The organism is Amylibacter sp. SFDW26, assembly GCF_009184395.1.
GTDB lineage: Bacteria > Pseudomonadota > Alphaproteobacteria > Rhodobacterales > Rhodobacteraceae > Amylibacter.
Genome location: NZ_WEIC01000005.1, coordinates 55,842 through 171,184, shown reverse-complemented (window position 1 = coordinate 171,184; position 115,343 = coordinate 55,842). Strand labels below are relative to the sequence as shown.

Below are 115,343 nucleotides of genomic sequence, written 5' to 3'. Positions count from 1 at the left end.
CAGATTTAAATGGAAATTATTTTGAATGGAAAGCTGATTTCTGGCCATTTGGTATAAAGATTAGCCCTGCTATTGAAGGCAAATTGCTTGGTAAAATATCTAAACTTGAACTTAACCAAGAGATCATGTTGGATTATTGGCGTAACAATGATCTGGGTGCTTTTACTGCTATGCATGCAGCATTGAAAAACGGTATTAAGCAAGAATTTAAATCTACTTTCTGGGAAAAAATTACGGGGCGCAGTAAAAAGGTTGATCTAACTGAAGTGAAAACTGACTTTGTATTAGGATTTCTTGCACTGGCTGAGTATCAATCAGGTAATATAGAAGAGGCGCAAAAAGTTTTAGATGCAGCTGAAGTTATAAGAGAAAAGAAACACCATCTGTCAAATGCAACTTATGATGTTGGACTATGGTTTTATGTTCAAGCTTTGATCTATGTTGATACAGGTAAAATGGAGCAGGCAAAGCAAGCGGCTCAAAATGCCTATGATCTTGTTCCCAAAGTCTTACCTGTCCGTGATTTAATGAGCACATTTCATGGTGGAACACAGTTTGAAGAGATAGATCCGTTGGTCGGAAAGAAAATCCCCTTTGATTATAAACTTCCAGATGCAGATCCAATCAAACCAGAAAAAACAGATTATAATAATTTTATGCTATCTGATGCTTTATCTAAAACAAATGATGATCAGATTTTCGCGCTGCTTGTATTGGGTCCATACCGAGCGAATTACTACGGTAATATTGATTTATTAAGATTAGCATCGGTACATCGCGCGTTCCCTGATCTTATTTCTGGTGTCCATATTGTGGTTTCAGGTACGCGTGTCGCTGATGACGAAAGCCGTGTATGGTTTGAGAATACATGTAAAACGCTTGGCTTAGAATTTACTATTTTATACGACGAAGATGATAAAATAATGCCACAACTTCCAGGTTTAGGCTCTCCTCAAAGGGTTCTACTAAGTAACCAAGGTATTGTTTTATCTAGAAAAGAGTTTGCTGATGAAAGTGGTATTTGGGAAGCCTACGAAAACCTTGTGAAGGCGTAATCATATTATCATTAACTCTCTAGTTCTTAATAAACTTCGCCCCTGACGTGGATTTGTTTCCACCCACAGTTAAACGGCGGGCTTGGGTGGTTTTTCGGCCTGATGTATAGGCGCCATTGTGGGTGAGGTCTTTTTTCAACAATGTCACCATTTTGGGGAGTTCCATGCCGTATGATACAGTTTTTTTGCCTTGTTTATGGCCGACTGAAATCAGGGATAGGATGCGGAAATTGAAGCCCTCTTTCACGAAGACAGGTGCGCCAGAAGAGCCGTATGTGACGTTGCAGTTGAATTCTAATAAACCAGTATAACGCCCAGTGATTCCGCAATTGCGTTGCCATGATAGGGCGTCATCGCGGCCACGGCCATATGAGACGACGTTTACCTGTTTTCCTGCGGCTATGCCTGTGTGCAGCTTAAAGGGAGAGGCTGCGAATGTGGTGATGGCTTTTTGCAGCTTGATCAGGGCCACATCATGGCGCACGTAATCACCATTGATATAGGCACGCGGGTTGTAGTTTTTATGGACTGCGATTTTAGTGGCTTTGGATTCTTCGATGAATTTGCCATCGCGCAGACCCGCTTGGAATGTAACGTTTGACGGGTCGATTGGTTTTTTTGTTTTGGGGTCAAAGACGCAATGTGCAGCGGTTAAAACCAAGTCATTGTCAATTAATGTGCCTGTGCAATACCCCGATTTACCCAAGTTTAAGCGCCCAACGGCCTCCCAGCCAAAGAGGTCTTCGCGGTCTGTTAGGCGAATAAGGGCGCTTGTGTCTGCGCCAAAGCTTGGTGTTGTAAGGGCAAGGGCAGTGCAAAGTGCAGTTGTAAATTTACGCATAGGTTTAAATCCATCTTATCAATTTCCAATGCTTGGGTGATAAAAAGGGCAAGATTATGCGGGTTCTTTGGCGATATAAGGGAATTCACCCCATGATTTCATGGGCTTTTTTCACGGCTGGTCTGTCGCGCATGCGGGCTATATGGGCAGCGATTTTTGGCAAACGAGACGGATCAACACCGTCAGCTTGCATCCAGTTGGCGATGGTGAAGAGATGTGCATCTGCGATTGTGTATTGCGTGCCAATCGCCCATGGGCCTGTTAAGCTTTCTTCGATCAAGCTAAAGCTGTTGAAAACAGTTTCGGGCACTTTGGCACGCATATCCTCAAAGGAACTTTGATTATTTGCCCAGCGGTGTCCGCGCATTTTATGGGCGTGATTTATGTGTACTGTTGAAGCCAAATAACTGAGCATTTCATTCATTTTTGCACGTTCATAAGCTGTGTCTGGGATCAGATTTGCCGCTGGATGATTTTCAGCAATATAGGTCATAAGGGCAGGGGTTTCTGTCAAAATTCCTTGCTTGGTAACCAATGCAGGAACGCGGCCTTTTGGATTTACAGCCAGATATTCTGGTTTGGTCTGGTCTTGATTGGCAAAGTTTACCGCAATGGGTTCAAAATCTGCATCGGCTTCGCAAAGCACGATGAGGGTTGCGAGGGAAATTGTACCAGGCGCAAAGAAAAGTTTCATTTCAAGTGTCCTAAATAGCTTCTTTCAAAGCCTCATATTATTTGTGTCATCTGGCAAGGGAAGTTCGGTTGTTTTAGATTTTCAGATGCGGAACTATGAAATGCTGAAAGGATAACCAAATATTATAGGACGGCAGGTCGCATTGTATGTGCGGCAATACTCGGGTCTTTGGGAGTATGGATAAAGATAACAATAAACCGATTTCGATATATTTCCATGGGTATCCTGGTGGCTTTGATGACGTTGTACTGGTCTCTGATATTTTAAAAGATCAACTTATTTCAGCGGATGTTTTTTTAACCGGAGCTGCGTTGAACCATCATGATATGATTAACGAATATGTTGCCGGTATAGGAGAGTATTCAAAGGGTGCCCCAGTTCATTTAATTGGGTTCTCTTTAGGGAGCTTTAATGCAATGTGCGTTGCATCTAAGCTTGGAGCAGAGGTTTGTAAGTTAGATTTAATATCTGCAGTAGCACCATTGCAGATGGGGGATTTCTTGCCAAAAATGGCGGGGCGCTCTGTATTTCAGGTTGCACAAGGGCAGAAGTGGGGTTTTGATCTGATGGTGGCAGGGCAAGTCTTGCTGTGCCGTTTATCAGTCAACTTATTTGTCAAAGCGCTGTTTTCCACGGCGCAAAGTAAGGATGCCGAACTTATCAAGAATAATGAGTTTCGAAATTCGATTTCTACGATGTTGAAAGCTGCAATGTTGAATGATGCACAGAACTATAAGTATGTTGTGCGTGCTTATGTGCGTGACTGGGAGAGCGTTTTAGATAATATATCTGTGCCAGTACAGCTTTGGCATGGAAAAGAGGACAACTGGTCCCCTGTTGAAATGGCCTTGGAATTATCATTGCAATATAGGAATGTTTTCGAAGTGAATGTATTTGAAGGTCTATCACATTTTTCAACGTTACAAGAAGCACTGCCAAAGTGTTTAAAATTCAAAGAAACGCTTGAAGGTTAAAGTTCAGGCACTTACATACACCTTATGATACTTAATGCATTTTTTAAGGCCTTGGGCCAAATGGGTGATCCTAAATTTCGGCGTATTTTGCTGATTGGTGTGGGTCTTACTGTCGCTTTGCTGGCGGGAGCCACTTTGGGGGTGCAATTATTGTTGCCTGATACGGTCAGTTTACCTTGGTTTGGAGAAATTGATTGGCTGTCATCGCTGTTATCAGGTTTTGTTTTGATCTCAATGATCGGTATGTCTGTGTTCTTGATGGTGCCTGTGGCGTCTGTTTTCACGGGGTTCTTTTTGGATCAAGTTGTGGATGCGGTCGAAGCCAAACATTATACGCATTTGCCCGCGGTTCCCAACGTTCCGATTAAGGATATGCTTGTTGATAACTTGAAGTTCCTTGGTCTGATCATCGTTGTGAATATGTTGGCTTTGGTGATTTATTTATTGTCTACGTTTCTGGCACCTGTGATCTTTTGGATCGTTAATGGTATCTTGCTAGGTCGAGAGTACTTTCAGATGGTTGCTATGCGTCGTTTGGGGCGCAAAGGAGCACATGAGTTGCGGGCAAAACATCGCCTTACTATCTGGTTTGCAGGTTTTTTGATGGCGGTTCCTTTGACCATTCCTTTTGTGAACTTGTTTATTCCATTACTTGGTGTTGCTGTGTTTACGCATCTTTTTCACAAATTGAATAAAAGGGCCTAATTCTGCCTGTTTTTAAGGCTGATGTCAGCGGAATGTTGCACGCATTTTTGGGCTACATTCTTTGATCCTTTTTGTGCTTATTTACCCCTTGGTTTTGGCAGTCTTGTGCTTGTTATTACAAGCCTTCAGGTGCTGGGTTCCGTTTTGCGCATTATCGAAATACCAAATGTGAACAAGCGAATAAAAACAGGTAAAGGAGTAGAGATATGAAAAGATTCACATTGGCAACGATTGCAATATCAGCAGTAATGGCAACTTCCGCTTATGCAGAAGGTGAAAAGACATGTGATACGGAAACATTTTCCATGGTGATCGCTGAAGTTGAAAATGCACGTGCTGACCGTAAAGAAGCAGCGATTGAAGAATTGAAAATGGCGCAATTGAAACTGGAAGAAGGCGACAATGATGCTTGTGCCGTTCATTTAGAGAATGCATCAAAAGCGGCGACTATTGGGTAAAATCCCGCAATAGTCCCTCTTGCCTTTAGCGCGTCCCCTCCGTGCTAAAGGCACTTTTTATTTTTAATAGTCACCAATGTTTGAGTTATAGTATGATCATTTCACAGGTATGCCATTCGATGAAGGCAGAAAATTTGGGATGATATAGTATGACAGAGCTAAAGCGCATAGAAGTTGCTTTATTGATTATACGCGTCACAGCCGCGACCTTTTTAGGGCTATGGGCAACATTGAAATTCCACCATCCAGAATGGCAACGGAATATATTCACAGGGTTCTATAAAATCGATTTTATTGAGATATCGGATGCGCTTTCTTACGGGCTTGGCACGATCCAAGTTTTGATCGTTCTCGCGTTCCTTTTGGGACTGTGGCGCTTTTGGAGTTATGGATTGGTGATGCTGATGTCTGCGGCGGGGGTTATTGGTTCTTTAGGGGCGTTCGTTGAATATTATAATTTCCCTAAGAATCTGATGCTGGCATCCATTCCGACACTTGGTGCGTTGATTGCTTTGTTCATTCTTAGAGATTTAGATAACCTGTTTTCATTATCATCTACACGTAAAGTAGAAGATGATTGAATTTAAGAATTTAAAAAGACTGGCTTTTTAAGATTGTTATGCCTGTCTCTTAATATGACTGGCTTTGGGCGGCCCATTTTACACAGATCACAAGTGCGCACGGCTTCCATGATGCCCTTTTCTGCCAGTTGTTGGAATGAGGGTAACGTATAATCATCGGCTTCTGTATAATCGACCAAATATCCCATATCTTCGAATGCTGCGATGGACATACGGCTAATTGGCCTTTGAGATCCTGATAGAAATCCTGTGAGTAATTCATCGCCAAAAACCAATTCACGCCAATGACCTTCGCGGGTGCCCATGCTGCCTGTATTTGCAACGGGAACATTGCCCAATCTATTGCCCCCTAAAACACGGAACTCGCGGGTTGCAGCCGTGCCAATAAATTGCGGGTTATTACCGCCGCTACCAATGATAAATCCCATACGGGCCCAAAGAGTACCGAAACCTAGAACATGGGCCATTTCGTGTAAAATAACGTCTTCTAGGCTGTTATTACGTTCAAGACGCAAGATATCTGCCAGATCGAATTGCATAATGCCTTTGATCGGTAACTCATCACCTGGGCGTAAAATGGTTGGTCCTGCTTGTCCAAGAATACCTTGGTCACCATCTATGGCTTCGATACTGGCATCAATCATCACACCATCCAATACTTGGTCTTCTACTGTAACGGGCGCAAATGAGGTGTCTATGATGCGGTCCCAGCGACTTGCAGCCTGTTCAAAGGCACGTCGCTGGGTTTCGCTGACTGACCCTGTGAAATTTACTGTAATCATACTGCTGACCTTTTCTATTATGATACGATAGGGGCTTGGGTCGCTGGGGGATAAGAGCGACCCAAGCCTATGACGGTGTGGGGGGAGGCACACTACGTCGTCTGAAATAAATGTATCATGTGTTACAGGAAAGCAGATGGGGGTAGATGCAACATTCTAAAATACGGCGGTAACTTGCAAAAAATGCATGTGATGCTTTGCGAGATGTTGCGCATCGCAAGCTTATGATGGGATTTGTAGATAAAAATTGCCCGCGTATCAGGTGCAACCAAGTTTTATGTAAATTATGAAATCGCGTTCTTTGATATACAGGATGCCTTTAGAGTAAGGCATCCTGTGATTTTAGGTATTCTATTGTATCAAAAGTCGACTGTTGCCGAACTGTATCTCCATGGGAGTGTTGGGCTTAGCCGGCCTGTAAGGTGCGTCACACTTGGGTTTGAGTAAACACCCGTTTGATAGTTGTACTGAGTACCGCTTGAAACTGTCACATTGCCTACAGCGCTTGTTGGCTCAAGGATAAATTTGTTTTCTGTCTTGCCATACTTACAGCTCACCTTAAGTGCGGGTGGTTTTCCGCGATTGGCAAACCTTTCGCCCTGTAGATATGTTGGCAACTGGATGTTTGCTGGGGTCGATGCTTTAGAAAAAGAAACGAATGCATTTCTACCGCTACATTGTGCGCCACTGAATTCAACCTTTTTGCCCTCATCATTTACCTTATAGCTTCTCAGAATAACTGGAGAATTTCTGAATGAGTTGGTGGGCTGCTTTGCGACACGTGCTGTTACTGGTGCATTCAACTCTAATGCTGGAACCGCACACCCAGAGATGAGTGATAATACGCATAACGATGTTAAATACCGCATTATTTCAATACCACCGCAACGTTTTCAGCATAACGCCAGTCGGCGGTCGCGGCTGCAGCCGCACTACCTGCAATTAGAACCAGATCAGCGATAAGATTACCACTTCCTGAAATGATCTTACCTGGATTTGCTGTAAGCAATGATTGGCCTTTTAGGTTGCCTGCTGTACATTTGACTAGAATTGACGGTGGTACACCGCGATCCTCTAGTTTTGCAATTTGATCGTATTTAGGTAACTCAACTTTTTGTGGCGTTACAACTTTTGCGGACAGGTGGTCAGATTGCAATGTGCATATCGCGCCTGCAACTTCTACTTGAGTGTCCTTTTTACCTTCTTCTTTTACAGTTTTATATGCTCGCACTGTCGTTTTTGTACTCTTGTCATCTCGGACACGATTACTTGGAGCATTTGCTTGTAATTTGGCTGGAGCAATTTCTGGTTTAACGGCTAATGGCGGTTGTGATACGCACCCTGTTAAAGAAAGAGCAACGATACAACACGTTAATTGAGATTTCATATTATTAATTCTATCCTCTTATTTTTCATCCACCGTTAAAGTGGAATCCCCTAAAAGGATAGTTCATGGATTTTTTTCACAAAGACAACTTTATTTTCAAATAACTGTTAAATTAAGGTGCCTTTGTGAGAGTTTTGCAATATTTATGACTAAGCATCTGCCTTGGCCATTGGAATATCTTTACGCGTTCCATCGGCGGCAACTTCGACCACAGCTGTGTCGTCTACAAACACAACAGACATAGCGTCGCCCCAAGCAGCACCTGTATCGATGTTGATGCGGTTGCCGTAATGCGTGATTTTGTCGATCACAGTATGGCCGTGGATAACCATTTTGCCAAAGCTCTCGGTGTGCTCAAAAAACGGTTGGCGGATCCAAACCAGATCATCTTCTGTCTGTTCTTCCATTGGCACATTCGGACGTATGCCCGCGTGCACAAAGATGTAGTCTTTGGTTTCCACATAAAGCGGTAGGTTCTTTAGAAAATCGATGTGCGCTTGCGGGATTGCGGCAAGTCCCATTTTTTGAACCTCTTTTGGGTCGAACTCCTCTGGGTATGTAACACCATAACTTTCCAACGTTTCACGACCACCAATGCGGTGATAAAGCCAATCATAACCTGGTTTAAGATGGTCATCACGACGATCTGGGTCTTCTAAGAACCAATACATCATGCGGTCGTGATTGCCTTTTAGAACGATCCAAGGCTCGCCTGCTGCTAGGCCATCCATTAGGTATTGGATTGTTCCTTTGCTGTCTTCGCGACGATCTACCAGATCGCCAACGTGGATGATTGTATAATCGCTGACATTGTTATTCGCGGCATCGGCTTTGATACGTGCGTGAATGTCTTTTAATTGTTTTAAATCGCCGTGGATATCACTGACGGCGTAAATAGGCGTTTCGATCATAATAGAACCAATCATTTGTATGTGTTTGATGGGGTTTTAGGTGAAAATACAGGCTACGAAAAGCCCTGACAGATACGTTAATTATATTGGTGGCCTAAATTACTAAAATATATTGATTTTGTATTTGCATAAGGACTGTAAACGCAGGATAGAATTTTAAGGTTATCTTATTAAAGGGGGATTTAAACGTGCATAAGAAAAATGTTATTACGGGGCTTTCATTGGCGGTTGTATTGTCTGGTTGTTTTGAAACAGCAGAAGAACGTGAAACGCGAGAAATGCAGTTTAATGGTAAAACTGTTGCACAAATTGCAGCTGTGATTGGAAACCCAACAATAAAAGACAAAACAAAAGCTGTTTGGGTTTATAAAGACACTTATATTGACCGGACACCAATCCAATCTTTCAGAAACGGTAAATGGATCACCACGGGATATAGAAACCAACGTGTTTACGTGAATTGTAAATATACAGCGTCATTGAGTAAAGGTCGTGTGAATTCCAGCGTATACGATGGCAATAGCTGCAATCGCTTTGCTCCGAAAATTAAGAAAAAATAGTTTGTGATGAATTGGGGGCGTGCGTTGTAAATTGTGAATATGTAGTTTCATAAACTTCATATGATCTGTTCGACTTAAGGTCGAAGCTTATTACAATTTGCCGCAGATGATATAAATTGATCCTAAAAAACAGATCATATATGCGCAGACCCATGCGCCAAAACGTGAAATACAAATTTTTCAATATACTGATTTCGATAGTTCTTTCCCTTTCTATCGTCGGTATTGGTTTTGGGCATCGTGCTGGAACGATCAATGAAGATCAGGCTATACAAGAGTACATTCTGAGCGGCGGCTCGGTTTGGGATATCTGTGGCGACCCCTCCCAAAATGGTTCACAGGTGCATACTCAATGTGAGGCTTGTCGTCTTGTTGATGCTTTGGGTCTGGCGCAATTTACCTGTCTGCCACAAAAGCATGAGTATGAGGGCATTTCGCTTGCATCCTTGCGCGCCTCTTTGGCAGGGGCCGTTCAGCACGTTTCTAATGATAACCCTGTGCGTGGGCCACCAACCCTTCTTTGACTTCAATTAATCTCTTAATTCAAATCAAAGGAAAACCTTATGAACTCTCAAAACCCTATTCGGGTTGATGAGGATGCGGTTAATGCATCTTCTGTAAACCCATTCTATTTCGCTGCGTGGCGTTGGCATTTCTATGCTGGTCTCTACGTGATCCCTTTTTTCATTATGTTGGCAATCACAGGCCTTGGTATGCTGTGGATCGGTTATATCGATGGCCGTGATGGTGAGCATATCGCTGTTGTGCCACAAGAAGCGGCATTGTCTATTTCTGCGCAATCAGACGCCGCTTTGGCCTCCATTCCAGGCGGGACGTTGAAACAATATATTGCACCACGTTCAGATGATCTGGCGGCTATTTTCCGCATCGATATTGATGGCGATGCAAAGATGGTTGTTGTTGATCCTTATACGGCTGAAGTGCTGGATACATTTTCGCGTCGTGCAGGTTGGTATGATTTTATGGATAACCTACACAGCGATATCATGATCGGCTTTGTTGGTGACCGTATGATCGAGATTGCGGCATCTCTTGGCATGGTTCTGGTGGTCACTGGCCTATATATGTGGTGGCCGCGTGGTGAAGGTGGCTGGCGCAAGGCGCTGATCCCATCACTTGGGCGTGGTCGTACGTTGTGGAAATCGCTGCATGGCACTGTTGGTATCTGGATTTCTGTTTTCTTGGTGTTTTTCTTAATCTCTGGCCTGGCATGGACAGGGATTTGGGGCAGCAAGATGACCCAAAGCTGGTCGCAGTTTCCTGCGGAAAAATGGGATAATGTTCCGTTGTCTGACCAAACACATGCAAGTCTGAACCATGACCGTAAAGAAGTGCCTTGGGCGCTTGAGTTAACACCGCTGCCTGCTTCTGGCAGCATGGCGGGTGTGGCTGTTTTGGAAAGCGGCACAGTGTTGGATATCAACACGATGGATATGCTGGCACGCAAGATTGGCTTTGAAGGGCGTTATCAGATGAACTTGCCAAAAGGCGAAACGGGTGTTTGGACGTTCAGTCGCGATTCAATGAACAGCGATAGCACATCGCCAACGGCGGATCGTACGGTGCACGTGGATCAATACACAGGTAAGATTTTGGCAGATGCCCGTTATGAAGATTATTCATGGGCTGGCAAAGCTATGGCTGTGGGTATCGCGTTGCACATGGGGTTGTTGGGCCTATGGAGTGTTTTGGCAAATACAGTGTTCTGTCTGGCTGTTCTGTTCCTAAGCATCAGTAGTTTGGTTTTGTGGTGGAAACGCCGCCCAAGCCGTGCGGGCCGTATTGGTGCACCACCTGCGCCAGCAAACATGCCATTATGGCAAGGTGCTGTTTTGGTGGGGGCTGCGATTTCAATCGCGTTTCCATTGGCGGGCATCACATTGGTATCTGTGTTGGCGTTGGATTACCTGATCCTATCGCGGATTAGCTTTCTGAAACGCGCTTTGTCCTAACGCGCGTAAAGAACTAGGGTCTGTGTGTCCTTTGGCCCTAGTTCATTTTGCCTCATTCATATAAATAATCCTTGTAAATTTACGGTTAGACACTAATTGCTATTGAGGTTTTGAACTTTCATTCCGTAGGGGCAATTTCTTGGAACAACTTTTTGCACTGGCTCAACAGAATTTACTGTCCCCTATCATTCTTTTTTTCGCCTTAGGCTTTGCGGCCGCCATTGCTAAATCTGATCTAAACTTCCCCGAAGCGATTGCCAAAGGCATGTCGCTGTATCTGTTGTTCGCGATTGGCTTTAAAGGCGGGGCAAGCCTGTCTGGATACGGTATTGATGCACAGCTGATATTGTCATTGCTTGCGGGGATTGTTCTATCGGCCTGTTTGCCGCTTCTAGCATTTGTTTTACTGCGATTGATGACACGGATGTCGACATTAGATGCGGCTGCGGTTGCTGCGCATTATGGCTCTATATCTATTGTGACTTTTGTTGCGGCCTCTTCGATTTTGGAAATCCAAGGGATTGCTTATGATGGATATATGGTGGCAGTGGCAGCAACGATGGAAGCACCTGCGATTATATCCGCACTTTGGTTGATTTCGAAAAACAGCGACGACAATCGCAGCATGGACAGTGCGTTAATGCGTGAGATTATGTTGAACGGATCGATTGTTTTGTTGATCGGGTCATTCTTAATCGGCCTGGCGACTGGCAAAGACGGTTTTGCCGAAATCGCCCCATTTATCAGTGCCCCGTTTAAAGGCGTGTTGTGCCTGTTCCTGTTGGATATGGGACTGGTTGCTGGACGCGGACTTGTGAATGCGAAGGGGGCTGTTTCGCATCGCTCTGTTGCATTTGGTGTGTTGATGCCGTTGATCGGGGCCTCAATTGGGTTGCTCTTTGCCGTGTTGATTGGTCTGCCATTGGGTAGCGCTGTATTGATGATGGTGTTGTCTGCGTCTGCGTCCTATATTGCCGTACCAGCTGCGATGCGTGTGGCGGTGCCAGAGGCAAACCCAGCAATTTATTTAACACTGTCCTTGGGAGTGACGTTCCCATTTAATCTTACAGTGGGTATTCCACTATATGTGGCAGTCGCAACGGCTGTGGTCGGAGGATAATATGAAGATGCATGAAGCCAAACGGATCGAGATTATCATCGAAAAGATCATGGAAAAACGTCTGACGGATTTGCTGACAGAGGCAGGTGTGAAAGGCTATAGCGTGTTGCCTGTATCTGGTGGATCAGGCAGTTCAGGCCGTTGGAGCCGTCAGGGACAAGTGAGCCGTGCACAGGGCATGTCGTCGGTTGTATGCTTGGTGAAACCAGAACGGTTAGAGCCTACGATTGACGCGGTATTCCCATTGTTGGACCGCCATATCGGTGTAGTATCAGTGACTGATACGATGGTGATACGGGATGAGTTGTTCTGATACCGTTTGAAATTTAAATACAAAAAAGCCCCAAACGATGTTTCGTTTGGGGCTTTTGTTTTGGTTTACTTCACTTTACGCCAGATGCTCATTTCCGCAACCGAGTGTTGGTATTTGCGCGCTGTTTCACGGATCACAAACGGGATGTCTTGTGGATCACGTACCAGTTCAAATTCAGGAGCAAGGTTATCTGCAAGACCTTCTAACGTGGTATAGTTTTCACCTGTTTGCGCTTTATAGCCGCCCAGCCAGTTTTCCTTTGGTGTGAATTCTTCCAGCCATGTGTAGGGTGATGTAATCACCAACAGGCCACCCGTACGGATGCGCCCTTTGATGGATGCTAAGAACTCGGTTGGTTTGTACAAGCGGTCAATCAAGTTACCTGCAAAGACCAGATCATAATCGTTGTATTTGTCTGTCAGATTACAGGCATCGCCCTGCATGAAAGAGATGTTATCTTTCACTGCCTCATAGCCATCGAAACCTGCCAATTTCACCTCTTTGAAATCAACGATATCGCCTTGGTTATGTATCACATAGCGTTGTGAACCTGTGGCAATGAGATTTGATGGTGCTTCGATCAAACGGGCAGAGAAATCTACCGCATCCACATGGTCGAAGATTTTTGCCAATTCGAATGATGAACGGCCTGTGGCACAGCCCAGATCAAGGGCGCGTTCTGTGGTCATATCTTTGGTCAGCTCTGCAAAAGCTTCGACACAGGCCACAGGGAAGTTTTTCACACCGTAGTGTTCATCGCCATAATGGAACTCGATGTATTGTGAGATTTGTTCGTCTGTTTCGTAGATATTCATAACTGGGTTCTCTATTTCTGCGCCTTCGATGTAACGAAGACCTGAGTATTGAAAGAAATGGCGACGGAAAGCATAGCGGGAATCTTTGATGGAATAGTTGCCTGTGGAAATCCAGCAACCGCCTTTGAAGACATTGTGTTTGCCGTCGAATGTTGGGGATGAGAAGTCATCGTAGATCGGGTGAACGTTATAGCCTTCTAGCCCATCAATTGGTGTTTCTGTCCATTGCCAAACGTTGCCGATGATATCAAAGAAGCCGCCTTTGAATTCATGACGGTCCACAGGGCAGGGGGACATTTCATATTCTAGATTGATGTTGCCTGGCGCCTCTGTCCAGTAGGGTTGATCCGCATTGGTTGTTTCATTGCGCAGGTGATACCATTCTGCCTCTGTCGGCATACGGATGTTTTTACCTGTTTCTTTGGACTTCCAGTTACAGAATGCTTTCGCTTCTAGGTAATTCAGATCGGTAGGCCAGTTCCACGGCATGTCGATGATTTCCAACATTGAGCGGTATTTATATGTGTCGCCGTCTTTGACCCAATAAACAGGGTGTTCTGCTTTGGCATATTGTACCCAATGCCAACCTTCGTCATCCCAATTATCGCGTGTTTGGTATCCGCCAGCTTCAACGAATTCTAGGAACTCTGTGTTTGATACAAGGTATTTAGAAGCTTTGAATGGTTTGATTTCTGCTTCGGCATGACCGAACTCATTATCCCAACCATAAAGCGGGTTGGATTTGTCTTTGCCGTATTCGATATGACCGCCAGCCACGTCTAACAGTTCATTTGTTGGGGCAACGCCGATTTCTTTGCAGATGTTGCTCCAAACCTTATGGGATTTTACTTTATCCAATGGCAATTCGCGGATCAAAACGGCGGATGTTTCCAAATGGATACGCTCGTGTTCAATGCCCATCATGATGATCCACATTGGATCATCCCATGTGATCGGTAATGTGAAATCACAGGTACGGATAAAGTTATCGACGATGTCGCGGGTTTTGTCGCGGTACGCTTTCACTTTGGCAGGGGTTGGCCAATCATAATGGGCCTCGTTCAAGTCATCCCATGACATTTCATCCACACCAATGGCCAGAGTGGACTCCAGATGCGGGTCGATGCGTTCATTGATGAGCTTTGCCACGTTCAGTTTGTTGATGTAGAAAACAGATGTGTGGCCATAATAGAAGATCAATGGATGGCGCAGCATATTTGCGCGAGCGTAATACGCCTCATCATCAACCAAACAATCAAAGATGCTTTCGTATAGCGAAAAGGTTTTGTGAAAATACTCAAGAATTTCTTCACGTTTGGATTCCACCGTTCCTTCATTCAGGATTGGGGTTTTGGTGATGACAGAATTTGAATTGGAAAAGTCAAAATTAGAATGCGAGGCTTCGGAGGGCATATGTTTACCTTATGTTTGAATGGCTATGGAAATATGATCCACTTGCGTGGTGATTAGCTGGAATTTAGAGCAACTGTACTGACAATTACTGTCAGTAAAATCCAAAATTATTTATCTTTTGTGACAAGTCCTTACATCCCAATATCATTTGATTTGGGAGAGCGTAAAATTCGCAATAAGGAGATGCAATTCACGAAAACGCGAGACAGGCGTTACCGCGTAATCTTGCCCAATAAAAAACTGGCCCCCATATTGTGAGAGCCAGTTTAAGAATTCTTTTAAGACGTGATTAGTCTTTGCGGTAAAATGGTTTTTCTTTGCGGTCATCGAATGAGCGCTTTTTATCACCAAATGGTTTGCCGCCACCTTTGCGATCACCACCTTTAAAGCCGCCACGGTCACCACCGCGATCGCCGCCTTTGAAACCACCACGGTCACCGCCGCGATCACCACCACGGAACCCACCGCGATCACCGCTTTCAGATGCTTCAAACTTGCGTAGCAAAGTTACGTTGAACGTGTCACGATGCACTGTACCCTCGTTGATCCAAACAACGTTGATATTTTTGCCTTCAAAGCCTTCAACAGCCATACGCGGAGAGCCAGAGACTAATGTGACGATATCGCCTTCGGTAAGTGCAGACATGGGAGCATCCTTATTTTTCGGTTTCAGCGGGCATTACGCCCCTTATGCGCAAAAGAAAAGCCTTAAAGCGATTAATTCTCGATACCGTTGTAGAAATCGAACGTATCAACACTGATAACACCTGATAGGATCACCCAACATGTGAGCCCCCAAATAGGAAAAGACAGCAATGTGACCCAGAAGGCTTTCTTACGTAATTTTGGATCTGCAGGGGCAGATGGGTGCGTGCCTTTGACGACATGGCCGTCCTCGGCCTGACTGGGTGTCCCCAGTGGTAGGGCTATCAACAAAAGCATGAACCAAATCACAGCAAGCAAAACAAGTGCAGCACTAATAGTCATATTAAAATCCTTTCGGGATTATATCTGTTCCAATTCCACCAAAGTTCCAGTGAAATCTTTCGGATGTAGAAATAAAACGGGTTTGCCATGGGCGCCAATTTTTGGCTCGCCTGTACCAAGTACGCGTGCACCTGCTGCCGTAAGGTGGTCACGAGCGGTGATAATATCATCCACTTCATAACAAATGTGGTGAATACCGCCTGAAGGGTTTTTTTCCAAAAAGCTCGCAATTGGAGAGTTTTCACCCAATGGATACAACAATTCGATCTTTGTATTGGGCAATTCGATGAACACAACGGTTACACCATGATCAGGTTCATCCTGCGGTGCGCCCACTTTGGCGCCTAATGTATCGCGGTACTGTGCGCTGGCTGCATCCAAATCTGGAACAGCTATGGCAACATGGTTCAAGCGACCGATCATTTTCAGTGTCTCCTATCGTTGGCTCCTTCTTACATGAAAAAAAAGAAAGACAAAGCATGACTTTTTGAAGCGTCTTAATCTGTCGTTAGGGATGATCGGGTTTGATTGTTGTAAGAAAGGAAACACTAAACATGGATAAACTTACTATGACAAACTGGAGCCGCCCCAAATCGACCGCGAAACGTCCGCTTTTAGGAATTACAATTTTATTGGTTGAAGACAGCAGATATTGTTCTGAAGCTTTACGCCTTTTGTCCATACGTAGCGGTGCTCGTTTACGCCGTGCGGATTGCTTAAAAGCAGCGCGCAGACATTTGCGTATCTATCGCCCAGATGTTGCTGTGGTGGATTTGGGTTTGCCAGATGGATCAGGAGTAGAAGTCATCAAAGATATTATGCGTGACGCTATGGGAGCAACAGCAATTATCGCCACAAGTGGTGATACAGGCGGGCAAGCACGCGAGGATGCACTCGCGGCTGGAGCTTCGTTTTTCATGGAGAAACCCATTTCAGATTTGGCGTGTTTTCAGCAAACAATACTTGGTGCATTGCCAGATGATATGAAACCAAAGGGATTTATACCTCGTTTGGCTGGCTCATGTGTAGTGCCAGATTCACAAGCTATGAAAGATGATTTGGACCATATCAATGATCTTATGGGTGAGTGTGTAAAGAAGAAGGATAACGAGTTATTATCCTATGCAGCCCAATTCCTATGTAGCTTGGGGCGTGATGCAAATAGTAAAAGAATATTGCAATCATCTGAAAAGCTTAAACGCTTTTCTAAAGATAAAGGATTTTCTGGCGATGCCGTGAGACATGAATTCCAGATCATTCAATCTGTTGTTGATAGCCGTCTTGCGCAGGATTTACAGGTGTATTAACGACATAATCTCCTAAAATAGTCGCAATTGAATTTGACGTGCGGCGATAGCTTTGACACGCTTATTGTATGAAAATTTTGCAAAATACATACCGTGGGCATGGCATAGATGCATTAAGCAAGATGATAGAAGAGCCACTTTCATCTGATATTACATCAGTTCTGATGTTGTTGAATTCGTGCCCAATTGCTAAAGCAACACCACTTGTGAATGTTAGTTCCTTGGCGCAAAAACTTGGTGTCGCAAGTATTCACATCAAAGATGAACGCACACGAATGGGGCTTGGTAGTTTCAAAGCTTTAGGTGGTGCGTATTCAATCGCAAAGGCCGCAGTGAAAGCCAATGGTGGCTTGGGAACCGTCGAAGAAATGGCTGTTGCATTAAACGGTCATGTGTTTGTCACAGCGAGTGCTGGCAACCACGGGCTATCCGTTGCGGCAGGTGCACGTGTTTTTGGTGCGCGGGCTATTGTATATTTATCCGAAACGGTTCCCGCCGGTTTTGCCGATAAACTCCGCAGCTTTGGTGCAGATGTTGTGATCGAAGGTGCTAATTACGAAGAAAGCGCCGACGCCGCTCAAAATACTGCGAATGATAAAGGTTGGACTTTGATCGCGGATAGCACTTGGGGTGGTTATTATGGTGGCCGCGATATCATGGAGGGCTATCTTGCCATGCCAGCTGAAGCTGCTGACCAAATGGGCGGTATCGTTCCGACGCATGTATTTTTGCAAGCAGGTGTCGGCGGTTTGGCGGGTGCTGTTGCCGTTCATGTGCGTGAAACATGGGGGGACGTGCCGCATATCTGTATTGTGGAGCCAAGTTATGCTGCGGCTTTGTACAAAGGTATTGAGCAGGGTGATGTTGTTCATGCAGGGGGCCCAGTTTCCAATATGGGGCGTTTAGATTGTAAAGAGGCATCGCTTTTGGCGTTGGAATTCCTAGCAAAAGCCGCTGACAGTTTTATGTTGCTGGAAGATGACTTCGTTTTTAATGAAATCAAATGTTTAGCAGGATTTAACTTGGAAACATCTCCATCAGGTGGGGCAGGCTATGCTGGCTTGGCCGCAGCAGCGAATGCAAATGAATTAGGTATTGGACCAGACAGTCGTATCCTGTTGTTCCTATCCGAAGGCCCTGCCGATGATTGATTTCCCTCCCGCAGAATTTGAAGCCCGCTTAGAGCGGATACAAGCCTTGATGACCGATGCGGGAATGGATGCAATTTTACTGTGTACCGAGGCCGAAGTGCGCTATTTCAGCGGGTTCCGTACACAATTTTGGCAAAGCCCAACACGACCTTGGTATCTGGTTTTACCCAGAGTTGGCGATCCCATTGCGATCATCCCAGAAATTGGCGCAGAATTGATGCGCCAAACTTGGGTTGATGATATTCGAACGTGGTCTTCACCCGATCCTGTGGATGATGGCGTCAGCCTGTTGGTGGACACGCTTTATGGATTTAACAAAGTGGGCGTTCCTATGGGCGAGGAAGCCAGTTTGCGTGTGCCGCTTCGCGATTTTAATACTGTACGGGAAAAATGCCCTGCGCAGTTTGTGGATTGTTCGGAATATATAAAAGCTGTTCGGATTGTTAAGTCAGAAGCCGAAATCGCAATCCTGCGCGATATTTGCGCGATTGGCAGTGCCGCGTTTGATCGTGCACCAGAGCTGTTCCACACAGGCCAACCCTTAAAACAAGCTTTTCGCGATTTTAAGATCGCGTTGCTGCAAGAAGGTGCTGAAGATGTATCCTATCTTGTAGGTGCCGCTGGGCAAGGTGGTTATGGAGATGTTATTTCACCACCAGATATGACGCCTTTGGAAACGGGTGATGTGTTGATGCTGGATACAGGATCGACATTGCAAGGGTATTTCTGTGACTTCGACCGTAATTTTGCCATCGGACATGCCGATGATGAGGCAAAGCAGGCTTATGAAACTCTATGGAATAGCACAGAAGCTGGGTTGGAACATGCGCGCGCGGGGAATACTTGTGCTGATCTGTTTGAGGCTATGCATATCACGCTTGGGGGTGGTTCTTCTGATGTTGGGCGTTATGGGCATGGGTTAGGCATACAGTTGACAGAATACCCATCGATTGCAGCGTTTGACAAAACACCGTTACAAGCTGGTATGGTGATGACCTTAGAACCAAGCCTTACGATTTCAGATGGCAAAATGATGGTGCATGAAGAGAATATATTGATCACAGAAGATGCGCCGGTTTTATTGACAAAACGCGCAGTCCCAGAGTTGCCGGTGATCGGATGAAGCTTTCTTATAGCAGCGATGACGGATATAGCGGCGATACCGCATTAGGTGTGGTGGTTTTGTCCACGGATGAAACATTAGAGCCAGAAATGCGCCAAATCACAGCGCAATCAGGGGCGAACCTGTATCACACCCGCATACCGTTTGCTACGAATGTAACACCTGAAACACTGGCGATGATGGAACATGATCTGCCGAAATCGATGTCTTTAATGCCGCCGAATATTGATTTCAAAGCCATTGGATATGCCTGTACTTCGGGGGCAACGGTTATTGGCTCAGATAAATTGGCACAAATCATCCATGAGTATTTTCCAAATGCGGCTGTGACAGACCCAATTCAAGCCGTGATTGCCGCCTGCCATACGATGGATGTGAAGCGATTGGGAATGTTAACTCCGTACCGTGCTGATGTATCTGCTGTGATGCGCGATTTGTTAGAACAGAATGGTATTCAGATCACAGCATTCGGTTCATTCGAAGAGGAATCTGATCATAAGGTCGCTCGTATCGCACAATCTTCGACACTAGAAGGTATGATGCATGTTGGGACAGGGGATTGTGATGCTGTGTTCGCATCATGCACAAATCTGGGCAGTTTTGCAGTAATTGAACAAGCAGAAAAAGCTTTGGGTAAGCCTGTGGTTTCCAGTAATTCTGCTTTTACATGGCACCTGCATAGATTAGCGGGATTTACGGGGCCAATCGCTGGCCCCGGTCATTTATTCACCGTTTAAAGCTTTATTTTGCCGCTACTTTTTTCGCTGCTGGCTTTTTCTTGGCCGCTGCTTTTTTCTTTGGCGCGGCTTTCTTCTTCTTCGCCGCTGGTTTTTTCTTGCCTTTGGTTGCAGCCTTGGCATTCACCAATTCTACAGCTTGCTCCAATGTAATATCCGCAGGCTCTATATCCTTTGGTAATGTGGCGTTGATCTTGCCCCATTTTACATATGGGCCGTACCGTCCGTCCATCACATTCAAATCACCACCCTCATCAGGATGTTCTCCCAATTCCTTAAGCGGGGTAGCAGCAGCACCGCGACCTGTTTTGTTGGCTTTTTCGGTGATCAATTCCACGGCACGGTTCATACCAATGATAAACACCTCTTCGGTGTCTTTGATATTTGCATAGATTTTCTGTGCCGTTTTTTTGCCTTCTTCCAAAGGTTTCTGCCACATCACATAAGGACCATATCGACCAATGGCAGCATCAATATGCCCGCCTTCTGGGTGATCACCAACACGGCGTGGTAGGGATAGGAGTTGCAAGGCGCGTGCCAAATCAACCTCAGCCAAATCATTGCCTTTAGGAATAGAGGCGCGTGGTGGTTTTGGTTCTTCCTCTGTTGGTTCGCCGCGTTGCACGTAGGGGCCAAAACGACCTGTGCGCAATGTGATTGGTGTGCCGTGCTCATCGGCACCAAGGATTTTACCGTCTGGGCCAGCGATATCACCCCCCTCAACTTCGCCCGTAATCGGGCGTGTATAGCGGCATTCTGGATAGTTAGAACAGCCTATGAATGCACCACCCGAACGAGCCGTGCGCATAGACAAACGACCGTTTCCGCAGTTTTTACACACACGTGGGTCGGAACCATCTTCATTGGCAGGGAAAAGATGCGGTTCTAGGAATTCGTTGATTTTTTCCAAAACTTCGGTGATCCGTAAATCAGCAGTTTCTGCAATTGCCGCAGAAAAATCACGCCAGAAGCGGGCAAGAACGTCTTTGTAATGCTCATCACCTGCGGAAATTTGATCCAGCTCTTCTTCCAAACCAGCCGTATAGTTATAGCCGACATATTGACGGAAATAATTTTCCAAAAACGCCGTAACCAAGCGCCCCTTATCCTCTGGATGCAGGCGTTTACTTTCCGTGCGAACATAACCGCGCGTTTGAATTGTTGTCACGATTGATGCGTATGTAGACGGGCGACCAATGCCCAATTCTTCCATACGTTTTACCAAAGATGCCTCGGTGTAGCGCGGTGGTGGTTGTGTGAAATGTTGTTCTGGAGAAACGGATTTTTTATCTGTCTGATCACCTTCGGTCATTTGTGGTAAACGCTTGTCGTTATCATCGATAACAGCGTCATCCCGGCCTTCTTCGTAAACTTTTAAGAAACCTTCGAAAACAACAACTTGCCCTGTTGCACGCAGGCCAATTTGGCCATCTGCAGATGCAATATCTACAGTTGTACGTTCCATTTTTGCACTGGACATTTGGCTGGCAATCGTGCGCTTCCAAATCAGGTCATAAAGTTTGCGTTGATCCGCTTCTAAGCGGCCTAAACTGTCTGGCTTGGCGGACATATCTGTTGGGCGGATACATTCGTGTGCCTCTTGTGCGTTCTTCGCTTTGTTTTTATACATGCGGGCTTCTTTGGCGACAAAGTCTGCGCCGTAGAAATTTTTGATAGCATCGCGCGCGGCCGTAACCGCTTCAGGTGCCATATCGATGCCATCTGTACGCATGTAGGTGATGTAACCCGCTTCGTATAAACGTTGTGCCAATGACATGGTCTGACGTGCACCGTAACCAAATTTACGGCTGGCTTCTTGTTGCAACGTTGACGTCATAAATGGTGCAGATGGATTACGGTTGGCTGGTTTTGCTTCGACAGAAGAAACCGTCAGATCACGTGAGTTGATTGCTTGGACTGCCAATTCTGCAGCGGTTTCATTTTCAATATCAAACTTTTCAAGCTTTTTGCCTGCCAATGTGCGTAAGTTAGCCGTAAATGTTTGACCGCGTGGTGTTGTCAGATCTGCCTTAACAGACCAATATTCGCGGTTCTTAAACGCTTCGATTTCCATTTCGCGTTCTACGATAAGGCGTAAAGTCACGGATTGTACGCGGCCCGCAGATTTTGAACCTGGCAATTTGCGCCACAATACAGGGGACAGTTTAAAGCCCACCAAATAGTCCAACGCGCGGCGCGCCAAATACGCCTCGACCAGTTCCATATCCACTTCGCGTGGGTTTTGCATGGCGGTTGTAACAGCATCTTTGGTGATCGCATTGAACACAACGCGGCTGACAGGTGTTGTTTTCTTAATCGCTTTACGCTTGCGCAAAGTCTCTTCTAGATGCCATGAAATCGCTTCGCCTTCGCGGTCAGGGTCGGTTGCGAGGATCAGTTCGTTGTCGTCTTTTAGGGCATCAACGATGGCTTTGATATGTTTGCGGCTGTCTGTTGCGACTTCCCATTTCATTTCAAATTCATTGTCTGTATCGACAGAACCATCCTTTGGCGGAAGGTCGCGAACATGGCCGTAAGAGGCTAAAACAGTGAAGTCGTCGCCAAGGTATTTATTGATGGTTTTAGCTTTGGCTGGGGATTCTACGACAACAACGGGCATTCAATTTCCTTGCGATTCACGAGGCAGTTTGTGGGCGCAATACATGTGTTGCCTTGGGGGGGGTTGTCAATGGGCAGATTTTTTATTGCTGCGTTTGATCGTGAAACTGTGACCTTTATTTTAGTTTGCACGCGCCAATAGCCCACCTGGCTGCCTTTCAATTTGTCCCTGCATTTCTAAATCCATCAGATGCTGAGAAACCTTTCGGGCAGGCAAGCCACTATCGCGGATCACAGTATCTTCTGGCACTGCAGCCGATCCCAAAAGACCAAGAATTTTAGCGTGGGCATTTGCCGTTGAAACATCCATGACCGTATTTGTGCTTTCTGGCTCAGAGGTTTCAACAGTTTCAGCTTCGGGGTGTGCAAGGGCTTCGATCACATCTTGGGCGGATCGCACCAAAACGGCACCATCGCGGATTAAAAAATTACAACCTGCTGCGCGACCATCAAAAGGGTGACCTGGAACAGCCATGACATCGCGCCCGATATCCAATGCATTGCGGGCGGTTATCAAACTGCCAGATCGGGCAGCGCCTTCTAGTACCACAACAGCCTGTGCCATACCTGCGATAATACGGTTGCGCATCGGAAAGTGACGTGCTTGTGGGATCAAGCCACTGGGCTGCTCGGTTAACAGTAATCCGTTTTGCGGAATGTCTTTGTATAGCTGCTCATTCTCGCGGGGGTAATGCACATCTAACCCACCAGCAACGACGGCAATCGTTCCATGTTCTAATGTCGCTTTATGTGCAACTGCATCAATACCGCGGGCCAATCCAGACACCACACTATATCCAGCCTGTGCCAAATCGTTTGCCAGAGTTTGGGTCATACGTCGCCCTAAGCTGGAAGCATTTCGTGCGCCGACTAAAGCAATTGTAGGTTTTGCTAAACATTCCAAATGGCCCTTGGTCCATAATAAAGGTGGGGCATCATGTGTGTCTGTTAATAATACAGGGTATTCAGGTGCGCCGTAACATAGTGGACGATAGCCACGTTGCTGTGACTCAAAGAATTCTGCTTCTGCAATATCATAAGGGCAGAGCTGATAATTATTCACACCTGCTTGTTTGGCAATATGGGGCAGTTCATCCAAACAAGCCTCAACCGTTTCATGCTTGCGCATCAAGCGATGAAAAGTCGTTGGCCCAACCCGCCGCGAGCGGATCAGACGGATCCAATTAATGTGATCCTGTTGTGTTCTCGGATATTGTTGCAGAGGCGTTTGATTCTGTGGCAGCGATGTCTGTTTCATTCTGCAACTCTGCCGCGTCTTGGTTAATAGGATGTGAATCATCTTCTGGCTCAACACCTTTTTCTGAAATAGATGTTTTTTGCACGGGGCGATCTTTTTTGAGTTTTTCTAATCGCCTTTTAAAACCAGATGGTTTTGGCGTATTGTGAACAGCTGCCGCCATACGCGTGGTGGTAATAACACCATCGCTGATTAGCGTGCTTAAATACCCTTTGGCTGTATGAACCGTGACCCCACTGATTTTTGCCAATGCTTCTGGCGTACAGACACCATGTAGATGGGACATATATATAGCCCAAAAGCGGGCTGTATTGGGAATAGCACCCGCTGCAGGTGCGCTTGCAAGCGCTTTAACGGGCAAAGTTGGGGCGGCGGCAAGTGCGCCCAAACCAGCAGTAAATTGACGGCGGTTCATGATATGAGCCTCCTATGCATGTCATTGGTGTTAAGACACATATAGGAACGATTTTTTCAGTTGCGAGTGATTCGCAAGTATTTTTCTTATGAAAGCTCTATTGTCATCAATAGACAGGGTAGGGGATATGGATCGCCTAAAGTGTCTAGCAGAATAGTTCTGATGTTTTGACGTTCCCAGCCCATTTTTTCATAAAACGCAATCGCACGGGCATTTTCAGAGTTCACATCTAGGCATGCTGATGGGTGACCAGCAGCTTTGATCCGAGATAGACCATCTTGCATTAAGATTTTTGCTGCACCTGTACCTTTGGCTTCTGGTGCAACAAATATCTGGTAAATCTCATTCTCCTTGACCATGCAGAACCCAAGTGGTGTGCCTGTGTCGCCAATCACACGTATCGCATTCATACCAGCAGCTAGACGTTTTTCGAAACTGTCCAATGTGCGGATTTCTGTTAGTGAAGCGGGTACATGTGCCGCATGTGCCGTTTGCCAGCCATCATACCAAAGTTGGGCAAGGGCAGGGAGTTCGGACTGGGTGGTTTTGCGAGGTGAGTATGTCATTAGACTTGCGAACCCCCAACGGTCAGCCCACCAATTAACAATGTTGGTTGCCCAACACCCACAGGCACCCATTGGCCTTGTTTACCGCAATTGCCCATACCTGGATCCAGTTCCATATCATTGCCAATGGCGCGGATGTGTTTCAGGGCGGTTGCCCCGTCGCCGATCAAAGTAGCGCCCTTAACGGGTGCGCCGACAACGCCGTTTTTCACACGGTAGGCTTCGGTGCATGAAAACACGAACTTGCCGTTGGTGATATCGACCTGCCCGCCACCAAAGCCCACGGCATATATGCCGTCTTTTATATCCGCCACGATTTCCTCGCGTTTGGCGTCGCCGCCCAGCATATAGGTGTTGGTCATGCGCGGCATGGGTGTGTGGGCAAAACTTTGTCTGCGGCCATTACCTGTGGGGTCTACCCCCATCAGGCGTGCGTTTTGGCGGTCTTGCATATAGCCCACCAAAATACCGTCATCGATTAGAACGTTTTTACCTGATTGCGTACCTTCGTCATCAAAGCTGATCGAGCCACGGCGATCAGGGATGGTGCCGTCATCCAGAACTGTCACGCCTTTAGAAGCCACGCGTTGCCCCATCAAACCAGCAAAGGCAGATGTTTTTTTGCGGTTGAAATCGCCTTCCAATCCGTGGCCAACAGCTTCGTGCAGCAAAATGCCGGGCCAACCTGGGCCAAGAGCCACATCAAATTGACCAGCGGGGGCTGGTTCGGCTTTCAAATTGACTACGGCTACGCGCAAAGCCTCTTGAACAACGCCTTTCCAATGGTCTGCTTTCATCAGGCCTGACAGCCCATACCGACCACCGCCGCCAGCAGTGCCTGTTTCGCGGCGTCCGTCTTGATCGACGATGATGCTGACATTGAAACGGGTTAGAGGACGGCTGTCGCGTACGCGTGTGCCTTCGGGGCGCAGAATTTCGACCTCTTGTAATGATGCGGTTAGGGATGCTGAAACCTGAACGACGCGTTTGTCCAACGACCGTGCATAATCGTCGATTTCTTTCAATGTGTCGATTTTCACAGAAAACTCAGCATCTGTCATGGGGTCAGCGTCAGTATAAAGACGTTGGTTGGTTGGATTAGGCGGTTCAGCCAAAGTGCCACCACCACTGCCAACAGCCAAACGTGCGGTTTCGGCCGCGCGTTTCAAAGCATGTTCTGTCATCTCTGTTGAATGAGCATATCCTGCGGTTTCACCGCGAACAGCCCGCAATCCAAATCCTTCTGAGGCGTCATAAGATGCTGTTTTTAATTTTCCATCGTCAAAAACCAAAGCTTCTGATCGTTTGCGTTCTAAAAATAATTCGCCATCATCTGCGCCATCAACAGTGGCGCGGAGTACCGAAAGTGCAGTTTTTTCGTCAAAAGAGGTCTCAAATGGTGCAAAAGGCTTGGTCTGACTTGTCAATTTAAGCTATCCTTCTAGCTAATAATCCATCAAAAGCGGCGCAATGCCGCAAATCGAAAGCTTGTTCTTTAAGCATTAATATGGTTTTTCGGCGCAAGGACACAACAGGGGATTCTATCGTTTCATACGATTAGGGGCCCAAAAGGGCAAAAGCCCATAGCGAAAACGGGAATTGGACGTATGCGAGTAGCAAAAATTTTGAATACGGTTTCAGCAGCTTTGGCTGGTACATTGGCCGCTGGCGGTGCTTTCGCACAAGACGCACTAGAAACAATTGGTAAGCCAGTTGACAAAGCATTGAATTTCCAACCTGCAGCAACTGAATTGATGCGCGATGTGATTTGGTTGGATACATTCCTACTTTATATCATTACAGCAATCAGTCTGTTCGTAACGGCATTGTTGATCATTGTTTTGATCCGCTTCAATAAAAAAGCAAACCCTGTCGCTGCAACATTTACACATAATTCATTGCTAGAGGTGGCTTGGACAGTTGTTCCGATCGTTGTTCTAATCGCAATTATTCCACCATCACTGACTTTGTTGTTCAAACAACAAGAAATCCCAGCTGCGGACATCACAATCAAAGCAACAGGCAACCAATGGTACTGGACGCATGAGTATGTGGACCACGGCTTTGAATTCGACAGCTATATGATTGGTCACCCAGCCACATTGGGCGATGATGACGGTGATGAGGCATTCAAAAAGTCACCAGCTGTTATGGCTGCTTTGAAAGAAGCTGGTTTTAACGATGACGAATTCCTATTGGCGACAGATACATCAGTTGTCATCCCTGTGAATAAGACAATCGTTGTTCAAGTAACTGCATCTGACGTGATCCACGCTTGGACAATCCCAGCGTTTGGTGTGAAACAAGATGCTGTACCTGGTCGTTTGGCTGAGCTTTGGTTCAATGCTGACAAAGAAGGTGTTTACTTTGGTCAGTGTTCAGAACTTTGTGGCAAAGACCACTCTTACATGCCAATCACTGTAAAAGTTGTAAGCGAAGAAGCTTATGATGCTTGGCTAAAAGGTGCTATTGATGAATATGCGGGTATTCCACTACCTGTGACGGTTGCAAGCACAAACTAATCCAAACTTAATACTACCTCGGCGGGCCCAAAGGCCCGCTTCGTTTTATTGGATGTTTTAAAAATGGCAGATGCTACTTTGATAGATCAGGGACGTGAAACTGACGTTGGCGATTATTTCGCGCTGCTAAAGCCGCGCGTGATGTCGTTGGTTGTGTTTACAGCGCTTGTTGGTCTGTTGGTTGCGCCAGTTTCTGTAAATCCTATTATAGGCTTTGCCTCTATCTTGTTCGTAGCTATTGGTGCTGGTGCATCTGGTGCACTGAATATGTGGTGGGATGCTGATATTGACGTGATTATGAAACGTACACGGGGCCGCCCAGTTCCTGCTGGCAAAGTTACCGCCAATAATGCGATGATCTTTGGCCTTTGGATGTCAATGATTTCTGTTTTGATGCTTGGCCTTACGGCCAACTATCTGGCTGCTGGCCTATTGGCTTTCACAATCTTTTTCTACGCTGTGGTTTATACAATGTGGTTGAAGCGCTCGACACCACAGAACATCGTTATTGGTGGTGCTGCTGGTGCATTCCCACCGATGATCGGCTGGGCGATCGCAACAGGTGGCATAAGCGTTGAAAGTGTTTTGATGTTTGCCTTGATCTTTATGTGGACACCGCCGCATTTCTGGGCTTTGGCATTGTTTATGAACCAAGACTACGATGCAGCTGGTGTGCCTATGTTGACAGTGACACACGGCAAACGGACAACGCGCAACCATGTTTTGGTTTACACAATTCTATTGGTTCCCGTGGCAATGGCCGTTGCTTTTACAAGCATTGGTGGCCCGCTTTATTTTACAACAGCATTGGTTTTGAATCTGATGTTCCTTAAAGGTGCATATGATATTTGGAAACGCGATGATGATGCGGCAGAAGCAGATAACTATTTAGTTGAACGCAAAGTATTCCGTATCTCTTTATACTACTTATTCTTACATTTCGCTCTACTTCTTGTAGAAGCTACTGCCAAAACATTTGGCTTAACATGGGCCGCTTGGCCTCAGTGGATATAAGGTGCGAAACGATATGTCAGGAACACAAAACAATTCAAGCGCACGTCGCAATCGTAACAATGTAGTGATAGGTGCCGTTTTGTTAGCATTTGTCGCATTGGTTTTCAGCATTACAGTCGTCAAGATGATGGGAGGCGCCACTATGGAAGCCTATGATCATACTGTACGTCCGTCGTTGGAGAAAACCGAATGAATACGAAGAGCAATAAAAAACTGGTAATGTATCTTGTTGGCCTGCCACTATTCATGCTGAGCATGTCTTTTGCAGCTGTTCCATTCTACGATTGGTTCTGTCGCGTAACTGGTTTTGGTGGCGTGACACAGGTTGCAGGTGAAGCCAGCACAAAAGTCTTAGATCGTGAAATCCAAGTACGTTTTGATGGTTCACTTGAAAAAGGTATGCCTTGGGAATTCAAACCACAAGCGCGCACAATGAAACTTCGCATCGGCGAAACGGGGCTTGCTTTTTACGAAGCACACAACCCAACAGACAAACCGATTGCAGGCACGGCTAGCTTTAACGTTTACCCGTATTCTGCTGGTGCATATTTTACAAAAATCGACTGTTTCTGTTTTGAGCTGCAAGTTTTGCAGCCAGGTGAAACAGTTCAGATGCCAGTGACATTCTATGTTGATCCGGAAATTGTGGATGACATCGAAGGCAAATATGTCAATTCAATCACGCTGAGTTACACTTTCCATGTGACAGATTTACCTGAACTGCAAGCAAGCCTTGATCTGGACAGTGAAATCGACGTAGAAACAGCGCAATAAATAAGGGGATTCCACCATGGCGCATGAAAAAAATCATGATTACCACATTCTAACACCAAGCATTTGGCCATTTGCTGGCGGGTTGTCTGCATTCATCATGCTTGCTGGCGCTGTTTTGTGGATGAAAGGCATTACCGCAGTTGTAATGCCAGGCGATCTATTCGCTGTTGGTTTTATATCAGTCCTATACGTGATGTTCGCATGGTGGTCTGAATGTGTGAAAGATGCACATGCAGGTGATCACACGCCAGTGGTTGTGATTGGTCTACGTTACGGTGTGATCATGTTCATCATGTCAGAGATCATGTTCTTTGTGGCTTGGTTCTGGTCCTTCTTTAAACACGCAATGTACCCAATGGGCCCTCAATCCCCAGCAATTGATGGCGTATGGCCTCCAGTTGGTATTGAAACATTCGACCCATGGCATCTGCCATTGATCAATACATTGATCTTATTGTGCTCTGGTTGCCTATGTACTTGGGCGCACCACGCATTGGCACATGAAAATGATCGTGACGGTTTGAAAAAAGGCCTTATCGGTGCGGTTATTTTGGGTCTTATTTTCACAGTATTCCAAGCATACGAGTACAGCCACGCTGCATTCAGCTTTTCTGGTAACATCTACGGTGCGAACTTCTTTATGGCGACTGGCTTCCACGGCTTCCACGTTATTGTTGGTACGATCTTCTTGGCAGTATGTTATTTCCGCGCACAAGCAGGTCACTTTACACAAGAGCGTCACGTTGGTTTCGAAGCAGCTGCTTGGTACTGGCACTTTGTTGATGTTGTATGGTTGTTCCTATTCGCAGCGGTTTACATCTGGGGTGGCTGATAAGCCCACACAGATTTAGAATTTCAAAGGCGCTGAGTACACTCGGCGCCTTTTTTACTTTAAGACAGTTTCAAATTGGAAAAGTCATGTCAGATATAAATAAGTTTTCAGAAGAGTTTTTTGGAACCGAACCGCATGTTGTTATGATGCAGCGATCTCGTGATCTGTGGGAATTGCTACGCGATAATCCGATCTATTCAAACTACGGACGTATGCTGTCTATTGTCGGCAGCCAAGGTGACGATGATGCAGAACGTCTTGCATCCCTTGTGCGCCTAACAGGGGCAGGAAGCTTTCATTACTATCCAGCAGATAAAGCTGATGCATTGGTGGCAAAACTAAATGATATGGGATTATCTGCAGGCCGTTGGGAAAAACAATGGGGCGGGGAGGATGCATATGAAGCGGCAAAAACGATTATCGCAAATGCATCATTGCCACCCGATTTGAAAGTGGTGCGCTTGTCTGCGGATACAGATGCAGATTTGGTGCGTGAAACAGCGCAACTGTCAATGGATTGCGGTGTTATGCCAACACCAGGTCTTTCGATGCGGGGCCTAACGTACAAAGGCATATGTCTTGCTGCGGTTGATGCAACAGGGCGGCCTGTTGCAACGGCATCATCTTATAAAAACATGCATCCAGATAGCATGTATGCGGATCATGGATTTTGGGGTGCATTAGCAACCCATCCTGATAGACGCGGTGAAAAAATCATCGGCGTATTGGGCGCAATGGCATTGGCACATATGTGGGAAGAACACGGTGTCCGTGGGTTTTTTACAGCCGTGAAAAAAGGCAATACTGGATCAATGGCCGTTTGTGCAAAGCAAGCCGTATTACCAACAGAATGGACAGCCGTAGCAGCAACAGACCCAAATCACTTTGGCGATACGGCGCTGACCAAATAATGCATTATGGCATTGGCAGTTGGCTTTGTTTTTGAAATGACCTATTTGACGTATCGAACCTTTTGAATTGGGCACATCCATGACCAAACGTATGATCTTTCCGCTTCTTTTCGGCATCATCGGATGCGCGATCCTTTTGTGGCTTGGGTTTTGGCAAGTGCAGCGTATGGAATGGAAGAATAATAATCTGGCCGAGATAGAGGCCAAGATGACAGCACCCCCCATTGCAGTGCCTCCTAACCCTAAAAAAGCTGACCACAACCGCATGTCTGTGCAGGTAGAGGTGTTTTTAACGGGGGATGAATTGCACGTTCTGACATCACAGAAAAAAGGTGGACCAGGTTTCTTGGTTGTGACCTCTGGCATCGATGTTGTCACAAAACGCCCCATATTGATCGATCTGGGGTATATTCCAGAAGCGGATAAAAATGCTGCGCGCCCAGGCCAACATGTGCGCGTGCTTGGCAATCTATTGTGGCCGAATGAAACGGATGGTTTCACACCTGATCCTAATATCGAAAAAAATATATGGTTCGCGCGCGACATCGATAAAATGTCCAAAGCTTTGGGCACTGATCCTATTATGGTCGTTGCACGTGACTTTATGGGCAATCCAACGGGTATTCGCCCGATTAAAATTGGCCATGATATACCGAATGATCACAAAGAATATGCAATCACATGGTTTTCCCTTGCCTTAGTATGGTTTGGGATGACTCTTTATCTGCTTTATCGTATCAGGCAGAAAACCGTTTAATCGTCGGAAACGAACTTATGAAATATATCTCTACACGTGGGCAATCGCCTGCGCTGACATTCGAAGAAGCAATGCTGACAGGTTTGGCCCGTGATGGCGGCCTGTATGTGCCAGAAACATGGCCAACGCTATCGGCGGATGAAATTGCCGGCTTTGCAGGTAAGTCCTATGAAGAAGTCGCATTCGCTGTGATGAAACCATTTATTGGTGACACATTCACAGACATCGAATTTCTAGAGATCATTCACAAATCATACGCTAGCTTTGGCCATTTGGCGCGTTGCCCAATCGTGCAATTGGATGAAAATCACTTCTTGCTGGAATTGTTCCACGGCCCAACATTGGCGTTCAAAGATGTGGCGATGCAATTGATTGGTCAAATGTTCGAAAAAGCATTGGGTCGTCGCGGTGATAAAGTGACAATCGTTGGTGCGACGTCTGGCGATACAGGATCCGCCGCTATTGAAGCTTTCAAAGGCTTGGATGCCGTAGATGTATTCATCATGTTCCCAGATGGGCGAGTGTCAGACGTACAACGCCGCCAAATGACAACGCCTACAGAATCAAACGTACACGCGTTGGCTGTAGACGGTGACTTTGACGATTGTCAGGCACTGCTCAAAGACATGTTCAACGACTTCGATTTCCGCGATGGCGTGAAATTGGCGGGTGTGAATTCTATCAACTGGGCGCGTGTTTTGGCGCAGGTGGTATATTACTTCACATCTGCCGTATCCGTTGGCGCGCCACACCGCAAAGTCAGCTTTACTGTGCCGACAGGCAACTTTGGCGATATCTTTGCAGGTTATGTTGCAAAACGTATGGGATTGCCAATCGACCGTTTGGTGATTGCCACGAACCAAAACGATATCTTGCACCGTACATTGCAAACGGGTGATCACACAAAGACGGGTGTAAACCCGTCGATCAGCCCATCTATGGATATCCAAGTCAGCTCTAACTTTGAACGTTTGGTGTTTGATCTATATGATCGCGAAGGCGCGGCTGTGGCGCAGCTTATGACTGCGCTCAAAGATGACGGGACATTTACATTGTCGCAAGGCGCGCTCGGTAAGTTGAAAGATGAATTTGACAGTGGACGTTGTTCCGAAGAGCAAACATCCAAAGCCATAAAAATAGCATTCCAAGATGTGAACGAGGTTTTATGCCCGCATTCAGCCATCGGTGTGCATGTGGCCAATACAATTCCACGCGATGAAACGGTTCCGATGATCACATTGGCAACGGCACATCCTGCGAAATTCCCAGCAGCTGTAGAAGCGGCTTGCGGTGTGCATCCAGAATTGCCAGGACGTATGGCGGATCTGTTTGAGCGTGATGAACGTATGACCAAAGTGGGTAATGATTTAAGTGCTGTTGAAGCGCTTATCCGCGAAAGGGTCGGCGTTTGAGCGTTCAAATAACAACACTGCCAAACGGTTTTCGGATCGTCACAGAACATATGCCAGCACTACAATCCGCGTCTTTGGGCGTATGGGTTTCTGCGGGTGGGCGCCATGAACGTGTTGAGCAAAACGGTATTGCGCATTTCTTAGAACATATGGCCTTTAAGGGAACGAAACGCCGTTCCGCATTGGACATCGCAGAAGCGATTGAAGATGTGGGGGGCTATCTGAACGCTTATACCAGCCGTGAAGTGACAGCCTATTATGCACGTGTTCTGGCACAGGATGTGCCTTTGGCCTTTGATGTGATTTCAGACATCGTTTTGAACTCCACATTTGATCCACGCGAGTTGGAAATCGAACGCGGTGTGATTTTGCAAGAGATCGGACAATCGCTGGACACCCCAGACGATATCATTTTCGATTGGTTGCAAGAGGTGTCTTACCCTGATCAACCATTCGGGCGTACGATCCTTGGGCCAGCGGAACGCGTGCAAAGTTTCACACGCGAAAATTTACAAGAGTTTGTTGCACACAATTACGTCCCCGATCAAATGATCCTATCTGCTGCAGGTGCCGTAGATCACGATGCATTGGTGCGTTTGGCCGAACAAACATTTGGATTGCTGCCAACCGCAAGTGGGTTGATCGCGCAACCCGCTCTGTATCAAGGTGGGGAACATCGTGTTATCAAAGACCTAGAGCAAGCTCATTTCGCGATGTCTTTGGAAACCAACGGTCATATGAGTGATGATCTTTATATTGGTCAAGTTTACGCCACAGCATTGGGCGGTGGCATGTCTTCGCGTTTGTTCCAAGAAGCTCGTGAAAAACGCGGCCTTTGTTATACGATCTACAGCCAAATGGGGGCGTATTCGGACACAGGATCGCTGACGATCTACTCAGGGACCAGTGGTGACGATGTGGTTGGACTGTCAGAACTTTGCATTGATGAGCTGAAGCGCTCTGTCGAAGATATGACGCAAGCCGAAATCGATCGCGCACGTAATCAGATAAAAGCAGGTATGTTGATGGGGCTGGAAAGCCCGTCATCACGGTGTGAACGTCTTGCCCGTATGGTTGGCATTTGGGGGCGTGTTCCTGATCTGGATGAAGTCGTTGGCAAAATTGATGCCGTGACTGTTGGATCTGTGGCTAATTTTGCAGAACGTTTGTGTGAAAAGTCTGCACCATCTCTGGCGCTTTATGGTCCAGTAGAGGCAGCACCTACAACAGGTATCTTGGCTGAAAGGTTGGCAGCGTAACGTATGTTTGGACGAAAGCCGAAAGTTACAATTGAAACTGAACGCTTAACTCTGCGTTTGCCTGAAATGGGCGACCATATGCAATGGGTGAACTTGCGTCAAACCTCTGCCGAATACCTGACACCGTGGGAGCCAATTTGGGCCGAAGATCATTTTTCCAAACGCGCATTTAATAATCGCGTCTATTGGGCCAAAAAAGCCTTTGATACGGGCCGTGGCGCACCACTTTTCATGTTACGCCGTGTCGATCAGGCACTGGTTGGAGCGGTTACATTGGATAATATCCGCCGCGGCCCAGCACAAACTGGTACGTTGGGCTACTGGACTGGTAAAGAATTCGCACGCCAAGGCTATATGACCGAAGCCATCAGCGCATTAGTGCATTATGCCTTCACAACCCTTGATCTAAGTCGTGTAGAAGCGGCTTGCTTACCGACAAATAAACCCTCGCGTGGTGTGTTGGAAAAATCTGGATTTAAATATGAAGGTGTTGCGCAAGCTTACCTACAAATTAATGGACGTTGGCAGAATCATGTGTTGTATTCCAACCTACGCATGGACCGTCGCGGGAAAACTGACGCGGGTTAAATTGCTCTAATTATACTAGAGGCTCTAATGACTTTATCTGCAGCAACACCAGAATTTATTGAAAAGCTAATGACAGCTTTGCCAGATGGCACTATCAGCGAAGCACCTGCTGGATATTTATCAGAACCTCGTGATCTTTACCAAGGAACAGCCGCTTGTTTGGTGCGTCCTCGCAATGTCGAAGAAGTCTCTATTGCTGTGAAGCTATGCTATGAATATGGCGTTAGCATTATCCCATATGCAGGAGGTACAGGTCTTGTGGGGGGGCAAGTTGCGGATATAGACCCTGCGCCAATCCTACTGTCTGTAGAACGCATGACTGCAATCCGTGCTGTTGATCCTGATAACAACACAATGACTGTCGATGCCGGTGTGATCCTGACTGATATTCAAGACGCAGCCGATCAAGCTGATCGTCTGTTTCCATTATCCTTAGCGGCAGAGGGCAGTTGCCGTATTGGCGGCAATCTTGCCACCAATGCAGGCGGTGTTCAGGTGCTGCGTTACGGCAATACCCGCGATCTGTGCTTGGGATTAGAGGCGGTTATGCCTGATGGTTCTATTTATCGCGGCCTTAAAGGTCTGCGTAAAGACAACACAGGTTATGATCTACGGAACCTTTTGATCGGTTCCGAGGGCAGTTTGGGCATCATCACTGGTGCCACGCTAAAACTGCATGCAAAACCTGCTAAAATGGCAACAGCAATGACTGTGGTACCGTCACCTGAAGCGGCTGTAAAATTGCTACAAGTCATGCAATCTGCCCTAGATGGTTTGGTTTCTGGGTTCGAATTGATCCACGGCACCAGTTTAGAGTTTTTGGCGGATAAACTGCCAGACGTGCGCCAACCATTTGCGGATCGTCCAGATTGGATGGTTCTGATCGAAGCGGGGGGTGGCGAAGATGCGCGCCTTGATGAACGTATGCTATCCGCCCTTGAAGGCGTGATAGAGGACGGTTTGGTTGAAGACGTGCTGATTGCGCAAAACATGCAACAACGCCAAGATTTTTGGTCTGTGCGCGAACATATCCCATTGGCAAACCGTGCCGTTGGCGCTGTGTCCAGCCACGATATTTCTGTACCAGTCTCTGCTGTGCCAGAATTCATTCAAACAGGTTTTGATGCGATTGCAGAATTGGGTGATCTGCGCGTGAATTGCTTTGGGCATGTGGGTGATGGCAACTTGCATTATAATGTGTTCCCTGCAGCTGGGTTGGATCGCAATGACATGCTGGATAAACGCGTTGCGATTAAAAAATTGATCCATGATTTGGTGCATCAATTCGATGGCTCAGTATCTGCAGAACACGGTATTGGGCGACTAAAGGTGGCTGATTTGGAAACCTATAGTGATCCAACAAAATTGGCGATGATCAAAGCGATCAAAACAGCACTTGATCCCAAAGGTATCATGAACCCAGGTGTGATCGTACGCACATAAGAAACGCCCTGCTATCGGGGAATAACAGGGCGCCGCGTGTAAGTGTGTTCTATGAACAAGGCCAACATAAACCGTAGGGTCTTACGAATTGGTTAATGTAGATGTTCTAGTGAAAAGAAATCTATAGCCCTTCAAAAGCGCACAGCACATGCACAGGCACGCCCATAGATTTTATCTTATCTGCCCGCCTAAATCGGGTAGGTCGATGATGAATGTCGATTGTACGACCTTACCACCCAATGCCTCGATCAGTTTAATACCTGCTTCTGCCGTACCACCTGTGGCGATCAGGTCGTCCAGCAACAGTACATTTTCGCCAGCTTCAATCGCATCATCATGAACTTCTAATGTGGCCGTGCCATATTCCAACTCATAATCCTGAGTGATCGTTTTCCCTGGTAGTTTGCCTTTCTTGCGTAGGGGTACAAAGCCAACGCCCAAACGCTGTGCCACAGCACCGCCCATGATAAAACCACGTGCCTCTAGGCCAGCAACCTTGTCCACTTTTATACCAATCAGCGCTGCTACAGTTTGTTCAATCGCTTCGTGCAACCCTTCGGCACTGCCAAACAGGGTTGTTACATCGCGAAACAAGACACCTTCGTGTGGAAAGTCTGGGATGGTGCGAATATAATCACGCAGGTCTTTTGTCATTGGTCTGCCTTAGTTTTGTTTGAATACACGTTTGAGAAGATCATCAGGATTGCCACCACTGCGCTGCGTAAATTCTGCCGCTGCAGGAAGTTCTTTTAGAATAGCGATCACACTTGGTGATGTGATGGCAACAGAATGATTTAACAGATCGCCATCTTCGAAATCAGACAGGTCAATTACGGTTACGCCATGCTTTTTCAAAAACGCATCATTCGTAACCAGCCCTAATCGCTCGCGACGCCCAGTCAGGAATGAAGTTACCTTTAAAGCGACATCGCCATCGTCACTGAAAATGACAAAAGGTTCTGGGACGTGTTTTATGCGGCTTAACTGCATTTCGAACACAGTGCCATCCACATCAGGTGAAATCATCACAACACCAATTTCGGTATTCAAGACAGTCTGATCTTTACTAATGCTGACCTGACGTAGAGTTTCCAACAGCAAGCTTGATCCGATCGAATGTGCAACAAGAAGAATGCGTTTGGCACCTGTGTTCGCGATTTGTTGTAGCAGGGTTTGCAATCCATCACGGGCAAATAAAACACTGTCACGATCATGCAAATATTCCACGGTGCTTTCAGTTGTTGGCCATGCATACAGGATCGGTGTACTTTTCAATTCCATATCTGCGGAAATTTGCGCCATACGGTACAGGCTTTCGGCGAAATTATTGTTGTAACCGTGAATAAACACAACCACCTCTTCGCCGTTTGGTTTGCTGCGATTTGATTTCCTGACTGCAGACTTAAAAGGGCTTACCGAGCTGAATAATTCTGCATCTTTAATCACGAAATCAGTGGCAGGATTTGGGGCGTTACGTGGCCATTCAATCTGACCAACCTCATGGGTTGGCGGGATGGAAATATCATATCGGCCATAGGTAATTTCAGATGTGCGCAATCCGTTGAAATCATAGAGATTTTCAGATTTTTGCCGCGTTGTTGCGACAAAAATACGCTCGATTTGAGTATTCAGAACATCCAGTTTTGCAACACCAATTGCACCACGTTTTGCACAGGCCACCAAGGTGACAATACAAAGGCTTAGGATCAAAAAACGTTTCAACATAAAATAACCTATAAAACGCGCCCAGCAACGGCATCTAATTTTGCCACCAATTCTGGGTCACGGTGTGGGTCTTGGGTCATAATGGCATATTCCAACGCGCGATCACACCCATGTGGGCAAAGCTCGCGTTCAGTTCCTAATAGGGCTGGCAGCCGTGCCACCATACCTTTGGCTTTACCAGAGTTACCCATAAGCGTTTCAATGATTTTTGTCACATCGACTTCGCCATGATCTGGATGCCAGCTGTCATAATCCGTGATCATCGCGACAGAGGCATAACAAAGCTCGGCTTCGCGTGCCAATTTTGCCTCTGGCATATTGGTCATGCCGATCACATCACAGCCCCAACTTTCGCGGTACATCTTACTTTCTGCCAATGTCGAAAATTGTGGGCCTTCCATCGCCAGATAGGTGCCGCCATTGTGCACAGTAATACCTTCTGCGGTTGCTGCTTCAAGACAAGCTGCTGACAGACGTGGGCAAGTTGGGTGGGCAACAGAAACATGTGCCACGCAACCTGATCCAAAGAACGATTTTTCACGGGCAAATGTGCGGTCAATGAATTGGTCGACTATCACAAAATCACCTGGTGCCATTTCTTCGCGAAAGGATCCACAGGCAGAGACGGAAATCACATCTGTCACACCAGCACGTTTCATGGCATCAATATTTGCGCGGTAATTCACAGTGCTTGGGGATTGCTTATGGCCACGTCCATGACGCGGTAAAAATACCATTTTCACACCGTTCAGCGTGCCAAATAACAGATCATCAGAAGGGGCACCAAAAGGGCTGTCGATTGTACGCCATTCAGCGTTTTCTAGGCCATCAATCTCATAAATGCCGCTGCCGCCCATTACCCCAATGACTGTTTCCATAATGCTTATCCTTCAATTCAATTTGGCCTGACATTAGGCCGCAAATGGCTTCTTTTAAAGAGGCTTTATCGCCCAATTATACTGTTCTTTTGTTTCAACGGCATGTGGCCTCACCGCACGAATACGGGCGAGGGCTGTTTCAGGAGCTTCACCCTGTGACACCAATAGTTTCAACAGCAACATACCAGAGCGACCCTGACCGCCTTTGCAATGCGCCAAGATACGTCCGCCCGCATTTAAAGTTGCTTTCAAATTATTAAGATTATCGCCCCAATCACTGATATCGGGGGCGCCAAAATCGACAATCGGTAAATGCAACCAATCGTATTCTGCTTTTAAAAAATGCATGGGCAAGCTGGGCTCTATTTCAGGGAACTCCAGTTCTTGCGTATGGGTCACAACCACCGATGGTTGCCAATCTGCGATCTGATCAAAGTCTTCTGGCCCATTGGGTTGGCGGCACAAGGCCAGTGTACCAGTCCCAAAACCATTCAATTCGTATATCGCAAAAGGCTCCACTAAGATTGACCAGGGCGGTTCAATGAAAAGACATCCATGACAGATGTATAATCGCGGTACCCTAAACGCGCCAATGGGGCATAGCTGGTGACGTCTAATATACCGTCTTTGATATGTGCGTCTTGGATGTGAATACCAACGACTTCGCCAATCACCATTTGACCGTTGCCCAGCAACGGTACGATTTGGTGCAACTTGCATTCCATCACAACAGGACTTGCCGCCACATAGGGCGTCTTGATCACTTTCGCTATCCCTTTGTCTAAACCCGCTTCCACGAATTCATCTGTGCCATAGGGCAGATGCGCACTGGTCACATTCATTGCATCTTTCAAAGCATCTGAAACGATGTTCACACAAAACTCACCTGTTTCTTGGATATTCCGAACACTATCCTTTGGTTCATCAATCCCCATCTTTGGGCCACCTTCGGCAAACATAATCATTGGTGGTTCATCCTGAACACCGTTGAAAAAGGAATAAGGCGCAAGGTTTGCTGTGCCATCTTTATTCAGCGTTGAAATCCATCCAATTGGGCGCGGCGCGATGATGGCTTTGAATGGGTCATGCGGCAGGGGTTTTGGATCTACGATTGGTCTGTAAAACATATTTTGGTCTCTCATCAAGAATTGCCCAATTGGTAACCCCATGTTATCGGCAATGCTAGAGGTTTCGCGAATAGGCGCGTCACGATAAAATGAGTAAAACGCATGTTCCGTTTGGCGCCAGAAACAAAAGACGATTGGTGGGAGGTTGAAAACCTTTACGATCTATCTTTTGCGCCTGGTCGCGAGGCACTTTCGTCTTACCGTTTGCGTGAAGGTGTCGACCCTATTTCAGCACTTTGTTTGGTCGCTCGGGATGATCTGGGCGTTTTATCAGGTGTAATCCGATATTGGCCTATAGTTATTGGTGAAGACAAAGCTGAAACATTACTGCTCGGCCCGATTGCCGTACACCCAACCTGTCAGGGTGAGGGGCTTGGTAACCTGTTAATGCACCAAAGCTTGGGTGCAGCCCGTGCATTGGGCTGGAAGCGTGTGTTATTGGTGGGCGATGCACCATATTATGGTCGGTTCGGGTTTCAGAAGAATACTAACCTAGATTACCCACAACCTGTGAACCCAGAACGGGTGCTGACATTAGAATTGTCTGATGGTGCGTTTGATGGCGTGTCAGGTGTTGTTGCAAAAGCATCGTAGGTGGGCTTTAGCCCACCATTTTTGGATACTTAAGCAATAAAGAAACTTGGGGATTTATCCCCGCGATTTCAGCCATTCCATAACATGACCACGAATGGATTGTTCACCAGAAGCCATAGCTTCGTCAATCATTGCACGCGCTTCGCCCAAGTCCGTTTTGCGCAGCATATGCTTCACAGGCCCAATAGAAGCAGGGCGCATGGATAGGTTGCGCAACCCCATGGCTGCAAAACACATCGCTTCAATCGGACGCCCCGCATCTTCACCACAGAAACTAACAGGCGTGCCAAAACTATCGCAGCGATCGGCAATCTGTCCGATGAAGCGCATGAAGCTTACGTTTAATGTGTCATAGCGGCGACGGACGCGTTCGTTTTCGCGGTCCGCAGCATAGAAGAATTGTTTCAGGTCATTGCCACCAATGGAAATGAAATCGCATTCTTCAAAAAACTGATCAGGGGCAAAGGCAAGACTGGGAGTTTCCAGCATTGCGCCCACTTTTACATCGGCTGGCATCACATGCCCCAAACGTTCTTCGTTACGTAAAACTGCACCCAGCATTGCTTTGGCGTCTTTAAACTCGCCATATTGTGCAACGAAGGGAAACATCACCCGTAAAGGCCGACCGTTTGCAGCACGAATAAAGGCTTGCAACTGCATCTGCATGACGCCTTTTTTATCCAAACCCACACGGATCGCACGCCAACCCATCGCAGGGTTTGGTTCGTCCTCTGGTTGGAGGTAAGGTAGTACTTTGTCAGAACCAATATCCAATGTGCGGAAATTAATCGGCAAATCACCAGCAGCGTCAAAAACACGTCCATATAGATTGGCCAAATCACTCCGTTTAGGCATGGAATTCCGTAACAGGAATTGTAACTCAGTCCGGAACAAGCCGACACCTTCTGCGCCTGATGTGGGCAAGCTTGGCAAATCTGCCATCAGGCCCGCATTCATTTGCATGCCAATTTTAACGCCGTCCAGCGTTGCAGCAGGTTCATCACGGATCGCGACATATTTCTGCTGTGCTTCCGTAAGCATCGCGATCTTATCTTTGAATGCGGCTGTTATGCTTTCATCAGGGCGCAAATGTACGATGCCTTGATCGCCATCCACCAAGACTTCATCGCCGTTCAACGCTTCGCGTGTTATGTTATCCGCATGAATGACCATTGGGATGGCCCATGCGCGTGCGATAATGGCAGCATGTGAACCGACAGAACCGTGTTCTAGAACTAAACCTTTGATTTTTTTTCCATATTCCAGCAATTCGGCAGGGCCAATATTGCTGGCGACTAGAACGGCATTGTCTGGAACACTGTCGCCAGCAGCGCGACCTTGGCCCGTTAACAGGCGTAACAAACGGTTCGATAAATCATCCAAATCGTGCAAACGTTCGCGCAGATATGGGTCTGGGACGCGGGACATACGGGCGCGTGTTGCGGATTGCTCTTTTTCAACCGCAACTTCTGCCGCAAGACCACTATCAATACTGGCTTCCAACCGTGCCACCCATCCGCGTGAGTTGGCGAACATGCGGTAGGATTCCATGACCTCGATCTGTTCTTTGTCTTCGTTCTGATTGGCAGACAGCAGAACATCAACGTTCAAACGTAATTGCTGAATGGCATCGTTTAAACGTCCTTTTTCGATTTCGGGGTCATCGGCAACGGGGTTGGCAATGACGATTTTTGGATCATGCAACAACACCACGCCACGTGCGGCACCTTCTTGGGCAGAGCCGCCACGGAACAGGTGCGCGCGTTGGTGCGGCGCCGTCATGGCTTCGCCTTCACCTGTGAAAGCACCCAGTTCTTTCATCTCAGCAATGACCATCGCGACGACTTCTAATGCATAGACTTCATCATCAGTGTATTTGCGTGCATCTTTGCTTTGCACAACCAAAACGCCCAAAACTTCGCCCAAACGTTGAATTGGCACACCTAATAGCGAAGAAAACAATTCCTCGCCTGTTTCGGCCATGTAGCGAAAGCCTTTTTCCTGAGGGGCGTTTTTGGTGTTGATAGGGGCTGCGCGTTTGGCAATACGACCAACCAGGCCTTCGCCCACACGCATCCGCGTTTGGTGAACGGCCTCTTTGTTCAAGCCTTCGGTGGCGCAAAGTTCCAATGTTTGGGGATCACGGCGCAGGTAAATAGAACACACTTCGGTTTCCATGCTTTCGGAAACCAATTGTGTGATGTGATCCAGCCGTTCTTGACCGTCCCCATCTTCTGCAAGCGTATCACGCAAGTTTTGCAGAAGTGTTCTTGAATTAACGCCGCTTTTTTGGGCCATGAAATTGCTTTGCTACTACTCTATTCCGAGCTCGAACGTATCATGCAAAGCACGGACCGCCAATTCCATATATTTGCGATCTACCAAAACAGAGACTTTAATCTCAGAAGTCGTAATAACCTTAATGTTTACACCTTCATCAGCCAAAACTTGGAACATTTTCGTTGCAACACCTGCTTGCGAACGCATGCCGTTACCTACGATAGATATCTTGGCTACGTCAGAATCAGTCACCAATTCTTTGTAGTTTAATTCGCCAGATGTTTGCGCATCTGTCATTGCTTTCTCTGCCAAAGCAACGTGATCTGTTGGGCAAGAGAATGTCATGTCTGTGCGGCCATCTTCGGATATGTTTTGCACGATCATGTCAACATTCACACCAGCCTCTGCCAATGGGCCAAAGATTGCAGCAGCCACACCAGGGCGGTCAGCCACTGAGAGCAATGTCATTTTTGCTTCGTCGCGAGAGTATGCAACGCCTTTAACAACGCGAATATTTTCCATTATATCCTCTTCTTGGCAAACCAATGTGCCAACTTCTTCTGATATGTCTTCTTCAAAACTTGATAATACGCGCAATTTCACGCGGTAGCTGCGGGCAAGCTCTACTGATCTTGTTTGCAGCACTTTTGCGCCTAGTGACGCCAATTCCAACATCTCTTCGTATGAGATTTTATGCAGTTTACGTGCATCCGAAACGATACGTGGGTCCGTTGTGTAAATTCCATCAACGTCAGTATAGATGTCACAACGCTCTGCTTCAAATGCAGCAGCGAACGCCACGGCTGTTGTATCCGACCCGCCACGGCCCAATGTTGCGATACGACCGTCTGCCATAACACCTTGGAAACCCGCAACGACAGCCACTTTTACGCCAGATGCAAAAGACGCATCCATGTTTTCGGATGGGATCGCATCAATACGCGCTGCTTCGTGATTACCTGTACACTGTAATGGCACTTGCCAACCTTGCCAACTCCGTGCAGCCACGCCCATTTCTTGCAAACGCATTGCCATCAAACCAGAGGTCACGTTTTCGCCAGAAGACACAACCGCGTCGTATTCAGCCTTATCATACAAGCCGTCCGCTGGTGCGCTGTCTTTGACCCAGCCAACAAGTTCGTTGGTTTTGCCTGACATGGCTGACACGATCACGATCACTTCGTGGCCGTTATCAACCTCTTGTTTCACTTTATTAGCTGCATTGGCGATCTTATCCAGATCAGCCACAGAGGTGCCGCCAAATTTCATCACGATACGGGACATTGTCTTCTTTCAATCGCTGTTAGTCATTCAGCGGATGTATTACGCGGGATCATAGGGATGGGCAAGAGCAAGAGCGCCTGTAAGTGTCGCAGATGAATAGGCTTTATCTTTTACGTCGCCGCACAATCGGAATCGTTGTTGAACGCTCTACAAATGTTTCTGGATGCGGTGGGTGATAATGACTTTTACTCCAAAATGCTTGTCCGCCAAGGCGTAACCACAATGGAACAGCTAAAGCCGCGCCAACGATAAACCCGCCAATATGGGCCCAATAAGCCACACCGCCACCTGTGGCTGATGTGGATAGCCCGCCAAACATCTGCATAGCCATCCAGCCTGCCAAAACAACCCAAGCAGGCCATTTGAAGATTTTGAAGAAAATGATGAAGATAAACAAAACATCCACTTTGGCTTTTGGATACAATAGCAAATAAGCCCCCATAACGCCCGCAATCGCACCCGATGCCCCGACTGTAGGAATGGGCGAATTTGGGTTAGACATGATATGGAATACATCCGCACCTAATCCACTGAGCAGGTAAAACCCCAAAAATGGCATGTGTCCCATAGCATCTTCCACATTATCGCCAAAGATGTATAAAAACAGCATGTTACCCGCAATATGCATGAACCCACCATGTAGAAACATTGATGTCACAGCCGTATGATAATCCATACCAGCGGTGACTTCGGCAGGGATCATCGCCCAATTGTTCCATAGCGTACTTAATGCAGCATCATTATTTAAAATCGGCACATAAAGCGCAAACACAATGACATTTATCGCAATCAACGCCCATGTCACATAGGGACGGTTGCCAGAAGGGTTATGATCGCGAATGGGAAACATCGAGTATCCTTAATAATTTGTGAAGCTCACGTTGCCAGCATTGCCTTGCGCTATCAAGAAACCAATCGCGGCAGCGGCCAATAAACCTAAACCAACTGTAAACGCGATTTTCCATGCTGAATAGGGGCGTTCGCCTTGGACGGTTCCAGTGCGTCCGTTCACCACAAAGCGGTAAGTTTTTCCGCGATACTTATAAGCTGCTAACCAAACGGGGAGCAGCACATGTTTAAAGGTCAAGGTACCGATTTCGGTGTCCAACGACCCGATCTTTTGGCGATCCCCGCCAATGTCAAACTTTACATCACGCACAATCATACGGTTCATATAATCGCGGGCTTCTTTATACCCTTCGTCCAATTGCACCGTATAACTCTCCGCGCGAAAGCCAGCTAAATATTCTGGGCGATAAGGTTCTAATGCGGATAAATCCCAAGGTGCCAAAGCATCGGTATATTTCTTGGGTAGGCTTTTGGAGCCCAACACCAAAACATCATCGAAAAACCGCGCAACGCGCCCTGATGTATGGGTCCAGCGAATGCGCTGTACTTGGCGGTTTTGCATTTGCCGTCTGCCATTAACATTCACGGCAACACGGCGTGTTTCGTAATAAATAGTACCGCGTTGGCCTGTATAGCTGGATTTTGTGTCTGCATCATACGTCCAATAGGGCACATATATCCCCTGCATCTTACGCCCTTTACGTGCGTAATCTTGCAAACCATTTGGGGCAAACCACAAACGCCCTAACCAATCTGTCATACGCTTGCGCGCGTCTTTTTCAGCCAATTCAAATGGCAGTAACCCTTTGGGCTTAATCTGGCGATCTGTGCCCGTATCCGTGACCAAAGGGGTCGCGCAAAATGGGCATTCTGTGGAATGTATATTCGGTTCAAACTCTACATGCGCACCACAGTTTACACATGAAACTGTACGCAGTTCTTCCATATCTTGTTCTGGAAGCTGATCTTTGACCGCTTTACGGAAATCCAATTCGCGTATGGATAGCTTTTTCCAAACTCCGCGATTGGTTATTTTTTCTTCGGACCCACAATGATCGCAATGCAACAGCGATGTGCCCGGACTGTATCGCAAGTCCGAACCGCATGTGTCACATGGAAAACGATGTTCTTCGACCTCTGTGGTCATGGGATGTTAACCCTTTGGCGGTGGAGGTGGAGCGATTGTAAACAGCTGTGCCAGCTCCACAACATCATTTGCTTTCTTCCAACCATCTTGGCCCGGTGTCCAAACATATGTGTCCCGCTTTAACGTGCCCTCGGTTACCATACGGCCCAAATCAGCTTTGGAAAACGGCCCAGATGTTTTGCCGCCTTCAGCAATATGCCAAACATGCTCAACTGCGGGTGGGGCAGGTGGCGGTGGTGGCACATGTGTGGCCTCTGGGCGTGCACCCCATGGCCCCATGTTTTGCGCAACCATCATACCCATGCCCATGCCAAGGCCAGCGCCCATGCCGCCCCCGCCATTTGGGTTAGAGGCTGCTTGCGTCATCGCTTCTGCGGCTGAATACTGTGTGAAACGGCCCAAGTCGCCCGCCATGCCCATAGACGTGCGCTTGTCTAGCGCAGCTTCTACGGCTTCTGGCAAAGATATATTTTCGATGTATAGATTGGGCAATTCAATCCCGAATTCAGCAATTTCTGGCGCAATACGTGCGGCCAATAGTTTACCCAAATCAGGCGTGTTTGCAGCCATATCCAACACAGGGATACCACTGGCACTGATCGCTGCGGAAAACCGCGATACGATGATGTTACGAATGGCGTAACTGATTTCATCCATCGTGAATTCACCGTCAGTGCCAACAATCTCGGTCAAGAACAGCGCTGGGTTCGAAACCTTTACTTCATAGGTACCGTAAGCACGTAAACGAATTGGGCCAAACTCTGGATCGCGGCAAATGATTGGGTTTTTAGTCCCCCATTTCAAATTTTGGAAACGTGTGGTGTTGATAAAGTAAATCTCGGATTTAAACGGGCTTTCAAAGCCGTGATCCCAATGGTTCAACGTGGTTAGGATCGGCATGTTGTTTGTTTCCAACATGTATAATCCTGGGCTAAAGACATCTGCCAATTGGCCTTCATGAACCAAAACGGCGGCTTGGCCTTCGCGGACTGTCAGTTTGGCACCATATTTGATTTCGTGATCTTCACGTTCAAAACGCCAAACAAGCGTATCGGATGTATCATCCGTCCAATGGATGACGTCGATAAATTCGCCGGTTAGAAAATCTAGAATACCCATAATATACATAGCTCCTTTTAACTGCGCCCTGTTGCCAGTAACTCTTGGGCGATTTGTTGGACAATTGGATGTGCGTCTTGCACCGTCATGCCGATGCTAAGACGTGGGTCATATAGCATTTCAAGCAGCAACTCATCATGCTGTGTCATTAATGCGAATTCTTCGTCATCGTTAAAGATGGATGGACGTGCCTTTGGACTGTCATTTGCCAATCCTAAAGCTTGTGCCATTTCTTCTTGGATACAGGATTTACGCATCAGGTCTGTATGTTCTGCTTTGATCAGGATTACAGCACCTTTGTACCCTTCGTTCGAACCCGCTTCGGACACAGCGTAAGCCACACAAAAAATAGAACGTGGGCTGTTTTGGATTTCATCCACAATTTGCGGTGTCAGATATTTTATACGATTTGCAAGTTTTGGGGTAAGGTCGCGTTGTTCATCTTTGTTCAAGAATAAGATTGAAAAATTAGCTCTGCGTGCATCGGCCAATGAGATATTCAACCCTGTCAAACTTGCAAGGCGTTTTGCGAATTGACGAACTGAAGCTGTGTCCATTGCGCGTTGTTTTTCTGTGACAGAAGGGCCGAAGCTTACACCGATTGTGATTGGGCGTTCCCAACGGCGTAATGTGCTTGCTGTTTGGCCTTCTACAAATGTGTTATTTCGGATGGAATATTCATCAAATAAAGCTACGCGTTCAAAATTTTCTACTAAATTTGAAATGGTAAACCGCGCATCACTTGGATTTGTTTCTTGGCGCAATAAACCTTGTGAACGCAACCTTGCTTGAATTGACGCATAATAGGCTGCAGCCTGCTGGCTTTCAATGGAAGCCACAGGTGGTTTAGGTGCAGGTTTAATACCACTTGGGCGTGGTTTTGGCTTCGTTGGCTCTTCAAATAAAGTACAGCCAGAAAGGCCAATAAAAACACCAGTTATGAGGGTCAGAAAACGCATGTTTGGACTATGCTTCCATTTATGGAACGCAGCAAGTACTACGTTCCATTTGTGCTACTTTTAGCCGTTTGTTGCTTTTGATTTTGCAGCAGACAGAGTCTCTTTCAGCTTGCCCTCAAGAACTTCTAGCTCTTGCTCTGCATCAGCACGTTTGGCTTTGCCTTCATCTGCAATTGCCAAACTCTCTTCAATCGTGTCGATCAAATATTCATTGGCTTTGCGGATGCTTTCGATATCAAACACACCGCGCTCCATTTCTTTGCGGACTTCGCGGTTCGCTTGTTGCAAGTTCTCGGCATTGCTTTCCAACAACTCATTCGTCAGATCCGTCGCTTCGCGTACCACTTCCGCTGCTTCACGAGAACGGTGGATTGTTACGGCCTGGGCCAATTGTGTTTCCCATAGTGGTACTGTGTTGACCAATGTGGAATTGATTTTTGTGACCAGTGATTTATCGTTCTCTTGCACCAAACGGATAGATGGAAGCGATTGCATTGTCACTTGGCGCGTCAGTTTCAGATCATGCACACGACGTTCCAGATCATCACGGGCAGAACGTAGGTCACGTAGTTCCTGCGCTTTGATCACACCTTTATCTTTGCTGGCGTTTTCAACTTGCTTTTCTTTGGCTGGAATTGTCTTTGTATCCAGCTCTTTGATCTTCTCTTCACCCGCGGCAATGTACAAAGCGATCTCGTCATAGAAAGCTAAGGTCTTACCATAAAGCTTATCCAGCGATTTAATGTCTTTCAGAAGGATATGTTCATGATCCAGCAATTCATCGGAAATACGATCAATCTGGCCTTGTACCGTTTCATAACGCGCCATGAATTTGGCAACGGGGGCCGCGCGACCCAGTAGTTTTTCCCACCAGCTTAGGCTGCGGTTCGGGTTTAACTCATCAACCGAAAAGCCGCGAATAGATGTCACCATATCGCGCAGGCTGTCACCTGCTGGGCCAACATCTTTGTTGCGTACACCTGACAGCATTTCTTGGCTGATCGCTTGTAATTCTGATTGGGCACTTGATCCAAATTCGATGATGGATTGCGTGTTGCCCATATCGATTTCAGCCATACGCGCTTTGACCATCTTCTTTTGATCTGGCTTCATGTCTGACACGACAACCAATTCACCTTTGACTTCTGGCAATATGGTTGCTGTGACGGCTTCTGCCTCTTTCAAGGCAACTTCGGCCTTTTTACGTGCATCATCTGACATAATATTCTCCCATCATCTGGCCGTTAGGCCTTCTTGTTTTAGTCGGTCCCGCAGGACTTCAATTTCGACATCTAAATCCGAGCGGTCGTCTAATAATAATACTTCGCGGTGCCCCGCAAAGCTGGTTTCTAAATCTGTTAACAATGCTTCGTAATCCGCACGAGCACCATGATCACGGTTGCGACTGTATAGGTCTGCAAATTTGATCGTCGCATCACGTGCCCCTTTTAAATATACCCCAAGGAACTTTCGTGCACGCGCTAAATCACGTGGGTCTTCTTCAACAGTGCGGAACATATCGCGTGCTGCAACAGCCAAACTCTCAACGCGGCCTTCTAGGGCGCGATCATTCAAACGTTTTGCTGCTTCCACTGTTTGGTTTAGCAACTCTTCCGCCTTTTCCACGGCTTTAGCCACGCGTTCTGTCTCAAACGCATCAACACCTTCCATACCTTTGCGGCGCAGCGGATCAATGCCAAAGCTTAAACTATGTGCCAATGTAGCGGCCCCGCCAAAGATCAGTGATGTGATCATACCAGCGTCGGTGCCGCCAAATGTTGCAAGTGCTACGCCTACACCTGTCAAAACAGATGCGAATATCTTTCGTGGAATGGCAGGGGGGCGGGATATCTTGCGTTCGTTATACGCGTCTTCGGCAATTAAGCCGTCGCGCAGCAACCATGCAGCCAACAATAAAATGCCAAGTGCACCCCATTCGTATAGTATGCCAACGCCATCACCTGCCCTTAACTCTCCAATGCCTGAGAACAGCAAAGGTAAAGGAACGAGGAACAGAAGTTTTGCGCGAATATTGGATTTATAGGCTTTGCGTCCGCGAAACTTATTCGGCAATGCCATATTATCGCGCGCATTATCTGGGCTGCCCTTAGGGCTGTATTTTCCGCCGTATTGCTGGGCCATTATAATGTTCCAGTATAAGCGCCGGCTGCAACCACCCAAATGATGGCAACCAGTATAAAGTAAGAAATCCACTGAAGTGATGTTGCAGACATCAAGCCCCCAAAGTTGTAAATATCAATGTAACATAGGCGTTAGACGTGAGTCTTACTAGAGGTAAGGCCCTATTTTATAAAACAGAGCCTTATTCTGATAAATTAATGATCTTGTGGACCGTGTGAGCGTTCAATGTTCAATTTACGCTGGTATCCAGATTGAACCACTTCAACCAAGACCAATACGACCACTGAGAAGTAGAATGTAGACTTAGACATTGGGATCAAATCATACCCGAATATCTTGATCTGCAAGCTGTCATCATGCATCGCATGCGCTGCTGCTGGGCCTGCTTCGCCCAACAAAACAACCCCTACGATAAGGAGGATAAACAGACCTAAAACTTCGTACATGCGGTTACGTTTCAGAAATTCTGTAACCCCGTCAGCCAAGACCAACATCGCTATACCTGATGATATGATAGCAATGGCTAGCACGGGGAACACATCCGTAATGGCAAGGGCAGATAAGATAGAGTCAAAGCTGAAAATCAGGTTCATAAATACGATCAGCATAATAGTCTGCATTGCTGTGCGGCTGGAACCGTTCCCAACGCCATGACCAATATCATCTATTGTCAACATATGGCTGATCTCTTTCACAGCTGTGTACATGATGAAAATACCACCAAAAACAAAGACAATTGTCGCAAAGTTGACGCCACCTTCTAAGATGCCTGGCATATTGAAGCTAAAGAAGGGTTCAGAAAGCGCTTCGATCAGGTTGATCATCACGAACAGCAGGACAACACGCAGGGCAACCGCGATGATGATCCCCCAAAAACGTACAGCTTTTTGCTTGTCTTTAGGCGCGCGTTGCGACTCAATCGAGATGTAAAGCAAATTATCAAAGCCCAAAACGGCCTGAAGGAAGATGAGAACGGCCAAATTAGCCAGATTTTCGAATGTGAGTAGGTCAGCCATGCTATATCCCCTAGGTTGTCCCTGAATTTTCAACAGAATTACGGTGTTAACAGGGTTCACGCAAGTGTTTCGAGCCTATGATTTTGAAAGAATCGCATTTTGGGGTAACGTAGGGGCATGCTGCTTTGTGGCTGTCTCACATCGCAGTACCGACGTCACAGATCACCTGTGATGACCAAATGAAGAAGGACTACGATTGTGCCACAGGGTAAAGTTAAATGGTTCAACCAACAAAAAGGCTTTGGGTTTATTGAACCAAGTGAGGGTGACAAAGATGTCTTTGTACATGTCACAGCTGTAAAAGAAGCTGGTCTTGAAAGCTTAGAAGATGGTCAAGAGATCACATTCGAAATGATCTCTGGTCCAGATGGTCGCGAAATGGCGGGCAATTTAAGCGTGGGGTAATCCGCGCTTAAATCCGAATATATTAATTACGTCTTTTAACAGGGCGCTTCTTTCTTGCACCCTTATGAATGGTACGCGACTTAGACGCCGCTGGTTTTGCTGTGCCTTCAGGTTCTTGCACATTATCCAATCCCAACTGATCGCGCAGAACTTTCATGCGTATCTCTTCAACATCACCCGGTTCCAATGTGTTCAATTGAAATGGGCCGTATGATGTGCGGATCAAACGGTTCACTGACAGATCAATACTGTTCATCGCGCGGCGAATTTCGCGGTTCTTACCTTCGCGCAATCCAACGGTCAGCCAAGCATTTGCCCCTTGCTGACGATCTAGTGCCACTTCCATACCTTGAAAACGCTCACCATCAACGGTGATGCCTTTGCGCAAGGGTTCCAGCAGTTCATCTGTTGGATAGCCCTTAACACGCACACGGTATTTGCGTACCCAACCCGTGGAAGGCAGTTCCAGCTTGCGTTTCAATTCGCCATCATTTGTCAGCAACAACAAACCTTCAGAGTTCAAATCCAAACGTCCAACGGTCATCACACGTGGCATACCTTCGGGCAGTTTATCGAATATCGTTTCACGGCCTTTTTCATCACGCGCAGATGTCACCAAGCCATTTGGCTTATAATACCGCCAAACACGCAGCTTATCAGGGGCACCGATTGGTTTGCCATCAACGGTAATCAAATCCGCTTCGGATACTTTCACCGCTGGCGTATCAAGCTTTTTGCCATTCAGGGTCACACGGCCAGCCGCGATCATACGTTCAACATCGCGGCGCGACGCAACACCTGCACGGGCTAGGAATTTGGCGATACGGTCGCCTTCTTTGGGTAATTCATTGGACATGTGGGGGCAGTACACCTGATCGTTGGGTTTGTCCAATGCTTCAATTGGACTTCGGGGTTGATTATGGCGTGTATTCCAAGCAGATAGAGGTATGACCCAATTCACTAGTTATATGGACATTGCAATAGAAGAGGCTGAACGCGCTGCGGCACGGGGCGAAGTGCCTGTGGGGGCGGTGATAGTATCGAAAGCGGGTGATGTGATTGCACGCGCTGGAAACAGAACGCGCGAGATTAATGATCCAACAGCTCATGCAGAGATTCTGGCAATCCGATCGGCGTGTAAGGCTTTGGGACAGGAACGTTTAACGGGATGTGATTTATACGTGACCTTAGAGCCCTGTCCGATGTGCGCTGCCGCCATATCCAACGCCCGCTTGGCACGGCTGTACTACGGGGCATCTGATCCGAAATCAGGTGGTGTGGCGCAGGGTGCAAAAGTGTTTAGCCATGCACAATGCCATCATGCGCCAGAGGTTTATGATGGCATTGCTGAGGCGGAATGTGCTGAGGTTTTGACGGTGTTTTTTGAAGGGTTGCGGGGTTAAATAAGAGAATGGATAAGAAACCGCTTTATAGGTTAGGTGAAAAACATACTCCCCCACCTAAAAGAAACGATGAAGAAATGTTTAATGGGAAAATCTTAAACCTCATTCTAGATGGTGGTGAATATTATCTTGAGTGTGATGTAGGGAGCTTTGTGTCTAAGTTTATTAAGTACAGGATAACTCAGAAAGAGTTTGAAGCTGTAAGGCATGGTGAAATCGAAGAGCGTGATTTGTTACATAAGTACTGGCCTGGCAATAGTTAGCTAGCGTAGGGCGGGCTTTAGCCACGTGTTGCCCACACCAAATGATGAGCTGAAGCTCACCCTATGTGATGATTATCATCTGTTTATATATGTAAGTTATAAAAGGTGGCGCCACCTATAGTGTTTCGAGTTTGTTGAAACGCCATTCCCTGCCTCTCGCTTTCGCTCGAACGGGAATAGCGTTACACAATGATTTAAATATAAATCAAAACGCTATAGGTGGTTTTCGCATTTGACGCTGTTACCCGCCCTTTGAAAACCCATGAACCACTTTTTGTCGACGGGGATGTTATACCCCCAAAAGGGTTATGGAATTGTTAGCTATGCGTACGCTGTTGCGTCAGATATGGATATTTTGACCATAAAGAAGGCAAGGGCGCGATATTCTTGCAAAGCTGGCTTGCGATTGCTGGGTTGGAGCGGTAAAGCTTGCCGCGATATATCAAAATGAACAAGGCGGCGTAAGCAATGTCGATCGATAAAGATACAGCAAGACGTGTGGCGCATTTGGCGCGTATTCGGGTTGAAGAGGACCAGTTGGACAATCTCGCAAGTGAATTGTCAGGCATCCTTGGTTTTATGGAGCAATTGGCTGAGGTCGATGTGGACGGTGTAGAGCCTATGACATCTGTCACACCGATGGCATTGAAGCGTCGTGATGACGTTGTGACAGACGGCAATAAACAAGAACAGATTTTGAAGAATGCACCGGATGCCCGTGAAGGGTTTTTTGCTGTGCCAAAAGTGGTGGAATAAGCGATATGGGTGATTTTTCTAAACTAACGATTGCCGATGCCCGCGATAAAATGCGCGCAGGGGATGTGACGTCTACGGAGCTGACACAGCATTTTATTGATGCGATTGATGCGGCAGATACGCTGAATGCCTATTGTGCGAAAACACCAGAGATTGCTTTGGAGCAAGCGGCCGCTGCGGATAAACGCATTGCGGCAGGGGATGCGCCAGATATGTGCGGTATTCCGTTGGGTATCAAAGATTTGTTTTGCACCAAAGGTGTGGCGTCACAAGCAGCATCAAACATCCTTGGTGGATTTAAGCCAGAGTATGAAAGCACGATTACCACACAGTTGTGGAATTCTGGTGCTGTTATGCTGGGTAAACTCAACATGGATGAGTTCGCGATGGGATCATCCAATGAAACATCTGCTTATGGTCCTGTAATAAGCCCTTGGCAACGCGAAGGATCGAATACGCCTTTGACACCAGGTGGATCATCTGGTGGGTCTGCGGCGGCTGTTGCCGCTGATTTATGTATGGCTGCGACTGGTACGGATACGGGTGGCTCTATTCGTCAACCTGCGGCGTTTACGGGTATTGTTGGTGTGAAACCAACATATGGCCGTTGTTCGCGCTGGGGTGTTGTGGCCTTTGCATCATCATTGGATCAAGCTGGGCCGATGACGAAAACAGTGCGCGACAGTGCGATTATGTTGGAGGCCATGTGTGGTCACGACCCGAAAGACAGCACCAGCGCAGATTTGGCTGTGCCAAACTTTGAGGCTATGCTGACAGGTGACATTAAAGGCAAGAAAATCGGTATTCCGAAAGAATATCGATTGGACGGTATGCCAGATGAGATTGAAAAGCTGTGGGCTGAAGGCGCTGAAATGCTGAAAGCGGCGGGCGCGGAGATCGTGGATGTGTCTTTGCCACACACGAAATATGCATTGCCTACTTATTATGTTTTGGCTCCAGCGGAAGCCTCTTCAAACCTTGCCCGTTATGATGGTGTAAGGTTTGGCCACCGTGCTGAAGTTGCGGCTGATGAATACATTAATGAAATGTATCAGCATGCAGGTGATAAAAGTGATAAGAAGATTAAATTACAAGCAATTGACCGCATGTACCTTGCAACGCGCGCGGAAGGTTTTGGTCCTGAAGTACAACGCCGTGTGATGATTGGGACATATGTTTTATCAGCTGGCTTCTATGATGCTTATTACCGTAAGGCGCAACGTGTACGCACATTGATCAAGAAAGACTTTGACGATGTGTTTGCGGCAGGTGTGGATGCTATTTTGACACCAGCAACGCCGTCAGCAGCATTTGGGTTAGGTGAAATGGCAGATGCTGATCCGATTAAGATGTATCTGAATGACGTGTTCACTGTGACGGTAAACTTGGCTGGTTTGCCTGGTGTTGCGGTTCCAACAGGGTTGGATAGTCAGAATTTACCACTTGGTTTGCAGCTTATTGGGCGTCCTTGGGAAGAGGGTGATATGCTGAATATCGCCTATCAGCTGGAGCAATCTGCAGGTTTTTCTTCCAAACCGCAAAAGTGGTGGTAAAACAGCCTAAACAAATTAGGTGAATTTACGATGCGGTATTTAGTGACGACTTCTGTTTTGGTGGCTTTTTTGGGTGCTTGCGCACCCGTGCAGCCTGATGATGCTGAATTTGCAGGGGGAACGGCAGTAAGGCCTGCGACTGGAACTGCTGCTCCTGTACCAGAAACGATTAAGCCTGTTGATATTGATGCATCTTCTGGGGCAACACCTGAGCCAGGCACACCAGCAACCGTTAATGAGACAATCACAGTAGACTTGACTGATGGTGCTGCAAAAACTGCGGAAAAAAAACCCGTTATCTTACCAGAAGGTGACGGATCTATTTCCAATTCACAAGATTTTACAGTCGTAACATCGAAAGAGACGATTGAATCAGATGCTGCCAAGCTGGAAGCACTGAAAAGCCAATATAAGGTTGTTCAGCCAGGTGCTGCGCCAAGACGTTCGTCTGATGTGAATCTTGCAGAGTTTGCTTTGGCTCAAACAAACCCTGTTGGCCAAAAGGCGTATTCCCGTTTTGGAATTGCTGGTGGACGTAAAGCGGAACGTAAATGTGCAGCTTACACGACGGCAGATGATGCTCAGGCAGATTTCTTGCAACGCGGTGGCCCACAAAAAGATGGTATTGGTCTGGATCCTGATGGTGATGGCTATGCATGTTCATGGTCACCTGCGACCTATAAGGCGCTGCTTGGATTGCAATAAATGACGGGTGATCTTCCCGATTATTCCAAAAAGCGTTCACCGAATTGTGGGCAACGGCGGCATCATCTATCCCCTGACATGGTGGTCATCCATTATACTGCTATGCAGGCTGCCGAAGCTGCGGTTGATCGTTTGTGTGATCCTGCCGCAGAGGTTTCTGCGCATTATGTAATTGCCGAAGATGGGCGTGTGTTTCCCTTAGTCTCTGAAGATATGCGCGCTTGGCATGCTGGTGCAGGACAATGGGGGCACGTTAAGGATGTGAATTCGCACTCTATTGGTATTGAATTGGCGAATGTTGGGCCAGATGGTGCTTGCCCTGAATTCCCAGAAGCACAGATGTTGGTGCTGGAACGCTTATTGGGTGATATTCTGCGCCGTAGGAAGATGATAACACCAGAACGTGTTATTGGGCATTCTGATATGGCCCCTGGACGTAAGGTTGACCCTGGCCCTTATTTTGATTGGAAACGCTTAGCCGATAAAGGTCTGTCGATTTGGGCCAATTATGAACATCAAAGTACGGATTGGACTTTGTTTAAAGAGGCAGCACAAGTGTTTGGGTATCGTCCGCCAGAGCAAGATGATTTTGGATGGCAGTGTGTGTTAGAAGCGTTTCGATTGCGGTTTCGCTCGCATATAGATCTGAATGCACCGCTTGATGGAACGGATGTGGGAACCCTTCAAAAACTGGCAGATGAATGGCCATGTGCCGTCGTTGATCTGGGGCACAAGAAAGAGCTATTTTAAAGCTCTTTAATATTTATGTGTCAATTACTTCAAACTTCTGATCCATTTTATATGGGAAAAGATTTGGATCCATCGGAGCGCTTTCATTCACATAGCTTTGGAAATGAACGGCACAATTAATCCCATCCGACATTATGACGGCATATTGAGCGGGAGCTTCATAACATTCTTGTTGTCCTGTCCGACCTCTCAGAAAGGGTTCCACGCTGTGTTGGTTCCCAGCAATCGTTGTACAAGGATAGCCACCCCAACTACCTGCTGTTGTAATATGACAATGGCCTGCGAGAATTTGAATTATATCAGCACCACTTTCATGTAGAACTTTTAGAAGTTTTTCAGGTTCTGCTAAGCGGTAGGTATCTACGGGCATTTGTAATGCGCAAGGATTATGGTGTAATATAATAATAACTTTTAGTTTTAACGATTTCGCTTCGGCTAAGCGCTCTGCTATCCAAGATAATCGTTTTCCACAAAAACCACCACGCAACTCACCAGGTTCTGAGCTGTCTAGCATAAGAATGCGATGCCCTTTTATGTCGTCATAACCTTCTACAAATCGATTTTCATCAACCATAGGGTTTTTTGCATGCTTTAAATAAACGTTTCTATCATCATGATTTCCCAACATAACACGTTGTGGCAGGTTATTACCTGCTCGTATCTCGTCGAATAACTCATATGCAGCTACGTCTGATTTTTCAGTTAAGTCGCCAGCAAAGACACATAGATCGGCATCGTTATGAAGTTTGTTAACGCTTTGTATCGCAGCCTGAAAACGCGGTGCTGTATCTAGGCCGCGCTTTACCTCTCCTTTTGGTAAAAGGTGAATATCGCTCATCATAACGAGCTTTAAGAGACGGTTTGCGTAAATGTCCAAAATAATAATCCTAGTTATTTGAATAGTGAGATCGCAGGTTGAATAGCGCAGTGATGTCAAAGTAATAATATAAGCAATTTATAACTGTATTTATTGCGATTTAAACCCATTGATTGTAATTAATGTCGAAGGCAAACATGGGCCACGATATAACAGGGCGAGGTTGTGAAAAGTAATATTCATCCAAGATTAAAGTCTATTTATAAACTACAAGGTATTTTGGTGCAGCTTGGCTGGCTCTGCTTGGTGGCATCTTTGTTTTTTTATTCCCCGATCGTTTTGGCGAATGCGATCATTTTGATCTTATGCTGTCTTTATACATATCTGGTTTTGTTTGGGAGACGCTTCGACCTGCAAAAAGAGCCGTTCAGCGTGAAAAGTTTTTTCACATTAGATGGTGTTTTGAAGATGCTGAAAAGCACACGTATGGCCTTTACCGCTTGGACGCATATTTTAGTGTTCGATCTATTCGCCGCATGGGTCATTGTCGTTGATCTTCATTCACGTGACTTACATGGTTTAATCGGGTTGCCGTTCCTACTTTTAACAATGATGTTTGGGCCAATGGGTTTGCTTGCTTATGTTGTGGTTCGAATGATTATGACCGGTAATTTCGTAGACATTGGATTTTGGTGATAATCTTGCATCTGTTGACCTGATGTGTCCTTACCTTTAAACGCGCGGTTGCGGATGGCTGGATGATCGCACGTTTATGCGTGAGGAAAGTCCGGACTTCATAAAGCAAAGGCGGCGGGTAATGCCCGCCCGGGGCAACCCGAGGGAAAGCGCAACAGAGAACAGACCGCCTAGTTTGACTGGGTAAGGGTGAAACGGTGGGGTAAGAGCCCACCACGGTGGTGGTAACATCACTGGTATGGCAAGCCCCGCCTGAAGCAAAACCAAGTAGGAACCGCGTGGCCCGTAAGGGTCGGGGTCGCTTTAGCCCCAGCAGGCTCGGGTGGTTGCAAGAGCGTTTCGGCAACGGAACGCCCAGATGAATGGTCATCGAGGGGTGTAAACCCTGAACAAAATCCGGCTTATAGGCCATCCGCATATTCTCAAGATTATACATCAAATATTAGCGCCAAGTTGTGATGCAAGTCTTGGAAAAAAGTGTTTCTAATGAAACCTCCAACGTATTTAATTCCCGCTGCAATTCTAGGTTAATGAATCATTAAAGTGACAAAACCTGAATTAAGCTTAAATATAGGGCACCTTTACCCTATTGTATTTATTGGGTTTTTATTCTGTTGTTACGGTAACAAACGCTTTGTTACGTAGAAATTATACAAAAACGTCACCATTTAGAGCTCATCGATACAGCCAGTTATAGATTTCTCAGACTATTTGATCTGAAAGTAACTCGTAATCGTTTCGATGGACATTTGTAAATATTAACTTGGTTAGAGGTTAGGTAATTCCGATGACACTGAATATTGATACATCAGACGCAGCAGTCACGTTGTCTGGGTTCGTAAAATGGTACGATGGCGCAAAAGGTTTTGGGTTTGTCACCGTCGAAGATATAAATGCAGACGTATTATTGTCTGAAAATGTTTTGCATAACTTTGGACAGAGTTCGATTGTTTCAGACAGTTTTGTCGAATTTACTGCGCGTGCAACGAAGCGTGGTATGCAAGTCATAGATATACTGTCGATTACAGGGCCAGCAATGGACCAAAGTATTATACGCATCATAGGCGAACCAACGGCGCCGCTGGTTGCAGGGCGGGTTAAATGGTTTGACCAATCTAAAGGTTTTGGATTTGCAAATGAGTTTGGCAATACACGTGATGTTTTTGTTCACATAGAGATATTGCGCCAATGTGGTTTGGCGACTTTGGAGGCATCTGAAGCGATTGCTATGCGTATTCAAAATGGTAAAGATGGTTTGATGGCGTCAGAAGTGCACGCATGGAACTATGCTGTAAACCGCGTTTGATTATTCATATAGTGCCGCGGCAAGGTCGCGGTACATATCTATAAGTGGACCAGCATTTGCATCTTCAGCGCATCTTCGAGGCATTGTTACATTTGCAAAATGTCTGGCATCTAGGTTTGGCCAGTTTTGTTTCTGGGATGCGAAGAGAGTCTTCGCGCCCTCTAAGTCGCCCAACTGGTTCATAATCACAGCCATACGGGCAATTGTATCCGGTGTTTGGAATATCTGGTGTGTGCGTTGCTCTGTTATCAGCGCTTGTTCTAATTCGCCCCTATTCAAGTGAAGCATAGTCAACCAAGTTAGCGTAACCCAACGGACAGGGTTTTCAGGGGACAGTGACGCATCATGTGCTTTTGTTGTTTCAATCACACTCAGCGGGGCAGGGCTGCAAGTATAGGGCATAACTTCTATAAGCATTTTTGCCATTGTGTGGCTTGGATCCAACTCCACGACGCGTTCCATGGACATTGTTGCCTTTTTTATACGACCGACATGCCATTGATAAATGCCTAGGTTAAAAAACACATCAGCATCATGGGGCGCGGTTTCCATAGCCTTTTGAGCATGATAAGCCGCTTCATCTAAAGCCTTAGCTGAATCTGAAGGAGGGTCGACTGAGGCAAGGTAAGCCAATTTGTCAGCTAAGACAGAATGCGCTTGGCCGAAATCTGGTTGTAATTGCAGAGCAAAACGTGCCAAATCCACACGCTCTTTTTCCCACTCTAAAGTGCTTTTTGCTTCACCGGGTATCCATGTCGCGATCAAGTACAGCTCCCATGGGGATAATCCTTTGGGGTCTTCGCCTGCTAAGATACGGCGTGATGCATTATACAGTTGTGTGCGTAATTCGCCTGCAACTTTTTGCAGAAGAACGTCTTGGTCTGCGTCTGTTACATTCGGATGATGGAATGTTTGCGCCCATATTACGATTTTAGTTTTCTGATCAAGCAATTCAACTACAATATGGAGGGTGTCTGAGCTTTCGCGGACATATCCATCAATAATGACGCCATTTTTTGCTACCCCCGTTAAGGTGGCTTGGTCGTCATCCAAGCCAATGACAGCTAAAGATTTGTTGCGTGTAAGAATGACAGCTAAGTCTTCTGATAGGCTTTCGGCGATGAAATTTATGTCAGAGTTTGGAGAAAGGCTTGTGAACTTACGGATGGATACAGAAATCCGCGGGTCTTTACCATGGGCTTCAGAGTTTGAAGTATGTGGTGATGATGGTGAGATAGTTTTAGTGGGGTTGTATATGAATAATAGTAATACAGCAGAAACCGTAACGCCGAGAAGTAGCAGCATATCCTGTTTAATACTGCGTTTGCGTTTTTCACTTTTATTTATTTTTCTTGGTGCTGTCTTTTTTGATTGTTCCGAGATAATAGGGCGATAACTACCTGTTGGTATCTCAATATGTAGCAAGTTGTTTTTAGTGTTTGTTGAATAGAATTTTTTCAGTGCTTCGCGCAAACGACCCATTTCAACACGTACTGCATTATTGGTAGAAGGATCAAAACTTTCATCTTTGCCTAGAATGTCAACACCAATAGAATACGCTTTGATACGTTCGCCGCGGCCTTCAAGTTCTTCATTAATAAGGTATTCAAGCAAGCGGAATTTACGATCACTGACACCAAGGGATCCACTGTCCCTCATTTTGTTCAGTAAAATAACACTCTTACTCTTAAATTCCGCTAGCCGTGTGGGCTGTGACAACGAACGCTCCTAGAACATGCACTCATACAAATTAACTCTACAGAATTCTTACGATGTATACATAACCCAATGCGGTGTTTTTATACATACCAAAAATCATGGGAGATTGTCGCGGCAGATACATTGATGTAAAATTTACGTTACTATAACTTTAATGTTTCTGCTCAGCTTAACACTCGCAGCGCAAAGCAGAATGTGAAGATTCCGGAACATTAAAAGGAGAGTTTCGCAGGAATGGTGCTGATATGTTTATTCAACAAGGCACCTATAATGACTTTTATAATGGAATAGTGGAGTTTGTTGAGAATGATTATGTTCTACCAGATTAAACATTCTCAGCTAATTTGTAAGTATCATCAAAGACGCCAAATTTGCCCAGGGGCCATAGCTATGAACCGATCTGGGTCTATGGTATTTTCCTCTAAAGCTTTCGCTAATGCGTTTTTTGGCGCTTCGATGGCTTCGTTGGTTAATTGAAACGTACCCCAATGATGCCCAATGGCATGTTTGGTGTTACAAAGCTTAAAGCCTTCGACAGCTTCTGATGGGTTTTGATGTTGGTTTTTCATGAACCAACGTGGTTCATAGGCGCCTACGGGGGTGATCGTTAAATCAAAGCTGCCGTGTTTTTCAGCGACCGCTTTGTAATTGATGCCACTGTGAAAACCCGTATCGCCGATGTGATAGATACGCCGCGTTGGGGTTTCTATGACGAAAGCTGACCAAAGCGCCATGCGGCGGTCTTTGGTGCCGCGTGCGGACCAGTGGTGGCAGGGTTCGAAATGTATTTTTGTGTCAGAAATCTCGACTATATCGCCCCAATCCCCGACTTCGATATTGGCATTGTGTACGCTGCCTTTGATGATTGTATCGTTGCCAAGGGGGGTGATGATTTTGGGGTCGTCGCGTTTGACTAGTTTTTCTAGGGTTAGCAAATCCAAGTGGTCGTAGTGATTGTGTGTCACTAAGATGATATCGATTTTTGGCAGGTCGTTAAATGGAACACCTGGTGGGTTGTGGCGTTTGGGGCCTGCGAATTGAAACGGGCTGGCGCGTTTTGAATAGACAGGGTCTGTGATGATGTTCAAGCCGTTCGTTTGGATCAATAGGGTCGCGTGACCAACCATTGTGACCTGTATGTTTTTGCCTTCGACTTTGTCTTCTGGCTTTGTGCCTGCATATGGGCTGGGATAGACATCAGGCCATTCAGCGCGCTCTTCTTGGAATTGCCATTTCAAAAGATTTGCAAATGAACTGGGGGGCGCGCCGTCAGGATTGAAAAAGGACAGGCCGTTGTAATGATCTGATACGGGACCCGTGTAATATGGGTTGGTGCTGCGTTTATATTTAGACCAGCCCATGCCACCTACAAGGGCGGTTAATGTTCCTGCTCCAAACCATTTCAAAAATCTTCGACGTTTCATTCTGTCTTGTCCGTATTCTTTGCTCTTATACGAGCTTAACAGGATTTGGGATCACATGGGATGCCTATAGCGCGCTTTTGATTCTTTATATTTCCGACTCATTTTTCCCTAGTCTGGGAACGATTTTCATTGGAAAAGTGAATGAAAACATGATGTTCACTTTATGTTCTTACTCGTTGTGAAAAAATATGGTATTTTATGGGAAATAATTTCTTTCTTTAAGTTGTACTACATGTTGTGTCTTTTTTTATCTTTTCTACTAGGTTGTCCAAAAAAATCCCTTTTTTAATGGTTTTGAAACTATATATTGAGTTCTGTGGCATGCAATTCCCATATATTACCTACAAAAAACTATTGATTTCCATATATTCCCATAGCATAAATAACCCACAAGATGAGGTGAGGGATAAAAAAGGGCATCAAGACCCTAAGAAAACCCAAACAGGTTTCATACAGGCACCCACCACATCCAATGAAAGATCCGACGTGGGTTGCGAGCAGACACCCCCCCAAGGTGGCACCATAGTTGGACATCCCATTAGGGACAGGGCGGCGGATTGAACAGTGGCAGCAGTTCAATCCGTCGTTTCATTTTAGGCCTAAGTTTTGGGTCGACGTAATTAAGGAGGCCTTTGTGGCACGACGTTTTAGAGGTGAAAGCACCCACAAGGTGGATGCTAAGGGACGGGTATCAATTCCCGCCGCCTTTAGACGTGTCTTAGAAGAAGGTGATCCTGACTGGACTGACGGTCTGTTTCCAAATCTTGTTCTTGTATATGGCGGCAAAAGCCGTGACTTCGTTGAGGGTTATACAATGGACAGCATGGAAGAGGTCGACGAAAAGATTGCACAATTGCCACGCGGGTCAAAGCAGCGCCGTATGTTAGAGCATATGTTTTCAGGACAATCCCAACAAATCCAAATCGACCCAACAGGCCGCTTGGTTTTGACACAAAAAATCCGTGATAAAATTGGCATTAGTAACGAAGCTTTCTTTATTGCGGCAGGCGATACGTTCCAGATTTGGGAGCCATCGGCCTATGACGCACATGCTACGCGTATGGATGAATGGTTTGATGAAGATGAGGATGATTTCGATCCTTTGGCTTTATTAGACATGGCATCAACGGGGGAATAAAGATGGCGCAGGCGCTGGATACATCCCCGTCTTCCCCGCATATTCCTGTTTTACTGGATCCTATTCTAGAGGCTGTTTCCCCTGTGCAGGGTCGATGGCTGGATGGTACTTTTGGTGCTGGTGGTTATACACGTGCATTTTTGGATGCAGGGGCGGCAACAGTTTATGCGATTGATCGTGATCCAGAGGTGTTTGAAAGGGCTAAAGTATGGTCTGGCGATTATGGCGATCGTTTGGTTTTGATTTCTGGCACTTTTGGTAATTTGGATAAATTGGCTGATGAGGCTGGTGCCACGCCTTTGGATGGTGTGGTCTTGGATATAGGCGTGTCCTCGATGCAGTTGGACCAAGCTGAACGTGGGTTTTCATTTATCCAAGATGGGCCACTGGATATGCGGATGTCCCAAGATGGAATGACAGCAGCGGATATTGTAAATGCGGCAGATGAAGCGGTATTGGCGGATATCCTTTATTTATATGGTGAAGAGCGGGCGTCACGCCGTATTGCGCGACGTATTGTTGAGGCACGTAAGACGACAGAATTTACAACGACAAAGCAATTGGCAGACGTGGTTGAAGGGGCTTTGCCACGTTCTAAACCAGGTCAAGCGCATCCGGCGACGCGGTCTTTTCAGGCGTTACGTATTGCCGTGAATGATGAGTTGGGTGAGTTGGTGCGCGGACTTGTGGCCGCTGAGGCTGCTTTAGGTGAGGGTGGTTTATTGGCTGTGGTCACGTTCCATTCTTTGGAAGATCGCATTGTGAAGCGGTTTATTCAGGCACGCAGTGAACAGGCGCGTACGAACCGTTATGCGCCTGAGGCGAAAGCCACTGAATCGCAATTTGAAAAAGTTTCACGCCGCGCCATTGGACCAAGTGATGAAGAATTAGAGCAAAACCCACGTTCACGATCTGCAAAACTGCGTGTGGCGCGGCGCACGGCTGCTCCTGCGGGGGATGTGGATGCGAAATCTATTGGACTTCCTATGTTTGATTTAACGAGGCTAAATTAATGCGTACTCTGTTTTATATTGTGTGTTCAGCTTTCATCATCGGATTGGCCTATTGGGCCTATAAAGAGAATTATAAAACGCAAACGGCTTTGCGTGAAGTCAAGGAGTTGCAGCAACAGATTGCAAAACAAAAAGAAGCGATTGCTGTATTGAATGCAGAATGGGCGTATCTGAACCGTCCTGATCGTTTGCGCGATTTGGTTGATTTGAATTTTGAAGCTTTGCGTTTGATCCCACTTTTGCCAAGCCATTTTGGCGATAGTGAAATGGTTGGGTACCCTGTGCATAAACAATTGCAAGTGACTGAAACTATATCCATTCAATCTCAACAGGAGAGTGCACAATGATCCGTACACCCCTTCGTCCTTTGGCCCGTGTGATCAGTGCACGTGAAAACGGTGAAAACCCTGATGTGATCGAAGCAGAGGAGCGTGTGAAACGTAATCAGGTTATAAACCAGAAAATCCGCAAACGTGCTGAGCATCGTTTGACGATGTTGGGTTTGGCATTTTTCATTGGGTTTGGGGCCATTGCAGGCAAGATGGGCATGTTGGCTGTAAGCGAACCGATGGAGCCGCGATTGGCAGTGGCAAATACGGGTATTCATTCTCAACGTGCTGATATTGTTGATAGAAATGGTTCTGTTTTGGCAACAAACCTTGTGACAACATCACTTTATGCACAACCGCATATGATGATTGAGCCTGTTAAAGCGGCTGATAAGTTGGCTAAGATTTTCCCTGATATTAATCATGATAAACTGCTTAAACAATTCACGGGTAAGCGGAAATTCGTTTGGGTGCGTAAAAAAGTAAGTCCTGAGCAGAAGCAACTGGTGCATGATATTGGCGAACCAGGATTGTTGTTTGGCCCGCGTGAGATGCGCTTGTATCCGAATGGCAAATTAGCGGCCCATATCTTAGGTGGTGCTGGTTTCGGTAAAGAGGATGTACGTGCCGCTGAATTGATCGGTGTGGCGGGTGTTGAGAAGTTCTTTGATGAACGTATGCGCGACCCTGCACAAGTGGATACGCCTTTGAAGCTGTCGATTGACCTGACAGCCCAAGCAACCATGCGCCGTGTCGTTGAAGGTGGTATGAAGATTATGAATGCCAAAGGTGCTGCAGCCGTATTGATGGATGTGCATACGGGCGAGATTGTGTCGATGGTGTCTTTGCCAGACTTTGATCCGAATGATCGCCCGGCACCTTTGTTAGAAGGTGACCCATCTGACAGCCCTTTGTTTAATCGTGCTGCCCAAGGTGTGTATGAACTTGGTTCTACATTTAAGTTGTTTGCGGCGGCAGTATCTTTAGACAATAACCTGGCTAACGAAGATACTATGATTAACACTAAAGGCCCTATTCGTTGGGGTAAGTTCAAAATCCGTGATTTCCACAACTATGGTAATCAATTGAGCGTGAAGGATGTGATCGTGAAGTCATCCAACATCGGCACTGCGCGTATGGCACAAGCGGCTGGTACGAATGCTCAGAAGAAAATTTTGGATGATCTTGGGTTCTTTGCTCCTGTGCCAGTAGAGATCAGTGAAGCCAAACGCACGAAGCCTTTGTTGCCTGCTAAGTGGTCTGATTTGTCCACTATGACGATTTCATATGGTCACGGCATTGCTGCAACGCCTCTACATTTGGCAACGGCCTATGCCACGCTTGCGAATGGTGGGTATAAGGTAAAGCCGACTTTATTGAAGTCAGATGTGTCAACTTTGCATGGAGATCAGGTTCTTAAGAAAACCACGTCTGACAGTTTGATGCGCATGTTGCGCGCTGTTGTGACGGAAGGCACCGCAAGTTTTGGTGAAGTGGATGGATATCACGTGGGTGGTAAAACAGGATCTGCGGATAAACCAAAGCCAAATGGTGGTTACTATGATGATAAGGTGATTGCGACCTTTGCATCAGCTTTCCCAACGCATGATCCGAAATATGTTTTGGTTTTAACTTTGGATGAACCCTCGATTGAGGCTGCGGGCGAAGAGCGCCGCACAGCAGGTTGGACAGCCGTTCCCGTAGCGGCAGAGTTGATTACGCGTGTAGCCCCTGTTTTGAATATGCGACCAGAGCTTGCAGGTAGTGGTCAAGTTGAATACACGCAGGCAAAACACCAATAAGGATAGCCTTATGCCGCAAGATAATTCGCTAACAAAGACGCTTTCAGAGCTTGGTCTTGGATCATCGCAGGATGTTGGCGATGTGGCGATTTCTGGGATTTGCGTGGACAGTCGCAACACCAAAGTGGGCGATCTGTTTGCGGCGATGCCAGGGGCGACTGTGCACGGCGGAGAGTTTATTCAATACGCAGTGCGTATGGGGGCGGCAGCGGTTTTAACAGATTCTGAAGGTTTAGAAATTGCAAAAAGCGATATGGGGGATTTGATGATCCCGTTTATTGTTGCGGATGATCCACGTTTGGTGTTGTCAAAAGCCGCGGCGCGGTTTTATGGGGTGCAACCTGCGACGATGACGGCTGTGACGGGGACCAATGGTAAGACATCGGTTGCGAATTTTATCCGTCAGATATGGGAGTTGCTTGGTAAAGAAGCGGTAAACTTTGGCACGGCTGGGGTTGAGGGCGCTTATACGCAAAGTCTGAACCATACGACACCAGAACCGATTACATTACATCGTTTGTTGGCGAAGCTGAAAAATAGTGGCATTACGCATGCCGCAATGGAAGCATCCAGTCATGGATTAGAACAACGCCGTTTGGATGGCGTGTATTTGACAGTTGGTGGGTTTACGAATTTTACCCAAGATCATTTGGATTATCATAAGACGTTTGAAGAGTATTTTGCAGCTAAGGCTGGTTTGTTCTCACGTGTATTACCACCAGAAGGGTCAGCAGTGATCAACACGCTTGATCCGAAAGGGGCTGAGTTGGTGGAGATTGCGCAATCGCGTGGGCAAGACGTTATCACGATTGGTCATGATGATGCGGATATTCAAATCCTGAACACGCGCTGCGATGGAACTGGCCAAGATGTGCGATTTTCTTGGCGCGGTGATATTCACACAGTGCGTTTATCATTGATCGGTGCCTTTCAGGCAGAGAATGTTTTGCTTGCCGCTGGTATGGTGATTGCTGCTGGTGCGCAACCTGCTGAAGTGTTTGGAACGCTGCCGAACTTGCAAACTGTTTCGGGTCGTATGCAGTTGGCTGCGACGCGTAATAATGGGGCGAATGTCTTTGTGGATTATGCCCATACGCCTGATGCACTGGAGACGGCGTTGAAAGCTTTACGCCCGCATGTGTTGGGACGGATCATTGTAGTGTTTGGCGCTGGTGGTGATCGTGATAAGGGCAAACGTCCGTTGATGGGCAAAGCTGCCTTGGATCATGCGGATGTACTCTATGTGACGGATGATAACCCACGCTCTGAGGAGCCAGAGGATATCCGTGCGGATATTATGGTGACCTGTCCGAACGCACATGAAATCGGCGATCGCGCCGCTGCGATTTTGGCAGGTGTTGATGCATTGCAAACTGGGGATGCTTTGTTGATTGCAGGTAAGGGGCATGAAACGGGACAAACGATCAAGGATCGGATTTTGCCGTTTAACGATGTGGAACAGGCCAGCATGTCTGTATCTGCTTTGGATGGAATGGGCGCATGAGTGCACTTTGGACATGGGATGAAGCTACCGCTGCAACTGGTGGCATGTGCACGACCTATTGGTCAGCGACAGGTGTATCGATTGACACGCGGACGTTGGAAAAGGGTGATTTGTTCGTAGCGCTAGCAGATGTGCGTGATGGGCATGATTTTGTCTCACAAGCTTTGGAAAAAGGGGCGGCAGCTGCTTTGGTTACGCATGTACCAGAGGGTGTTTCTGTAGAGGCACCTTTGTTGATGGTACCCGATGTTTTGAAAGCGCTTGAAGATTTGGGGCGTTATGCGCGCAAACGTATCGATGGCAAAGTTATTGGTGTGACGGGGTCTGTTGGAAAGACTGGCACCAAAGAGATGTTGCGTACGGCTTTAACAGGGCAAGGTAATGTTCATGCGGCAGAAAAAAGTTACAACAATCATTGGGGTGTACCGCTGACATTGGCGCGGATGCCGCGTGATACGGATTTTGCGGTGATTGAAATTGGGATGAACCATCCTGGTGAGATCACACCGCTTTCACAAATGGCTGATTTGGATGTGGCTTTGATCACAACGGTTGCCGCTGTGCATTTGGCATCGTTTTCTGGAGTTGAAGAAATTGCCCATGCCAAAGCAGAGATTTTTGATGGGCTTAAGGGAAATGGTACAGCGATTTTGAATGCTGATATCGAAACTTTGCCAATTTTGTTGAATGCTGCAAAAAAAGTGACATCGAGTATTATGAAATTTGGCGCAACGGATGGCGCTGACTTTAAGATGACTGGAGCTTATGTTTCTGACACTTCAACCAAGGTCATTTTTGATTTGTTGGGTCAGAAGATTGAGTACACTCTTGCGGCACCTGGTGTCCATTTGGCAATGAATTCATTGGCAGTTTTGGCGGCTTGTGATGCTGTGCTTGATGATTTGAATGACAGTATAAAAAATCTGTCTCAGTGGACGCCACCGTCTGGTCGCGGGGCACGTGAGCAGATTAAGATGGCTGATGGCGGGCAGATTGAATTGGTTGATGAGAGTTATAATGCCAATCCGACCTCTATGGCGGCAACTTTAGATGTTTTAAGCCACTCAGAGGCCAAGGGGCGCAAGATTGCGATTGTTGGGGATATGTTGGAATTGGGTCCGACAGAAATAGAGTTACACCGCGGTATCGCACAACTTGATGCCGTGGAGCGGGTTGATCAGTTCCATGCGGTGGGACCGATGATGAAGTCTTTTTTCGAAGATTTGCCAGCAGAGAAACGTGGCGTTTGGGTTGCGGGTTCGGATGAATTGGCCGCAGAGATCGCAAACCTGTTAGAGACTGGTGACACTGTGATGGTTAAGGGATCATTAGGAACCAAGCTTGCAAAGGTTGTAGACGCGATACGTAAAATCGGTGCATAAAGCGCGAAATTCAAGGGAAGCTAAAGCATGTTGTATTTTTTAAGCGAATTGTCAGATGGCGGTGATGCGTTCAATTTGTTCCGCTATATTACCTTTCGCGCAGGTGGTGCATTCTTTACTGCTTTGATCCTGAGCTTTATTTTTGGTCAACCGCTTATCAATTGGTTGAAGAAGAAACAAAAAAAAGGCCAACCTATCCGTGATGATGGGCCTGAGGGACATATCATTGCAAAGGCTGGCACGCCAACTATGGGCGGTGTTTTGATCCTTGGAACGTTGTTGATTTCCACACTTTTATGGGCGCGTAGTGACAATGCTTATGTCTGGATTGTGCTTTTGGTGACTGGTGGTTTTGGTCTTATTGGGTTTGTGGATGATTACTTAAAGGTGTCAAAGCAAACGGTTGCAGGGTTTTCGTCCAAGGCACGTTTGTTGATTGGTTTTGCGATTGCTTTGGTGGCTTCACTGGTTGCCAGTAATGCGCATCCACCTGAGTTATCATCGCAATTGGCTATGCCGTTTTTGAAAGATACCCTTATTTATCTTGGATTCTTGTACATTCCTTTCGCGATGTTTGTGATTGTTGGCGCGGCCAATTCCGTTAATTTGACAGATGGTTTAGATGGTTTGGCGATCATGCCTGTGATGATTGCGGCTGGTGCGCTGGGTGTGATTGCTTATGCTGTTGGGCGTGTGGATTTTACCGAATATCTAGATGTACACTATGTGCCGGGGACTGGTGAACTACTGGTGTTTACAGCGGCTTTAATTGGCGGCGGTTTGGGGTTCCTTTGGTATAATGCGCCTCCTGCGGCTGTGTTTATGGGTGACACAGGTTCGCTTGCTTTAGGTGGTGCGCTGGGTGCGATTGCGGTTTGTACAAAGCACGAGATCGTTTTGGGAATTGTCGGTGGCTTGTTTGTGGTCGAAGCTTTGTCTGTGATCATTCAGGTTTTATATTACAAACGGACTGGCAAACGCGTGTTCCTAATGGCGCCTATTCATCATCATTTTGAGAAAAAAGGATGGGCTGAATCCACTATTGTGATCCGTTTCTGGATCATTTCTTTGATCCTTGCCCTGATTGGCCTTGCCACGTTGAAAGTACGTTAATGATCCCTGTTCGCGGATATAATAAGCATAAGGTTGCTGTTCTTGGGCTGGGTCGCTCTGGCTTGTCTGCGGCGATTGCTTTGCGTGCTGGTGGGGCAATTCCTATTTGTTGGGATGATAATGAGGCCGCACGTGATAAGGCAGAGGCCGAAGGGTTGATTGTTGCGGATCTGAATAAAGATCGGTCATGGGAAGACGTGATTTCTTTGATCGTGTCACCTGGTATTCCGCATTTGTATCCTGAACCGAATAAGATCGTGCAAAAGGCATGGGAGCATGGTGTTGTCGTCGACAATGACATTGGTTTGTTTTTCCGCTCTTATGCTACACGTGATTGGGACCGCTTTGATGTGATGCCTAAGGTGGTTTGTGTGACAGGATCGAACGGGAAATCTACGACAACGGCTTTGATCGCCCATGTGCTAAAAGAAGCTGGGCGTAAGGTTCAGGTTGGTGGTAATATCGGTCGCGGCGTTTTGGATTTGGAACCTGCGCAAGACGGTGAAATTGTTGTTTTGGAACTGTCATCCTATCAAACAGATTTAGCGCGTGCTTTGGCGCCCGATATTGCGGTGTTTATGAACCTGTCCTCTGATCATTTAGATCGCCATGGTGGCATGGGCGGATATTTTGCAGCCAAACGGCGTTTGTTTGTGGAAGGTGGCCCTGAAAAATCCATCATCGGTGTAGATGAGTTTGAAGGGTGTTATTTAGCGAATGAATTACGCCAAGAAAGCCCAAGCGGTGATCCAGTAATTGCGATATCCTCTGGGCGCAAGTTGCAGGGCGACGGTTGGTCTGTTTTTGCGCGCAAAGGTTTTTTGGCAGAGTGGCGTAAGGGGCGTCAGGTTGGATCGATTGATCTGCGTGACATCAAAGGTTTGCCAGGGGCGCACAATCACCAGAATGCTTGTGCTGCTTATGCTGTGTGCCGGTCTTTGGCGATGGCACCAAAGGTGGTGGAGACTGGATTGCAATCCTATCCTGGATTGCCGCATCGGTGCCAGATTGTTGGTGAGAAAGATGGTGTGACATTTGTGAATGACAGTAAGGCCACCAATGCAGATGCTGCGGAAAAGGCTTTATTGGCGTTTAAGAATATCCACTGGATTGTGGGTGGTGAACCCAAAATAGGTGGTATTGCCAGCCTTGCGCCTTTGTTTGAACGTGTAAAAACGGCCTACCTGGTGGGTGAATCCGCGGATCAGTTTGCGGATCAGTTGGGTGATACGGTTGCTGAAAAGTCTGGCACGATTGAGGCGGCTGTCAAAGCAGCTGTTCAAAATGCTAAAGCGGGTGATGTTGTGCTGTTAGCACCAGCATGTGCCAGTTTTGATCAGTTTGGCAGCTTTGAAGAACGCGGAGATGCTTTCGTCAGTGCGGTTAACGATTTCATCGACAGCTAATTTCCGCCACATAAAAGCAAAACACTAGCCAAATGCCAAAATATATGGCACTTATGTCTGCAATGACGGTCCGCAAAATGAGGCCGCATGTATATGGCATAAAGACGGCGAGCAGGCACAATGACAGAAATGGCTTTTGGTCGGGTTGTACAGCAACCTATTGATCCAATTTTACCGCGTTGGTGGCGCACGGTTGATCGTGTATCCTTATCCTGCATTTTAGGGTTGTTTTTGGTCGGTATCCTATTGGGATTAGCGGCCTCTGTTCCTTTGGCAGAACGCAATGGACTGCCGCAGTTTTACTATGTTTATAAGCAGCTTTTCTTTGGCACTGTGGCACTTGGTGCGATGGCGCTGACATCTATGATGACGCCAACGATGGTGCGTCGTTTGGGTGTGTTTGGCTTTGCCTGTTGTTTTGCAGCATTGATGTTGTTGCCGTTCTTTGGAACAGATTTTGGTAAAGGTGCAACGCGGTGGTTCTCGCTTGGGTTTACGTCTGTACAACCTTCTGAGTTCTTAAAACCTTGTTTTGTGGTATTTTCCGCATGGATGATGGCATCGGCGTTTCAAGTTGGTGGGCCTCCTGGGAAACGTATTTCATTTGTCATTACTGTTGCTGTGGCATTCCTATTGGCGATGCAACCTGATTTTGGGCAAGCTGCATTGATTGTTGCCTCTTGGGGCATCATGTATTTCATCGCAGGTGCACCGATATTATTATTGGTTGTTATGGCGGCGGGTGTCGTTGGTGTCGGCCTGTTTTCCTACAATAACTCAGAACACTTTGCGCGACGGATTGATGGGTTTTTGAACCCTGATTTGGATCCACGTACGCAGCTTGGATATGCAACAAATGCGATCCAAGAAGGGGGCTTCTTTGGTGTCGGTGTAGGCGAAGGCCAAGTGAAATGGTCGCTGCCTGATGCACATACAGATTTCATTATTGCCGTGGCGGCTGAGGAATATGGATTGTTCCTTGTGCTGGTTATCATTGCTTTGTTTGGCTTTATTACTGTGCGCTCGTTGTTCCGTTTGGTTAAAGAACGCGACCCGTTCATTCGTTTAGCAGGGACTGGCATTGCGGTGCTGTTTGGTCTGCAATCTATGATCAATATGGGTGTGGCTGTGCGCCTATTACCTGCCAAAGGTATGACGTTGCCGTTTGTCAGTTACGGTGGTTCATCATTGGTGGCGGCTGGGATCGCGTTGGGGATGTTGCTGGCGTTTACGCGCACACGTGCCCAAGGGGATATGAGTGATCTGTTAGGTCAGGGAAAGCAAAGCCCAAGGATTGTGCGCCGTGGTTGATATAGAGATTATTTTGATGATGGCTGCCGTTTCGGGTGTTTTGATTGGATCGATGGCAGGGGCGTATTTAGCTTATCGTAATGCCATTAAATAAAACCATTGTTTTAAGAGGTAAAGAGTATGAATGATGGACCGCTTCTGGTCATAGCTGCTGGTGGTACGGGGGGGCATATGTTCCCAGCCCAAGCATTGGCAGAGGAAATGTTGCGCCGTGGATGGCGGGTGAAATTGTCCACTGATCCGCGCGGTGCGCGATATACAGGTGGTTTTCCTCATACTGTTGAAATTGAAGTTGTTAAGTCTGGTACGTTTGCGCGTGGTGGATTGGCTGCAAAGCTGCGCGTTCCATTTAGCATTTTAAAGGGCGCGGTTTCTGCGTGGTTTAGTATGCGCCGCGATCGCCCAGCTGTTGTTGCTGGGTTTGGGGGATATCCTGCTATTCCTGCGATGTTGGCGGGTGGTTGGTTGAAATTACCGCGCATGATCCATGAACAAAACGGTGTTTTGGGGCGTGTGAACAAGAAATTTGCGCCAAAGATGGACGCTGTGGCTTGTGGAACTTGGCCGACTGCAATGCCTGAGGGTGTTCAGGGAATTCATACGGGTAACCCTGTGCGTCTGAGTGTCATGGAAAAACACAGTGCCGCTTATATAACGCCAGGTGATTGGCCGATGAGTATTTTGGCAATTGGTGGATCACAAGGGGCAAAGATTTTATCGGATATGATGCCACAAGCAGCGGCTTTGCTGCCTGATAATATTAAAGCGCAAGTGCGGGTTTTTCAGCAAGCACGCGAGGATGATACGGTTGCTTGCGAAGAAGCTTATGCACAGGCAGGTGTACATGCAGAAGTGTCGCCGTTTTTTCGTGATGTGCCACGATTGATGTCAGAGGCGCAGTTGGTTGTATCGCGCTCTGGTGCATCGTCGGTTGCGGATATTGCAACGATTGGACGGCCTTCGATTTTGGTGCCTTTGGCGATTGCGATGGATGACCATCAAAATGCGAATGCACGAGGGTTGGCATCGGCTGGAGGGGCAATTGTGATCCCTGAAAGCGAGTTGACACCGCAGAGTTTGGCGAAATGTATCGAAACCGTGCTAAGTGACGCAGAGGGAGCGGAGCAAATGGCGCACGCGGCATTGACGCAGGCAAAACCAGATGCAACAGAGCAGCTGGCGAATATGGTCGAAGAATTGGCGGCAAAGGGGCGTGTCCAATGAATGCAGCAACGAAATTACCAACACAATTAGGGGCAATCCATTTCGTAGGGATTGGTGGTATTGGAATGTCGGGCATAGCCGAAGTTCTGTTGAACCATGGCTATACGGTCCAAGGCTCTGATTTACGCCCCAGTAAGATCACAGATCGTTTGGTCGAAATGGGGGCAAAGATTTCGTTCCCGCAAATGGCTGAGAATTTGGAAGATGCCGAAGTGGTTGTGATCTCTTCCGCGATTAAACCTGGAAACCCTGAGTTGGACAGTGCGCGTGCGCGTGGACTGCCCGTTGTGCGTCGTGCTGAAATGTTGGCAGAATTGATGCGTTTGAAGTCAAATGTGGCGATTGCGGGGACGCATGGTAAGACGACAACGACGACGATGGTCGCTACTTTGTTGGATGCAGGTGGTATTGATCCAACGGTGATCAATGGCGGTATTATTCATGCTTACGGTTCAAACGCGCGTATGGGCGATGGCGAATGGATGGTTGTGGAAGCGGACGAAAGTGATGGTACTTTCAACAAGCTTCCAGCAACTGTGGCTGTGGTAACGAATATTGATCCAGAACATATGGAGCATTACGGCACGTTCGATAATCTGCGCGATGCGTTTTATACGTTTGTGTCGAACATCCCATTCTATGGTGTTGCGATTTGTAATACGGATCATAAAGAGGTTCAGGCGCTAGTTGGCCGTATCAACGATCGCCGTGTAATTACGTATGGTTTCAATAAACAAGCGGATGTTCGGGCAGATAACCTGCGTTATGAAAACGGTGCTGCGTTTTTTGACATTGTTTTGCAGGCTGAAGATATGCGTATTGATGGTGTGACTTTGCCGATGCCAGGTGACCATAATGTATCAAACGCTTTGGCGGCTATTGCTGTATCGCGTTACCTTGGTTTGAAACGCGAAGAAATTGCAGGGGCTTTGGAAAGTTTCAAAGGTGTGAATCGCCGCTTTACCCGTGTTGGTGAAATGAACGGCGTAACTGTGATTGACGATTACGCGCATCACCCTGTTGAGATTAAAGCTGTGTTAAGTGCCGCGAAACAAGCGACCTCTGGTCGTGTTATTGCCGTGCACCAGCCGCACCGTTATTCGCGTTTACATGATCTGTTTGATGATTTTTGCGGTTGTTTCAACGATGCGGACATCGTTGGCATTTCCGATGTTTTTACAGCTGGCGAAGATCATATCGAAGGGGCTGATCGTGATAGTCTGGTGGCTGGGCTTGTTTCGGCTGGACATAAGGCAGCGCATGGGATTTCGGATGAGGCGTCTTTTGTAGAGTTTGTAAAAGAGCAAACGCAAAAGGGTGATCTGTTGGTGTGTTTGGGTGCTGGTACGATCAGTGCTTGGGCTAATAATCTGCCAGTGGACAAATAATATGATCGAAGGTTTGCCAGAGGTTCGGGGAACATATACTGCTGATCGCCCTTTGGCTGATTTGTCATGGCTGAAAGTTGGTGGGCCTGCTGAAGTGTTGTTTCAACCAGCTGATTTGGATGATCTGCAAAGCTTTTTAAGACGTCTGCCAAATGAGATTGATATTTTCCCAATTGGCGTCTGTTCCAATTTGATTATCCGTGATGGTGGCATCAAAGGTGTTGTGATCCGTATGGGGCGTGGTTTTAACGGGATTGAAATCCTTGAAGGCAACCGTGTTCGCGCTGGTGTTGCGGCGTTAGATGCGCATGTTGCGCGCAAAGCGGCACAGGCTGGAATTGATTTGGCGTTTTTGCGGACCATTCCAGGAGCCATTGGCGGAGCTGCAAAGATGAATGCTGGGTGTTACGGTGTATACACGGCGGATGTGTTTGTTGAAGCGCAAGCACTAACACGTTCAGGTGAGATCGTGACTTTAACGAAAGATGACATGGGTTTTGCTTATCGGTCTACTGATTTGCCTGAAGGTATGGTGATTACTTCGGTTCTATTGGAAGGGCCGAGCGGCGATCCCGAGGCGATTGAGGCGAAAATGGCGGACGCATTGGAAAAACGCGCGCAAACGCAGCCTGTTAAAGAACGCTCTTGTGGTTCAACGTTTCGCAATCCAGCGGGTTTCAGTTCCACTGGAAAAACCGATGATGTCCATGATTTAAAGGCTTGGAAGGTCATTGATGACGCTGGAATGCGCGGTGCTACGGTGGGTGGTGCGCAAATGTCTGAGATGCATTCGAATTTTATGATTAACAAAGGTGGCGCAACTGCCGCAGATTTAGAAAATTTAGGTGAAAAAGTTATAAAAAAGGTTTTCGAAAACTCTGGTATTCAGTTAGAGTGGGAAATCATGAGGGTCGGTAAACCGACCTAAGCGGTAAATAGTCAAACCCTAAGAGCCAGCAAATGGCCGTGGGTGAAAGAGGCGGGTATGTCGAGCAGGGCAATCTCGCGCATTGTGGTCCTGAAGGGTGGTCCATCAGCGGAACGTGAAGTTTCTCTGGTTTCGGGTCGCGAAGTAGCAGCAGCATTGCGCGATGAAGGTTTCGAAGTTGTAGAACTGGACGCAGGTCCAGAGCTGGCTAGCGATTTGATTGCAGCCAAACCCGATGTTGTGTTCAATGCTTTGCATGGTCGCTGGGGCGAAGATGGCTGTGTTCAAGGTCTACTTGAATGGTTGCAAATTCCTTATACGCATTCTGGTGTTATGGCGTCCGCCATGGCTATGGATAAAGAACAAGCCAAGCGCGCTTATGCTGCTGCTGGTTTGCCGATTGCGGAAAGTATGTTGGTATCGTCGGAGGATGTTCAAAAAGATCACCCTATGGCGGCACCTTATGTTGTGAAGCCCTATAATGAAGGGTCTTCTGTCGGTGTTTACATCGTGAACGAGGGTGAAGGCCCTGCACGTATGAATGCAGATATGCCTGATACGGTTATGGTGGAACGGTTTATTCCTGGCCGCGAGTTAACCACGACTGTGATGGGTGATAAGGCATTGGCTGTGACGGATATCTATGCCGACGGATGGTATGATTTTTCTGCGAAATATGAAGAAGGTGGCTCAAAACATATTGTGCCTGCCGATATTCCTGCGGATATTTATGAGGCTTGTTTGGATTATGCAGTTCGTGCCCACAATATTTTGTGTTGCCGTGGTGTATCGCGCACGGATTTCCGTTGGGACGAAAGCAAAGGTTTGGATGGTTTGATCCTGCTCGAAACCAATACCCAACCTGGTATGACACCAACATCATTGTCACCTGAACAAGCTGACCATTGTGGGGTGTCATATGGTAAGTTCGTTCGTTGGATGGTGGAGGATGCATCATGCAACAGATAACACCACCTACACGCCAAGATCCTGCGCCAAGCCGTGTTAAATATAAGTTAGAACGTCTTTGGTTGACACCTGTTTACCGCGCGCTGATCCGTACAGGTTTACCTGTTTTGTTCGTGGGTATCATTGTGGTTAGTTATGTTCGCGACCCTGCAGTACAAGCAAATATGATTACTCATTACAATCATGCGCGCACCGTAATGGAAGAGCGCCCCGAGTTCATGGTTAAGCAAATGCGTATCCAAGGTGTAGGTGAGATCACTGATAGTTTGGTGCGTGCGGCCCTTCCTGTGGAATTCCCCGTGAGTTCTTTCCATTTGGATTTGGAGGCTTTGAAAGCTTCGGTTGAAAGCATTGAAGGCGTCGAAGCCGCTTCAATACTAGTTGGTGCGCAGGGTGTTTTAGAGGTGGGTATTGTTGAACGTGTCCCAGCTTTGATTTGGCGTAATGATGAAGGTTTGGTGTTGTTAGATGCATCGGGCGAAAAGTCTGGACGCCTTGGGTCTCGTCTGGATCGGCCTGAATTACCTCTGGTGACAGGAGTGGGTGTTGAGCAGAGCGTGCCCGAAGCTATGGATATTTTCGCAAAACTTGCACCTGTGGCTGGGCGTGTGCGTGGTTTGATGCGTATTGGCGAGCGTCGTTGGGATGTGGTTTTAGACCGCAATCAAATTTTAAGACTGCCAGAAGATAAACCGCTTGCCGCGCTAGAACGTATATTCGCGCTACATGCAGCCCAAGATATTTTGAACCGCGACGTTGCTGTCGTGGACGTAAGAGATGGCCGAAAGCCTATTTTAAGACTTTCAGCACCCGCATTAGATGGTTTGAAGAAGTTGCGTTTAATCGCAAACGGAGAGGATAGTTAAGTTATGTCATATTTGTACGATACACAGCGTGCGATGCGTCAGAAAAGACGGAGTGCTTTACAGCGCGGTTTGGTTGCTGTTTTGGACGTTGGTACAACGAAAATGGCCTGTATGGTTTTGCAGTTTGATGCGACACAAAATGACGATGTTCGCTTAGGGGTTGGCAACCTTGCCAATCACGGTTCTTTCCGTGTGATTGGTGTAGCAACAACTCGTTCGCGCGGTGTGCGTTTTGGCGAAATTTCTTCGATGGAAGAAACAGAACGTGCAATCCGTACAGTCGTACAAGGAGCCCAGAAAATGGCAAATGTGCGCGTGGATCATGTGATTGCTTGTTTGGCTGGCGCTGAGCCGCGTTCGTATGGTGTGGCTGGCGAAGTTGAATTAGAAAATGGCACTGTTACAGACTATGATATTGGTCGCGTTTTGGCGAACTGTGATATGCCAGATTATGGAGCTGGGCGTGAAACAGTTCATGCTATGCCGGTCAATTTTACACTGGATCACCGCAGTGGTTTGACTGATCCTCGTGGGCAGATCGGCAACCGTTTATCTGTGGACATGCATTTGCTGACTGTGGATACGCAAGCCATTGAAAATCTTCTGAAATGTGTAAAGCGATGTGATATGGAATTGGCCGGTGTTGCCTCTGCCGCTTATACAAGTGCGATGTCAGCATTGGTGGAGGATGAGCAAGAGCTTGGTGCTGCGTGTATCGATATTGGTGGTGGGGCTACCAGCGTTTCTGTCTTCCTTAAAAAGCATATGATTTACGGTGATAATGTTCGTATGGGTGGCGACTTGGTCACGTCCGATATTTCGCAAGGTTTACAGGTGTCATATCAAGCGGCTGAACGGATCAAAACATTGCATGGCGGCGTGATCGCAACCTCTATTGATGATCGCGAGATGATTGAGGTTGGTGGGGATACAGGTGATTTTGATCATGATCGTCGTCGTATTAGCCGCGCAGAATTGATTGGCGTGATGCGCCCACGTTTAGAAGAAATACTGGAAGAAGCACGTATGCGTTTGGATGCGTCTGGATTTGAACATCTGCCTGGTCAACGCATCGTTTTGACAGGTGGCACAAGCCAAGTTCCAGGTTTGGAAGGCCTAGCCAGTAAAATCCTAGGTCAGAATGTGCGCTTGGGTCGACCGATGCGCGTGCAAGGCTTGCCGCAAGCGGCTACAGGGCCAGCGTTTGCATCTACAATTGGTTTGGCAATGCATGCGGCACATCCACAAGATGAATGCTGGGACTTTGATCTACCTGTTGAGCGAATGGGTGGTAAGCCTCTGAAAAAAGCGATGCGCTGGTTTAAAGACAACTGGTAGGTGGTTTTGGTCCATAATTTGGGCCGAATAGTGCTTAAATCACTAGGTTTTGTGGATAAACGCACGATTTTTCGTGACGCGGGCGAATCACTGCGTTACGATACGAATCAGTAATAAGGACCGATATAAATCGGCCGAGCAGGCAACACACAGGCGGATAGTAATTATGACATTGAATCTACGCATGCCAGAAATGGCAGACCTTAAACCTCATATCGCAGTATTTGGTGTGGGCGGTGCTGGCGGTAACGCTGTAAACAACATGATCGAAAAGAACCTTGAAGGTGTCGATTTCGTTGTGGCGAATACTGATGCACAAGCTTTGCAGAATTCTAAAGCGCAAAATGCTATTCAAATCGGCGAAAAAGTAACCGAAGGCTTAGGCGCAGGTGCACGACCATCCGTTGGCGCGGCTTCTGCTGAAGAAAGCATCGAAGCAATCGTTGATCAGCTTGTTGGGTGTCACATGTGTTTTATCACAGCTGGCATGGGCGGCGGTACAGGCACTGGCGCTGCACCGATTATTGCACAAGCAGCACGTGAATTGGGGGTTCTAACGGTTGGTGTCGTCACGAAGCCATTCCAGTTTGAGGGCAACAAACGTATGCGCCAAGCCGAAGAAGGCGTTGAGGCGTTACAAAAAGTTGTGGACACATTGATTGTGATTCCAAACCAGAATCTATTCCGCATTGCCAACGAGAAAACAACATTTACTGAAGCTTTCCAAATGGCGGATGATGTTCTTTATCAAGGTGTTAAGGGTGTAACAGACCTTATGGTACGCCCTGGTATTATCAATCTAGACTTTGCGGATATTCGCGCCGTAATGGACGAGATGGGCAAAGCAATGATGGGCACAGGTGAAAGCACTGGCGAAGATCGTGCGATCCAAGCTGCAGAAAAAGCGATTGCAAACCCATTGCTAGACGAGATTTCGTTGAAAGGTGCACATGGCGTATTGATCAACATCACAGGCGGTCACGATCTGACATTGTTCGAAATGGATGAAGCAGCGAACCGTATCCGTGAAGAAGTTGATGAAAATGCAAACATTATCGTTGGTTCAACACTTGATACTGGCCTTGAAGGTGTGATGCGGGTGTCTGTCGTTGCAACAGGTATCGATGCTGTGACTACAGTTTCTGATATTCCAGTTCCGCGCCGTTCAATGAAAGAGCCCTTAGCGCAAGCGGTTTCTTTCGAACAGCAAGATGAACCTGCAGATGCAGTGCCATCTGTTGAAGAGTTTGTAGAAGAAGTTTCTGCTGAGCCAGTCATGGATATGCCAGCAGTTGAAGAGATTGGTATGCAAGAGCCAGACATGTTTGAAAGTGCGGCTCAATTTGATGAACCAACATTTGCTCAAACTGAAACAGATGATTTACCACCGCCAGCATATCAACCTGCTGCAGAAGAAACTGCTGATGATTTCTTCCAAATGGAAGAAGAAGCCGCTGCATTTGTGGCACCGCAGCCGCAGCCAACAGGCCAACCGAGTTCTGAAACAATGGCACGTTTGCATGCTGCTGCATCAAAAGCACCAACACATGCACCTGCGCCAATGCCTGCACAGGCTGAAGCAACAGCTGAAAAACGTGGTGGCTTTGGTTTGAATAGTCTGATTTCGAAAATGACAGGTCATAGCGATGATACGAATCGCGCTAGAACAGTCGAGCAACCAAACCTTGCCGCTACGGCACCTGATTTGTCTCATGAAGAACCTGCAATGACTGAAGACCAAGAACGTATCGAAATTCCAGCATTCTTGCGCCGACAGGCAAACTAAACCTTTGTAAAATAAAGATAAAAACGCGGGCCAGGTCCCGCGTTTTTTTGTTTCATAACTGTTTCAGTTTTGTTGCAATCCGTCACAAAGCGTGAATTGGGTAATTCGTTAATAATTGCTATCTAATGAGCAACGAAATTATGAATAGGCTCGTCGTGCAGAAAACGCTCGCAAATACAGTGACTATGATAGGCAAAGGTGTCCACTCTGGAAAACCTGCACGCTTGGTGATTCATCCTGCGTCCGCTGAGTATGGTATCTGGTTCCGCCGCGTTGATATCACAGACCGCAATAACCTAATACCCGCTCTATATGACAGCGTGACTGATACGCAGCTTTGTACGAAGCTTACGAATGAAGCTGGCGTTGATATTTCTACAGTAGAGCACTTGATGGCCGCTTTAGCAGGCACAGGCGTTCAAAATGCATTGATCGAGATTGATGGCCCAGAAGTGCCAATTATGGATGGCAGTTCGCTACCATTTGTGCGTTCCATTATGAATGCTGGTGTTCAAGAACTTGATGCGCCAGTTCGTGCGATCCGCGTTTTGAAGGAAGTGTCTATTCAGTTTGGTGAAACAGTTGCAACACTGAAACCGTCAGATACTTTGGAAATTGATTTTTCAATCGATTTTGATGACCAGGCTATTGGTAAACAACAGAAAAACCTTGAAATGGCAAATGGCGCATTTGTTCGTGAATTGAGTAACTGCCGTACATTCTGTCAGCGTAAAGATGTTGATGCACTACATGCTGTTGGCCTTGGCCAAGGTGGTGGTCTAGACAATGCGATCATCGTTGATGGTGGTTCTGTTTTGAACCCAGAAGGCTTTCGCCATGATGATGAATGCGTTCGCCACAAAATGCTAGATGCATTGGGTGACCTTGCTTTGGCTGGTGCGCCCATTCTGGGTAAATATATTGGTGTTCGTTCTGGCCACCGAGCAACCAACCTATTGCTACGCGAATTGTTTTCTACAGTCGGTGCTTGGGAAATGGTTGTCTGTGATGATGCGCAAACAGAAATGTTACCTGGGGCGCACATAGAAAACGCAGACATGCGTTTAAGCGCTTAATAACCCTCTGATAAGAAACATGATTTTTTAACTTTTGAGCCACAAAGATGTGACTAAAAGAAAAACGAAATTGTGCTGGCAGGCTGGGAAACAGTGTTATATGTTCCCTGTAATATCTTTGGGTGTAAATGAATGAACTTCTTAGGAAAAAAAGCCTCACTTGCGATGGCATTAGCCGGAACTCTTGTGATCGCTGGCTGTGGTAGTAAAACAGATGAAGCCGAAGAGGTCTCATTGGAGGGGAAATCCCCAGAAGCGATTTTCCAATCTGCGGAAGCTTTATTAACTAAAAATGCTGAATCAAAGGCGGCGAAGCGTTTTTCAGAGGTGGAGCGCCTATACCCATATTCAGAATTGGCTAAGCGCTCGATCATTATGTCTGCTTTTGCGTACCATGAAGCAGAAGACTATGAGCAGAGCCGTTCTGCCGCGCAACGCTATCTTGATTTTTATCCAGCCGATGAAGACGCTGCATATGCTCAGTATCTGATTGCTTTGAGTTATTATGACCAGATTGATAATGTAAGTCGTGACCAAGGCGTAACGTTCCAAGCACTGCAAGCTTTGCGAACTACAGTTGAGCGTTACCCTGAGAGTGAATTTGCATCGTCGTCTTTGTTAAAGTTTGATCTTGCCTTGGATCACCTTGCTGGCAAGGAAATGGAAATTGGGCGCTACTATCTAAAACGCGGCCATTATGCAGCAGCTATCAATCGTTTCCGTATTGTTGTTGAAGATTTCCAAACAACCACACACACACCTGAAGCGCTCCATAGGTTGGTTGAATCTTACCTATCTTTGGGCATTGATGGTGATGCACAAACTGCTGGTGCAATTCTTGGGCATAACTTCCAAGGTACAGAATGGTACAATGACAGTTTTGCACTTTTGACTAAGCAAGGTATTGATACATCTAAAGAAAATAAGAAAAGCTCTAGATGGTTGCGCGTGATTTGGCGCCAAGCGGTCAAGGGTGAGTGGTTGTAAACCACACATCAAGGGGGTGCCATGCTGCGTGGCTTAAACATCCGAAACATGTTGTTAATCGACAAGCTCGACTTGGAATTCCAAGCGGGCTTGAACGTTTTAACGGGTGAAACGGGTGCAGGGAAGTCTATCCTGCTAGACAGTTTGGGTTTTGTTTTGGGGTGGCGTGGACGTGCAGATATGGTGCGTAAAGGTGCTGATTTGGGCGAAGTGAGCGCTTGGTTCGAACTTTCCGCTACCCATCCTGTACGAGATATCTTGCGAGACGCAGGATTGCCAGATGAAGATGATTTGTTATTGCGCCGTACAAACACACCTGATGGGCGGAAAACCGCTTACGTAAATGATCGCCGCTGTACAGGTGAGATATTACGTCAACTTTCCGACTGTTTATTAGAGTTGCATGGGCAACATGATGACCGTGGTCTGCTGGATAGTAAGGGACACCGCGCGTTATTAGACAGCTATGCTGGTGTTGATCTTTCTGAGGTTCGGTCAGCTTGGAAGCAACTGACAAAGCTGATCAAAGATATTGAAGCTGCAAAGCTTGAACTGGAAGCGGCTGAACGAGATGCCGATTATGTACGTCATTCTGTGGCCGAATTGACTGAACTATCCCCTGAAGTTGGCGAGGATGACAGTTTAGATGCGCGCCGCCGTTTGATGCAGGCAGGTGCGCGTATCCGTGAAGATATCAGCAAAGCTGCACAAGCTTTGGGAACTGATGGTGCGGAAAGTATGTTGTCCGATGCAAATCGTTGGTTAGAAGAAACGGCTAACGATGCAGAGGGGCGATTGGATGAACCACTTGCTGCCCTATCTCGAGCCTTGAACGAAGTGGCGGATGCACAACGCGGGGTTGAGGATTGTTTATCTCAACTGGATTATGATCCAATGGAATTGGAGCAAGTTGAAGAACGTTTATTTGCGATCCGTGCATTGGCGCGTAAACATAAAGTGTTACCTGATAAACTGCCTGCATTGGCGGCTGACTTGGAAATTAAATTGAATGCTATTGATACGGGTGCTACCAATATTGCCGATTTAGAGCAGCAACGAGATAAGGCGCAACGGACATATGATGCCTGCGCTGCTGCCTTGTTTGAAAAGCGGACTACAGCTGGCACTGAGTTAGATAAGCGGATGATGCAGGAACTTGCACCGTTGAAAATGGAAACAGCGATATTCAGGACGGATGTTGTTGCTGCAGATGCTGGGCCTGATGGCGCAGATAACATTGCGTTTACAGTTTCTACAAACCCAGGTGCGCCATCTGGCCCAATTAATAAAATTGCATCGGGAGGTGAACTATCGCGGTTTTTATTGGCATTAAAAGTATGTCTGACTTCGCGCACTGATGGTCTTACTCTGATCTTTGATGAAATCGACCGCGGTGTTGGGGGGGCAACAGCCGATGCTGTTGGACGTAGGTTGGCTGCCTTGGCTGCTAAAGGGCAGGTATTGGTTGTGACGCACTCACCACAAGTTGCAGCGTTGGGCACGCATCAATGGCAGGTTTCGAAATCCACGGATGGCCAAGAAACCATCAGTTCGGTTGTAAAATTAAATGAGACAGAACGCACAGATGAAATTGCGCGTATGTTGGCAGGTGATGTCATTACGGATGAAGCGCGTGCTGCTGCGCAATCACTTTTGAATGCGTTGTAACATTGTTGTGGTGGTATTATGTAACGCGCAGAAAGGCTTGCCTTTTATCCATTCGCAACAGATAACAACACACGGTTCTGACATGCGATGTTTAGCCCAATTGAATATCGGTTGGTAGTCATTACCTAATACACAAGTCCAATACTAAATGAGAGACAGAACATGATCCGCCACGTCGTATTTTTCAGCGCTAAAGACAAAGCTGATGTGGATACTATTGTTGAAGGTCTGTCGATCTTAAAGACCATCCCTTATTCGGATCATTTTGAGGTATCCTACAATTTGAATGCGGATGAGCTGTCTGTGGATGCTGTTGATGTGGTTGTTTATGCTGAATTTGCCAATGAGCATAAGTTGGATGCTTATAAGGCGCATCCAACTTATCAGGAATCAATTGCTCGCGTGCGTCCAATCCGTGAATTACGTTTAGCTGCTGATTTTAAAGCTAATTGATCTGAACGACCTTACCAGGGTTCATGATATTTTGCGGATCAAGGCTGCGTTTTATATCCGCCATGATTGACCAAGCGTCGCCGTGCTCTGCTAACATATACTTCATCTTACCAACACCAATGCCATGCTCCCCTGTGACTGTACCACCTAAGGCTAATGCGCGTTCATTCATACGTGCTGATAACATCTTCGCGGTTTCCAGTTCTTCGGGTTTATTCGGATCCGTTAGGAATAAAGTATGGTAATTGCCGTCACCAACATGACCTAAAGTAGGGGCAAACATTCCGTTATCTGTTGCATCCTGTGTCGTCATTGCAATCGCTTCAGCAAGTTTGGAGATCGGTACGCAAACATCCGTTGATAAACCGTCATATCCTGGTTTCAAAGCTTTGGCGGCAAAGAATGCATTGTGGCGCGCTTTCCAAAGTTTGGTGCGGTCTTCGGTTTTGGTAGTCCATTGAAAATCCCCACCACCATGATCTGCTGCAAGCTCTTTCATCGTTTCAGATTGTTCTGCAACTGCATTTTTAGAACCATGAAACTCCATAAATAGATGTGGTTTTTCGGGTAGGCCAAGCTGACTGTAGTTGTTTAACGCTTGCATGGAAAGGCTATCGATCATTTCGATACGTGCCATTGGGATACCCATTTGAATGGCGACGATCACTGTATTCACAGCGGATTCCACATCTGGAAAATCACAAACTGCTGCTGCAATAGCTTCTGGTTGGCCTTGTAATCGTAAAGTGACTTCGGTGATTATACCCAATGTACCTTCGGAGCCGACCATAAGGTGTGTTAGGTCATAGCCTGCGGATGATTTTTTGGCCTTTGTGCCTGTGCGGATAATCCGCCCATCAGCCAATACAACTTCTAATGCCAAAACGTTTTCTTTCATCGTGCCGTAACGCACAGCAGTCGTACCAGATGCACGGGTGGCGGTCATGCCACCGATGGTGGCATTTGCACCTGGATCGACTGGAAAGAACAAACCTGTTGCGCGTAATTCTTCGTTTAAAGCTTCGCGTGTGATGCCTGGTTGAACAGATACGAGAAGGTCTTCTTGATAGACGTCGATAATTTTGTTCATTTCACTTAGATTAATTGTAATTCCACCACGAAAAGCCAATGCATGGCCTTCTAGAGATGTGCCAACACCCCATGGAATGATTGGGCAGTCATATTTAGCACAAATCTTAACAATTTCAGAGACCTCCTGTGTGTCATGCGCAAAAGCCACGGCATCTGGAGGAGCATCGCCAAAATAAGTTTCGCTTTGGCCGTGCTGGTCCAAAATAGCGCGATTGGTACTAAGCCGATCGCCAAGTAGTGTTGATAAGGCTTCAATTGCTTGTGCGATATTTGACATTATGGTCCTCAAGAATTGCGCATAGGGTAGAAAATAACTAACACTAGGAAAAGGGCCAATCGGGGAAATAGGTCAAACGTGTTTCAAAAAGCAATTCATATGCTGCAAACGACTGTTAAATCATGCCTGACGTCATGGTCGGTTATGATACATGTGATCCGTACGAAAGGTCCGGGTCAACTTCAGTTTTGGCTAATCGCATTGTTCATCGGTCTTGGGGCTGGATTGTCCACGGTCTTGTTTCGTCTAGGAATTAGTGAGTTACAGGCGTTTATTTATGGTGCTGATGATATCACGTTAGCTTCTACTGCAAGCCGTTTACCATGGTACTGGATTTTATTTATTCCCGTGATCGGTGGGTTGATTGTTGGTGCAATCTTACATCGTTATACCCCTGATGGTCGCGGGCGTTCTGTCGCACATGTTATCCAAGGTGTGGCATTGGATAATGGACGGGTTGAAGGTAAGTCTGGCCTTGCTTCGGCTCTGGCATCTTTAGTGACGTTATCTATGGGGGGGTCCACAGGCCGTGAAGGGCCCGTTGTGCACTTAGGGGCTGTGATTTCGAGTAAGATATCACGGTTGATTAATGCTGATGGTGTTACGGGGCGAAACCTCATGGGGTGTGCTGCGGCTGCTGCTGTTTCTGCGTCGTTTAATGCACCTATTGCGGGTACTATTTTCGCATTAGAAGTCGTTTTGCGGCATTATGCTATTCAGGCATTTGCGCCGATTGTGATCGCATCCGTTGCAGGTACAATCGTTAGTCGACTGACCTTTGGTAATTTGACGGAATTTGATTTACCGACAGTATCATTACAATTTTATGGGGAATTGCCAGCATTCCTATTGTTAGGTCTGCTTTGTGGTTTGGTTGCAGTTGCAATGATGCGTGCGATTTTTATTGCAGAAGATTTTGGCGATAAAGTGCAAGACAAATTTAATATCCCGCCTTTGATAAGGCCTGCTATTGCGGGTTTTGGGTTGGGTGCCATTGCGATTTGGTTTCCACATATTATCGGGGTTGGTTATGAAACGACATTTAGTGCGCTGAATGGGAATATCACATTCTGGGTGGCTGTTGTTTTCGTGGCGGTTAAAGTGATTGCTGTTGCTCTTACTTTTGCGGGCCGAATGGGGGGCGGTGTGTTTTCGCCATCCTTAATGGTCGGCGCGTTGACTGGTTTGGCTTTCGGCTGGGTTGCCAGTGCAATAGTCCCTTCTGCAGAAAGTTACGTGATCTTATACGCCCTTGCTGGAATGGCTGCGGTTAGCGCTGCTGTTTTAGGCGCACCAATTTCCACAACATTGATTGTGTTTGAGTTTACAGGTGATTGGCAGACTGGTTTGGCTGTAATGGTCGCCGTGTCATTATCATCTGCATTGGCTGGCAGATTGGTGCACCGTTCATTCTTTTTAACGCAATTAGAGCGGGCAGGGGTGCGTATTGCAGCAGGGCCACAAGAGTATTTATTGGCAACGTTCAATGTTGCAGGTTTGATGCAAGATATGGATGATCAGGTGGATTATTCAAAGCTTATTTCTGATGGTCATTACGTGGACATAAATGCCACGCTTGAAGGTGCAATGCCACTTTTCGAAAGCAGCGGTAGTGCTTATTTACCAGTTGTTGCTGGTGGAATCGACAAGGATGACGCTGGCATTATGGGTGTTTTATATGAAGTAGACGCATTACGCGCTTTTAACAAAGCTTTGGTGAAAACAGTACGCGAAGAGCACGATTAAATTACAATGGTAAGCAAGCATTTTTGAGCCAAATTTTGGTATCGTCTGTTGTAAGGTCTTTTAATGTATTCCACACACGTTGATGATATTTGTTTAGCCATTCACGTTCTTGATTTGATAATAAATCAACTTCGATCATCGTTTTATCAAATGGTATCAATGTTAGGGTATGAAATTCCATCATGTCACGATCATCAGCACCATTCATAGGGCTGGCTGATTTTACATAAATTAGGTTTTCAATGCGAATGCCATATGCGTCTATTTTATAATACCCAGGCTCATTTGATACGATCATGCCAACTCGAAGTGGGACGGTGGAAGCTTTGGAAATGCGTTGCGGACCTTCGTGAACTGATAGATATGATCCAACACCGTGTCCTGTACCATGGTCAAAATCTTTGCCCTCTGCCCAAAGAGGGGCGCGAGCTAGCGCATCTATATCTTTGCCTGACAATCCTTTAGGGAAACGTAGTAGAGATATAGCGATCATGCCTTTTAGAACCAAAGTCGCATTGTGAACCGCTTCTTTTGGTGCGTTTCCAATTGCGATTGTACGGGTAATATCAGTTGTACCGTCTAGGTATTGGCCACCTGAATCGACCAACAGGACCTCGTTTTTTTGAAGGGTGCGATTGCTGTCATAATTCACGCGATAATGAACGATTGCGCCGTTGGGACCAGAGCCGCAGATAGTGTCAAAAGAGATTTCTTTTAGCGCTCCTGTATCCTGACGACAGCCTTCTAATTTTTTAACGATGTCGATCTCGGTGAGTTTTGTTGGGTCACTTTGCGCATCAAGCCACGCTAGGAATTCACAAACTGCGGCGCCATCGCGGATATGTGCTTGGACAGCGCCTGCAAGTTCAGTTTCATTTTTACATGCTTTTGGCAGGCTGCAAGGATCGGTATCGAATGCTATCGCAATACCATTCGTGTGTAGACAATCTGTGACGGCGATTGGCGTGTTGGTTTTGTCGATCCGAACAGGGGCGCTCAAAGTTATTAAAATATCTTCAAAGGCATCCCATCTGTGCAACGTGATATTTGGATCGATGCCAAGGTCGGTGAATTTCTCTGGATCAGAGATAAGGTCTATTTCTCCATTTGCATGAATGATTGCAAAAGCTTGAACAATTGGCACGCGCGGAATGTCAGCGCCACGGATATTCAATAACCAACATATCGCATCAGGTTGGGTCAGGATTGCGCAAGAATGGCCAGCCTCTTTCAGCACATTTGCGATTTGCGTGCGTTTGGTTTCATCGCAAACACCAGCTAATTCTTTTGGGTAAACAAAGGCTGGATTGCTGGGGCGACCAGGTTGGTCTGCCCAAATACGATCGACAAAATTATCCGTCGGGATAAGCTCAATCAATGATTTTGACAGATCTGCGCGCAGTTTTTCAATCTCAGATAGCGTATGAAGCCAAGGATCAAAACTGATTTTACCACCGTCTGGCAGAGCCTCCATAAGCCACTCAGCCAGCTGTGTGCTAGGCCATGAAACGGGAGTAAAACACTCTAGGTCGACTTGCGTTTGAGCCTGTAAAGTATAACGCCCATCGATGAATACACCTGCACTGTCGTGAAGAGCGGCGCAAAAGCCAGCAGAACCTGTGAAACCTGTTAACCACGCCAATCGATTATCGCGATCTGTGACGTATTCCCCCTGATGGGCGTCTGCACGTGGGATTAAAAAGCCATCAAAGCCTTCTTTTTTCAGTTGTTCGCGTAAATCTTTCAGGCGTGCAGCACCTGTTTCTGGGGACGTGGTGCTCTCAAAACTCTGAAACATTAACTGGCCTTTCTAAATGCCATACGTTTGCCCGCTTTGGGGTCATTGTCAAACAAGCTGGCAAGCTGTTCTGTGATAGCACCTGCCAATTGTTCTGCATCAGTGATCGTCACGGCGCGATCATAGTAACGGGTCACATCGTGCCCAATACCAATAGCGATCAGTTCAACCATTTTGCGTTTTTCGACCATTTCGATCACATCGCGCAGATGTTTTTCCAAATAGCTGGCAGAGTTCACAGATAATGTGCTGTCATCCACAGGTGCACCATCAGAAATAACCATCAAGATACGGCGCTGTTCTGGACGTGCCAACATACGGCGGTGTGCCCATTCCAATGCTTCGCCGTCGATGTTTTCTTTCAACAGGCCTTCTTTCATCATCAAGCCCAGATTTGGACGGGCGCGACGCCATTGCATATCAGCGCTTTTGTAAATGATGTGGCGTAAGTCGTTCAAACGACCTGGCTCTGTTGGGCGACCAGCATTCAACCATTCTTCACGGGATTTTCCGCCTTTCCACGCGCGCGTGGTAAAGCCTAAAATCTCACATTTCACCTGACAACGTTCCAAAGTCCGCGCCATAACATCTGCACAAATGGCAGCGATGGAAATTGGGCGGCCACGCATAGAGCCAGAGTTATCGATCAGAAGTGTCACGACTGTATCGCGGAATTCTGTGTCATTCTCAACTTTGAACGAAAGCGGTGTCGTTGGGTTTGCAATCACACGGGCCAAACGACCAGCGTCCAACATGCCTTCTTCCATATCAAACTGCCAACTGCGGTTTTGTTGTGCTTGCAAGCGGCGTTGCAGTTTGTTTGCCAAGCGTGATACAGCGCCTTTTAGGGGCTCTAACTGTTGATCCAAATAAGACCGCAGGCGTTCCAATTCAGCAGGCTCTGCTAAATCTTCGGCAAACTCTTCTTCGTCATGTTCTGTTGTGAACACGGTATAATTTGGGTCCGCATCTGAAATTGCAGGCGGAGTAGGCGGTTCTAATGGGGCTTCGCCATCTGGGGCTTCAACCTCTTCCGCGCCATCCATATCATCGTTTTCATCCATCGAGACCTGCGTCTGTTGTTGGTCTGCGGATTGCGATTGATCATCATCTTGTTCGAATTCTTCGGATTGATCATCTTGTTCACCTGCGTCTGTATCAGGTGTATCTTCTTCGTATTCTTGATCTTCTTGCTCAACGTCTTGGTCTTGCTCGTCACCTTCGGCGTCTGGATCATCGCCCAATTGATCGCCGTAGCCTAAATCTTCGATCAGTTTGCGTGCAAATCTGGCGAACTCGACTTGGTCGGTCATTGTTTCAGATAGGTTTTTAAACGTATCGCCAGAGCGTTCTTCGATAATAGTTTTCCATTGCGATAACGCATGGTCTACAGCAGGCGGCATATCACGGCCTGTTGCAACTTGGCGCAGATAATACCCCAAAGCTGTCGTCATTGGCACATCTTTGAAAGATTGTACCTGATCATAACCAAGTTTAATAGCTTCCGCTTCCATCTTGGCGTCGATGTTTTTCGCAGTACCAGGCATCGCACGTGCGCCAACGGCTTCGCAGCGCGCTGTCGCCATAACCTCATATATTTCACGCGCTTCCATACCGTTTGGCATGTAGCGGTTGTGCACAGATTCGTTATGGAAACGGTGACGTAATGCATATGCATCTGCTGTACCACGTGCCAATAACACTTCGTCCAACGTCATGCGGCGGCTGACTTGCGGCAACCGCATGCTTTCGTTTGTCATTCCCGCAGGATCAACACTAAAGGCAACATTCAACTCTGCGTCATTCGCCAAAGCCTTTGTCGCTTCGGACAGGGCTTTTTTAAATGGATCAGCAGGATTGTCGTTTGGGCCGCTCATTAGCCTAAGCTTACGCTTGCTGCGCTCTCTGGAAGCTCTTCATCAAAACAACGCTGGTAGAATTCAGCGATTGTTTCACGTTCCAACTCGTCACATTTATTCAAGAATGTCAGGCGGAAAGCAAAGCCAACGTCGCCAAAGATAGCTGCGTTTTGTGCCCATGCGATCACTGTCCGTGGTGACATCACTGTGGAGACGTCACCGTTCATGAATGCATTACGCGATAGGTTTGCAACGGTCACCATGTGGCCAATTACATCACGGTCAGTCGCTGGGTTTTTCGCAGCAACGATGTTTACCTCTGCCTCGTGGCTTAAGTAGTTCAATGTGGACACGATTGACCAACGGTCCATTTGACCTTGGTTGATTTGTTGTGTGCCGTGATAAAGCCCCGTTGTGTCACCCAAGCCAACTGTGTTGGCTGTGGCAAACAGACGGAAGTGTTTGTGTGGTGTGATCACTTTGTTTTGGTCTAAAAGTGTCAACTTACCATCAACTTCCAAAACACGTTGGATCACGAACATCACGTCAGCGCGGCCTGCATCATATTCATCAAATACGATCGCAGTTGGGTTGCGCAGTGCCCAAGGCAAGATGCCTTCTTGGAATTCTGTGATTTGTTTGCCGTCTTTTAGTTTGATGGCATCTTTCCCGATCAAATCGATACGGCTGATATGGCTGTCCAAGTTCACACGTACACATGGCCAGTTTAGGCGTGCTGCAACTTGTTCAATGTGTGTTGATTTACCTGTACCGTGATAGCCTTGGATCATCACACGGCGGTTGTGTGTAAAGCCTGCAAGGATGGCCAACGTTGTGTCGTAATCAAACTGATACGTACTGTCGATTTCTGGCACGCGTGAAGAATTTTCTGCGAAACCCTTTACGACCATATCGGTATCTAGACCAAATACATCACGAACAGAGATGTCCATTGTTGGTTCTGCTGTCATCTCTAAATTGCCGTCTGCCATAACACATATCCTAAGTTTTTATCATGTACGTTATTTATCGGGTTCTTAGTGGGGTATTCCATTCAAATTGGCAAGAGGCTTACTGTTTTTGAATGTCCGAAACTAGTTTTATCGAAAGTTAACGTTTGTGAATGTTAGGTAGAGTGAAAATGATAGGAGACACGCAAATAATCATCTGCATGCCTATAAATTAATCCTTAAAGGATTTGCTGCTTTTGATCTGGTCCCAAGCCCAGACAACCTCTTGTAAGCGGTCCTCATCAGATCGGTCGCCGCCATTCATGTCAGGGTGCAGGACTTTAACCAAAGCTTTGTATTGTTTGCGCAACTCGGCTTTGGTCCAATGATCTTTGGCATCCAGAATAACAATGGCTTTGCGTTCTGCAGGTGGCAGGCGTTTTGCGCTGCCAACATCAGAGCCACGGCCATGGTTTTTCGTAGCATTGTCACCCAGTACCTCATGCGCATCCTTAATGCCCAAGCGCGCCCATGCTTTTTCTTCGGCTGTAGGTTTGCGTTTTTGTTCTTTGTTTTCACCAAATGGCGTAGTTGGGCGTTCCCAAACGCGGTCGGCTGCGAATTGCTCTTCGAGTTGTTCTTGGGTGTGGTCTTCGAAGAAATTCCATTTTTGATTGTATTCGCGAATATGAGCCAAGCAAAACCAGCGAAATTCTTCTAAATTGTCTGGATTTAATGGCGCACGATATTGGCCTGCTTCTTCGCAGCCTGGATGTTGGCACATCTGTGTAGATGTCTCGGATGCACCAGACATACCACGACGGCCCTTTTTGCGGCGTTTCTTATCGGCAGATACTGAAATATCAAAATCAAAAAGAGGTTTGTCAGACATGAATTACCTATTTACCTTACGAGTCGGATCATGGATTTTAGCGCATATAAAAATATCGCCAAGGGCTGATTTGGTTAAAGGACAAAAAAATGACAATGGAAGATCGTATCCGTGAAAAATTATTAAAAACTTTCACGCCTATAGCATTAGAAGTGATTGACGACAGCGAAGCACATCGCGGCCATGGCGGATATCGCGAAGGTGGTGGGACGCATTTTAATGTGAATATCAAAGCCGAGGCGTTTAACGGGTTAAACCGCGTTGGTCAGCAACGGTTGATTAATAAAGCATTGGCGCAAGAGTTCGAAGATGGCCTGCACGCGTTGTCATTGGTGGTACAGACAGCTGATTAAGGCTTTTTATCCTCGACGCTCTCTTCTGTTTCGTTTGCATCTTCCTCAGGAAACTCATCATCGTTGCCGCTAAAAATGTTTTCAGCTTCTTCGGTATCATCCGTAAGATCCCCCAATGGTGGATCCATGCGTTCCGATAGTTTTTCTGTTGATGCAATGCGGCGGAAGATCAAAACATGCTGAGTTGTTTCCGTCTTACGGCGTGTCAAACCTTGGCGTTCATCTGCTGGCAGGGTTTCTGCACGAATATATTCCCAACCTTCTATTGCCAATAAATTCATGGATGCTTCTAAAGCTGCTGCGAATTTGGCTGCTGGACCTTTAACGCCTTTTACACGGATACCGTTGCGCGGGGCAGGGACTACTTTATACTCATAACGTTCCATTTGTAGTCCTACCTTATTGCGCCAATTTCTTAGCAATTATTTCGTTCACAGCTTTTGGATTTGCTTTTCCGCCAGTGGCTTTCATCACCTGGCCCACAAACCATCCTGCTAATTTAGGGTTTTGTTTCGCTTTTTCAACCTGATCTGGGTTGGCAGCGATAATTTCATCAACAGCGGCTTCAATGGCGCCTGTATCTGTAACTTGTTTCATACCGCGGCTTTCCACGATTTCCGCAGGATCGCCACCTTCGGTCCAAACGATTTCAAATAGATCTTTTGCGATCTTACCGCTGATGTCACCTTTAGCAATAAGGTCAAGAATACCGCCAAGTTGAGCCGTAGAAATTGGGCTTCCTGAAATGTTTAAGTCTTCTTTATTTAGACGACCAAACAATTCGTTTATCACCCAGTTAGCAGCTTGTTTACCATCTCGGCCCTTTGCAACGTCCTCAAAATAATTAGCGTTTGCAACTTCTGCAGTAAGCACATTCGCGTCATATTCAGATACACCAAAATCAGCCATGAAGCGGGATTTCTTTGCATCAGGTAATTCAGGTAAACTTGCTTTAATCTCGTCCACCCATGATTGTTCAATTTCAAGTGGTAACAAGTCTGGACAAGGGAAGTAACGATAGTCATGTGCTTCTTCTTTCGAGCGCAAAGGAGATATTTCACCTGTGTCTGGATTCCATGCGATAGTATTTTGTTCAACTTCACCACCATCTTCGATCAGGGCGATCTGGCGGTTAGCTTCAGCCATAATTGCAGCTTGAATAAAGCGCATAGAATTCATGTTTTTTAATTCGCAACGGGTACCAAGATATGAAAAATCACCAGTCTCGCGAAATTTTTCATAGTCACCAGGGCGACATACTGAAACGTTTACGTCAGCCCTTAGATTGCCATTTTGCATATTGCCATCTGACGTACCTAAATATTGAACAATCTGGCGTACCTTGGCAACATAAGCAGCAGCCTCTTCTGGGCTACGGATATCTGGGCGTGAAACGATCTCCATCAACGCCACGCCTGTACGGTTCAAATCAACGAATGACATGTTTGGATCCATGTCGTGTACGGATTTACCAGCATCTTGTTCTAGGTGAATGCGTTCAACGCGCACTTTACGTGCCACACCTGGTTCCATGTCTACCAATATTTCACCTTCACCCACGATTGGGTGGTAAAGCTGTGAAATTTGATAACCTTGTGGAAGATCAGGGTAGAAATAGTTTTTACGGTCAAAGGCAGAGTAAAGGTTGATGTCAGCTTTGATGCCTAAACCTGTACGAACCGCTTGTTCCACACAAAATTCGTTGATCACTGGCAACATGCCTGGCATTGCTGAGTCTACGAAAGAGACATTAGAGTTTGGCTCTGCACCAAATTCTGTTGATGCTCCTGAGAACAATTTTGCTTTTGATGCCACCTGTGCGTGGACTTCCAATCCAATAACAAGTTCCCAGTCGCCTTTGGCGCCTGCGATTACTTTTGCTTTTGGTTCGGAATATGTAAGCTCGGCCATAACACTATCTCTGTCGTAATTATCGAAAGTGTTTTTAGGCTGACTATCTGCGCGGGGCAAGGGCAAACGCGGCCGTGTCAGCCTGTGAGTGTATATTTGTCATACCCAATATCGCCCGTCCAACGCCAAGCGGCAATAAACGGCTGTTTTTTGGTGATGCTGATGTGTGGTGTATCTGATGGATGGTGAATCATATCACCTGATTTGCATAAGGTTTTTGGGCTATCATCCGCCTGCCAATACCCGCTGCCACCCAGCATGATGAATGTTTCTTCTGCTGCATGACGTCGGGTGACATAGTCTAAACCTGCGGATTGAACGAAAAGGCCAACGCGAACAGTATCATTATAAACCATACCATCAGGCCCAATCAGTTCTGTCGTTGCAATACGTTTCGCGATTTCTGCTGTGATCATTCCATTTTCCAAACCGGAATGATGCCAGTCAATTAAGGATGTGATCTTTGATATTTTCTCACAAATGGGATGTGGGTTTAAAGAAAGCGCAGATTGAACAACGCCCGGCAAAGCTTGGTTGGCGGGTAGAAGCGGTGTGTGGCATTTGTCGTGTATCTTGCGCAATTCTTGGGCGGCTTCATGTCCCCCCATACGATTTTCCGCATCAAACAGATCGGCTAAATCAGCCAACACATCGTAAAATACTTTGTAGAGAGTCATTCGGTGTCTCCCATGTCAGGCTTGAACAGCGTAACACAAAATCTACCGATTCTCGCTTATTTTTTAAATCTTACAATCGTAAGCCGCGTTTGATGTCATCCAATGCTGATATTTGTTTATCATTTAGCTCCACATCTGATGTTTCTAATGTGTTTTTAATAAGCGTCAAAAGAGGTTCAAATGCTTGTATACCTTCAATTTTATAGAGACGTTTTGTAATCCGCGTTATAGCTGCACTCGGTGTCTGACACTGTGCTGATAACCAACGGCCTAATACCGCCAATTCTTCGGCGTCCTCATGGTTTGTGTCTAATACAGATTGTATTTGCAGCATGAAGTTCCGTCGTTGATCAGCCGTCGGCAAGTCATCTAATTCGATGAAAGCACTTGCAACACTTACGATTGCAACGCGCGGGTCTTCGATATTTTCTACTGGGTGTGTCTTTGCTCGATGTTTAAATCCAAACCGTCGTGCCGCTAACCGTACGTCGTTGCCTGCATTCAATAAATCACTGGCTATATCTGCTGCGTTTCGGGCCCGCATGATGAAAAAATATACAGCGATTATAATCCCAATAAGACCTATAAGTAATGGCATGAAAAATCCTTAATTCAATTGTCACAGAGGATAATCAAATTAAGGAGATTGTTGCAATTACATTTTTAGGCGCCAAGGCAAGCGTAGGGTGGGCTTCAGCCCACAGTAAGCTTACATTATATCAATCTGGAGTAATGATATTTCGACCGTATATCCAAATTGTATCAGTATCTTAACTCAATGCCCCAACTGGGGTGCGGTTCCGTAAAACTCTAAGCCCCCAGAATTTTTCCCACGATTTCCGAACTGTCTTTTGATAAGTTCGGCGCCCCCGCGATCCGTTCCAGCTGCGCTTTTATCAAGGCCTGACGGTTGTCATCATAGCGGCGCCAAGTTTCAAACAATCCACACATACGCGCCGTTGTTTGCGGGTTCTTAGCATCCAGCTTGATCAACCAATCAGCCACAAATTTATAGCCTTTTCCATCGGCACGATGAAATGCAGCAGGGTTCATGGCAAATGGGCCGATTAAACTGCGGAAGCGGTTTGGATTTGTCCATGTGAACTCTGGGTGTTCAGATAAAGCTGTGACTTTTTCTAATGCAGTTTCAGGGACTGCACTGCTTGCCAGAGTTGCGAACCACTTATCGATGACCAGTTTATCGTCTTTCCACTGATCATAGAATGCAGCAGATGCATCTGCGCCGTGGCCCGCTGAAATTAGGATGGAAAGAGCAGATAGCTGTTCTGTCATATTATCCGCATTGGCGAATTGGGCTCTAGCTGTTGCTGCATCATCTTCTAATTTTGTTAATAATGACAAAGCTTTTGTACGCAAACTACGTTTACCAGCTGCTTTGGCATCAGGAGAATAAGCCCCATCTACTGACATAGAGGCGTAGAGTTTTGGTAAATCATTCGCCGTTTTTTTCGCCATAGCCAATGCGAGTGCTTTACGTGCTTTATAAATTGCATCTGGATCAGGCGTTTTACCTGTATCAACGATTGCTTGTGCTAAGGCATCTTCGGATGGCAAAGATAGTGTCAAAGACCGATAGGCTGGATCAAGATTTTCATCCAAGACAACTGTACGCATTGCGTCAAGGAATGCATCGTCAGGTGTAGCACCTTTCAAAATCATACGTGTTAGTAAGTTCATAGATAATGTGCGACCAGCCTCCCACTTGTTGAATGGATCGCTGTCATTCGCCAATAAAAAGGCCAAAGTTGTATCGTCTTGTGGGAAGTCCAGAGCCACGGGGGCCGAGAAACCACGCAAAATGGATGGTGTTGGCTTTGCGTCGAAGCCGTCAATCGTAAAGCTTTGTTTGGCTTTGGTGACCTCAAACAGTTGCTCAGAAATTGTTTCAGAACCATCCGCATTCAAGAAACCAGTACGAACGGGAATAACTTGAGGGTTTTTTGTGTCCTGATCTGGTGTCGGAGCACTGCTTTGTTCAAAGTTTAATGTATAAACACCGTCTTCAAAGCTATCAGTCACTTTCAAACGTGGCGTGCCCGCTTGCGAATACCAGAGTTTGAACTGGGATAGATCGCGACCTGTTGCATCTTGGAACACAGCAATCCAATCTTCGATCGTACAAGCCTGACCATCATGGCGGTCGAAATAAAGCGTAAGGGCTTTGTCGTATTGTGCATCACCGACCAGCAGTTTCAACATCCCAATAACTTCAGCCCCTTTTTCATAAACGGTGGCCGTATAGAAATTGTTTATCTCAATGTATTCTTCTGGTCGTACAGGATGTGCCAAAGGTCCTGCATCTTCGCGGAATTGGCGTGAACGGAGTTGCAAGACATCATCAATACGTTTCACCGCATGGGAACGCATGTCGCCCGAAAATTGTTGATCACGGAAAACAGTTAAACCTTCTTTTAAGCAGAGCTGGAACCAGTCGCGGCATGTGATGCGATTGCCTGTCCAGTTGTGGAAGTATTCGTGGGCAATGATGCCTTCGATCAATTCGTAATCGCGGTCAGTTGCTGTTTCTGGGCTTGCAAGGACATATTTGGAGTTAAAGATGTTTAACCCTTTGTTCTCCATCGCGCCCATGTTGAAGTCATCAACGGCAACAATCATAAACAAATCTAGATCGTATTCGCGGCCATAAACCTCTTCATCCCATTTCATCGACCGTATCAAAGCATCCATTGCGTAGGCACATTTGTCTTGATCTCCTTCACGTACAAAAATCTGCAAATCAACCTTGCGACCCGACATTGTGGTGAATTGATCATCATAGGAAACAAGATCACCTGCAACCAAAGCAAACAGATAAGCGGGTTTTGGCCATGGATCATGCCATTTACCGTGTTTCACTTTGTTGCCGTTGGACAATAGAACGGGGCTGTCGCCTTCAATTGCCACCGTAAATGTTGCCATTACATCTGGGCGGTCTGGATAATACGTGATTTTACGAAAGCCTTGTGCTTCGCATTGTGTGCAATACATACCGTTCGACATGTATAAACCTTCAAGCGCAGTGTTGCCTTCTGGATTGATCTCTACCTCTGCTTCCCAAGTGAAATTATCTTGTGGAACCAAGTCATGCGGAATGCGTAAACCTTCGGTATCTTGTAGGATTTCATCATCTTTTAAAGGCTTTCCGTTAATAGAAGCCGTGATAAGCTTTAGATTGCGCCCGTCTAATTGCAAGTCATGTGGACCGTTTGTGCGATCTGTATTCCCTTTAAATGTAATCTTAGAAATCACACGTGTTGCCGTCGGATTCAATTTGAAAGTCAGATCAACCGTATCCACCCAAAAAGCTGGGGCAGTGTATTCAGAAAGACGGATTGTAGGGGCTTGTGAGGGGCGCATTTTCGATTCCATTTTAGGTGTAACTTAGATGTGATGGTTTCTGTTGGGTATTCAAGTAAAATAATTGCATACTTTTGTATACAGACGGTTGCTGTCCTTAAAGACTCATGTTAGCACGGTTTCCGATAGGAAATCTTTTCTCTTGCATTCATTTTGGTAAGAAAATAATACCAATGCGAGATATAACGGTCTTTGGAGGACACGATGAAACGTATCGAAAAATTTGGTTTGCAAATTGATGAGCAACTGGTTGATTTCTTGGAAAGCGAAGCGCTTCCAGGTACGGATGTGACAGCAAGCCAGTTTTGGAAAGGTTTGTCTTATATCGTTCACAACTTTGGCCCAAAAAATCGTGAGCTGTTGGCACGTCGTCAAGACTTGAAACAAAAGATCGATGCATGGCATGTTGAGAACCGTGGCAAAGAGTTTGATTTTAAAGCTTATAAAATCTTCCTACACGACATTGGTTACCTTGTAGAAAAGGGCCGTCCTTTTTCTATCGAGACTAAAAACGTTGATCCAGAGATTGCAACAATTGCAGGGCCACAGCTGGTTGTACCAATCACGAATGCACGTTTTGCATTGAATGCTGCGAACGCACGTTTCGGTTCATTGTATGACTGCTTATATGGTACAGATGCGATGGGCAGCTTGCCGAAAAGCAAAGAATACGATCCTGCACGTGGTGCGGAAGTCATTGCATGGGCTAAGAAATTCTTAGACGAAACATTCCCAATTCACGGCATGTCTCATGCAGACGCTACAAACTATTCTGTAGTCGATGGGAAACTTTTGATTGATGGCAAGCAGCTTGCTGATCCATCCCAATTCGTTGGTTACCGTAATGACCCTGAAAGCCCAGAGGGTGTTTTGTTGAAAAACAACAACTTGCACATTGAGTTGTATTTTGATGCGTACCACAACATTGGCAAGGATGATAAGGCCAACTTGGCTGATGTGATTGTAGAGTCAGCATTGTCTACAATTATGGACTGTGAAGACTCTGTTGCGGTTGTAGATGCTGAAGACAAAGTTGTGGCCTATTCAAACTGGTTGGGTTTGATGAAGCGTGATTTGACCGCAAGTTTCAAAAAAGGTGATAAAACTTTACGCCGCCGGATGTTGCCAGATCGTAAATATGTATCACCAGAGGGTGCACCATTTAGCCTAAAGGGCCGTGCGCTGATGTTGGTACGTAATGTTGGCCATTTAATGACAACGCCAGCGATTTTAGACCGTGATGGAAATGAAATCGGTGAAGGTTTGATGGATGCGATGTTCACTGTGGCAATCGCGATGCATGATCTTGAACGTCGCAGCGGTAACTCGGAACATGGTTCTGTTTATATCGTGAAGCCCAAAATGCATGGCCCCGATGAGGTTGCGTTTACGGATGTGATTTTCTCAGCTGTTGAGCAAGCTTTGGATTTGCCACAGTTCACGGTGAAAATTGGTATTATGGACGAAGAACGCCGCACTACTGTTAACCTTAAAGAATGTATTCGTGCTGCAAAACACCGTGTTGCGTTTATCAATACTGGTTTCTTGGACCGCACAGGTGACGAAATTCATACATCTATGGAAGCGGGACCATTCCTGCGCAAAGATGATATCAAAGGTGAACCTTGGATTGCAGCATACGAAGACAACAACGTTGATGTTGGTTTGGCATGTGGTCTGCAAGGGCGTGCGCAAATTGGTAAAGGCATGTGGGCTGTTCCAGATAACATGAAAGATATGCTGGATCAAAAAACAGTGCACCCAAACGCCGGTGCAAATTGCGCATGGGTTCCAAGCCCAACTGCTGCAACTTTACACGCAACACATTATCACAAGATCAATGTTCAAGAGCGCCAGAATGAAATTATTGAAGGTGGTAAACGCTCTAGTGTTGATACGATCCTTCAATTCCCAGTTGCTCAAGGTCAAAACTGGTCTGACGAAGAAATCACACGTGAAGTGGAAAACAATGCACAAGGTATCCTTGGTTATGTTGTACGTTGGATCGATGCAGGTATTGGCTGCTCAAAAGTGCCAGATATCAATAACGTTGGCTTGATGGAAGACCGCGCAACATGCCGTATTTCCAGCCAACATATTGCCAATTGGTTGCACCACGGTGTGGTGAGCAAAGAAGAAACAATGGAAATTATGCGTCGCATGGCAATCGTTGTGGATGAGCAAAATGTAGATGACCCAACATACATTCCAATGGCGCCAGACTACACGGGTGTCGCATTTCAAGCTGCATGTGACCTTGTTTTCCTCGGCACAGTTCAGCCTTCTGGTTATACTGAGCCTGTGCTACACGCACGGAGATTAGAACTTAAAGGATAATTTTATGGCCGAAATATCGTCAAATAAGGCTAAACGCATCATCAATCAAGCCTTTGCAAAGGGCAAAGAGCTTGGTTTGCAACCACTGTCAGTGATCGTTGTTGATGCTGGTGGTCATTGCAAAGCATTTGAACGCCAAGATGGCGCTGCACCTGGTCGTTTTGCCGTTGCAGATGGTAAAGCGCATGCAGCGATTATGCTTGGTATGCCAACATCAAAACTGATGGATCGCGGTGAGCAACAACCATATTTCGTAAATGCTGTGAATGGTGTTTATAATGGGCGTGTTATTCCTGTTCCAGGTGGTGTTTTGGTAAAAGACAAGCGCGGAAAAGTCATTGGTGCTGTTGGTGTAACTGGTGACACATCAGACAATGATGCAATCGCGGCTGTTGCAGGTATCGAAGGTGCTGGTTTGACTGCAGAAGCTTAAAATACACATTTTCATTGCCCGGAATTCATGCCATGCTGGATGAAATCCAGATTATAAGAGTTTCGGGCAATGAAAAGACCAGTCGTAGGTATTATCGGCAATTCATACATTATTGATGGCGGGTACGAAGTTCAGGCAACTGGCGAGAGTAATATCAGTGCAGTTGCTAAAGTATGTGATGCATTGCCTTTAAGTGTACCATCTCTTCCAAATTATGTGTCTGTTGATGAGTTAATTGAAACCTTTGATGGGTTCGTGTTCACAGGAGCCAGACCTAATGTTCACCCAGAAGAATACGGCGAACAAGTAACAGAGGCACATGGTGATTTCGATCGGAATCGTGATGGATTGACACTACCATTGATCCGTAAATGTGTGAAGCTTGGTGTCCCCATTCTGGGTATTTGCCGCGGCTTCCAAGAATTCAATGTGGCTTTTGGGGGAACGCTTTATCCTGAAATTCGGGATTTACCCGGACGTATGAACCATCGTATGCCGCCAGATGGCACTCAGGATGAAAAATTTGCACATCGTCATGATGTTACAATTGAAGAAGGCAGTGTTTTTGAAAGTGTCTTCGATAACAGGGTAGTTTTGACAAATTCTTTGCATGGGCAAGGCATCAAAGATGCTGGTGAACGTATTATTATTGATGGATATGCTCCAGATGGAACCCCAGAAGCATTAAGTGTTAAGGATGCAATGGGCTTTGCATTGGCGGTACAATGGCACCCTGAATGGCGTGCTGATGAAGATCATATCTCCCATCAGCTGTTTTCTGCTTTTGGTAAGGCTTTACGTGGTTAAAATTAAAACCGCCCAATCCTACGAATAACTTTCATAGATTGTTTAGCACTTTTTGCTGTTTTATTTGCTTGTTTTTGGTTTTCTTTTGCCTCGGGAGAGTTCTCATCAACGTTCTTGTTCTTAGAGAAATAACCGATACCTTTGTCGATGCCGATATTGAGACCTTTGCGTATCAACATCCTAAAGACCATATTTATTATTCCGTTCATAGGATCACCTGTTTTTTGATTTATTCAAACATATCATCTTGATCTTCATTTTCCAAATCAACTTCTGCTTCAGTGTCTTCCAATAACGCACCAGGGGCTGGTCTGTTATCTAGTAAGCCAGAATCGCGTAGCTCTTTTACACCAGGTAAGTCCCGTTCACTTTCTAAGCCGAAGTGGTCTAGGAAAACTTGTGTCACAACAAAAGTTACAGGGCGACCGGGCGTCATGCGGCGGCGGCCTAATTTAATCCATTCTAATTCCAGAAGCAGGTCGATTGTACCACGAGATACTGATACGCCGCGAATTTCTTCAATCTCAGCACGGGTAACAGGCTGATGGTAAGCAATAATAGCCAATGTTTCGATGGCTGCACGTGATAGCTTACGCGTCTCATAACGTTCTTTTTGCATTAAGAACCCTAAGTCTGGTGATGTGCGAAATGCCCATGCATCGTCCACTTTCACAAGCTTCACACCACGGCCTTCGTAACGTTTCCGCAAATGTACAAGTGCTTCGGATACATCACAGCCATGGGGTAAACGATCAGCGATCGCTCTTTTAGAAATGGGTTCTGCTGACGCAAATAAAATAGCTTCAACCATGCGTTCTTGTTCAGCCATAGGAGGGGCTTCAAACAATGTATCGTTTTGCTCTTTGGTCATTGTGACCTCTTTGTTCTAAGTTTTATCGGGGCAAAAAGTTCGGATTGCTGAATTTCTAGCTTGCCTTCTTTTACCAACTCAAGGGATGCCGCAAACGTGGATGCCGTTGCTGAGCGACGAAATTTTGGATCGTCGCGCCAGCCATCAGGTAGGAACTGATTTAAATCGCCCCATTCAATAGCGTGGCCAATTAATGTGCGCATACGGCCCAAAGCTTGCTCCATCGTGAAAACGCGGTCGCGTTCTATCATATGGAGAGGTTCAAAATTGCCCTTTGTTTTGATGTAAGCATAGGCCTGCATCAAATCTAAGATCGTGGCATTATAGGTTATTTTGCGATTTTGACTGACGGCCTCTGGAATGCCGCGTGCGAAAAAATCACGCCCCATTTGATCACGTGCCATCAATTTTGCGGCGGATCTGCGCATGGCCTCTAGTCGTTCCAATTGAAAAGCTAGGTGTGCTGCAAGTTCTTCTGCAGAGGGGCCTTCTTCTGTTGGGTCAGGTGGCAATAATAAGCGAGATTTAAGAAAGGCAAGCCAGGCAGCCATAACAAGATAATCGGCAGCAAGTTCGATCCGAAGTTTCTTAGCTTCTTCAACAAATTTCAGATATTGTTCGGACAATTCTAAAACAGAGATTTTACGCAAATCTACTTTTTGCGTGCGTGCCAAGGTCAAAAGAACATCTAATGGCCCCTCGAAACCGTCTACGTCAACCAACAAAGATTCAGAAGCAATCCGTTCTTGTGTGGTTTGCTCGAAATCTTCAATTTCTGTTTGCGTAGGTTCTGTCATAAAGCTTCCACCTGTGTGAATTGCTTAAATGTTGTTTTTGCACTCGCCATATCAAAGTCATCTGGTGTGTGACGCATGGCGACAGCCGTCTCAGCGCGTTTCAAAGATTCATCTGATAATTTAGGGGTTGCAGATGCCACCTGTGTCATCTCATCCATTACACCGTTGCAATGTAAAACCACATCACATCCTGCATTAAAAGAAGCATCACAACGATCTGCAAAACTGCCCTTAAGCGCTTTCATAGACAGATCATCGGTCATGATCAGCCCATCAAACCCAATGTCAGAACGGATAGTATTGATGACTTTTGATGATTGTGTTGCGCAATTATCTGGATCGATATCTGTATATGTAATATGCGCTGTCATTGCCATCGGCAGATCAGACAGGCGTTGAAAAGGAACGAAGTCACTGGTTTTTAAGGTGTCTTGAGCCGTATCCAAAACAGGCAGTTCAAAATGGCTGTCCATATTTGCGCGACCATGCCCTGGGATATGTTTGATGATCGGTAATACACCACCATCCAAAAGGCCGTTTGCAGCAGCGCGCCCCATTGTGGAAACAGTATCTGCATCACGACCAAAACAGCGGTTTTCGATGATTTCGTGGCTGTCTTTTGTGGCTATATCTAACATTGGTGCGCAATTTACATCTATACCAAGCGCTTTCAATTCAGCGGCTATAATGCGGTATTGTAAATATATAGCGGCTTGTGCTGCCTCGTTTGGCAAAGCTTCGACTTGTTCTAATGGCGGTAACCACTCTGACCATTCAGGGTTGCGTAAACGTTGAACACGCCCACCTTCCTGGTCAATCAGAATAGGGGCATCATACCCGACTGTATCGCGCAGCTCAGATGTTAACGCGCGAATTTGATCGGGTGTTTCAAGGTTGCGGGCAAACAGAATAAAACCCCAAGGTTGGGCGTTTTTGTAAAACTGTTTCTCATCAGAGCTTAAGCGCAGGCTTTCGCAGCCGAATATACAGGCTGTCTGTGATGTCATCGTGCGCTTACCGGAATACAAGGAGTACCGCGTGCCAAAAGAGCAGAACAAAGGTTGCGGCTGTCTTCTACATCATTAAAGCCCATTGCCCGTAGTCGGAAAAATGTACGACCGCCAGATTCGGCAGATTGAATTAGGCGTTTTTTACCCGTTAGCAAATCGCCATGTTTCCCAATTAACTTATCCCATTCGATGGCAGCAATTGTTTCACTATCATAAGCACCTAATTGTACTAAGCGTGTGCCAATTGGAACACTTGAAACATTTTCTGGGTCTGTAACTTCTGGTTCTTCTTTAACTTCAGCCGCAGCTTCAATGCGCGAGCTTAGGTTTGCAGGGCGTGATTGTGGGACAGGAGATTGCAGTGGTGCATAGTCGCTGGATGAAATCACTGTACTTTCGTTTTCCACAACAATGCTTTCAACAATCAAAGACGGATCCTGAACTGTTGGTGTAGGTTCTTCGGTCTTTGCAACTTCTGTTGCTTCAGGTGTTGGCTTCGTTGCGGGTTTTGGCTCTGGGCGCAATTCTGGTTTTGCTGCAGCCAATTCACTTTGTGCTAGATCTTCTGATGTTAGTGATTGCTGTTCTGGTGCAAGTACAACTGTTTCGGCAGGTTTTTCAGTTGAGCCCTCAGATTGGACCGAATTAACAGCCAAACCTTGGTGGTTTGCTTGTGCTCCACCAGGGTTTTCAGGCTGTGTTCTGGCTGGCCCTTCCATGGCGCGAATGATTGGAATGTCGTTTGGATCACGTGTGCCCAAACTGAACACCCAATAGACTAAACCGATCACCAAAGCGACGGATGCGATGGCGCCAATCCAGTTCATACCCAATCGTAAAACGCCTAATGGGGCGATGCGATTTGCTTGGTTGTTCTGTTCTTCATACTCGGACATAGGGTTTTGCCTCTTTTTCATACACTATCTTGTGTATTTGCCTGCTCCAACCCCGAAATATGCGATTTTTGTTGTTTTTAGCGCATTTCTTCCATCGGAGTTACGCCTAAAATACCAAGTCCTGCGGAAATAACAACGGAAACAGCCCTAATGAGACTGATTTTTGCTTGAGACTTGCCAATCTCATTCTCATTTATGAATCTTAGTTCTCCGTCAGAATTACCTTGTGAGTACAAAGAATGGAAATCTGCTGCCAATTCTATGAGATAAAAAGCGATTCTATGCGGTTCATTATGTTTTGCTGCGAGTTCTAGCATACGTGGCCACTCTGCCATTTTCTTTATTAAAGTGAGTTCTGCTTCATGGGTCAAAAGATCAACCTTGGCAGATTTCAATGCATCATCACTCACATCTATGTTTAGTTGTTTTGCTCTTCTTATGACAGAGCAAACGCGCGCATGCGCATTTTGCACATAAAACACTGGGTTTTCTTTTGATTGTTCCAGAACTTTGTCGAAATCAAAGTCCAACGGCGCATCATTTTTACGCGTCAACATAACAAAACGAGCGACATCTGGACCAACTTGCTCAACCACATCGCTAAGGGTGATGAATGTGCCCGCGCGTTTCGACATTTTGAACGGCTCGCCGTTTTTATAAAGCTTCACCAGTTGGCACAGTTTAATATCCAAAGGCACTTCACCATCAGAGAGGGCAGAAACGGCTGCTTTCATCCGTTTAACATAGCCACCATGATCGGCGCCTAAGATATCGATCAACTCATCAAAGCCACGTTGAACTTTATCATAGTGATACGCGATATCAGGCGCAAAATATGTCCATGCGCCGTCTGATTTTTTCACAGGACGGTCAACGTCATCGCCATGTTCTGTCGATTTGAACAAAGTTTGTTCGCGTGCTTCCCAATCATCAGGCTTTTTACCTTTTGGTGGTTCAAGTACACCTTCATAAATCAATCCTTTGGCTTCTAAATCAGCCAAAGCACTTTCAATGCGGCCTGTGCCGTAAAGTGATTTTTCTGAAAAGAACACATCCATTTTTACGCCGATAGAGGCTAGATCGCGGCGGATCAAATCCATCATTGCTTCTGTTGAAAACTCGCGCAATTCTTTTAGCCATTCGGATTCCGGTTTGCCAACCAATGTGTCGCCATATTTTTCTTTGACGTCTTGGCCAACAGCAATCAGATAGTCGCCTGGGTATGTGCCATCTTCGAATTGTACGGCCTGACCATTGGCTTCGAGATATCGTAAGTATACTGAGCGGGCCAATACATCGACCTGCGCGCCGCCATCATTGATGTAATATTCACGCGTAACATTGTAGCCTGCAAAATCCAAAAGACTTGCTAAAGCATCGCCAAAAACAGCACCACGTGTATGACCAACGTGCAAAGGGCCCGTTGGGTTCGCGGAAACATACTCAACATTTACTTTTTTACCATCACCCATGTTTGAACGGCCAAAATCAGTACCAGCATTCAAAGCACTTGGTACAACATCCAGCCATACAGATGGGGATAGACGTAGATTCAAGAAACCAGGCCCAGCAACATCTGCCACAGTTACACGGTCATCGGCGGCTAATTTCACAGCTAAAGCATCAGCAATATCACGCGGTTTCATTTTTGCAGACTTTGCCAAAACCATCGCGGCATTGGTTGCCATATCGCCGTGTAGTGGATCGCGCGGCGGTTCAACAGCCACATTTGTGAAATCCAAATCAGCAGGCAGACTGCCTTCGGATTGCATTTGTGCCAAAGCATCTAAAACAAGGGTTTTAATATCTGCGAACAGGTTCATCGTCGTCGTATCCATCTAGGTTTCGCGGCACTTAACACAGGTTTAAAGCGCGTTCCAGCCGTTAAGCACAGTGCTTTTCATGTTCTTGGAACGCAAATCGGTCTGTCATGCCTGCAATATAATCCGCAACGGCGCGGGCAAGGGCGGTTTTATCAGCGTTTCTGGGGCGTCTGCGTTCGGGCAATAATGTCGGGTTGCCCATATAAGTATTGAACAATTCCTTCACCACAATCCCAGTATCGTGGCGCATTTTGTTCACATCATCATGGCGATACATGCGGGTGAATAAAAAGGTGCGAATTTCTTTGAGCTGGGCAAATAATTCATCTGAAAATTGGATAACAGGGGTGGAATGATTGCGGATATCTTGGGCTGATTTTGGCGACAGGGTAGTGATCCGTTTTTGGCTTTCAGTAATAACATCCTGCACCATGATCCCAAACACGCGCCGTAATGCTTCGTGGCGACGGCGTTGTTGTTCTAAAACAGGGTATTTAGCATCCACTTCTTTGAAGCAATCTCCTACCAATGGAAGGTCAAGAATGTCTTCTACTGTGAATAACCCAACTCGTAATCCATCATCTAAATCGTGATTGTTATAGGCAATATCATCGGCAATGGCTGCTGCTTGGGCTTCGGCGCTTGCGAATGTATCAAGTTCCAGATCGTAGGTTTTATTATAATCTTCTAAGGCAAAGGGTAGGGTGCCGGTTACAGGTCCATTATGTTTTGCGATGGCTTCCAATGTTTCCCATGTCAAATTTAGCCCATCAAATTCCGCATAGTGACGTTCCAAACTGGTTACAATTTTCAAAGCTTGTGCATTATGGTCAAATCCACCGTATGGTTTCATACATTCAGACAGTACATCTTCGCCATTATGCCCATAAGGTGTGTGCCCAAGATCATGTGCCAATGCCACGGCTTCAGTTAATTCTTGGTTCAATCCCAAAGTAGAAGCAATCGTGCGTGCAACTTGCCCAACCTCAATCGTATGGGTCAAACGCGTGCGAAAATGATCGCCCTCATGGGCAACAAACACCTGTGTTTTATGCTTTAGGCGGCGAAATGCGGTGGAATGGATAATCCTGTCTCGATCGCGCTGAAATGGGGATCTGTGTTCGGATTCGTGCTCATTTACCAACCGTCCACGGCTATTTTTCGGGTCACATGCGTAATTCGCAAGCATTTGTGTTCGCCTTTGCCTTGTCGCGCGGTGCATCCGCGCCTATATTTAGGCAACACATACCCCAATCTGGAGCGACTGGATAGATGGAGCTTACATTACCACCAAAAGTCACGGACCGCGCGTTTGAGCGTTTGGCCGAGATCAATGCAGACACTGCTGCACTTCAAGCTTTGCGCATTGCAGTCGAGGGTGGGGGGTGTTCTGGTTTTCAATATGAAATGAAATTGGATGAAGATGTCGCTGATGATGATCTTGTTTTGGAAAAAGATGGCCAAAAAGTCTTGATCGACAGTGTGTCTTTGCCATTTTTGGCCAATGCTGTGATTGATTTTTCACAAGAATTGATTGGTGCGCGTTTTGTGATAGAAAACCCCAACGCCACATCAAGCTGCGGCTGTGGCACAAGTTTCTCTATGTAACCTTACTGGTTCTTGCATCTGATCCCTGCAACCTTGTAGGGTGCAGAAAAATACCAATAGGGCAGATCACATGAAAATCGCATCGTTTAACATCAATGGCATTAAAGCGCGTTTGCCTGCTCTTTTACAGTGGCTAGAAGAGGCCAAACCTGACGTGGCTTTGTTGCAAGAAATCAAATCTGTGGATGAGAATTTCCCGCGCGAACCGATTGAAGACTTAGGGTACCAAGTGGAAACGCATGGTATGAAAAGTTTCAACGGTGTGGCGATCCTGTCAAAGCTGCCTTTGGAAGATATAACACGTGGTTTGCCAGGTGATGACGAAGATATTCAAGCACGCTGGATAGAAGCAACAGTTATGGGCGATAAACAGGCCGTTCGTGTGTGTGGATTGTATCTGCCAAATGGTAATCCAACGCCGGGGCCGAAATATGATTACAAATTGTCATGGATGAAACGCCAATATGCACGCGCCCAAGAGTTGATGGCTCTAGAAGAACCATTTCTTATGGCAGGGGATTATAATGTTATCCCGCAGGCTGAGGATTGTTGGGATACGAAGCCTTGGCTAGAAGATGCATTGTACTTACCTGAAACACGCGAAGCTTACCGCAAGTTAATGAATCTTGGTTTCACAGAAGCATTCCGTGCGCGTAATCAGGCGGCGATGAACTACACGTTCTGGGATTACCAAGCAGGAGCTTGGAACAAGAACAACGGTATTCGGATTGATCACTTCTTACTGTCCCCACAATGTGCTGATTTATTGCAAGATTGTCAGATTGACCGCGATACGCGTGGACGTGAAAAGCCATCTGATCACGTGCCGATTTGGGTCGAATTAGACGCCTGATTTTGTGACATCGTAATCGTAAATCCAATCATAGTGCCGTGCCATGAATTGTGGGGCTAGGCGCGATGTAATTTGCATACCTGTATGTAGTATCTTGCGCTTTATTGGATTGGCTTCGTGGTATATTCGCCCAGATTTTAGAGCTGTTTCTTGGACTTTTGTTGCACGTGTTTTGCGTATCGTTTCATAGGCTTGTAAGGCCTGTGATAAATCCGTTTTATTAACAAGTTGGTCTGCCAAAACCCATGCATCTTCAATCGCCATACAGGCGCCTTGAGCAATAAAAGGTACCATCGGATGGGCGCTATCGCCCAGTAGAACGATACGATCATTCGCCCATGCTTCTAAGGGTGGGTGGGCAAACAACCCCCATGCTATAGGGGTATCTATTTTTTGCAATAAAGTGCTTACAGGGTCAGCCCAGTCCTTAAAAAGAGTGTGAAGCTGTTTTGGATCACCCAAATGGTTCCAGCCTTCGCCAACCCATTCAGCACGTTCTTCAACCGCTACAATATTGATCTGCTTCCCGCCGCGTAGGGGATATACAACAACATGTTTGTGAGGGCCCATAAAGACATGGGTTTTGCTTTGGAATTGGGCACTTTCTGCATCAGCATCTACAATTGCACGCCATGCAACTTGGCCTGTAAATGTGGGCGCCTGACTTTTGAAATGCGTATTTCTGATTAGGGATTTAACGCCATCTGCACCGACAATGAGATCATATTTTTGACCAAGGATTTGGCCATTAGGTGTGATATCGCTAATCATTTGCCCACAATGAATATCAATACCTGCTTTTGTGGCGGCGGACCAAAGAGCATCTATCAAGTCAGCGCGGTGAAATTGCAAAAAGGGGCTGTCTGGTGATGTGTTCAATTCCACGGTAGAGACAACATCCCCTTTCTTATAATCACATAAGTGAACAGCGCTGGGTGTGCTATGAGGCCACTCAAGCGGGGATAATCCCATATCTATCAAAGCGCGAATTGCGTTGGCGCTGATCTGAATGCCTGCACCTACTTCTGCAATTTCTTCTGCTTGTTCAAACACAGTCACATTCGCACCATGACGTTTCAAAGCGATCGCGGCTGTTAAACCACCAATCCCTGCGCCAATGATTGCGATGTTCATATGCTTTAATGGCATGTGCCGCCCTTATGATACGAAAACACCGAAGACCATTCAGTCCTCGGTGTCAAAACTTTAGCAGGTCAGTACGGGCGATCAATCGTCGCGGTGTACTTTTTCTTTACGCTCATGGCGTTCTTGTGCTTCCAAAGACATTGTCGCGATTGGACGTGCATCCAAACGTTTCAATGAAATTGGCTCACCTGTTTCTGAACAGTAGCCAAATTCACCTTCGTCAATACGGCGCAACGCTTGATCAATCTTGGCAACCAATTTGCGCTGGCGATCACGTGTACGCAATTCCAATGCACGGTCTGTTTCTTCAGATGCACGGTCAGCAACATCAGGAATGTTACGTGCGCCTTCTTGCATACCTTCGATTGTATCGCGTGTGTCTTCTAATAATTCTGCTTTCCAATCCGTTAGTTTACGGCGGAAATATTCAGTTTGACGTTCATTCATAAACGGTTCGTCATCGGCTGGACGGTAGTCTGCATCCAGAATAACTTCTGATTTCATTGTTACACCCATAATAGTCATCCTCACCTTGGCGAGTCTTGCCAATTTGATGCTTCGATATAGAAATATCACAAGGTTGTCACCCAAAAGATGTGTAACCTTGCGGCATCGTGAAAACGCGCATAGTCTATGGAAAACCAAGGGTTTAAGGGGCAAAATGAAGTTTACTGGCACAAAAAATTATGTTTCGACGGATGATTTAACCATCGCTGTGAATGCATCCATCGCATTAGAGCGCCCTCTGATTGTAAAAGGTGAGCCTGGAACGGGCAAAACAGAGTTGGCACGACAAGTGGCTGAAGCCCTTAATTTGCCTATTATTGAATGGAATATTAAATCTACGACCAAGGCACAGCAGGGGCTTTATGAATATGATGCAGTATCGCGTTTGCGCGATAGCCAATTGGGTGATGAGCGTGTGCATGATGTATCTAACTACATTAAAAAAGGTAAACTTTGGGAAGCTTTTG

114 protein-coding genes, 1 other RNA gene and 1 pseudogene (2 of these 116 cut by a window edge) are annotated in these 115,343 nt (G+C 46.5%); 64 read left to right on the top strand and 52 right to left on the bottom strand.

Annotated features, from left to right (window positions below):
- Positions 1–1,055 carry the 3' portion of a M48 family metallopeptidase gene (locus tag F9L33_RS13990; RefSeq protein ID WP_152143420.1) on the top strand. The gene continues 250 nt to the left of window position 1, outside the view, so the window shows 1,055 of its 1,305 coding nt (coding positions 251–1,305); the start codon falls outside the window, past its left edge; its stop codon occupies positions 1,053–1,055.
- A 19-nt stretch (positions 1,056–1,074) separates the two neighbouring features.
- On the opposite strand, the gene F9L33_RS13985 is transcribed toward F9L33_RS13990, so the two are convergent.
- The gene (locus F9L33_RS13985; protein WP_152143419.1) at positions 1,075–1,896 is read right to left on the bottom strand and encodes a serine protease; all 822 of its coding nucleotides are present in this window, start codon (positions 1,894–1,896) and stop codon (positions 1,075–1,077) included.
- Positions 1,897–1,981: 85 nt separating this feature from the next.
- Entirely contained in the window at positions 1,982–2,590 is a 609-nt protein-coding gene (locus tag F9L33_RS13980; protein WP_152143418.1) for a glutathione S-transferase family protein, read from the bottom strand.
- 176 nt (positions 2,591–2,766) lie between these two features.
- Here F9L33_RS13980 and F9L33_RS13975 point away from each other — a divergent pair, with 176 nt between their 5' ends.
- From F9L33_RS13975 to F9L33_RS13960, 4 genes are all read left to right on the top strand, one after another.
- On the top strand, positions 2,767–3,564 hold the full coding sequence (locus tag F9L33_RS13975; protein ID WP_152143417.1) for an alpha/beta fold hydrolase: 798 nt from the start codon (positions 2,767–2,769) through the stop codon (positions 3,562–3,564).
- A gap of 27 nt (positions 3,565–3,591) precedes the next feature.
- Positions 3,592–4,269 (top strand): EI24 domain-containing protein, encoded by a 678-nt coding sequence (locus tag F9L33_RS13970; protein WP_370452141.1) that lies wholly within the window; start codon positions 3,592–3,594, stop codon positions 4,267–4,269.
- Between the two features lie 206 nt (positions 4,270–4,475).
- Positions 4,476–4,727, top strand: a complete 252-nt coding sequence (locus tag F9L33_RS13965) for a hypothetical protein (RefSeq protein WP_152143415.1) — start codon at positions 4,476–4,478, stop codon at positions 4,725–4,727.
- Between the two features lie 149 nt (positions 4,728–4,876).
- The gene (locus F9L33_RS13960) at positions 4,877–5,308 is read left to right on the top strand and encodes a hypothetical protein (RefSeq protein ID WP_152143414.1); all 432 of its coding nucleotides are present in this window, start codon (positions 4,877–4,879) and stop codon (positions 5,306–5,308) included.
- Positions 5,309–5,310: 2 nt separating this feature from the next.
- Here the strand turns inward: F9L33_RS13960 and F9L33_RS13955 are convergent, their stop codons facing one another.
- From F9L33_RS13955 to F9L33_RS13940, 4 genes are all read right to left on the bottom strand, one after another.
- Positions 5,311–6,090 (bottom strand): leishmanolysin-related zinc metalloendopeptidase, encoded by a 780-nt coding sequence (locus F9L33_RS13955; protein WP_152143413.1) that lies wholly within the window; start codon positions 6,088–6,090, stop codon positions 5,311–5,313.
- 359 nt (positions 6,091–6,449) lie between these two features.
- The gene (locus tag F9L33_RS13950) at positions 6,450–6,959 is read right to left on the bottom strand and encodes a hypothetical protein (RefSeq protein WP_152143412.1); all 510 of its coding nucleotides are present in this window, start codon (positions 6,957–6,959) and stop codon (positions 6,450–6,452) included.
- A complete protein-coding gene (locus F9L33_RS13945; protein WP_152143411.1) occupies positions 6,959–7,477 on the bottom strand; it encodes a hypothetical protein in 519 nt (172 codons plus the stop codon). Before F9L33_RS13945 ends, F9L33_RS13950 begins: the two co-directional genes overlap by 1 nt.
- A gap of 149 nt (positions 7,478–7,626) precedes the next feature.
- Positions 7,627–8,403 (bottom strand): metallophosphoesterase, encoded by a 777-nt coding sequence (locus F9L33_RS13940; RefSeq protein ID WP_152143410.1) that lies wholly within the window; start codon positions 8,401–8,403, stop codon positions 7,627–7,629.
- A gap of 173 nt (positions 8,404–8,576) precedes the next feature.
- Between F9L33_RS13940 and F9L33_RS13935 the strand changes: the two genes are divergently transcribed.
- From F9L33_RS13935 to F9L33_RS13915, 5 genes are all read left to right on the top strand, one after another.
- On the top strand, positions 8,577–8,948 hold the full coding sequence (locus F9L33_RS13935; RefSeq protein WP_152143409.1) for a hypothetical protein: 372 nt from the start codon (positions 8,577–8,579) through the stop codon (positions 8,946–8,948).
- A gap of 140 nt (positions 8,949–9,088) precedes the next feature.
- Complete coding sequence (locus F9L33_RS13930) at positions 9,089–9,472, top strand: hypothetical protein (RefSeq protein ID WP_152143408.1); 384 nt, start codon at positions 9,089–9,091, stop codon at positions 9,470–9,472.
- Between the two features lie 39 nt (positions 9,473–9,511).
- The gene (locus tag F9L33_RS13925; protein WP_152143407.1) at positions 9,512–10,921 is read left to right on the top strand and encodes a PepSY domain-containing protein; all 1,410 of its coding nucleotides are present in this window, start codon (positions 9,512–9,514) and stop codon (positions 10,919–10,921) included.
- Positions 10,922–11,060: 139 nt separating this feature from the next.
- The gene (locus F9L33_RS13920; protein ID WP_152143406.1) at positions 11,061–12,041 is read left to right on the top strand and encodes a sodium-dependent bicarbonate transport family permease; all 981 of its coding nucleotides are present in this window, start codon (positions 11,061–11,063) and stop codon (positions 12,039–12,041) included.
- A 1-nt stretch (position 12,042) separates the two neighbouring features.
- Positions 12,043–12,354 (top strand): transcriptional regulator, encoded by a 312-nt coding sequence (locus F9L33_RS13915; RefSeq protein ID WP_152143405.1) that lies wholly within the window; start codon positions 12,043–12,045, stop codon positions 12,352–12,354.
- 65 nt (positions 12,355–12,419) lie between these two features.
- On the opposite strand, the gene ovoA is transcribed toward F9L33_RS13915, so the two are convergent.
- The 4 genes from ovoA to mce form a co-directional block, all read right to left on the bottom strand.
- Entirely contained in the window at positions 12,420–14,582 is a 2,163-nt protein-coding gene (gene ovoA, locus F9L33_RS13910; RefSeq protein WP_152143404.1) for a 5-histidylcysteine sulfoxide synthase, read from the bottom strand.
- A 289-nt stretch (positions 14,583–14,871) separates the two neighbouring features.
- Positions 14,872–15,228: a DUF2158 domain-containing protein gene (locus F9L33_RS13905; protein WP_152143403.1), complete on the bottom strand. Its 357-nt coding sequence runs from the start codon at positions 15,226–15,228 to the stop codon at positions 14,872–14,874.
- Between the two features lie 71 nt (positions 15,229–15,299).
- Complete coding sequence (locus F9L33_RS13900) at positions 15,300–15,569, bottom strand: DUF1467 family protein (protein WP_152143402.1); 270 nt, start codon at positions 15,567–15,569, stop codon at positions 15,300–15,302.
- Between the two features lie 18 nt (positions 15,570–15,587).
- A complete protein-coding gene (gene mce, locus F9L33_RS13895; protein ID WP_152143401.1) occupies positions 15,588–15,992 on the bottom strand; it encodes a methylmalonyl-CoA epimerase in 405 nt (134 codons plus the stop codon).
- Positions 15,993–16,123: 131 nt separating this feature from the next.
- Here mce and F9L33_RS13890 point away from each other — a divergent pair, with 131 nt between their 5' ends.
- The 4 genes from F9L33_RS13890 (at position 16,124) to F9L33_RS13875 (ending at position 19,887) form a co-directional block, all read left to right on the top strand.
- The gene (locus F9L33_RS13890) at positions 16,124–16,876 is read left to right on the top strand and encodes a response regulator transcription factor (protein WP_152143400.1); all 753 of its coding nucleotides are present in this window, start codon (positions 16,124–16,126) and stop codon (positions 16,874–16,876) included.
- 68 nt (positions 16,877–16,944) lie between these two features.
- Positions 16,945–18,027, top strand: coding sequence for a pyridoxal-phosphate dependent enzyme (locus F9L33_RS13885; protein WP_152143399.1), 1,083 nt, complete (start codon positions 16,945–16,947; stop codon positions 18,025–18,027).
- Positions 18,020–19,150: a Xaa-Pro peptidase family protein gene (locus tag F9L33_RS13880; RefSeq protein WP_152143398.1), complete on the top strand. Its 1,131-nt coding sequence runs from the start codon at positions 18,020–18,022 to the stop codon at positions 19,148–19,150. Before F9L33_RS13885 ends, F9L33_RS13880 begins: the two co-directional genes overlap by 8 nt.
- Complete coding sequence (locus tag F9L33_RS13875; RefSeq protein ID WP_152143397.1) at positions 19,147–19,887, top strand: Asp/Glu racemase; 741 nt, start codon at positions 19,147–19,149, stop codon at positions 19,885–19,887. The genes F9L33_RS13880 and F9L33_RS13875 overlap by 4 nt, the downstream gene beginning before the upstream one ends.
- A 4-nt stretch (positions 19,888–19,891) precedes the next feature.
- On the opposite strand, the gene topA is transcribed toward F9L33_RS13875, so the two are convergent.
- The 5 genes from topA to tldD all read right to left on the bottom strand — a co-directional run bounded on the left by topA (position 19,892) and on the right by tldD (position 26,172).
- Positions 19,892–22,507, bottom strand: coding sequence for a type I DNA topoisomerase (gene topA, locus F9L33_RS13870; RefSeq protein WP_152143396.1), 2,616 nt, complete (start codon positions 22,505–22,507; stop codon positions 19,892–19,894).
- Between the two features lie 120 nt (positions 22,508–22,627).
- Positions 22,628–23,764, bottom strand: coding sequence for a DNA-processing protein DprA (gene dprA, locus F9L33_RS13865; protein ID WP_152143395.1), 1,137 nt, complete (start codon positions 23,762–23,764; stop codon positions 22,628–22,630).
- Entirely contained in the window at positions 23,691–24,179 is a 489-nt protein-coding gene (locus F9L33_RS13860; protein ID WP_152143394.1) for a hypothetical protein, read from the bottom strand. The genes dprA and F9L33_RS13860 overlap by 74 nt, the downstream gene beginning before the upstream one ends.
- An 86-nt stretch (positions 24,180–24,265) precedes the next feature.
- Positions 24,266–24,745: an N-acetyltransferase gene (locus tag F9L33_RS13855; protein WP_193222055.1), complete on the bottom strand. Its 480-nt coding sequence runs from the start codon at positions 24,743–24,745 to the stop codon at positions 24,266–24,268.
- Positions 24,745–26,172, bottom strand: a complete 1,428-nt coding sequence (gene tldD / locus F9L33_RS13850; protein WP_152143392.1) for a metalloprotease TldD — start codon at positions 26,170–26,172, stop codon at positions 24,745–24,747. Before tldD ends, F9L33_RS13855 begins: the two co-directional genes overlap by 1 nt.
- Before the next feature lie 180 nt (positions 26,173–26,352).
- On the opposite strand from tldD, the gene coxB reads away from it, so the two are divergent.
- From coxB to F9L33_RS13795, 11 genes are all read left to right on the top strand, one after another.
- Positions 26,353–27,267, top strand: a complete 915-nt coding sequence (gene coxB, locus F9L33_RS13845) for a cytochrome c oxidase subunit II (protein WP_152143391.1) — start codon at positions 26,353–26,355, stop codon at positions 27,265–27,267.
- Between the two features lie 63 nt (positions 27,268–27,330).
- The gene (gene cyoE, locus F9L33_RS13840; protein WP_152143390.1) at positions 27,331–28,281 is read left to right on the top strand and encodes a heme o synthase; all 951 of its coding nucleotides are present in this window, start codon (positions 27,331–27,333) and stop codon (positions 28,279–28,281) included.
- 13 nt (positions 28,282–28,294) lie between these two features.
- The gene (locus F9L33_RS13835; RefSeq protein ID WP_152143389.1) at positions 28,295–28,474 is read left to right on the top strand and encodes a cytochrome C oxidase assembly protein; all 180 of its coding nucleotides are present in this window, start codon (positions 28,295–28,297) and stop codon (positions 28,472–28,474) included.
- A complete protein-coding gene (locus tag F9L33_RS13830; protein WP_152143388.1) occupies positions 28,471–29,055 on the top strand; it encodes a cytochrome c oxidase assembly protein in 585 nt (194 codons plus the stop codon). The genes F9L33_RS13835 and F9L33_RS13830 overlap by 4 nt, the downstream gene beginning before the upstream one ends.
- A 16-nt stretch (positions 29,056–29,071) precedes the next feature.
- The gene (locus F9L33_RS13825) at positions 29,072–29,887 is read left to right on the top strand and encodes a cytochrome c oxidase subunit 3 (RefSeq protein ID WP_152143387.1); all 816 of its coding nucleotides are present in this window, start codon (positions 29,072–29,074) and stop codon (positions 29,885–29,887) included.
- 86 nt (positions 29,888–29,973) lie between these two features.
- Positions 29,974–30,798, top strand: a complete 825-nt coding sequence (locus F9L33_RS13820) for a GNAT family N-acetyltransferase (RefSeq protein WP_152143386.1) — start codon at positions 29,974–29,976, stop codon at positions 30,796–30,798.
- 79 nt (positions 30,799–30,877) lie between these two features.
- Positions 30,878–31,555 carry an SURF1 family protein gene (locus F9L33_RS13815; RefSeq protein ID WP_152143385.1) on the top strand — a complete coding sequence of 226 codons (678 nt, stop codon included), beginning with the start codon at positions 30,878–30,880 and terminating at the stop codon, positions 31,553–31,555.
- Between the two features lie 17 nt (positions 31,556–31,572).
- Positions 31,573–32,967, top strand: a complete 1,395-nt coding sequence (gene thrC, locus F9L33_RS13810; protein ID WP_152143384.1) for a threonine synthase — start codon at positions 31,573–31,575, stop codon at positions 32,965–32,967.
- Positions 32,964–34,226: a pitrilysin family protein gene (locus F9L33_RS13805; protein WP_152143383.1), complete on the top strand. Its 1,263-nt coding sequence runs from the start codon at positions 32,964–32,966 to the stop codon at positions 34,224–34,226. The genes thrC and F9L33_RS13805 overlap by 4 nt, the downstream gene beginning before the upstream one ends.
- A 3-nt stretch (positions 34,227–34,229) precedes the next feature.
- On the top strand, positions 34,230–34,814 hold the full coding sequence (locus F9L33_RS13800; RefSeq protein WP_152143382.1) for a GNAT family N-acetyltransferase: 585 nt from the start codon (positions 34,230–34,232) through the stop codon (positions 34,812–34,814).
- Between the two features lie 27 nt (positions 34,815–34,841).
- The gene (locus F9L33_RS13795; protein ID WP_152143381.1) at positions 34,842–36,257 is read left to right on the top strand and encodes an FAD-binding oxidoreductase; all 1,416 of its coding nucleotides are present in this window, start codon (positions 34,842–34,844) and stop codon (positions 36,255–36,257) included.
- Between the two features lie 121 nt (positions 36,258–36,378).
- Here the strand turns inward: F9L33_RS13795 and F9L33_RS13790 are convergent.
- The 5 genes and pseudogenes from F9L33_RS13790 to F9L33_RS13770 all read right to left on the bottom strand — a co-directional run bounded on the left by F9L33_RS13790 (position 36,379) and on the right by F9L33_RS13770 (position 39,987).
- Positions 36,379–36,911: pseudogene (locus F9L33_RS13790) on the bottom strand (adenine phosphoribosyltransferase).
- A gap of 9 nt (positions 36,912–36,920) precedes the next feature.
- Positions 36,921–37,982: an alpha/beta hydrolase gene (locus F9L33_RS13785; protein ID WP_152143380.1), complete on the bottom strand. Its 1,062-nt coding sequence runs from the start codon at positions 37,980–37,982 to the stop codon at positions 36,921–36,923.
- A gap of 8 nt (positions 37,983–37,990) precedes the next feature.
- A complete protein-coding gene (locus tag F9L33_RS13780; protein WP_370452133.1) occupies positions 37,991–38,860 on the bottom strand; it encodes an S-methyl-5'-thioadenosine phosphorylase in 870 nt (289 codons plus the stop codon).
- Between the two features lie 54 nt (positions 38,861–38,914).
- Positions 38,915–39,379 (bottom strand): protein-tyrosine phosphatase family protein, encoded by a 465-nt coding sequence (locus F9L33_RS13775; protein WP_152143378.1) that lies wholly within the window; start codon positions 39,377–39,379, stop codon positions 38,915–38,917.
- Positions 39,379–39,987 (bottom strand): flavin reductase family protein, encoded by a 609-nt coding sequence (locus tag F9L33_RS13770; RefSeq protein ID WP_152143540.1) that lies wholly within the window; start codon positions 39,985–39,987, stop codon positions 39,379–39,381. The genes F9L33_RS13775 and F9L33_RS13770 overlap by 1 nt, the downstream gene beginning before the upstream one ends.
- A gap of 102 nt (positions 39,988–40,089) precedes the next feature.
- On the opposite strand from F9L33_RS13770, the gene F9L33_RS13765 reads away from it, so the two are divergent.
- Positions 40,090–40,581 carry a GNAT family N-acetyltransferase gene (locus F9L33_RS13765; RefSeq protein WP_152143377.1) on the top strand — a complete coding sequence of 164 codons (492 nt, stop codon included), beginning with the start codon at positions 40,090–40,092 and terminating at the stop codon, positions 40,579–40,581.
- A gap of 54 nt (positions 40,582–40,635) precedes the next feature.
- Here the strand turns inward: F9L33_RS13765 and ptsP are convergent, their stop codons facing one another.
- The 9 genes from ptsP to F9L33_RS13720 form a co-directional block, all read right to left on the bottom strand.
- Positions 40,636–42,879 carry a phosphoenolpyruvate--protein phosphotransferase gene (gene ptsP / locus F9L33_RS13760; RefSeq protein WP_152143376.1) on the bottom strand — a complete coding sequence of 748 codons (2,244 nt, stop codon included), beginning with the start codon at positions 42,877–42,879 and terminating at the stop codon, positions 40,636–40,638.
- A 15-nt stretch (positions 42,880–42,894) separates the two neighbouring features.
- Complete coding sequence (locus F9L33_RS13755) at positions 42,895–44,145, bottom strand: aspartate kinase (protein WP_152143375.1); 1,251 nt, start codon at positions 44,143–44,145, stop codon at positions 42,895–42,897.
- A 103-nt stretch (positions 44,146–44,248) separates the two neighbouring features.
- Complete coding sequence (locus tag F9L33_RS13750) at positions 44,249–44,995, bottom strand: rhomboid family intramembrane serine protease (RefSeq protein WP_152143374.1); 747 nt, start codon at positions 44,993–44,995, stop codon at positions 44,249–44,251.
- 9 nt (positions 44,996–45,004) lie between these two features.
- The gene (locus F9L33_RS13745; RefSeq protein ID WP_152143373.1) at positions 45,005–46,141 is read right to left on the bottom strand and encodes a primosomal protein N' (replication factor Y) - superfamily II helicase; all 1,137 of its coding nucleotides are present in this window, start codon (positions 46,139–46,141) and stop codon (positions 45,005–45,007) included.
- A 6-nt stretch (positions 46,142–46,147) separates the two neighbouring features.
- A complete protein-coding gene (locus F9L33_RS13740) occupies positions 46,148–47,260 on the bottom strand; it encodes an SPFH domain-containing protein (RefSeq protein WP_152143372.1) in 1,113 nt (370 codons plus the stop codon).
- Positions 47,261–47,277: 17 nt separating this feature from the next.
- The gene (locus tag F9L33_RS13735; RefSeq protein WP_152143371.1) at positions 47,278–48,219 is read right to left on the bottom strand and encodes a DUF2927 domain-containing protein; all 942 of its coding nucleotides are present in this window, start codon (positions 48,217–48,219) and stop codon (positions 47,278–47,280) included.
- A 60-nt stretch (positions 48,220–48,279) separates the two neighbouring features.
- Positions 48,280–49,440: a toxic anion resistance protein gene (locus F9L33_RS13730; RefSeq protein ID WP_152143370.1), complete on the bottom strand. Its 1,161-nt coding sequence runs from the start codon at positions 49,438–49,440 to the stop codon at positions 48,280–48,282.
- 12 nt (positions 49,441–49,452) lie between these two features.
- The gene (locus F9L33_RS13725) at positions 49,453–50,361 is read right to left on the bottom strand and encodes a 5-bromo-4-chloroindolyl phosphate hydrolysis family protein (RefSeq protein WP_152143369.1); all 909 of its coding nucleotides are present in this window, start codon (positions 50,359–50,361) and stop codon (positions 49,453–49,455) included.
- A gap of 194 nt (positions 50,362–50,555) precedes the next feature.
- Entirely contained in the window at positions 50,556–51,377 is an 822-nt protein-coding gene (locus tag F9L33_RS13720; RefSeq protein ID WP_152143368.1) for a TerC family protein, read from the bottom strand.
- Positions 51,378–51,575: 198 nt separating this feature from the next.
- Here F9L33_RS13720 and F9L33_RS13715 point away from each other — a divergent pair, with 198 nt between their 5' ends.
- Positions 51,576–51,782 (top strand): cold-shock protein, encoded by a 207-nt coding sequence (locus F9L33_RS13715; RefSeq protein WP_152143367.1) that lies wholly within the window; start codon positions 51,576–51,578, stop codon positions 51,780–51,782.
- 22 nt (positions 51,783–51,804) lie between these two features.
- Here the strand turns inward: F9L33_RS13715 and F9L33_RS13710 are convergent, their stop codons facing one another.
- Positions 51,805–52,638, bottom strand: a complete 834-nt coding sequence (locus F9L33_RS13710; RefSeq protein WP_152143366.1) for a pseudouridine synthase — start codon at positions 52,636–52,638, stop codon at positions 51,805–51,807.
- 91 nt (positions 52,639–52,729) lie between these two features.
- Here F9L33_RS13710 and F9L33_RS13705 point away from each other — a divergent pair, with 91 nt between their 5' ends.
- The 6 genes from F9L33_RS13705 (at position 52,730) to F9L33_RS13680 (ending at position 57,212) form a co-directional block, all read left to right on the top strand.
- On the top strand, positions 52,730–53,185 hold the full coding sequence (locus tag F9L33_RS13705; RefSeq protein WP_152143365.1) for a nucleoside deaminase: 456 nt from the start codon (positions 52,730–52,732) through the stop codon (positions 53,183–53,185).
- 8 nt (positions 53,186–53,193) lie between these two features.
- Entirely contained in the window at positions 53,194–53,448 is a 255-nt protein-coding gene (locus F9L33_RS13700; RefSeq protein WP_152143364.1) for a hypothetical protein, read from the top strand.
- A gap of 468 nt (positions 53,449–53,916) precedes the next feature.
- Positions 53,917–54,204, top strand: coding sequence for an Asp-tRNA(Asn)/Glu-tRNA(Gln) amidotransferase subunit GatC (gatC, locus tag F9L33_RS13695; protein ID WP_152143363.1), 288 nt, complete (start codon positions 53,917–53,919; stop codon positions 54,202–54,204).
- A gap of 5 nt (positions 54,205–54,209) precedes the next feature.
- A complete protein-coding gene (gene gatA / locus F9L33_RS13690) occupies positions 54,210–55,757 on the top strand; it encodes an Asp-tRNA(Asn)/Glu-tRNA(Gln) amidotransferase subunit GatA (RefSeq protein WP_152143362.1) in 1,548 nt (515 codons plus the stop codon).
- A gap of 30 nt (positions 55,758–55,787) precedes the next feature.
- A complete protein-coding gene (locus tag F9L33_RS13685; RefSeq protein ID WP_152143361.1) occupies positions 55,788–56,462 on the top strand; it encodes a hypothetical protein in 675 nt (224 codons plus the stop codon).
- Positions 56,463–57,212 (top strand): N-acetylmuramoyl-L-alanine amidase, encoded by a 750-nt coding sequence (locus F9L33_RS13680; RefSeq protein WP_370452131.1) that lies wholly within the window; start codon positions 56,463–56,465, stop codon positions 57,210–57,212. It begins immediately after the preceding gene.
- A gap of 13 nt (positions 57,213–57,225) precedes the next feature.
- On the opposite strand, the gene F9L33_RS13675 is transcribed toward F9L33_RS13680, so the two are convergent.
- Positions 57,226–58,089, bottom strand: a complete 864-nt coding sequence (locus F9L33_RS13675) for a metallophosphoesterase (RefSeq protein ID WP_152143360.1) — start codon at positions 58,087–58,089, stop codon at positions 57,226–57,228.
- Between the two features lie 165 nt (positions 58,090–58,254).
- On the opposite strand from F9L33_RS13675, the gene F9L33_RS13670 reads away from it, so the two are divergent.
- The 3 genes from F9L33_RS13670 (at position 58,255) to F9L33_RS13660 (ending at position 60,031) form a co-directional block, all read left to right on the top strand.
- Positions 58,255–58,725 (top strand): abscisic acid-deficient protein Aba4 family protein, encoded by a 471-nt coding sequence (locus F9L33_RS13670; RefSeq protein ID WP_152143359.1) that lies wholly within the window; start codon positions 58,255–58,257, stop codon positions 58,723–58,725.
- 50 nt (positions 58,726–58,775) lie between these two features.
- An RNA gene (rnpB, locus tag F9L33_RS13665) (RNase P RNA component class A) lies at positions 58,776–59,145 on the top strand.
- 367 nt (positions 59,146–59,512) lie between these two features.
- Positions 59,513–60,031 carry a cold-shock protein gene (locus F9L33_RS13660; RefSeq protein WP_152143358.1) on the top strand — a complete coding sequence of 173 codons (519 nt, stop codon included), beginning with the start codon at positions 59,513–59,515 and terminating at the stop codon, positions 60,029–60,031.
- Here F9L33_RS13660 and F9L33_RS13655 read toward each other — a convergent pair whose 3' ends face one another.
- Complete coding sequence (locus F9L33_RS13655; protein ID WP_152143357.1) at positions 60,032–61,750, bottom strand: hypothetical protein; 1,719 nt, start codon at positions 61,748–61,750, stop codon at positions 60,032–60,034.
- A gap of 356 nt (positions 61,751–62,106) precedes the next feature.
- Positions 62,107–63,174: an MBL fold metallo-hydrolase gene (locus F9L33_RS13650; protein ID WP_152143356.1), complete on the bottom strand. Its 1,068-nt coding sequence runs from the start codon at positions 63,172–63,174 to the stop codon at positions 62,107–62,109.
- A 634-nt stretch (positions 63,175–63,808) separates the two neighbouring features.
- On the opposite strand from F9L33_RS13650, the gene mraZ reads away from it, so the two are divergent.
- The 20 genes from mraZ to F9L33_RS13550 all read left to right on the top strand — a co-directional run bounded on the left by mraZ (position 63,809) and on the right by F9L33_RS13550 (position 86,855).
- Positions 63,809–64,312: a division/cell wall cluster transcriptional repressor MraZ gene (mraZ, locus tag F9L33_RS13645; protein ID WP_152143355.1), complete on the top strand. Its 504-nt coding sequence runs from the start codon at positions 63,809–63,811 to the stop codon at positions 64,310–64,312.
- 2 nt (positions 64,313–64,314) lie between these two features.
- Complete coding sequence (gene rsmH / locus F9L33_RS13640; protein WP_152143354.1) at positions 64,315–65,325, top strand: 16S rRNA (cytosine(1402)-N(4))-methyltransferase RsmH; 1,011 nt, start codon at positions 64,315–64,317, stop codon at positions 65,323–65,325.
- A complete protein-coding gene (locus F9L33_RS13635; RefSeq protein WP_152143353.1) occupies positions 65,325–65,672 on the top strand; it encodes a cell division protein FtsL in 348 nt (115 codons plus the stop codon). Before rsmH ends, F9L33_RS13635 begins: the two co-directional genes overlap by 1 nt.
- Positions 65,669–67,456: a penicillin-binding protein 2 gene (locus F9L33_RS13630; protein WP_152143352.1), complete on the top strand. Its 1,788-nt coding sequence runs from the start codon at positions 65,669–65,671 to the stop codon at positions 67,454–67,456. The genes F9L33_RS13635 and F9L33_RS13630 overlap by 4 nt, the downstream gene beginning before the upstream one ends.
- 10 nt (positions 67,457–67,466) lie before the next feature.
- Positions 67,467–68,960, top strand: a complete 1,494-nt coding sequence (locus F9L33_RS13625) for a UDP-N-acetylmuramoyl-L-alanyl-D-glutamate--2,6-diaminopimelate ligase (RefSeq protein ID WP_152143351.1) — start codon at positions 67,467–67,469, stop codon at positions 68,958–68,960.
- On the top strand, positions 68,957–70,342 hold the full coding sequence (gene murF, locus F9L33_RS13620; RefSeq protein ID WP_152143350.1) for a UDP-N-acetylmuramoyl-tripeptide--D-alanyl-D-alanine ligase: 1,386 nt from the start codon (positions 68,957–68,959) through the stop codon (positions 70,340–70,342). The genes F9L33_RS13625 and murF overlap by 4 nt, the downstream gene beginning before the upstream one ends.
- Positions 70,343–70,369: 27 nt before the next feature.
- Complete coding sequence (gene mraY / locus F9L33_RS13615) at positions 70,370–71,455, top strand: phospho-N-acetylmuramoyl-pentapeptide-transferase (RefSeq protein ID WP_152143349.1); 1,086 nt, start codon at positions 70,370–70,372, stop codon at positions 71,453–71,455.
- Positions 71,455–72,861 carry a UDP-N-acetylmuramoyl-L-alanine--D-glutamate ligase gene (gene murD / locus F9L33_RS13610; protein WP_152143348.1) on the top strand — a complete coding sequence of 469 codons (1,407 nt, stop codon included), beginning with the start codon at positions 71,455–71,457 and terminating at the stop codon, positions 72,859–72,861. The genes mraY and murD overlap by 1 nt, the downstream gene beginning before the upstream one ends.
- Before the next feature lie 120 nt (positions 72,862–72,981).
- Positions 72,982–74,172, top strand: a complete 1,191-nt coding sequence (locus tag F9L33_RS13605) for a putative peptidoglycan glycosyltransferase FtsW (RefSeq protein ID WP_152143347.1) — start codon at positions 72,982–72,984, stop codon at positions 74,170–74,172.
- A 120-nt stretch (positions 74,173–74,292) separates the two neighbouring features.
- On the top strand, positions 74,293–75,396 hold the full coding sequence (locus tag F9L33_RS13600) for a glycosyltransferase (RefSeq protein ID WP_152143346.1): 1,104 nt from the start codon (positions 74,293–74,295) through the stop codon (positions 75,394–75,396).
- Positions 75,393–76,784 carry a UDP-N-acetylmuramate--L-alanine ligase gene (murC, locus tag F9L33_RS13595; protein WP_152143345.1) on the top strand — a complete coding sequence of 464 codons (1,392 nt, stop codon included), beginning with the start codon at positions 75,393–75,395 and terminating at the stop codon, positions 76,782–76,784. Before F9L33_RS13600 ends, murC begins: the two co-directional genes overlap by 4 nt.
- 1 nt (position 76,785) lies before the next feature.
- Positions 76,786–77,712, top strand: a complete 927-nt coding sequence (gene murB / locus F9L33_RS13590) for a UDP-N-acetylmuramate dehydrogenase (protein WP_193222054.1) — start codon at positions 76,786–76,788, stop codon at positions 77,710–77,712.
- A 57-nt stretch (positions 77,713–77,769) separates the two neighbouring features.
- Positions 77,770–78,681: a D-alanine--D-alanine ligase gene (locus F9L33_RS13585; protein WP_152143344.1), complete on the top strand. Its 912-nt coding sequence runs from the start codon at positions 77,770–77,772 to the stop codon at positions 78,679–78,681.
- Complete coding sequence (locus F9L33_RS13580; protein WP_152143343.1) at positions 78,669–79,547, top strand: cell division protein FtsQ/DivIB; 879 nt, start codon at positions 78,669–78,671, stop codon at positions 79,545–79,547. The genes F9L33_RS13585 and F9L33_RS13580 overlap by 13 nt, the downstream gene beginning before the upstream one ends.
- Before the next feature lie 3 nt (positions 79,548–79,550).
- A complete protein-coding gene (ftsA, locus tag F9L33_RS13575) occupies positions 79,551–80,885 on the top strand; it encodes a cell division protein FtsA (RefSeq protein WP_152143342.1) in 1,335 nt (444 codons plus the stop codon).
- A gap of 166 nt (positions 80,886–81,051) precedes the next feature.
- On the top strand, positions 81,052–82,671 hold the full coding sequence (gene ftsZ, locus F9L33_RS13570; protein WP_152143341.1) for a cell division protein FtsZ: 1,620 nt from the start codon (positions 81,052–81,054) through the stop codon (positions 82,669–82,671).
- Positions 82,672–82,826: 155 nt separating this feature from the next.
- A complete protein-coding gene (lpxC, locus tag F9L33_RS13565; RefSeq protein ID WP_193222065.1) occupies positions 82,827–83,747 on the top strand; it encodes a UDP-3-O-acyl-N-acetylglucosamine deacetylase in 921 nt (306 codons plus the stop codon).
- Positions 83,748–83,879: 132 nt separating this feature from the next.
- Positions 83,880–84,734, top strand: coding sequence for an outer membrane protein assembly factor BamD (locus F9L33_RS13560; RefSeq protein WP_152143340.1), 855 nt, complete (start codon positions 83,880–83,882; stop codon positions 84,732–84,734).
- Between the two features lie 21 nt (positions 84,735–84,755).
- Complete coding sequence (gene recN, locus F9L33_RS13555) at positions 84,756–86,402, top strand: DNA repair protein RecN (protein WP_152143339.1); 1,647 nt, start codon at positions 84,756–84,758, stop codon at positions 86,400–86,402.
- Positions 86,403–86,564: 162 nt separating this feature from the next.
- The gene (locus tag F9L33_RS13550) at positions 86,565–86,855 is read left to right on the top strand and encodes a Dabb family protein (RefSeq protein ID WP_152143338.1); all 291 of its coding nucleotides are present in this window, start codon (positions 86,565–86,567) and stop codon (positions 86,853–86,855) included.
- Here F9L33_RS13550 and F9L33_RS13545 read toward each other — a convergent pair.
- Entirely contained in the window at positions 86,848–88,224 is a 1,377-nt protein-coding gene (locus F9L33_RS13545) for an FAD-binding oxidoreductase (RefSeq protein ID WP_152143337.1), read from the bottom strand. The genes F9L33_RS13550 and F9L33_RS13545 overlap by 8 nt on opposite strands.
- A gap of 99 nt (positions 88,225–88,323) precedes the next feature.
- On the opposite strand from F9L33_RS13545, the gene F9L33_RS13540 reads away from it, so the two are divergent.
- Positions 88,324–89,970, top strand: a complete 1,647-nt coding sequence (locus tag F9L33_RS13540) for a chloride channel protein (protein ID WP_152143536.1) — start codon at positions 88,324–88,326, stop codon at positions 89,968–89,970.
- A gap of 1 nt (position 89,971) precedes the next feature.
- Here the strand turns inward: F9L33_RS13540 and F9L33_RS13535 are convergent, their stop codons facing one another.
- The 4 genes from F9L33_RS13535 to F9L33_RS13520 form a co-directional block, all read right to left on the bottom strand.
- A complete protein-coding gene (locus tag F9L33_RS13535; RefSeq protein ID WP_152143336.1) occupies positions 89,972–91,768 on the bottom strand; it encodes an aminopeptidase P family protein in 1,797 nt (598 codons plus the stop codon).
- Positions 91,768–93,645, bottom strand: coding sequence for a cobaltochelatase subunit CobT (cobT, locus tag F9L33_RS13530; RefSeq protein ID WP_152143335.1), 1,878 nt, complete (start codon positions 93,643–93,645; stop codon positions 91,768–91,770). The genes F9L33_RS13535 and cobT overlap by 1 nt, the downstream gene beginning before the upstream one ends.
- Positions 93,645–94,619 carry a cobaltochelatase subunit CobS gene (cobS, locus tag F9L33_RS13525; protein WP_152143334.1) on the bottom strand — a complete coding sequence of 325 codons (975 nt, stop codon included), beginning with the start codon at positions 94,617–94,619 and terminating at the stop codon, positions 93,645–93,647. Before cobS ends, cobT begins: the two co-directional genes overlap by 1 nt.
- A gap of 190 nt (positions 94,620–94,809) precedes the next feature.
- The gene (locus tag F9L33_RS13520) at positions 94,810–95,469 is read right to left on the bottom strand and encodes a J domain-containing protein (protein WP_152143333.1); all 660 of its coding nucleotides are present in this window, start codon (positions 95,467–95,469) and stop codon (positions 94,810–94,812) included.
- An 89-nt stretch (positions 95,470–95,558) separates the two neighbouring features.
- Here F9L33_RS13520 and F9L33_RS13515 point away from each other — a divergent pair, with 89 nt between their 5' ends.
- Positions 95,559–95,822, top strand: coding sequence for a BolA family transcriptional regulator (locus tag F9L33_RS13515; RefSeq protein WP_152143332.1), 264 nt, complete (start codon positions 95,559–95,561; stop codon positions 95,820–95,822).
- Here the strand turns inward: F9L33_RS13515 and F9L33_RS13510 are convergent.
- The 5 genes from F9L33_RS13510 to pepN form a co-directional block, all read right to left on the bottom strand.
- A complete protein-coding gene (locus F9L33_RS13510; protein ID WP_152143331.1) occupies positions 95,819–96,208 on the bottom strand; it encodes a DUF4177 domain-containing protein in 390 nt (129 codons plus the stop codon). The two genes, F9L33_RS13515 and F9L33_RS13510, sit on opposite strands and share 4 nt — an antisense overlap.
- A gap of 13 nt (positions 96,209–96,221) precedes the next feature.
- On the bottom strand, positions 96,222–97,733 hold the full coding sequence (gene gatB / locus F9L33_RS13505; protein WP_152143330.1) for an Asp-tRNA(Asn)/Glu-tRNA(Gln) amidotransferase subunit GatB: 1,512 nt from the start codon (positions 97,731–97,733) through the stop codon (positions 96,222–96,224).
- Between the two features lie 77 nt (positions 97,734–97,810).
- Positions 97,811–98,410, bottom strand: a complete 600-nt coding sequence (locus F9L33_RS13500) for a dimethylsulfonioproprionate lyase family protein (protein ID WP_152143329.1) — start codon at positions 98,408–98,410, stop codon at positions 97,811–97,813.
- A gap of 70 nt (positions 98,411–98,480) precedes the next feature.
- Positions 98,481–99,008, bottom strand: a complete 528-nt coding sequence (locus F9L33_RS13495; protein ID WP_152143328.1) for a hypothetical protein — start codon at positions 99,006–99,008, stop codon at positions 98,481–98,483.
- Positions 99,009–99,220: 212 nt separating this feature from the next.
- On the bottom strand, positions 99,221–101,788 hold the full coding sequence (gene pepN, locus F9L33_RS13490) for an aminopeptidase N (protein ID WP_152143535.1): 2,568 nt from the start codon (positions 101,786–101,788) through the stop codon (positions 99,221–99,223).
- Between the two features lie 204 nt (positions 101,789–101,992).
- Here pepN and F9L33_RS13485 point away from each other — a divergent pair, with 204 nt between their 5' ends.
- The 3 genes from F9L33_RS13485 (at position 101,993) to F9L33_RS13475 (ending at position 105,365) form a co-directional block, all read left to right on the top strand.
- Positions 101,993–104,125, top strand: a complete 2,133-nt coding sequence (locus tag F9L33_RS13485; RefSeq protein ID WP_152143327.1) for a malate synthase G — start codon at positions 101,993–101,995, stop codon at positions 104,123–104,125.
- A 4-nt stretch (positions 104,126–104,129) separates the two neighbouring features.
- Entirely contained in the window at positions 104,130–104,558 is a 429-nt protein-coding gene (locus F9L33_RS13480) for a heme-binding protein (protein WP_152143326.1), read from the top strand.
- A 69-nt stretch (positions 104,559–104,627) separates the two neighbouring features.
- A complete protein-coding gene (locus tag F9L33_RS13475; protein ID WP_152143325.1) occupies positions 104,628–105,365 on the top strand; it encodes a gamma-glutamyl-gamma-aminobutyrate hydrolase family protein in 738 nt (245 codons plus the stop codon).
- A 2-nt stretch (positions 105,366–105,367) separates the two neighbouring features.
- Here F9L33_RS13475 and F9L33_RS13470 read toward each other — a convergent pair whose 3' ends face one another.
- The 7 genes from F9L33_RS13470 to F9L33_RS13440 form a co-directional block, all read right to left on the bottom strand.
- Complete coding sequence (locus tag F9L33_RS13470) at positions 105,368–105,574, bottom strand: hypothetical protein (protein ID WP_152143324.1); 207 nt, start codon at positions 105,572–105,574, stop codon at positions 105,368–105,370.
- A 20-nt stretch (positions 105,575–105,594) separates the two neighbouring features.
- Positions 105,595–106,236 (bottom strand): SMC-Scp complex subunit ScpB, encoded by a 642-nt coding sequence (gene scpB, locus F9L33_RS13465; RefSeq protein ID WP_152143323.1) that lies wholly within the window; start codon positions 106,234–106,236, stop codon positions 105,595–105,597.
- Positions 106,233–107,033 carry a ScpA family protein gene (locus tag F9L33_RS13460; protein WP_152143322.1) on the bottom strand — a complete coding sequence of 267 codons (801 nt, stop codon included), beginning with the start codon at positions 107,031–107,033 and terminating at the stop codon, positions 106,233–106,235. The genes scpB and F9L33_RS13460 overlap by 4 nt, the downstream gene beginning before the upstream one ends.
- Positions 107,030–108,040: a beta-N-acetylhexosaminidase gene (gene nagZ, locus F9L33_RS13455; RefSeq protein WP_152143321.1), complete on the bottom strand. Its 1,011-nt coding sequence runs from the start codon at positions 108,038–108,040 to the stop codon at positions 107,030–107,032. The genes F9L33_RS13460 and nagZ overlap by 4 nt, the downstream gene beginning before the upstream one ends.
- Positions 108,037–108,939, bottom strand: a complete 903-nt coding sequence (locus tag F9L33_RS13450; RefSeq protein ID WP_193222053.1) for an SPOR domain-containing protein — start codon at positions 108,937–108,939, stop codon at positions 108,037–108,039. Before F9L33_RS13450 ends, nagZ begins: the two co-directional genes overlap by 4 nt.
- A gap of 77 nt (positions 108,940–109,016) precedes the next feature.
- Positions 109,017–110,762, bottom strand: a complete 1,746-nt coding sequence (gene argS, locus F9L33_RS13445; protein ID WP_152143534.1) for an arginine--tRNA ligase — start codon at positions 110,760–110,762, stop codon at positions 109,017–109,019.
- A 61-nt stretch (positions 110,763–110,823) separates the two neighbouring features.
- Entirely contained in the window at positions 110,824–111,951 is a 1,128-nt protein-coding gene (locus F9L33_RS13440) for a deoxyguanosinetriphosphate triphosphohydrolase (RefSeq protein WP_152143319.1), read from the bottom strand.
- An 83-nt stretch (positions 111,952–112,034) separates the two neighbouring features.
- Here F9L33_RS13440 and erpA point away from each other — a divergent pair, with 83 nt between their 5' ends.
- Complete coding sequence (gene erpA / locus F9L33_RS13435; protein WP_152143318.1) at positions 112,035–112,370, top strand: iron-sulfur cluster insertion protein ErpA; 336 nt, start codon at positions 112,035–112,037, stop codon at positions 112,368–112,370.
- A gap of 70 nt (positions 112,371–112,440) precedes the next feature.
- The gene (gene xth, locus F9L33_RS13430; protein WP_152143317.1) at positions 112,441–113,223 is read left to right on the top strand and encodes an exodeoxyribonuclease III; all 783 of its coding nucleotides are present in this window, start codon (positions 112,441–112,443) and stop codon (positions 113,221–113,223) included.
- Here the strand turns inward: xth and F9L33_RS13425 are convergent.
- Both F9L33_RS13425 and dksA read right to left on the bottom strand, forming a co-directional pair.
- Entirely contained in the window at positions 113,212–114,372 is a 1,161-nt protein-coding gene (locus tag F9L33_RS13425) for an FAD-dependent monooxygenase (RefSeq protein ID WP_152143316.1), read from the bottom strand. The two genes, xth and F9L33_RS13425, sit on opposite strands and share 12 nt — an antisense overlap.
- A 78-nt stretch (positions 114,373–114,450) precedes the next feature.
- Complete coding sequence (gene dksA, locus F9L33_RS13420; RefSeq protein ID WP_152143533.1) at positions 114,451–114,873, bottom strand: RNA polymerase-binding protein DksA; 423 nt, start codon at positions 114,871–114,873, stop codon at positions 114,451–114,453.
- A gap of 157 nt (positions 114,874–115,030) precedes the next feature.
- Here dksA and F9L33_RS13415 point away from each other — a divergent pair, with 157 nt between their 5' ends.
- On the top strand, positions 115,031–115,343 hold the start of the coding sequence (locus F9L33_RS13415; protein ID WP_152143315.1) for a MoxR family ATPase. It continues 527 nt past the right edge of the window; the window shows 313 of its 840 coding nt (coding positions 1–313); it begins with the start codon at positions 115,031–115,033; its stop codon lies beyond the right edge, outside the window.

Bases quoted from the DNA above. Each gene is read 5' to 3' on its own strand.
- F9L33_RS13985 (WP_152143419.1), bottom strand. From the start codon at position 1,896: ATGCGTAAATTTACAACTGCACTTTGCACTGCCCTTGCCCTTACAACA.
- F9L33_RS13980 (WP_152143418.1), bottom strand. From the start codon at position 2,590: ATGAAACTTTTCTTTGCGCCTGGTACAATTTCCCTCGCAACCCTCATC.
- F9L33_RS13975 (WP_152143417.1), top strand. From the start codon at position 2,767: ATGGATAAAGATAACAATAAACCGATTTCGATATATTTCCATGGGTAT.
- F9L33_RS13965 (WP_152143415.1), top strand. From the start codon at position 4,476: ATGAAAAGATTCACATTGGCAACGATTGCAATATCAGCAGTAATGGCA.
- F9L33_RS13960 (WP_152143414.1), top strand. From the start codon at position 4,877: ATGACAGAGCTAAAGCGCATAGAAGTTGCTTTATTGATTATACGCGTC.
- F9L33_RS13955 (WP_152143413.1), bottom strand. From the start codon at position 6,090: ATGATTACAGTAAATTTCACAGGGTCAGTCAGCGAAACCCAGCGACGT.
- F9L33_RS13950 (WP_152143412.1), bottom strand. From the start codon at position 6,959: ATGCGGTATTTAACATCGTTATGCGTATTATCACTCATCTCTGGGTGT.
- F9L33_RS13945 (WP_152143411.1), bottom strand. From the start codon at position 7,477: ATGAAATCTCAATTAACGTGTTGTATCGTTGCTCTTTCTTTAACAGGG.
- F9L33_RS13940 (WP_152143410.1), bottom strand. From the start codon at position 8,403: ATGATTGGTTCTATTATGATCGAAACGCCTATTTACGCCGTCAGTGAT.
- F9L33_RS13930 (WP_152143408.1), top strand. From the start codon at position 9,089: ATGCGCAGACCCATGCGCCAAAACGTGAAATACAAATTTTTCAATATA.
- F9L33_RS13925 (WP_152143407.1), top strand. From the start codon at position 9,512: ATGAACTCTCAAAACCCTATTCGGGTTGATGAGGATGCGGTTAATGCA.
- F9L33_RS13915 (WP_152143405.1), top strand. From the start codon at position 12,043: ATGAAGATGCATGAAGCCAAACGGATCGAGATTATCATCGAAAAGATC.
- ovoA (WP_152143404.1), bottom strand. From the start codon at position 14,582: ATGCCCTCCGAAGCCTCGCATTCTAATTTTGACTTTTCCAATTCAAAT.
- F9L33_RS13905 (WP_152143403.1), bottom strand. From the start codon at position 15,228: ATGTCTGCACTTACCGAAGGCGATATCGTCACATTAGTCTCTGGCTCT.
- F9L33_RS13900 (WP_152143402.1), bottom strand. From the start codon at position 15,569: ATGACTATTAGTGCTGCACTTGTTTTGCTTGCTGTGATTTGGTTCATG.
- mce (WP_152143401.1), bottom strand. From the start codon at position 15,992: ATGATCGGTCGCTTGAACCATGTTGCCATAGCTGTTCCAGATTTGGAT.
- F9L33_RS13890 (WP_152143400.1), top strand. From the start codon at position 16,124: ATGGATAAACTTACTATGACAAACTGGAGCCGCCCCAAATCGACCGCG.
- F9L33_RS13885 (WP_152143399.1), top strand. From the start codon at position 16,945: ATGAAAATTTTGCAAAATACATACCGTGGGCATGGCATAGATGCATTA.
- F9L33_RS13880 (WP_152143398.1), top strand. From the start codon at position 18,020: ATGATTGATTTCCCTCCCGCAGAATTTGAAGCCCGCTTAGAGCGGATA.
- F9L33_RS13875 (WP_152143397.1), top strand. From the start codon at position 19,147: ATGAAGCTTTCTTATAGCAGCGATGACGGATATAGCGGCGATACCGCA.
- topA (WP_152143396.1), bottom strand. From the start codon at position 22,507: ATGCCCGTTGTTGTCGTAGAATCCCCAGCCAAAGCTAAAACCATCAAT.
- dprA (WP_152143395.1), bottom strand. From the start codon at position 23,764: ATGAAACAGACATCGCTGCCACAGAATCAAACGCCTCTGCAACAATAT.
- F9L33_RS13860 (WP_152143394.1), bottom strand. From the start codon at position 24,179: ATGAACCGCCGTCAATTTACTGCTGGTTTGGGCGCACTTGCCGCCGCC.
- F9L33_RS13855 (WP_193222055.1), bottom strand. From the start codon at position 24,745: ATGACATACTCACCTCGCAAAACCACCCAGTCCGAACTCCCTGCCCTT.
- coxB (WP_152143391.1), top strand. From the start codon at position 26,353: ATGCGAGTAGCAAAAATTTTGAATACGGTTTCAGCAGCTTTGGCTGGT.
- cyoE (WP_152143390.1), top strand. From the start codon at position 27,331: ATGGCAGATGCTACTTTGATAGATCAGGGACGTGAAACTGACGTTGGC.
- F9L33_RS13835 (WP_152143389.1), top strand. From the start codon at position 28,295: ATGTCAGGAACACAAAACAATTCAAGCGCACGTCGCAATCGTAACAAT.
- F9L33_RS13830 (WP_152143388.1), top strand. From the start codon at position 28,471: ATGAATACGAAGAGCAATAAAAAACTGGTAATGTATCTTGTTGGCCTG.
- F9L33_RS13825 (WP_152143387.1), top strand. From the start codon at position 29,072: ATGGCGCATGAAAAAAATCATGATTACCACATTCTAACACCAAGCATT.
- F9L33_RS13820 (WP_152143386.1), top strand. From the start codon at position 29,974: ATGTCAGATATAAATAAGTTTTCAGAAGAGTTTTTTGGAACCGAACCG.
- F9L33_RS13815 (WP_152143385.1), top strand. From the start codon at position 30,878: ATGACCAAACGTATGATCTTTCCGCTTCTTTTCGGCATCATCGGATGC.
- thrC (WP_152143384.1), top strand. From the start codon at position 31,573: ATGAAATATATCTCTACACGTGGGCAATCGCCTGCGCTGACATTCGAA.
- F9L33_RS13800 (WP_152143382.1), top strand. From the start codon at position 34,230: ATGTTTGGACGAAAGCCGAAAGTTACAATTGAAACTGAACGCTTAACT.
- F9L33_RS13795 (WP_152143381.1), top strand. From the start codon at position 34,842: ATGACTTTATCTGCAGCAACACCAGAATTTATTGAAAAGCTAATGACA.
- F9L33_RS13785 (WP_152143380.1), bottom strand. From the start codon at position 37,982: ATGTTGAAACGTTTTTTGATCCTAAGCCTTTGTATTGTCACCTTGGTG.
- F9L33_RS13780 (WP_370452133.1), bottom strand. From the start codon at position 38,860: ATGGAAACAGTCATTGGGGTAATGGGCGGCAGCGGCATTTATGAGATT.
- F9L33_RS13770 (WP_152143540.1), bottom strand. From the start codon at position 39,987: ATGTTTTACAGACCAATCGTAGATCCAAAACCCCTGCCGCATGACCCA.
- F9L33_RS13765 (WP_152143377.1), top strand. From the start codon at position 40,090: ATGTTCCGTTTGGCGCCAGAAACAAAAGACGATTGGTGGGAGGTTGAA.
- ptsP (WP_152143376.1), bottom strand. From the start codon at position 42,879: ATGGCCCAAAAAAGCGGCGTTAATTCAAGAACACTTCTGCAAAACTTG.
- F9L33_RS13755 (WP_152143375.1), bottom strand. From the start codon at position 44,145: ATGTCCCGTATCGTGATGAAATTTGGCGGCACCTCTGTGGCTGATCTG.
- F9L33_RS13750 (WP_152143374.1), bottom strand. From the start codon at position 44,995: ATGTTTCCCATTCGCGATCATAACCCTTCTGGCAACCGTCCCTATGTG.
- F9L33_RS13745 (WP_152143373.1), bottom strand. From the start codon at position 46,141: ATGACCACAGAGGTCGAAGAACATCGTTTTCCATGTGACACATGCGGT.
- F9L33_RS13740 (WP_152143372.1), bottom strand. From the start codon at position 47,260: ATGGGTATTCTAGATTTTCTAACCGGCGAATTTATCGACGTCATCCAT.
- F9L33_RS13735 (WP_152143371.1), bottom strand. From the start codon at position 48,219: ATGCGTTTTCTGACCCTCATAACTGGTGTTTTTATTGGCCTTTCTGGC.
- F9L33_RS13730 (WP_152143370.1), bottom strand. From the start codon at position 49,440: ATGTCAGATGATGCACGTAAAAAGGCCGAAGTTGCCTTGAAAGAGGCA.
- F9L33_RS13725 (WP_152143369.1), bottom strand. From the start codon at position 50,361: ATGGCCCAGCAATACGGCGGAAAATACAGCCCTAAGGGCAGCCCAGAT.
- F9L33_RS13720 (WP_152143368.1), bottom strand. From the start codon at position 51,377: ATGGCTGACCTACTCACATTCGAAAATCTGGCTAATTTGGCCGTTCTC.
- F9L33_RS13710 (WP_152143366.1), bottom strand. From the start codon at position 52,638: ATGTCCAATGAATTACCCAAAGAAGGCGACCGTATCGCCAAATTCCTA.
- F9L33_RS13705 (WP_152143365.1), top strand. From the start codon at position 52,730: ATGACCCAATTCACTAGTTATATGGACATTGCAATAGAAGAGGCTGAA.
- F9L33_RS13700 (WP_152143364.1), top strand. From the start codon at position 53,194: ATGGATAAGAAACCGCTTTATAGGTTAGGTGAAAAACATACTCCCCCA.
- gatC (WP_152143363.1), top strand. From the start codon at position 53,917: ATGTCGATCGATAAAGATACAGCAAGACGTGTGGCGCATTTGGCGCGT.
- gatA (WP_152143362.1), top strand. From the start codon at position 54,210: ATGGGTGATTTTTCTAAACTAACGATTGCCGATGCCCGCGATAAAATG.
- F9L33_RS13685 (WP_152143361.1), top strand. From the start codon at position 55,788: ATGCGGTATTTAGTGACGACTTCTGTTTTGGTGGCTTTTTTGGGTGCT.
- F9L33_RS13680 (WP_370452131.1), top strand. From the start codon at position 56,463: ATGACGGGTGATCTTCCCGATTATTCCAAAAAGCGTTCACCGAATTGT.
- F9L33_RS13660 (WP_152143358.1), top strand. From the start codon at position 59,513: ATGACACTGAATATTGATACATCAGACGCAGCAGTCACGTTGTCTGGG.
- F9L33_RS13650 (WP_152143356.1), bottom strand. From the start codon at position 63,174: ATGAAACGTCGAAGATTTTTGAAATGGTTTGGAGCAGGAACATTAACC.
- rsmH (WP_152143354.1), top strand. From the start codon at position 64,315: ATGGCGCAGGCGCTGGATACATCCCCGTCTTCCCCGCATATTCCTGTT.
- F9L33_RS13635 (WP_152143353.1), top strand. From the start codon at position 65,325: ATGCGTACTCTGTTTTATATTGTGTGTTCAGCTTTCATCATCGGATTG.
- F9L33_RS13630 (WP_152143352.1), top strand. From the start codon at position 65,669: ATGATCCGTACACCCCTTCGTCCTTTGGCCCGTGTGATCAGTGCACGT.
- F9L33_RS13625 (WP_152143351.1), top strand. From the start codon at position 67,467: ATGCCGCAAGATAATTCGCTAACAAAGACGCTTTCAGAGCTTGGTCTT.
- murF (WP_152143350.1), top strand. From the start codon at position 68,957: ATGAGTGCACTTTGGACATGGGATGAAGCTACCGCTGCAACTGGTGGC.
- mraY (WP_152143349.1), top strand. From the start codon at position 70,370: ATGTTGTATTTTTTAAGCGAATTGTCAGATGGCGGTGATGCGTTCAAT.
- murD (WP_152143348.1), top strand. From the start codon at position 71,455: ATGATCCCTGTTCGCGGATATAATAAGCATAAGGTTGCTGTTCTTGGG.
- F9L33_RS13605 (WP_152143347.1), top strand. From the start codon at position 72,982: ATGACAGAAATGGCTTTTGGTCGGGTTGTACAGCAACCTATTGATCCA.
- F9L33_RS13600 (WP_152143346.1), top strand. From the start codon at position 74,293: ATGAATGATGGACCGCTTCTGGTCATAGCTGCTGGTGGTACGGGGGGG.
- murC (WP_152143345.1), top strand. From the start codon at position 75,393: ATGAATGCAGCAACGAAATTACCAACACAATTAGGGGCAATCCATTTC.
- murB (WP_193222054.1), top strand. From the start codon at position 76,786: ATGATCGAAGGTTTGCCAGAGGTTCGGGGAACATATACTGCTGATCGC.
- F9L33_RS13585 (WP_152143344.1), top strand. From the start codon at position 77,770: ATGTCGAGCAGGGCAATCTCGCGCATTGTGGTCCTGAAGGGTGGTCCA.
- F9L33_RS13580 (WP_152143343.1), top strand. From the start codon at position 78,669: ATGCAACAGATAACACCACCTACACGCCAAGATCCTGCGCCAAGCCGT.
- ftsA (WP_152143342.1), top strand. From the start codon at position 79,551: ATGTCATATTTGTACGATACACAGCGTGCGATGCGTCAGAAAAGACGG.
- ftsZ (WP_152143341.1), top strand. From the start codon at position 81,052: ATGACATTGAATCTACGCATGCCAGAAATGGCAGACCTTAAACCTCAT.
- F9L33_RS13560 (WP_152143340.1), top strand. From the start codon at position 83,880: ATGAACTTCTTAGGAAAAAAAGCCTCACTTGCGATGGCATTAGCCGGA.
- recN (WP_152143339.1), top strand. From the start codon at position 84,756: ATGCTGCGTGGCTTAAACATCCGAAACATGTTGTTAATCGACAAGCTC.
- F9L33_RS13550 (WP_152143338.1), top strand. From the start codon at position 86,565: ATGATCCGCCACGTCGTATTTTTCAGCGCTAAAGACAAAGCTGATGTG.
- F9L33_RS13545 (WP_152143337.1), bottom strand. From the start codon at position 88,224: ATGTCAAATATCGCACAAGCAATTGAAGCCTTATCAACACTACTTGGC.
- F9L33_RS13540 (WP_152143536.1), top strand. From the start codon at position 88,324: ATGCTGCAAACGACTGTTAAATCATGCCTGACGTCATGGTCGGTTATG.
- F9L33_RS13535 (WP_152143336.1), bottom strand. From the start codon at position 91,768: ATGTTTCAGAGTTTTGAGAGCACCACGTCCCCAGAAACAGGTGCTGCA.
- cobT (WP_152143335.1), bottom strand. From the start codon at position 93,645: ATGAGCGGCCCAAACGACAATCCTGCTGATCCATTTAAAAAAGCCCTG.
- cobS (WP_152143334.1), bottom strand. From the start codon at position 94,619: ATGGCAGACGGCAATTTAGAGATGACAGCAGAACCAACAATGGACATC.
- F9L33_RS13520 (WP_152143333.1), bottom strand. From the start codon at position 95,469: ATGTCTGACAAACCTCTTTTTGATTTTGATATTTCAGTATCTGCCGAT.
- F9L33_RS13515 (WP_152143332.1), top strand. From the start codon at position 95,559: ATGACAATGGAAGATCGTATCCGTGAAAAATTATTAAAAACTTTCACG.
- F9L33_RS13510 (WP_152143331.1), bottom strand. From the start codon at position 96,208: ATGGAACGTTATGAGTATAAAGTAGTCCCTGCCCCGCGCAACGGTATC.
- gatB (WP_152143330.1), bottom strand. From the start codon at position 97,733: ATGGCCGAGCTTACATATTCCGAACCAAAAGCAAAAGTAATCGCAGGC.
- F9L33_RS13500 (WP_152143329.1), bottom strand. From the start codon at position 98,410: ATGACTCTCTACAAAGTATTTTACGATGTGTTGGCTGATTTAGCCGAT.
- F9L33_RS13495 (WP_152143328.1), bottom strand. From the start codon at position 99,008: ATGCCATTACTTATAGGTCTTATTGGGATTATAATCGCTGTATATTTT.
- pepN (WP_152143535.1), bottom strand. From the start codon at position 101,788: ATGCGCCCCTCACAAGCCCCTACAATCCGTCTTTCTGAATACACTGCC.
- F9L33_RS13485 (WP_152143327.1), top strand. From the start codon at position 101,993: ATGAAACGTATCGAAAAATTTGGTTTGCAAATTGATGAGCAACTGGTT.
- F9L33_RS13480 (WP_152143326.1), top strand. From the start codon at position 104,130: ATGGCCGAAATATCGTCAAATAAGGCTAAACGCATCATCAATCAAGCC.
- F9L33_RS13475 (WP_152143325.1), top strand. From the start codon at position 104,628: ATGAAAAGACCAGTCGTAGGTATTATCGGCAATTCATACATTATTGAT.
- F9L33_RS13470 (WP_152143324.1), bottom strand. From the start codon at position 105,574: ATGAACGGAATAATAAATATGGTCTTTAGGATGTTGATACGCAAAGGT.
- scpB (WP_152143323.1), bottom strand. From the start codon at position 106,236: ATGACCAAAGAGCAAAACGATACATTGTTTGAAGCCCCTCCTATGGCT.
- F9L33_RS13460 (WP_152143322.1), bottom strand. From the start codon at position 107,033: ATGACAGAACCTACGCAAACAGAAATTGAAGATTTCGAGCAAACCACA.
- nagZ (WP_152143321.1), bottom strand. From the start codon at position 108,040: ATGACATCACAGACAGCCTGTATATTCGGCTGCGAAAGCCTGCGCTTA.
- F9L33_RS13450 (WP_193222053.1), bottom strand. From the start codon at position 108,939: ATGTCCGAGTATGAAGAACAGAACAACCAAGCAAATCGCATCGCCCCA.
- argS (WP_152143534.1), bottom strand. From the start codon at position 110,762: ATGAACCTGTTCGCAGATATTAAAACCCTTGTTTTAGATGCTTTGGCA.
- F9L33_RS13440 (WP_152143319.1), bottom strand. From the start codon at position 111,951: ATGCTTGCGAATTACGCATGTGACCCGAAAAATAGCCGTGGACGGTTG.
- erpA (WP_152143318.1), top strand. From the start codon at position 112,035: ATGGAGCTTACATTACCACCAAAAGTCACGGACCGCGCGTTTGAGCGT.
- xth (WP_152143317.1), top strand. From the start codon at position 112,441: ATGAAAATCGCATCGTTTAACATCAATGGCATTAAAGCGCGTTTGCCT.
- F9L33_RS13425 (WP_152143316.1), bottom strand. From the start codon at position 114,372: ATGCCATTAAAGCATATGAACATCGCAATCATTGGCGCAGGGATTGGT.
- dksA (WP_152143533.1), bottom strand. From the start codon at position 114,873: ATGAAATCAGAAGTTATTCTGGATGCAGACTACCGTCCAGCCGATGAC.